Annotated in this window: 74 protein-coding genes and 1 pseudogene (1 of these 75 cut by a window edge); 30 read left to right on the top strand and 45 right to left on the bottom strand. The window is 59.5% G+C overall.

Annotated features, from left to right (window positions below; translation table 11 throughout):
- Positions 1 to 321: 321 nt before the first annotated feature.
- Both KGA82_RS17965 and KGA82_RS17960 read right to left on the bottom strand, forming a co-directional pair.
- Entirely contained in the window at positions 322 to 2,313 is a 1,992-nt protein-coding gene (locus KGA82_RS17965) for a methyl-accepting chemotaxis protein (protein WP_223451660.1), read from the bottom strand.
- Positions 2,314 to 2,492: 179 nt separating this feature from the next.
- Positions 2,493 to 3,488, bottom strand: a complete 996-nt coding sequence (locus KGA82_RS17960; RefSeq protein WP_008024806.1) for an aldo/keto reductase — start codon at positions 3,486 to 3,488, stop codon at positions 2,493 to 2,495.
- Between the two features lie 118 nt (positions 3,489 to 3,606).
- On the opposite strand from KGA82_RS17960, the gene KGA82_RS17955 reads away from it, so the two are divergent.
- Positions 3,607 to 4,533 (top strand): LysR family transcriptional regulator, encoded by a 927-nt coding sequence (locus KGA82_RS17955; RefSeq protein ID WP_008043687.1) that lies wholly within the window; start codon positions 3,607 to 3,609, stop codon positions 4,531 to 4,533.
- Positions 4,534 to 4,539: 6 nt separating this feature from the next.
- On the opposite strand, the gene KGA82_RS17950 is transcribed toward KGA82_RS17955, so the two are convergent.
- Entirely contained in the window at positions 4,540 to 4,680 is a 141-nt protein-coding gene (locus KGA82_RS17950) for a hypothetical protein (protein WP_008024803.1), read from the bottom strand.
- Positions 4,681 to 4,862: 182 nt separating this feature from the next.
- Between KGA82_RS17950 and KGA82_RS17945 the strand changes: the two genes are divergently transcribed.
- The gene (locus KGA82_RS17945) at positions 4,863 to 5,051 is read left to right on the top strand and encodes a hypothetical protein (RefSeq protein ID WP_008024801.1); all 189 of its coding nucleotides are present in this window, start codon (positions 4,863 to 4,865) and stop codon (positions 5,049 to 5,051) included.
- A gap of 19 nt (positions 5,052 to 5,070) precedes the next feature.
- On the opposite strand, the gene KGA82_RS17940 is transcribed toward KGA82_RS17945, so the two are convergent.
- Entirely contained in the window at positions 5,071 to 5,442 is a 372-nt protein-coding gene (locus KGA82_RS17940; protein WP_192227081.1) for a fe2+ zn2+ uptake regulation protein, read from the bottom strand.
- A 199-nt stretch (positions 5,443 to 5,641) separates the two neighbouring features.
- Between KGA82_RS17940 and KGA82_RS17935 the strand changes: the two genes are divergently transcribed.
- Complete coding sequence (locus KGA82_RS17935; RefSeq protein WP_223451659.1) at positions 5,642 to 7,990, top strand: acylase; 2,349 nt, start codon at positions 5,642 to 5,644, stop codon at positions 7,988 to 7,990.
- Positions 7,991 to 8,045: 55 nt separating this feature from the next.
- On the opposite strand, the gene KGA82_RS17930 is transcribed toward KGA82_RS17935, so the two are convergent.
- Together KGA82_RS17930 and KGA82_RS17925 are read right to left on the bottom strand one after the other, a co-directional pair.
- The gene (locus tag KGA82_RS17930; protein ID WP_223451658.1) at positions 8,046 to 9,047 is read right to left on the bottom strand and encodes a FecR family protein; all 1,002 of its coding nucleotides are present in this window, start codon (positions 9,045 to 9,047) and stop codon (positions 8,046 to 8,048) included.
- A gap of 97 nt (positions 9,048 to 9,144) precedes the next feature.
- A complete protein-coding gene (locus KGA82_RS17925; RefSeq protein ID WP_223451657.1) occupies positions 9,145 to 14,001 on the bottom strand; it encodes a dermonecrotic toxin domain-containing protein in 4,857 nt (1,618 codons plus the stop codon).
- A gap of 183 nt (positions 14,002 to 14,184) precedes the next feature.
- Here KGA82_RS17925 and KGA82_RS17920 point away from each other — a divergent pair, with 183 nt between their 5' ends.
- Positions 14,185 to 15,225 carry an Ldh family oxidoreductase gene (locus tag KGA82_RS17920; RefSeq protein ID WP_223451655.1) on the top strand — a complete coding sequence of 347 codons (1,041 nt, stop codon included), beginning with the start codon at positions 14,185 to 14,187 and terminating at the stop codon, positions 15,223 to 15,225.
- Positions 15,226 to 15,364: 139 nt separating this feature from the next.
- Here the strand turns inward: KGA82_RS17920 and KGA82_RS17915 are convergent, their stop codons facing one another.
- Positions 15,365 to 15,682: a YqjD family protein gene (locus KGA82_RS17915; RefSeq protein WP_192227086.1), complete on the bottom strand. Its 318-nt coding sequence runs from the start codon at positions 15,680 to 15,682 to the stop codon at positions 15,365 to 15,367.
- Between the two features lie 165 nt (positions 15,683 to 15,847).
- Between KGA82_RS17915 and KGA82_RS17910 the strand changes: the two genes are divergently transcribed.
- On the top strand, positions 15,848 to 16,099 hold the full coding sequence (locus KGA82_RS17910; protein ID WP_007937833.1) for a hypothetical protein: 252 nt from the start codon (positions 15,848 to 15,850) through the stop codon (positions 16,097 to 16,099).
- Between the two features lie 8 nt (positions 16,100 to 16,107).
- Here KGA82_RS17910 and KGA82_RS17905 read toward each other — a convergent pair whose 3' ends face one another.
- A complete protein-coding gene (locus KGA82_RS17905; protein ID WP_223451653.1) occupies positions 16,108 to 17,016 on the bottom strand; it encodes a LysR family transcriptional regulator in 909 nt (302 codons plus the stop codon).
- An 84-nt stretch (positions 17,017 to 17,100) separates the two neighbouring features.
- On the opposite strand from KGA82_RS17905, the gene KGA82_RS17900 reads away from it, so the two are divergent.
- Entirely contained in the window at positions 17,101 to 18,021 is a 921-nt protein-coding gene (locus KGA82_RS17900) for a carbon-nitrogen hydrolase family protein (RefSeq protein ID WP_223451651.1), read from the top strand.
- 106 nt (positions 18,022 to 18,127) lie between these two features.
- Here the strand turns inward: KGA82_RS17900 and KGA82_RS17895 are convergent, their stop codons facing one another.
- Together KGA82_RS17895 and KGA82_RS17890 are read right to left on the bottom strand one after the other, a co-directional pair.
- The gene (locus tag KGA82_RS17895; RefSeq protein WP_223437003.1) at positions 18,128 to 19,561 is read right to left on the bottom strand and encodes a nucleobase:cation symporter-2 family protein; all 1,434 of its coding nucleotides are present in this window, start codon (positions 19,559 to 19,561) and stop codon (positions 18,128 to 18,130) included.
- A gap of 190 nt (positions 19,562 to 19,751) precedes the next feature.
- Positions 19,752 to 20,645, bottom strand: a complete 894-nt coding sequence (locus KGA82_RS17890; protein ID WP_223451650.1) for a LysR family transcriptional regulator — start codon at positions 20,643 to 20,645, stop codon at positions 19,752 to 19,754.
- 101 nt (positions 20,646 to 20,746) lie between these two features.
- Here KGA82_RS17890 and KGA82_RS17885 point away from each other — a divergent pair, with 101 nt between their 5' ends.
- Positions 20,747 to 21,838 carry a polyamine ABC transporter substrate-binding protein gene (locus tag KGA82_RS17885; protein ID WP_008036664.1) on the top strand — a complete coding sequence of 364 codons (1,092 nt, stop codon included), beginning with the start codon at positions 20,747 to 20,749 and terminating at the stop codon, positions 21,836 to 21,838.
- A gap of 21 nt (positions 21,839 to 21,859) precedes the next feature.
- The gene (gene speB, locus KGA82_RS17880) at positions 21,860 to 22,819 is read left to right on the top strand and encodes an agmatinase (RefSeq protein ID WP_223451649.1); all 960 of its coding nucleotides are present in this window, start codon (positions 21,860 to 21,862) and stop codon (positions 22,817 to 22,819) included.
- A gap of 127 nt (positions 22,820 to 22,946) precedes the next feature.
- On the opposite strand, the gene KGA82_RS17875 is transcribed toward speB, so the two are convergent.
- Positions 22,947 to 23,999 (bottom strand): aldo/keto reductase, encoded by a 1,053-nt coding sequence (locus KGA82_RS17875; RefSeq protein ID WP_223451647.1) that lies wholly within the window; start codon positions 23,997 to 23,999, stop codon positions 22,947 to 22,949.
- Positions 24,000 to 24,190: 191 nt separating this feature from the next.
- On the opposite strand from KGA82_RS17875, the gene KGA82_RS17870 reads away from it, so the two are divergent.
- The 5 genes from KGA82_RS17870 to KGA82_RS17850 all read left to right on the top strand — a co-directional run bounded on the left by KGA82_RS17870 (position 24,191) and on the right by KGA82_RS17850 (position 27,640).
- On the top strand, positions 24,191 to 24,907 hold the full coding sequence (locus KGA82_RS17870; RefSeq protein ID WP_192227094.1) for a helix-turn-helix transcriptional regulator: 717 nt from the start codon (positions 24,191 to 24,193) through the stop codon (positions 24,905 to 24,907).
- 52 nt (positions 24,908 to 24,959) lie between these two features.
- Complete coding sequence (locus KGA82_RS17865) at positions 24,960 to 25,301, top strand: nuclear transport factor 2 family protein (RefSeq protein ID WP_008040238.1); 342 nt, start codon at positions 24,960 to 24,962, stop codon at positions 25,299 to 25,301.
- A 30-nt stretch (positions 25,302 to 25,331) separates the two neighbouring features.
- Entirely contained in the window at positions 25,332 to 26,450 is a 1,119-nt protein-coding gene (gene zapE / locus KGA82_RS17860; protein WP_008040240.1) for a cell division protein ZapE, read from the top strand.
- An 18-nt stretch (positions 26,451 to 26,468) separates the two neighbouring features.
- Complete coding sequence (locus tag KGA82_RS17855; RefSeq protein ID WP_192227096.1) at positions 26,469 to 27,056, top strand: DinB family protein; 588 nt, start codon at positions 26,469 to 26,471, stop codon at positions 27,054 to 27,056.
- 92 nt (positions 27,057 to 27,148) lie between these two features.
- The gene (locus KGA82_RS17850) at positions 27,149 to 27,640 is read left to right on the top strand and encodes a GNAT family N-acetyltransferase (RefSeq protein ID WP_223451646.1); all 492 of its coding nucleotides are present in this window, start codon (positions 27,149 to 27,151) and stop codon (positions 27,638 to 27,640) included.
- A gap of 81 nt (positions 27,641 to 27,721) precedes the next feature.
- Here KGA82_RS17850 and KGA82_RS17845 read toward each other — a convergent pair whose 3' ends face one another.
- The 4 genes from KGA82_RS17845 to KGA82_RS17830 all read right to left on the bottom strand — a co-directional run bounded on the left by KGA82_RS17845 (position 27,722) and on the right by KGA82_RS17830 (position 32,583).
- Complete coding sequence (locus KGA82_RS17845) at positions 27,722 to 27,922, bottom strand: hypothetical protein (protein ID WP_192227098.1); 201 nt, start codon at positions 27,920 to 27,922, stop codon at positions 27,722 to 27,724.
- Between the two features lie 98 nt (positions 27,923 to 28,020).
- Complete coding sequence (locus KGA82_RS17840) at positions 28,021 to 30,255, bottom strand: TonB-dependent siderophore receptor (protein ID WP_223451644.1); 2,235 nt, start codon at positions 30,253 to 30,255, stop codon at positions 28,021 to 28,023.
- A gap of 202 nt (positions 30,256 to 30,457) precedes the next feature.
- The gene (locus KGA82_RS17835; protein ID WP_207284383.1) at positions 30,458 to 32,200 is read right to left on the bottom strand and encodes a phosphoethanolamine transferase CptA; all 1,743 of its coding nucleotides are present in this window, start codon (positions 32,198 to 32,200) and stop codon (positions 30,458 to 30,460) included.
- Positions 32,201 to 32,400: 200 nt separating this feature from the next.
- Entirely contained in the window at positions 32,401 to 32,583 is a 183-nt protein-coding gene (locus tag KGA82_RS17830) for a DUF6026 family protein (protein WP_008029917.1), read from the bottom strand.
- A 272-nt stretch (positions 32,584 to 32,855) separates the two neighbouring features.
- Here KGA82_RS17830 and gnd point away from each other — a divergent pair, with 272 nt between their 5' ends.
- The 3 genes from gnd to KGA82_RS17815 are packed head-to-tail and all read left to right on the top strand — an operon-like array spanning position 32,856 to position 36,177.
- Positions 32,856 to 33,836, top strand: a complete 981-nt coding sequence (gene gnd, locus KGA82_RS17825; protein WP_223414242.1) for a phosphogluconate dehydrogenase (NAD(+)-dependent, decarboxylating) — start codon at positions 32,856 to 32,858, stop codon at positions 33,834 to 33,836.
- Positions 33,833 to 35,356: a glucose-6-phosphate dehydrogenase gene (zwf, locus tag KGA82_RS17820; protein ID WP_008029913.1), complete on the top strand. Its 1,524-nt coding sequence runs from the start codon at positions 33,833 to 33,835 to the stop codon at positions 35,354 to 35,356. The genes gnd and zwf overlap by 4 nt, the downstream gene beginning before the upstream one ends.
- Positions 35,353 to 36,177, top strand: a complete 825-nt coding sequence (locus KGA82_RS17815; RefSeq protein WP_223451642.1) for an HAD family hydrolase — start codon at positions 35,353 to 35,355, stop codon at positions 36,175 to 36,177. The genes zwf and KGA82_RS17815 overlap by 4 nt, the downstream gene beginning before the upstream one ends.
- Before the next feature lie 97 nt (positions 36,178 to 36,274).
- Here KGA82_RS17815 and nhaB read toward each other — a convergent pair whose 3' ends face one another.
- From nhaB to KGA82_RS17800, 3 genes are all read right to left on the bottom strand, one after another.
- The gene (nhaB, locus tag KGA82_RS17810; RefSeq protein ID WP_008029909.1) at positions 36,275 to 37,777 is read right to left on the bottom strand and encodes a sodium/proton antiporter NhaB; all 1,503 of its coding nucleotides are present in this window, start codon (positions 37,775 to 37,777) and stop codon (positions 36,275 to 36,277) included.
- 78 nt (positions 37,778 to 37,855) lie between these two features.
- Complete coding sequence (locus KGA82_RS17805) at positions 37,856 to 39,145, bottom strand: hypothetical protein (RefSeq protein WP_223451641.1); 1,290 nt, start codon at positions 39,143 to 39,145, stop codon at positions 37,856 to 37,858.
- 283 nt (positions 39,146 to 39,428) lie between these two features.
- Positions 39,429 to 39,692: a hypothetical protein gene (locus KGA82_RS17800; RefSeq protein WP_223451640.1), complete on the bottom strand. Its 264-nt coding sequence runs from the start codon at positions 39,690 to 39,692 to the stop codon at positions 39,429 to 39,431.
- A 343-nt stretch (positions 39,693 to 40,035) separates the two neighbouring features.
- Here KGA82_RS17800 and KGA82_RS17795 point away from each other — a divergent pair, with 343 nt between their 5' ends.
- Positions 40,036 to 41,361 (top strand): sigma-54 dependent transcriptional regulator, encoded by a 1,326-nt coding sequence (locus KGA82_RS17795; protein ID WP_223451638.1) that lies wholly within the window; start codon positions 40,036 to 40,038, stop codon positions 41,359 to 41,361.
- A 69-nt stretch (positions 41,362 to 41,430) separates the two neighbouring features.
- Here the strand turns inward: KGA82_RS17795 and KGA82_RS17790 are convergent, their stop codons facing one another.
- From KGA82_RS17790 to KGA82_RS17750, 9 genes are all read right to left on the bottom strand, one after another.
- A complete protein-coding gene (locus KGA82_RS17790; RefSeq protein ID WP_223451636.1) occupies positions 41,431 to 42,711 on the bottom strand; it encodes a hypothetical protein in 1,281 nt (426 codons plus the stop codon).
- A gap of 46 nt (positions 42,712 to 42,757) precedes the next feature.
- Positions 42,758 to 43,498, bottom strand: a complete 741-nt coding sequence (locus tag KGA82_RS17785) for a hypothetical protein (RefSeq protein WP_223451634.1) — start codon at positions 43,496 to 43,498, stop codon at positions 42,758 to 42,760.
- 33 nt (positions 43,499 to 43,531) lie between these two features.
- Positions 43,532 to 44,212, bottom strand: coding sequence for a C39 family peptidase (locus KGA82_RS17780; protein ID WP_223451632.1), 681 nt, complete (start codon positions 44,210 to 44,212; stop codon positions 43,532 to 43,534).
- 62 nt (positions 44,213 to 44,274) lie between these two features.
- A complete protein-coding gene (locus tag KGA82_RS17775; protein WP_223451630.1) occupies positions 44,275 to 45,585 on the bottom strand; it encodes a heme utilization protein in 1,311 nt (436 codons plus the stop codon).
- A 51-nt stretch (positions 45,586 to 45,636) separates the two neighbouring features.
- On the bottom strand, positions 45,637 to 46,209 hold the full coding sequence (locus KGA82_RS17770; protein WP_192227105.1) for an adhesin: 573 nt from the start codon (positions 46,207 to 46,209) through the stop codon (positions 45,637 to 45,639).
- A gap of 1 nt (position 46,210) precedes the next feature.
- Positions 46,211 to 46,645, bottom strand: a complete 435-nt coding sequence (locus tag KGA82_RS17765; RefSeq protein ID WP_192416286.1) for a hypothetical protein — start codon at positions 46,643 to 46,645, stop codon at positions 46,211 to 46,213.
- Positions 46,646 to 47,002: 357 nt separating this feature from the next.
- Positions 47,003 to 47,527 carry an AAA family ATPase gene (locus KGA82_RS17760; protein WP_008029890.1) on the bottom strand — a complete coding sequence of 175 codons (525 nt, stop codon included), beginning with the start codon at positions 47,525 to 47,527 and terminating at the stop codon, positions 47,003 to 47,005.
- Entirely contained in the window at positions 47,524 to 48,087 is a 564-nt protein-coding gene (gene pnuC, locus KGA82_RS17755; protein WP_223414246.1) for a nicotinamide riboside transporter PnuC, read from the bottom strand. The genes KGA82_RS17760 and pnuC overlap by 4 nt, the downstream gene beginning before the upstream one ends.
- 476 nt (positions 48,088 to 48,563) lie before the next feature.
- Positions 48,564 to 50,198: a methyl-accepting chemotaxis protein gene (locus KGA82_RS17750; protein WP_008043778.1), complete on the bottom strand. Its 1,635-nt coding sequence runs from the start codon at positions 50,196 to 50,198 to the stop codon at positions 48,564 to 48,566.
- Positions 50,199 to 50,491: 293 nt separating this feature from the next.
- On the opposite strand from KGA82_RS17750, the gene KGA82_RS17745 reads away from it, so the two are divergent.
- Both KGA82_RS17745 and KGA82_RS17740 read left to right on the top strand, forming a co-directional pair.
- Positions 50,492 to 51,322, top strand: coding sequence for an undecaprenyl-diphosphate phosphatase (locus tag KGA82_RS17745; protein WP_223451628.1), 831 nt, complete (start codon positions 50,492 to 50,494; stop codon positions 51,320 to 51,322).
- Positions 51,319 to 51,744 (top strand): DUF1294 domain-containing protein, encoded by a 426-nt coding sequence (locus KGA82_RS17740; RefSeq protein WP_223451626.1) that lies wholly within the window; start codon positions 51,319 to 51,321, stop codon positions 51,742 to 51,744. The genes KGA82_RS17745 and KGA82_RS17740 overlap by 4 nt, the downstream gene beginning before the upstream one ends.
- Here KGA82_RS17740 and KGA82_RS17735 read toward each other — a convergent pair.
- Together KGA82_RS17735 and KGA82_RS17730 are read right to left on the bottom strand one after the other, a co-directional pair.
- Entirely contained in the window at positions 51,741 to 52,100 is a 360-nt protein-coding gene (locus tag KGA82_RS17735; protein ID WP_008043775.1) for an MmcQ/YjbR family DNA-binding protein, read from the bottom strand. The two genes, KGA82_RS17740 and KGA82_RS17735, sit on opposite strands and share 4 nt — an antisense overlap.
- Positions 52,097 to 53,005 carry a LysR substrate-binding domain-containing protein gene (locus tag KGA82_RS17730; RefSeq protein WP_008029879.1) on the bottom strand — a complete coding sequence of 303 codons (909 nt, stop codon included), beginning with the start codon at positions 53,003 to 53,005 and terminating at the stop codon, positions 52,097 to 52,099. Before KGA82_RS17730 ends, KGA82_RS17735 begins: the two co-directional genes overlap by 4 nt.
- Positions 53,006 to 53,134: 129 nt before the next feature.
- Here KGA82_RS17730 and KGA82_RS17725 point away from each other — a divergent pair, with 129 nt between their 5' ends.
- Together KGA82_RS17725 and KGA82_RS17720 are read left to right on the top strand one after the other, a co-directional pair.
- Entirely contained in the window at positions 53,135 to 53,746 is a 612-nt protein-coding gene (locus tag KGA82_RS17725) for an FMN-dependent NADH-azoreductase (protein WP_008043774.1), read from the top strand.
- A gap of 257 nt (positions 53,747 to 54,003) precedes the next feature.
- Positions 54,004 to 55,041, top strand: a complete 1,038-nt coding sequence (locus KGA82_RS17720) for an alpha/beta hydrolase family protein (protein ID WP_223451619.1) — start codon at positions 54,004 to 54,006, stop codon at positions 55,039 to 55,041.
- A gap of 281 nt (positions 55,042 to 55,322) precedes the next feature.
- Here KGA82_RS17720 and KGA82_RS17715 read toward each other — a convergent pair whose 3' ends face one another.
- The gene (locus KGA82_RS17715; protein ID WP_223451618.1) at positions 55,323 to 56,510 is read right to left on the bottom strand and encodes an MFS transporter; all 1,188 of its coding nucleotides are present in this window, start codon (positions 56,508 to 56,510) and stop codon (positions 55,323 to 55,325) included.
- 275 nt (positions 56,511 to 56,785) lie between these two features.
- Complete coding sequence (locus KGA82_RS17710) at positions 56,786 to 58,375, bottom strand: ABC-F family ATPase (protein ID WP_008026595.1); 1,590 nt, start codon at positions 58,373 to 58,375, stop codon at positions 56,786 to 56,788.
- 494 nt (positions 58,376 to 58,869) lie between these two features.
- Between KGA82_RS17710 and lpxO the strand changes: the two genes are divergently transcribed.
- From lpxO to KGA82_RS17695, 3 genes are all read left to right on the top strand, one after another.
- Positions 58,870 to 59,769, top strand: a complete 900-nt coding sequence (gene lpxO / locus KGA82_RS17705) for a lipid A hydroxylase LpxO (protein WP_223451613.1) — start codon at positions 58,870 to 58,872, stop codon at positions 59,767 to 59,769.
- Between the two features lie 160 nt (positions 59,770 to 59,929).
- Positions 59,930 to 60,286 carry a hypothetical protein gene (locus tag KGA82_RS17700; RefSeq protein WP_223451599.1) on the top strand — a complete coding sequence of 119 codons (357 nt, stop codon included), beginning with the start codon at positions 59,930 to 59,932 and terminating at the stop codon, positions 60,284 to 60,286.
- A gap of 51 nt (positions 60,287 to 60,337) precedes the next feature.
- The gene (locus KGA82_RS17695; protein ID WP_223451598.1) at positions 60,338 to 61,489 is read left to right on the top strand and encodes a PQQ-dependent sugar dehydrogenase; all 1,152 of its coding nucleotides are present in this window, start codon (positions 60,338 to 60,340) and stop codon (positions 61,487 to 61,489) included.
- A gap of 134 nt (positions 61,490 to 61,623) precedes the next feature.
- On the opposite strand, the gene rimI is transcribed toward KGA82_RS17695, so the two are convergent.
- Positions 61,624 to 62,724 carry a ribosomal protein S18-alanine N-acetyltransferase gene (gene rimI, locus KGA82_RS17690; RefSeq protein ID WP_223451597.1) on the bottom strand — a complete coding sequence of 367 codons (1,101 nt, stop codon included), beginning with the start codon at positions 62,722 to 62,724 and terminating at the stop codon, positions 61,624 to 61,626.
- Between the two features lie 92 nt (positions 62,725 to 62,816).
- On the opposite strand from rimI, the gene KGA82_RS17685 reads away from it, so the two are divergent.
- Both KGA82_RS17685 and KGA82_RS17680 read left to right on the top strand, forming a co-directional pair.
- On the top strand, positions 62,817 to 64,391 hold the full coding sequence (locus KGA82_RS17685) for a RimK family protein (RefSeq protein ID WP_223451596.1): 1,575 nt from the start codon (positions 62,817 to 62,819) through the stop codon (positions 64,389 to 64,391).
- Between the two features lie 7 nt (positions 64,392 to 64,398).
- Positions 64,399 to 65,322: a magnesium transporter CorA family protein gene (locus KGA82_RS17680; protein WP_008044231.1), complete on the top strand. Its 924-nt coding sequence runs from the start codon at positions 64,399 to 64,401 to the stop codon at positions 65,320 to 65,322.
- Positions 65,323 to 65,465: 143 nt separating this feature from the next.
- On the opposite strand, the gene KGA82_RS17675 is transcribed toward KGA82_RS17680, so the two are convergent.
- A complete protein-coding gene (locus KGA82_RS17675; RefSeq protein ID WP_223451595.1) occupies positions 65,466 to 65,801 on the bottom strand; it encodes a DUF2834 domain-containing protein in 336 nt (111 codons plus the stop codon).
- 247 nt (positions 65,802 to 66,048) lie between these two features.
- Here KGA82_RS17675 and ilvA point away from each other — a divergent pair.
- Positions 66,049 to 67,050 (top strand): annotated as a pseudogene (gene ilvA, locus KGA82_RS17670) (threonine ammonia-lyase, biosynthetic); the annotation flags it as partial.
- A 165-nt stretch (positions 67,051 to 67,215) separates the two neighbouring features.
- Here the strand turns inward: ilvA and eco are convergent.
- The gene (gene eco / locus KGA82_RS17665) at positions 67,216 to 67,698 is read right to left on the bottom strand and encodes a serine protease inhibitor ecotin (RefSeq protein WP_223451592.1); all 483 of its coding nucleotides are present in this window, start codon (positions 67,696 to 67,698) and stop codon (positions 67,216 to 67,218) included.
- Positions 67,699 to 68,002: 304 nt separating this feature from the next.
- Between eco and KGA82_RS17660 the strand changes: the two genes are divergently transcribed.
- Positions 68,003 to 68,272, top strand: coding sequence for a DUF1652 domain-containing protein (locus KGA82_RS17660; RefSeq protein WP_008026579.1), 270 nt, complete (start codon positions 68,003 to 68,005; stop codon positions 68,270 to 68,272).
- A 131-nt stretch (positions 68,273 to 68,403) separates the two neighbouring features.
- Here KGA82_RS17660 and KGA82_RS17655 read toward each other — a convergent pair whose 3' ends face one another.
- Positions 68,404 to 68,670 (bottom strand): DUF2790 domain-containing protein, encoded by a 267-nt coding sequence (locus KGA82_RS17655; protein WP_008044241.1) that lies wholly within the window; start codon positions 68,668 to 68,670, stop codon positions 68,404 to 68,406.
- Between the two features lie 515 nt (positions 68,671 to 69,185).
- Here KGA82_RS17655 and KGA82_RS17650 point away from each other — a divergent pair.
- Positions 69,186 to 69,482, top strand: coding sequence for a hypothetical protein (locus KGA82_RS17650; protein ID WP_008044244.1), 297 nt, complete (start codon positions 69,186 to 69,188; stop codon positions 69,480 to 69,482).
- Positions 69,483 to 69,548: 66 nt separating this feature from the next.
- On the opposite strand, the gene KGA82_RS17645 is transcribed toward KGA82_RS17650, so the two are convergent.
- Both KGA82_RS17645 and KGA82_RS17640 read right to left on the bottom strand, forming a co-directional pair.
- Positions 69,549 to 70,100, bottom strand: coding sequence for a hypothetical protein (locus tag KGA82_RS17645; RefSeq protein WP_223451588.1), 552 nt, complete (start codon positions 70,098 to 70,100; stop codon positions 69,549 to 69,551).
- Between the two features lie 69 nt (positions 70,101 to 70,169).
- A complete protein-coding gene (locus tag KGA82_RS17640; RefSeq protein WP_223451586.1) occupies positions 70,170 to 72,146 on the bottom strand; it encodes a type VI secretion system tip protein VgrG in 1,977 nt (658 codons plus the stop codon).
- Positions 72,147 to 72,518: 372 nt separating this feature from the next.
- Here KGA82_RS17640 and KGA82_RS17635 point away from each other — a divergent pair, with 372 nt between their 5' ends.
- Complete coding sequence (locus KGA82_RS17635) at positions 72,519 to 73,820, top strand: OprD family porin (RefSeq protein ID WP_008044248.1); 1,302 nt, start codon at positions 72,519 to 72,521, stop codon at positions 73,818 to 73,820.
- Between the two features lie 115 nt (positions 73,821 to 73,935).
- On the opposite strand, the gene KGA82_RS17630 is transcribed toward KGA82_RS17635, so the two are convergent.
- The 8 genes from KGA82_RS17630 to KGA82_RS17595 all read right to left on the bottom strand — a co-directional run.
- Entirely contained in the window at positions 73,936 to 74,880 is a 945-nt protein-coding gene (locus KGA82_RS17630; protein ID WP_223451584.1) for a carbohydrate kinase family protein, read from the bottom strand.
- A gap of 13 nt (positions 74,881 to 74,893) precedes the next feature.
- The gene (gene xylB / locus KGA82_RS17625) at positions 74,894 to 76,390 is read right to left on the bottom strand and encodes a xylulokinase (RefSeq protein ID WP_223451576.1); all 1,497 of its coding nucleotides are present in this window, start codon (positions 76,388 to 76,390) and stop codon (positions 74,894 to 74,896) included.
- A 158-nt stretch (positions 76,391 to 76,548) separates the two neighbouring features.
- Complete coding sequence (locus KGA82_RS17620) at positions 76,549 to 78,021, bottom strand: mannitol dehydrogenase family protein (protein ID WP_223451574.1); 1,473 nt, start codon at positions 78,019 to 78,021, stop codon at positions 76,549 to 76,551.
- 16 nt (positions 78,022 to 78,037) lie between these two features.
- Entirely contained in the window at positions 78,038 to 79,141 is a 1,104-nt protein-coding gene (locus KGA82_RS17615) for an ABC transporter ATP-binding protein (RefSeq protein WP_223451573.1), read from the bottom strand.
- 134 nt (positions 79,142 to 79,275) lie between these two features.
- On the bottom strand, positions 79,276 to 80,106 hold the full coding sequence (locus KGA82_RS17610; protein ID WP_008026557.1) for a carbohydrate ABC transporter permease: 831 nt from the start codon (positions 80,104 to 80,106) through the stop codon (positions 79,276 to 79,278).
- A 10-nt stretch (positions 80,107 to 80,116) separates the two neighbouring features.
- The gene (locus tag KGA82_RS17605) at positions 80,117 to 81,043 is read right to left on the bottom strand and encodes a carbohydrate ABC transporter permease (protein WP_032828623.1); all 927 of its coding nucleotides are present in this window, start codon (positions 81,041 to 81,043) and stop codon (positions 80,117 to 80,119) included.
- A gap of 162 nt (positions 81,044 to 81,205) precedes the next feature.
- Positions 81,206 to 82,516 carry an ABC transporter substrate-binding protein gene (locus KGA82_RS17600; protein WP_223451571.1) on the bottom strand — a complete coding sequence of 437 codons (1,311 nt, stop codon included), beginning with the start codon at positions 82,514 to 82,516 and terminating at the stop codon, positions 81,206 to 81,208.
- Positions 82,517 to 82,844: 328 nt separating this feature from the next.
- Positions 82,845 to 82,885, bottom strand: the 3' end of a protein-coding gene (locus tag KGA82_RS17595; protein WP_008026553.1) for an AraC family transcriptional regulator. The gene runs 865 nt beyond the window's last position; 41 of the gene's 906 nt are visible here — the last part of the coding sequence; the start codon falls outside the window, past its right edge; the stop codon is at positions 82,845 to 82,847.

Genomic DNA, 82,885 nt, shown 5'->3' with positions numbered 1-82,885 from the left:
TTCACCACTCATCAGGCCGAGCGTTAGCTCGCCTTCAGCTTTTGATCTGAGCGCCCCCTCGAGAGGCCGAGTGGAGGTTCTGCGCAGTGGGCAACCCGGCATGGATGCCGGGTTAGCCGCCCCCGGCCATGGATGGCCGATGGCGGCGGGCCCACGGAGCAGGGCCGGAGCGAGGGCATGGCGAGCATTAGCGAGCCACCGAACGAAAGGGGCAAGAGCCCTTGGTTACTTGGGGCTTTTCCAAGTGACTCGCCGTAAGGGCGAAACCCATATCAGCCATCACCAAAACAATGGATATGTACACAAAAGCCTTACAGCCAATCAGCGGACTTTGAACCGCCCCATAATCGCACTCACGCGGCTATTGGCTTCCAGCAACTGCCGGGTATTGAGCTCACTGGCCTGACCGCTTTTCACCAGTTCATCCACCATGTGGCGGATCTGCACCATGCTGCGGTTGATCTCCTCCGTCACCGCACTTTGCTGTTCGGCGGCGGTGGCGATCTGGGTGCTGAGGCTGTTGATGTGGCTGACGGAACCGGCCATTTCGTCCAGCCCGGTATTGACCCGCGCCGTGGCATCGGCCGCTGACTGGCAGCTGGCCTGGGTGTTTTCCATGGCGCTGACCGACGAACTGACGCCTTGGGTCAGGCGCGTGAGCATCTCGTTGATTTCCGAGGTGCTGGCCTGGGTGCGGGCGGCGAGGGCGCGGACTTCGTCGGCCACCACCGCAAAACCGCGACCTTGCTCACCGGCACGTGCCGCTTCAATGGCCGCGTTAAGGGCCAGCAGGTTGGTCTGGCCGGCGATGGCGCCGATTACCCCGAGGATTTCGGTGATGCGCTGGGCGTCTTGCTGCATGCTTTCGACTTTATGGGTGGCGCTGGCCACTTCGTCGATCAACGCAATCACACTGCTGGACGCTTCGCCCACCACGACCCGCGAACGGTCGGCGTTTTCGTTGGCGCGTTGAGTGAACGCAGCGGTTTCAGCCGCGTTCTGCGCCACGCTTTCGGCGGTCGAGCTCATTTCGGTTATGGCGGTGACGGTCTGATCGGTTTCCGAAGCGTGGCGCACCAGAATCTGGCTGGTATGCGCAGAGGTGCGTTGCAGGTTGTCGAGGCTGGACGCCATGGCGCCCGTGGCCTGGGTGACTTCGCCGATCATGTTTTGCAGGTAAGCGATGAACGCGTTGACCGAGTGGCCAATGGCGCCCAGCTCGTCTTCGGCACGAATGGTGATGCGTTTGGTCAGGTCGGCGTCACCGGCAGACAGTGCGTCGATATTGGCCTTCAGGGCTTTCATGCGCTGGATCAGTTGGCGGATCGCATAGATTTGCAGCAGCACCAGCAGGATCACCATCGGGATTTGCAGCAGGCTCAGTGTGCTGAGCACATCGTCGCGCTGCGCGGTGATCAGCTTGGTCGGCAGGGCGGTGGCGAGGAACCACGGCGTGCCTTCGATAGGGCGCATGAAGAAGGTGCTGGCTTCGCCTTTGTTGTCGAACTCGACGCGCTGCGCCTGATCACGGTTTTGCAGGCCGGCCTTCACCTGGCTGGCGAAAGGTGAGTTGCCGGCCAGTTCGCTGATGTTCTTCAGTACGATCGGTCCGCTGATGCGCGAGCTGTTGCTGATGATCTTGCCGTCGGCCTCGACGATGAGCATTTCGGCACCGAGGTCTTTTTCCTTGCGCGCCACCAGCTCGTTGAAGAAACCCAGGGTCACGTCGATGGTCGACACGCCGTAGGCGGCGCCGTTTTTCTGGATCGCCATGGCGCAGTTGGTGCGCGGCTCGGCGCTGGCGTCATCTTTATAGGCCGCTGCCCAGGCGCATTGCCCGCGCGGGGTTTGCATGCCGCCCTTGTACCAGCTCTGGTCGTAATAGTTAGGCGCGGCGTCGCTGTTCCAGAAGGTATTGACCGCCAGTTTGCCCGAGGCATCGCGATGCCAGAACGTGCTGAACTTGTTGCGTCCTGCTTCACGCTGGCCGGGCAGGGGCCAGATGCCGCCACCGAAGACTTTCAGTTCGCCGTACTGATCGACCAGCCCCGGCAGGACCGTGTCGATGGAGGCGCTGTCGAGCAAGGGGATGGTCTGGGTGATACTGCGCTGTTGCGCCTGAACCTTGTTCAGTTCGCCCTGGATTTGTTCGGCGACTTCGGCGATGCGATTGAGCGCGACTTGTTCTTCGGTGTGGCGCAGCTTTGGCGCGACCAGTTGGCTGATGCCAACCACGGTGAGAATGGACAGCAGCAGAATGAACAGGACCAGAAACAGCGTGTAGCGAGCCTGAATAGTGCGGAATGCGGGCATGGGGCCGGGTCCTTTTGAGCAGCGATCTTATTGTGGGTATCGGTATGAAACTGGACGCTTCAAAGGGCTATCGGCTGGCTCAAGTCGAGCTTTAGGTACGATCGTGCTAGAACGGAGGGAGGTGACGGACGGCGGGATTGCGCCGGCCCGTTCAGGCAATTGAACGGGCCGGACGCAGGTTAACGGTCGAGCAACTTCAGAATTTCTTCGGGGTAACGCAAGCCGGCGGTGGCATTCGCCGGGAAGATTGCTTCCAGCGCGTGCAACTCTTCACGGCCAAGTTTGATTTCCAGCGCTGCCACGTTTTCTTCCAGGTATTTACGCTGTTTGGTCCCGGGGATCGGGATCACGTAATCACCTTGGGCCAGCACCCACGCCAACGCGAGTTGACCCGCCGTCACGCCTTTTTCCGCCGCCAGGTCCTGCACTTGCCGCACCAGCAGCAGGTTTTTCGCGAAGTTGTCACCCTGAAAGCGCGGGCTGAACCGACGGTAGTCGTCCGCCGCAAAATCGTCCGGGCTTTTCAGTGCGCCCGTCAGAAAGCCCCGACCCAGCGGGCTGTAAGGGACAAAGGCAATGCCCAGTCGCTGGCACGCGGCCAGGCAGCCGTTGTCTTCCTGATCCCGGCTCCATAACGAATATTCGCTTTGCAGCGCGCTGATCGGATGAACCTGGTGCGCCCGCTCCAGCGTTGCGGCCGAGGCCTCGCTCAAGCCCAGGTAACGCACTTTGCCGGCCTTGACCAGTTCGGCCATGGCGCCGACGGTTTCCTCGATGGCCACTTGCGGGTCGATGCGGTGCTGGTAGTACAAGTCGAGGGTTTCGACGCCGAGCCGCTTGAGGGTGCCATCGATAGAGGCGCGTATGTATTCCGGGCGTCCGTCGACCCCTCGGGCGGACGGGTTCGCCGGATCGCGGACGATGCCGAACTTGCTCGCCAGGAACACTTGATCACGCTTGCCGGCGATGGCTTTGCCGATCAGCTCTTCGTTGGTGTGCGGGCCGTACATGTCGGCGGTGTCGAGCAGGTTGATGCCCAGCTCCAGTGCGCGATGCAGGGTGGCCGTGGCTTCCCGGGTGTCCGTGCCGGTGGTGTAGAAATCGGTCATGCCCATGCAGCCCAGACCGATCGCGCTGACCTGCGGACCGTTTTTACCCAATTGACGTGTTTGCATGAAATCAGCTCCCTGTGAATGTGGATCCCATTGTTAACCTCGACAGAATCCAGATAAACCAGCTAAAACTGCTATCACTATTAGTAATTTCTAAATAATCAGCCGGTACGACAGCACAATGGATCGATTCAACGCCATGCGCGTATTCACCCGGATCGTCGAGCTGGGAGGCTTTGCCAAAGCGGCTGACAGCCTGCAATTGCCCCGCGCCTCGGTGACCATTCTGATCAAACAGCTGGAGGCGCATCTGGGCGTGCAGTTGCTGCAACGCACCACGCGGCAGATCAGCCTGACGCTCGACGGCGCGGCCTACTACCCGCGTTGCGTGCGTTTGCTGGCGGATCTGGAGGAAACCGAAGCGGTGTTCTCCGCCGCGCGTCACAACCCCAAGGGTTTGTTGCGCGTGGACATGCCCGCAGGGGTGGGGCGCCTGATCGTGATCCCGGCCTTGCCGCAGTTCACGGCCCGTTATCCCTTGATCGAGCTGGAAATCGGTTTGAATGACCGGCCCGTGGACCTGATTCGCGAGGGCGTCGATTGCGTGCTCCGGGGCGGTTCGTCACTGGACGACTCTCTGGTGGCGCGGCCGCTGGTCATGCTGGATCAGGTCACCTGCGCCAGCCCCGGTTATCTGCAACGCCACGGAACGCCGCAGTGCCTGGCCGATCTGGAGGGGCATGAAATGGTGGAGTACGTTTCCAGTCACAGCGGCAAACGTTTTGGACTGGAGTTTGTGGTCGATGGCCAGATACAACCGATCAATCTGTCCAAACATGTGGCGGTCAACAGCGCCGACGGTTATCTGGCGGCGTGTGAGGCGGGGTATGGATTGGTCCAGACCCCGTACTATCACGTAGCCAGGCAATTGAAGGAGGGCAATCTGGTCGAGGTGCTGAGGGAGGTGCCGCCACCGGGGATGCCGTTGGCGGCGCTCTATCCTCCTCACCGTCAGCTGTCGCGGCGGGTACGGGTGTTTGTCGACTGGATGGTTGAGCTTTGCGCGCAGCCGGGAAATGGCTTTGTCAAAGAACATTCAGGCCGCTGAAAAATCCTAACGGTGTTGGTAGTAACCCGGTCCGCCACGGCCGTCGTAATGGTGGCCGCCGTGCCATCCGCCGTGGGGGAAAATAATGCAGCCGCTCAGGGAAAGTATGGCCAGCAGGGGAATCAGCAGTGTGATTCGACGGAACATTTCAAAATCCTCATGGTTATCGCCGTTATGAAGCCAAAAGGCTTCATCGGCTGTAACATGAGACCCCGTTTGCAGCGCCCCATCCCCGGAAAACGGTAGTGGCTTGGCATGCATTCGGATACAAACCCGATACATTTTCAGGTTCGCCTGACGTTTTAGCTTTTTGTTTAAGGAAAAGGGCAATGACCCAGTCGCAACGTTTGAAATACTCGATTCTGATCTCCCTGGTGGTGCTGGGGATCATGTTTGGCCTTTCGTATTTGCAGAATGCCGGGGTCATCAGCGAAAAACTGTTCCAGTACATCGCTATTGGCGTGGCGGTGATCGTGGTGGTGATCAATGGCGTGATGCGTCGCAAGGTCAAGCCCTGAGCGACGCACCACGGGCAGGTTATTCGCCGTGCAATGCGGCGAACGCCTGCGGGTGCAAGCTGTAGCTTTTGTCCGGGTTCAGGGTGATCACGCCTTCGCTGCACAAGCGTTTCAACACTTCGCGCACACTGAGAAAGGACAGCGGAATATCCAGGTCCAGCAGGTGACTGTGGACGCCGCGCACACCCAGGCTGCGATCGCTTTCGGCGGCGGTCAGCAAGGCGTCGATGACTTTCAGGCGGATCAGGCTGGTGCGCAGGCCGAAGCTCTTGAGCAGTACCCGGATCCGTTCGTTGCTGTGTCGTTCAGTACGCGGATTGAACAGGCCCGAGCCCATGGAAGTGCCCATTGGCGCAGTGCTACCGTCCGTTGGCAGTTGCGAGTTGTACATGCAAAATCTCCTTTTCAGAGCCTGAACCGGAAAGATGTGTTGGGTGCTCTTACTCAATAAGACGTACGAGCCACCCAAATCATGAAGGATCAGATGTAGAAATTTTGTTGCCATCACGTCAGAAGCTTGTAAACCCCCGCAGAAACGCCCTCCAGCGGCCTAAATTTTTGTCATGAATTTCGTTCCTGTAGGAGCGAGTGTGATTATTACCAGGCAGTTAACCCGATTGAGCCTTGCCGCCGTGTTGGTGGGCTTGAGTCTTGCGGCACACGCGCGCAGCCAGCCGGATGCTTCGGCGACGGCCGATATCCGCCGGACCAGCTTCGGCGTGCCGCATATTCGTGCCGACAACGAACGTGGCCTCGGCTACGGCATCGGCTACGCGTACGCGCAGGACAATCTGTGCCTGCTGGCCAATGAGATCACCACGGTGAACGGCGAGCGTTCACGTTATTTCGGCCCGGAGCAGTTCACGGTCGAAGAGCGCGAAAATCAGGTCAGCGACGTGTTTTTCAACTGGTTGAATACGCCGCAAGCGGTCGCTGCGTTCTGGCAGGCGCAGACCCCGGAAGTCCGCGACCTCATTGAAGGGTATGTGGCGGGTTACAACCGCTCGCTGGCGGAACGTCGCGCACAAGGCTTGCCGCAGCAATGCCAGGGCGAATGGGTGCGGGACATCACCGCGCAGGACCTGGTCAAGTTGACGCGGCGCCTGTTGGTGGAAGGCGGCGTCGGGCAGTTTGCCGAAGCGCTGGCCGGTGCCACGCCGCCCAAAACGGTCGCGCAGAATACGCAGGCCTCGGCGCAGTTCCAGCTAGCCGCTGCGCGCATTCAACGCTTCGCGCTGGATCGCGGCAGCAACGCAGTCGCGGTGGGCAGTGAGCGCTCCTTCAATGGCCGTGGCATGTTGTTGGCCAACCCGCATTTTCCGTGGGTTGGCGGGATGCGCTTCTATCAGATGCACCTGACCATCCCCGGTAAACTCGATGTGATGGGCGCCGCGCTGCCCGGTCTGCCGATGATCAACATCGGCTTCAATCAACACCTGGCCTGGACCCACACCGTGGACTCGTCCAAGCATTTCACCCTGTATCGCCTGCAACTCGATCCGAAGGACCCGACCCGCTATTTGCTCGACGGCAAATCGCTGCCGATGAAGCAGCAGACCGTGACCGTTAAGGTGAAACAGCCTGACGGACAGACCCGGTCGGTCTCTCGCGTGGTCTACAGCTCGCAATTCGGCCCGATCGTGCAATGGCCGGGAAAACTGGACTGGGATAACCAGTTCGCCTACAGCCTGCGCGATGCCAACCTCGATAACGACCGGGTGTTGCAGCAGTGGTACGCGATGAATCGTGCGGTCAGCCTCAAGGAATTGCAGGCATCGGTTCACAAGATCCAGGGCATCCCGTGGGTCAACACCCTGGCGGCGGACGATCAGGGGCAGACGCTGTACATGAACCTGTCGGTGGTGCCGAACGTCAGTGTCGACAAACTGGCCGCGTGCAGCGATCCACGGGCCGGGTTGCAGATGATCGTGCTCGACGGTTCCAACAGCGCCTGTGCCTGGGACATCGACCCGGCGGCGGCGCAAAAAGGCATTTATGCCTCGGACACATTACCGCAGCTGTTGCGCAAGGACTTTGTGCAGCACTCCAACGATTCGGCGTGGATGGCCAACCCGGCACAACCGCTCACCGGTTTCTCGCCACTGATCAGCCAGGACAGCCAGCCGTTGGGCCTGCGCTCACGTTTTGCGCTGGATCGCCTGGGCACACTGAACAAGGCTGGCCCGATTGCTGCCGCTGATCTGCAACAGATGGTGATGGACGATCAGGTGTACCAGGCGACTCAAGTGATGCCGGATTTGTTGAAATTCTGCGCTGAAGACCTGGGCGCCGACGCGCCGACGCTCACGCCGCTGTGTGCCAGTCTTAAAACCTGGGACCGCAGCGCGAATCTGGACAGCGGCGTGGGATTCGTACATTTCCAGAATGTCATGGAAGCGCTACAGGAAACGCCCGATGTCTGGCGTGTGGTGTTTGATCCGAAAGACCCGCAACACACGCCTCGCGGCCTGGCGGTCGAGCGGGCGGAAGTTGCCAAGGCTGTGCGCGAGGCGATGCTGGCGTCGGTGGAATCGGTCAACACCTCTGGGCTCAAGACGGACAGCCGCTGGGGCGATATCCAGGTGGTCAGCAGTGGCGGCCAGCAGACGCCGATTCACGGCGGACCGGGCACCCTGGGCGTGTATAACGCGATTCAGAGCGTGCCGAGAACCGACGGCAAACGCGAAGTGGTCAGTGGCACCAGCTATTTGCAAGTGGTGACATTCGACGACAAAGGGCCGCAGGCCAAAGGGCTGTTGGCGTTCTCGTTGTCCAGCGACCCGGCCTCGAAGCACGCCAACGACCAGACGCTGGCCTTCTCGAAGAAACAGTTGAGTGTGTTGCCGTTCACCGAACAGCAGATCACGTCGGACCCGCAGTACCAGGCACTGACAATTCGCGAGCAGGATGAAAAAGCCGCGAAGGTGGCCAAACAGTAAATCGAACAGAGTTTGCGTTCAGAAAGAAGGCCGCACCCCGCAAGGGTTGCGGCCTTCAGCTTTTAGGTGGTTGCTGCGGCATGGAGTTGAGGACCGGATTACCGTCCTTGTTGCGGGTCAGGTAGACCGGCAACACCTTGGGCAGCGTCGCCACAAGGCTGTTGAGTTCCTTGATGTTGTAGATGCCACCGAGGCGGATAGAACCGGTGCTGCTGTCGGCGACCATCACCGGGGTGTTCAGGTAACGATTGATCAATGGCAGGGCTTCGGACAACGCCAGGTTATCGAGCACCAGTTTGCCGTGACGCCAGGCCAGCGAGCTGTCGTTGGCGTAGGTCTGGCTGATTTGCGGCGTGAAGTCGCCGTGTTTGTAGCGCGCCTGCATCGACGGCTCAAGCCGCAGGCCATCACCCGGCAGGTCATTGTTGCTACTGACCAGAACCGAACCTTCGATCAGGTTGACGCGCACCTGATCCTCGTACATCCAGACATTGAACTGGGTGCCGGTGACCCGAATTCTGCCTTCCGCCGCCCGAACGATAAACGGGTGGTTCGCGTCGTGGCTGACTTTGAAGAAGGCTTCGCCTTTTTCCAGACTGACGCGGCGCTGATCCTTGTAATTGCTGTAGGTCAGCTCGGTGCCAAGGTTCAGTTCGACCTGGGTGCCATCGCTCAGTGTGACCTGACGGACCGTATTGCTGGCTTCGAAATGCTGGTACGAGTTGGGAATCCAGCCCAGGTTCCACCCGCTAAAAGCCGCCAGCGGCAACGCCAGGGCGCACACGGCGGCAGCGATGCCGAACGTGCGCCAGGGCGTTGTGGGTTGGAGGCGAGCGACGGGCATGACGGCTTCGGGACGAGGCAAATCTCCCGCGACATCCCAAATCTCCAGCATGGCCTCGTACTCGAACGCATGCAGTGGATCAGCGTCAAGCCACTGTTTGAATGCCTGCCGTTCCTCGGCCGTGCAGTCGGTAGCGTGCAGACGCATGCACCAGTGCGCAGCGGCATCGGTGATGGCGTCATATTGGGCTTGCGAGAGAGGGGTGTCGGTCATTGACTCATCCTGATTTCCTGCATTCTAACCTTGAGGGCAGTCTGCGAGAACAGCCGTCATGGCATTTACCCATCAAACGGCTGTTTATTTTCTGGACTCAAGGTGTATTGACGTGTAACTCGCGGCCGAGATGACTGATTAACCAGGCCACGCTGTCGGCATTTCCAAGTTGTACCGCCAGCCGGGTCAGTGAGTTCCTTTTGAAGGTCTCGCGAGCACCGCTCAGGTTGTCTGCACCGGTCAACGAAAGGATATGCGTTTTTACCCGATCGGTATTTTCAAAAGTTGAACTTCCCGGGTCTTCCCACTCGCCGGTGTCGGGATCCTGGGTCATGAACAATTGTGTGTAAGGAGTCTTGAGCGACAGTGCGGTGTCCTGAAGGGTGGTCAGTGCATTCTTGAGATCAGTGGCGGTCCCGCTGGCTGTGCCGATCAGCTCGGCGAAGGGTCTGACAGGGTCCAGATAAGCAATGTCCTCGGTTTTACACGCAATATGCGAAAGCTCATGCAGAAGGGTCACCGCCCGGGCATGCGTGTCGATCGGGAAGGCCGTGTCGGAAAGATGTTTACGGTAGTTGTCGAAACCGGGATAGAAGAATTTTTCTGCCAGATAGATTTTTTTCTGTGCATCGATGGGAACGATAAAACCGAATGTACTGTCTGCGCCTTCGACTACCTTGCCGACAACAAACCGATTGGAGTTGGTCTTTCTGAGTGTTGGGTCCAACAAGGCGGTAAACATGTCTCCCACGGCCTTTTCCAGTTTCTCGACATGCGCGGGCAACACCTCTGGCACATCAATGAAACGCTTGATGAGTTGATGCACGGGAGTGGCTTTGTCGTCGGATGTCTTCAGCAATTGCAGGTTACGAAAGCTGTTCCAGGCATAGGTCGTTGCCTGGTCCAGCGCTTCGTCGATCTGACGAGCCTTTTGCGGGAAAACCCGTCGTATCTTCGGCATTCCCTGGGCGTCGATGTTCATGCCCTCCCAAGCGGCTACCAGAGCATCGAGCCGCCGGATAAGGCCGAATTGCGGCGTCGGTGTATCCCGGTCGAGCACCCATTGTTTCGATTCGTTTTGCCGCAGATAAGGGCCGAGCGTCTGTGTGTCGGCGATGCGCCAGCGGGTGCCGCGTTTTGTCACCGGAAACACCTTGCCTTCCACCGGTCCGTAAAGTTGTTTGGTCGTCGGGTGCGCGTAGAGCCCGGGCGTTGAGTCGGGCTTGAGCGAACCCAGGTCGACGTCGAGGCTTTCATGACGCTTCAAGCCTGTGCGCTCGGGGGCGGTCACCTTGATGTCCTGCCATTTGCTGCGGGCATCGGTTTTTTCCGGTGCCGGTTCGGCTGGCGTGGAAGTCGGCGGCGCGTGAGTGTCCAGCGATTGGCGCAACGAAGCGAGTTGAGCAATGCCGCTGATGAATTCCCTGATGGCCGCGCCCCATTTGTGCGTTTGCAGGTCTTCGGCGGATTGTTTGATGTCTAGGTAGCTGTGGTACACCGTGACGGGGTAGGCGAGCTTGCCCATGAAAAATGAATACGCCTCGTGCAGGTCCTCGCCCAGAACATGTTTGATGGTTGCCCATGCACTCTGCTTTTGGTTATCGGACTGACAACCGAGCAACCGGCCCAACAACGCGGCATTGTCATTGAACAAGTGCCCGAACAGGTGGCCCTTGATCGGGTTGGACGCCAGCGTGACGTCGGCATCGGTATTGTCCGTTGCCACAGGTGCTGCTCTTGTAGCCCGGTTACTGCGCGTTGCCATTCGGGTTTCGAGCAAGATCCGCTCGGGTTGCGGCAGGTTCATGAGCACCCAATCGAGCAGTGCGCCGCGCTCCTTCAGTTCTGCCAGCAGCTGGGTTTCGCTTTGGTATTCCTTGATCCCGTGCCGCGGACTGTGAGGGGCGACAAGCACCTGCGGCGCCGTGCTGTCGGCCGATGAACCGATCAGATAGACGCCTGGCACTTTGACGGTTTGTCCGCTCCTGACACCGAGGAACTCCAGGGGGCGGATGATCGCGTGGGCACCGTCGACTGCCGCACGGGCGATGGCGTCTGGCATGTCCATGACCTGGCGGATCAGATCGAACCCGGTTTCGCTCAGGCGTTCCTGCAGTTTTTCCGTGTGAGCGAGGTGCATCAGTTGCCAGGGCAGTTGCGTGTAAAAACGGTGCCTGCGAATCGCGTTTGTCTCGGTGTCGGCAAGGGCCGCGCTGAGTATTTTCTGCTGATGCTCACCTGGTTTCAGGTTGCGTATCAGGTCTTTGATGTAGCGTTCGTCCATGCCCTCCGGAATGACCGTGGTGTCCAGCGACGTCAGTTTGAGCGAGACAGTGTCCAGGTCCTTGAGGTGAGCCAGCGCAAAATCGGTCAGGGTCTGTTTGCTGGACGCAGACCAGGGGCTGGCGCTGATCTCGACCTGGACCTTGTCCGGATTGATGTTGAACGTGTCGGCCTTGAGTTGTTTTTCCAGTTCATGGTGGGTAGTTTTCTTCAATGATCGGATGCCGGTGAGGTAGTCCTCGTCGTCTTTGACGTTGTGCAGATATTGCTGAAGCAATTCGCCATGCAGGATCAAGTCTTTGATCGGCGCCTTGGCCAGCCAGGCCGGCAGTTTTTGCTGGGTGATCAGGGACTGGGCAATGTCGCTCGCGCGACTTAGCCCGGTCATCGGCTCACGCAGGGCCACCAGGTTCAGCAGACTGGCCAGCGGCGCGGGGGAGAGCGGGGTGGTCAGCGCGCGGGTGACGAAGGTCTGGTCCAGATCAACAAAGGGCCTTTGCACACTGTCGAGAAAATGCCCATGGACCTGTTGCAGTGGCGCCAGTGTGTAGGCCTTGCCTGGCGATCGCTCGCTACGACCGAGGTTTTCCAGAAGCATGGAACGATGATTCTCGTCTTTAAGGCGTCGTTCGAGCTCTTCCTTCAGCGGCGTCAGTGCCTTGAAGGCTTCAAATCCCAGTGCCGGCGTCCACAGAATGGCCTTGCCCGAGTGCAGCGGATCCAGGCCGCCCCGTTCTGTCAGGACAAAACAGCTGGCCAGTTTCAGTGGGGTTGCCGCGGTGCCGGCCTTCAACGCCAGGGAAAAGACCTCCGGTAAAAAGCCGTTCAATGCCGCTCGGTCCGCGCTTGTAGGCGTATCGAGAACGGTTTTGATGATCGCCTGTTCCGCCGCACCCAGGGTGCGCGAGACGGCGCGAAGCTTCAATTCACTGCGCAGTGCCGTTGACAGTGTGTGGGTAAAACTCGATTTCAAACCTGCCAATGATGAACTGACGAGGCTTTGCGCCGCGGCGAACGTGCGGGTTGTTGTGGGAATGACCGGGTGATTTTCAAGGACTTGATCAAGCGCCTGTTCGACCGAGCTCAGCAGCGACAGCTCCTGTTTGGCCGACTCGGCGCGCACGGTGGCCGGCCGCGCATTCACGCCATGGTCCGGTCGAGTGCTCCAGCGTCCCACGGCTTCAGGCAGCAGCAAGCGGGGATCGATCAATGCCCGGACGTCCAGGGCATTGTCGAGCAAGGCGTGAGGGTCCAGCGTGCCTTCGCTTTCACGGTAACGGCTCAAGGCATGGCTGAGGTTTTGCCGTTGTTTATCAATGATGTCAGTCATCACGCTTGCAAACACCGGGCCGACGATGGGTTCACCGACGATCACCCGATCGTTCAGTACCAGTCCAAGAAACGTGCAGCGTTCGTTCAATGACATGAACTTGAGCAGCGTGTCTTCATGCTCTGCGCTGTTGAGCATTTGCAGGGCGATTTTTTTCACTGCTGGCAGGTTGCTTGTGGCCTCGATGCCGAGGGACGGGCTGTACAGGAAACCCAGCGTGTTCGCGCCGCCGATCATCAAGGTCGAGGCAAGCTCTGCGAATTGTTTGAAGGGGGCGGTGAACCGCACTTTTTCGATGCGAAGGGGATCGACCGTGGCCGGGGGGAGGCTCACATTCATCAGCCGCAGGTATTGCTCTGTCGTCAAAGTGCCCTGTTGGTGCTGGTTTAACAGCCTTGCGTGAAAAGTGTCTTGCAGGCCCTCGGTGAAAAAAGCGCGGCGCGACAAGCCATTGCTCATGAGCGAGTCCCAGAAGGTCTCGAGCAGGCTATGCAGGTGAGGTGTAAAACCTTGCGCGATTTTTTTTACCGCGCTTTCCCAGGTCTGGTTATCGGCATTGCTGCTGGTGGCGTGCTCGGGATGGGTAAACAACCTGGAGGCGCCCGTCGGCCACTGATTCGTCAGGTAAAAATGCAGGAGGGCCTCGCTCAGTGACATCGTTGCAATCCCATTGGGCGTTCCACGTTGATCAAACGCAGAACCCGTACTGACAAAGCTGTTCAGCCGCGTCAGACGCTGGTCCAGCTTGGGAAATGGCTTGGACAATGCGTGCTTGAGGAGGTCGTCCAGCATTGATTGCAAGGTGGGCATCTTGACCAACTCGTCCGCCATCGCCTTGAGGTTTTGTTCCTGCTGTTGCTTGAGCGTGAGTTCCTGATCTTCAAATACCGCGCCTTCGATTTCGCGAGTGGAGATATCGAGTGCAGCGGCGGCGGCCAAGGGCAGGCGTTGTTCGATGGAGTGGAAGCGCAGCAGTTCACTTTTTTCAGTGGCCTGTGCCAGCCATTCTTTGAGTTTGTTTTTGAGGTCGGCCATGCCCGCGAATTTGATCAAGCCTTTGCACAGTGTGAAGAGCGTGACCGCGCCATTATCGGGTCGGCTCATGGCAAAGGCGCCGGCCAAAGGAATGCCGGCCTTGCCGGGCAAAGACAGCAGCAACTGGAAGGCCTGCATCGGTTTTTCATGGGTTTTGCGGGCTGCCTGGGTCGGCTTGTAAACCGTGTTCAACCAGTTCAGATCGTCCAGGGTAAAGCCCAGCGCGGTTTCCCGTTCGCCGAGTAACCCGGCAGTGGATGCAGCCAAGGCTTCGTCAAAAAAATACGGCAGTGCAGGTGTCGTCATGATGTTTCCTCGATGGACTGCGGCGGTGTTCAGCGCAGTTCGTTGGGTCGAGGGGCAACAATAGGGGGCGGGAAAAGGCGGGGTGCGGTACATATTGCTTGCGCGAGAGACTTGACAGGAAGCCGGTAAAAAAGCGCTTAATCGACCTGTCGCCCGCCTCTAAAAATAACACTGGAGCTTCAGATGACCGCTTCGCCTGAAATGGCAGTCAGTTCGGCCAACTCAACCCTGGATTTTGATTCTCTCGTCCTTTTGCTCGAACGCATTTTCGTTCGTCACGGCACCTCCGCCGAAGTCGCCAGGGCACTGGCCCTCAACTGCGCCGGTGCCGAACGCGATGGCGCCCACAGTCATGGCGTGTTCCGCATTCCCGGTTACGTGTCGACGCTGAAAAGCGGCTGGGTCAATGGCCAGGCCGTGCCGGTGGTTGAAGACGTGGCGTCGGGTTTTGTCCGGGTCGACGCCGGCAATGGCTTCGCCCAACCGGCGCTCGCCGCCGCACGTTCCTTGCTGGTAGAGAAGGCCCGCAGCGCCGGGATCGCGGTGTTGGCGATTCGCAATTCCCATCACTTCGCGGCGTTGTGGCCGGACGTCGAGCCGTTCGCTTATGAAGGGCTGGTGGCGTTGAGCGTGGTCAACAGCATGACTTGCGTGGTGCCGCACGGTGCCGATCGACCGCTGTTCGGTACCAACCCGATTGCCTTCGCCGCTCCGCGCGCGGACGGTGATCCGATTGTCTTCGACCTGGCCACCAGCGCCATCGCCCATGGCGATGTGCAGATCGCCGCACGCAAGGGTGAGCGCTTGCCCGCGGGCATGGGCGTGGACGGCCTCGGTCAGCCGACCCAGGACCCGAAAGCGATTCTGGAGGGTGGGGCGTTGCTGCCGTTTGGCGGGCACAAAGGTTCGGCGTTGTCGATGATGGTGGAGCTGTTGGCGGCGGCGTTGACCGGCGGCAATTTCTCTTTCGAATTCGACTGGAAAAACCACCCTGGTGCCAAGACGCCATGGACCGGACAACTGTTGATCGTGATCGATCCGAGCAAGGCCGCCGGGCAGAGTTTTGCCGAGCGCAGCCAGGAACTGGTGCGGCAGATGCACGGTGTGGGGCTCAAACGGTTGCCGGGTGATCGCCGCCATCATCAGCGCGCCAAGTCCAACGCTGATGGTATTCAGCTGGATGCGGATACGCTGGCGAATCTGCGCGAACTAGCCGGAATCTAGCGTCAAAACACGGACTTTGTAGGAGCCGGCTTGCCGGCGATGGCGGCGGATCAGCCGATATAGATGTTGGCTGATCGACCGCTATCGCCGGCAAGCCGGCTCCTACAGTGACCGTATTTCAATGCGTGTTATTGCGGGCTTAGCGTCGGCCCAGCAACAACCCGACAACCAAACCGAAACCGGCGGAAATCGCCACGGTTTGCCACGGATGACCACCGATATAGATTTCTGTCGCTTCGACCGCAGGCAGGGTCCGGTCACGAACGCGGGTTACCGAGTCCCGCGCCTGCTGGAGTTTCTGGGCGATTTGCCCACGGAGCGTGTCCGCTTCCTCACCGACCAGCGAGGCACTGCTTTTCAGCAATTTTTCCGACTCTTCGATCAGCGCCTGAAGCTCGCTGAACGCTTGATCCTTGATTTGGTCTTCGGCGGCTTGTGCGGCGGTTTTCCGAGCCATTGGGATACTCCTTGCAGGTGAGTGGGCAGTGAACAATGGAGTCTGCGGCGATTGAAAAAGTTGCAGCGATTTTACCTGCGCAGGCCCTCCAGTAGAAAAATCCTGCGCAGGACATTTCTTCCTACAGTGTAAGATGTCGCCTATTTACGCAGCAGGTAACTCCCCATGAGCTTCAATCTGGCCGACAAACCCCTTGCCGAGCGCGCAGCGCTTGAAGACGAGAAATCCCGTCTGTTCGAACTCTGGCAGAACAACCTGGGCAAAGCCAAAGGCGAGGCCGCACGCTTGTTCGGCGAACGCGCCAAGCGCAAAGGCAAATGGGCCGAGTGGGTCCGTTCCGAACTCGACGGCATGTCGCCTCCGGAATTCGCCAACATGGTGCGCAGTGAAGTCAATCGGTTGATGGCGGCCAAATAAGGCCGGCCTCACGCAAAAATCGCGACAATCGCCTCACGCACTTTCAACACCACCGGATCGAGCTGCGTGCTGGTACGCCAGCCCAGTTCGATCGGGTAACGCGGCAATGCCAACGGGCAGGGCAGCAGCGTCAACCCGCTGAGTGCGGCGATGCTGCGGGCGGCATGTGCCGGGATGGTCGCCACTGCCTGGCTGCCCTTGAGCAGATGCGGCAACGCCGCGAAATGCGTGGTCGAAGCGCATACCCGCCGGCTCAGGCCCAACGCGGCCAACCCTTCGTCGGTGATCCCGATAAAACCACCCGATGACACCAGAATATGTTCACGGGTGACGAACTCCTCAAGGTCGATGGTTTGCTGTCCTGCGGCCAGACTCGTCGGGTCAACCAGACACAGATAATCGCCTTCCCCCAATACCTGACGACTCAGCAACCGTTCGGCAAACCCGCCGGCCGTGATCGCCAGGTCGATGCTGCGCTCCATCAACGCGTGGGCGACGATCTGGCTGTGGGTCTGGCGGAAGATCAGCCGTAACTTCGGCGCGCAACGGGCGATCTCTTCGATCAAGCGGCGGCCGTAGGCAATTTCGAAATCATCCGACATGCCCACCGTGACCGAGCGCCCTTCGTAGTGATGGGCGGCCGGATCGACCATCGCCAGGCTTTGTCGGCATTTGTCCAGCGCGTCGCTGACCACCGGTTTCAACTGATTGGCCTTGAGCGTCGGCGCAAGACCTCGGCCGGTGCGCACAAACAACTGATCGCCATACACCTCGCGCAGTCGGCGCAACGCCGCGCTGACCGCCGACTGCGTGACGCCCAGACGCAACGCTGCACGGCTGGCGCTGGACTCTTCATGCAAGGCTTCGAAGACTTTGAGCAGGTTGAGATCGACGGTGGCGATATTCATGGTGTTCATATCATTCAGCAGCGAACGGGGCTTTATTCATGATCCGGTAGCGCCTGAGAATGAGCAACACCTGATATGAACGGAGTGACCGCGATGCCCAAGTCAATCGTTGCTGCACTGCAAATCGGCGCACTGCCTGGCGGCAAAGCCGAGACCCTGGAGCAAATTCTCTCGTACGAAAACGCCATCCTTGAAGCCGGCGCGGCGCTGGTGGTCATGCCCGAAGCGTTGCTTGGTGGTTACCCGAAAGGCGAGGGGTTCGGCACGCAACTGGGTTATCGACTGCCGGAAGGTCGAGAAGCATTTGCCCGGTATTTCGCCAACGCCATCGACGTCCCGGGCGTAGAAACCGAAGCGCTGGCCGGGTTGTCGGCGCGCACCGGGGCCAATCTGGTGATTGGCGTCATCGAACGCGCCGGCAGCACCTTGTATTGCACCGCGTTGTATTTCGATCCGCAGGCCGGACTGGTCGCCAAACACCGAAAACTGATGCCCACGGGCACCGAACGGCTGATCTGGGGCAAGGGCGATGGCTCGACGTTACCGGTGATCGACAGCCAGGTCGGGCGGATCGGCGCGGTGGTGTGCTGGGAAAACATGATGCCGCTGCTGCGCACCGCCATGTATGCCAAGGGTGTGGAGGTGTGGTGCGCACCCACGGTGGACGAGCGGGATATGTGGCAGGTGAGCATGCGCCACATCGCCCATGAAGGGCGCTGCTTTGTGGTCAGTGCCTGTCAGGTTCAGGACTCGCCGCAAGCCCTGGGCGTAGAGATCGCCAACTGGCCGGCGGACCGGCCGTTGATTGCGGGTGGCAGCGTAATCGTGGGGCCGATGGGCGATATTCTGGCCGGGCCGCTACGTGGCGAGCGCGGACTGCTCACCGCCGAAATCGACACCGACGACCTGATCCGCGCGCGTTACGACTACGACGTCGTCGGCCATTACGCGCGACCGGACGTGTTCGAGTTGACCGTGGATGAACGGGCCAAACCCGGTGTCCGCTTCCTCTGACACACCATCCCCTGTAGGAGCCAGCTTGCTGGCGATGGCGGCCGAATAATCAACGCAAGTCTCACGGCCGCCATCGCCGGCAAGCCGGCTCCTACAGAACGGCGGGCTAACCTTTGGCCGGAACATCCGGGTTTTCCATGACCTGGAGGATCGAGGCTTCCGGATCGAAATCGTCTTCTTCCAGCTCGATGAATTCCTCAGGCAGGAAGATGTTCAGCACGATAGCGCACAACGCGCCGACGGTAATCGGCGATTCAAAGATGTTATGCAGCGCCTTGGGCAGTTCGCGCAATACCTCCGGCACGGCTGCCACCCCCAGGCCCATGCCGAGGGAAATCGCCACGATCAGCATGTTGCGCCGATGCAGGCCGGCTTCGGCGAGGATCTTGATCCCGGCCACTGCAACGGTGCCGAACATCACCAGTTCAGCGCCGCCGAGCACCGGTTTCGGCATCAGTTGCAGCACCGCGCCGATCATCGGGAACAGCCCCAGCACCACCAGCAGGCCGGCAATGAAAAACGCCACGTAGCGGCTGGCCACGCCGGTCAGTTGAATCACGCCGTTGTTCTGCGCGAAGGTCACCATCGGCATGCTGTTGAACACTGCCGCCATGGCCGAATTGAGGCCGTCGGCGAGCAGGCCGGATTTGATCCGGCGAATGTAGATCGGGCCTTTGACCGGCTGCCGGGAAATCATCGAGTTGGCCGTCAGGTCACCGGCCGCCTCCAGCGGCGACACGAGGAAAATCACCGCCACCGGCACGAACGCCACCCAGTCGAAGTTGAAACCGTACTTGAACGGCACCGGCACGCTCATCAGCGGTACGTCGGGCATGCTGGCGAAATCCACGTGGCCCATGAGCCATGCCACGAGATAACCGAGGGTCAGGCCGATCACGATGGCGCCGAGGCGCAGGAACGGCACATCAACACGGTTCAACACCACGATGGTGCCCAGCACCAACGCAGCCAACGCCAGATGACTGGCGGCGCCGAGATCCGTCGCGCCGAAGCCGCCGGCGATGTCGGTCATGGCGACTTTGATCAGCGACAACCCCATCAGCGTGATGATCGTCCCGGTTACCACCGGCGTGATCAGCATCCGCAATTTGCCGATGAACTGGCTCAATACCACTTCGATGAACGCGGCGAAAAAGCACACGCCAAAGATTGTCGAAAGGATTTCATCGGTGCCGCCGCCGCGGGCCTTGACCATAAAACCGGCGCTGAGGATCACGCTGATGAACGAGAAACTGGTGCCTTGCAGACACAGCAAACCGGAACCGATCGGGCCGAACTTGCGCGCCTGGACGAAGGTGCCCAGCCCCGAGACAAACAGCGCCATGCTGATCAGATAGGGGATTTCGCTTTGCAGGCCGAGGGCGCTGCCCATGATCAGGGTCGGGGTGATGATGCCGACGAAACTGGCGAGTACGTGTTGCAGGGCGGCGAAGACGGTGGCGGTCAGATGCGGGCGGTCGTCGAGGCCGTAGATCAGGTCGTTGTGGCGCGGGGCAGGGGCTTTTTCAGAGGCGGTCATGGTGGTTTGCGTGCCGAAAGGCGGGCCGGGTCAGAAAATGGAGGCGCAGGATGCCAGAAAATTCATCGACTTACACAAAACCCTTGTGGGAGCGAGCCTGCTCGCGAAGCGGTGAGTCAGACGATACAAATGTCGACTGAAACACCGCTTCGCGAGCAGGCTCGCTCCTACAGGGGATTTGCGGTGTTCTTCAAGCGAACGCGGCCAGCAAATCCTCTTCAAAGGCTTTCTGCGCATCCCCCGGCACCTGCGCACGGTGGCGGGCGAGGTGGAATGCCACGTCGAAACTCATGTCGCTGCGGCGCACAGCCCTGAGCAATCCTTTGTCTTCCCAACTGCGGGCAAAGTGGCTGGGCAGGTAACCGACATGCTTGCCGGACAAAATAAAGGCGAGGGTGCCTTCGACCTGTTCCGAGCGCGCCGAGCACCGCTTGCCCTGAAAGGGCTCGTCGCTGCGCAAAAAACGGTAAGGGTGATCCACCCGGTCGCACGCCTGCAACGCTTGATCGTCCGGCGCCTCGTCGGTGAACAGCGGATGGCCGGCGGCGCAATACAAGTGCTGGGTTTCTGTGAACAGTTCGCGGTAGTCAAACGCGCTCTGCACCTGTGAGAAATAGCCGATCGCCAGGTCCAGCCGTTGTTGCAGCAGCAAGCGCTCCATCTCGCCAGGCATGGCGCTGATCAATTCGATACGCACCGACTCATCGCGTTCGCGAAAGCGCCGGATCGCCTCGGCCACCCGTTGCAGCACGGATTGATCCACGGCTTCGGACAGCCCCAGGCGCACCTCGCCGATCAGCCGGCCGGCCACGCCATTGGATTGATGACGGAATGCTTCAATGGATTCGAACAGTCCGCGTGTCGCGGTCAACAGTTGTTCGCCTTTGGGGGTGATCCTGAATCCACCCTTGCCGCGACTGCACAGCCGATAGCCGAGCCGGGTTTCAAGCCTGGCCATTTGCTGGCTGATGCTCGACTGGCTCAGGCCCAGTTCACCCTGGGCTGCGCTGAAACCACCGCACTCCACCACGCTGACGAACAGGCGCAGCAATTGCAGATCCACATCGTGAAGCTGGCCGAGCATCAAACATTACTCCGCAATAAAGTCAGGGTAACTGACTTGGTATTTTTCCAATGTATCCGACGACGCATGCTGGGGCCACTTCCTCTGGTCAGGTGTTCGTCATGGCTCCTCTATTCAAGCTGTGTTTACCCGCGCTGTTCCTTGCCGCCTCCGTGTCGGCCCATGCCGAGGAGAAGGTCGTCAATCTTTACAGTTGGGCCGATTACGTGGCCCCGGAAACCTTGCAGCGCTTCGAGCAGGAAACCGGCATTCACGTGCGCTACGACACGTTCGATTCCTCGGAAGTCCTGGAAACCAAGTTGCTCACCGGCGGCAGCGGCTATGACGTGGTCGTGCCGTCGTCCAGCGTGCTGGCGCGGGGGTTGGCAGCCGGTGCGTTGAAGGCGATTCCCCACGAAGGCCTCAAGGGCTACGCCAACCTGGATCCGGATTTGCTGGAAAAACTCGCCGCGGTCGATCCCGGCAACCGCTACGGCGTGCCGTACACCTGGGGCACGCTCGGACTCGGGATGAATGTGGAGGCGGTGAAAAAGCGCTTGCCGGATGTGCCGCTCAACAGCCTCGACTTGCTGTTCAAACCCGAATACGCCAGCAAGCTGAAAGATTGCGGCGTGGCGATCATCGATTCGCCGCAGGAAGTGATCGGCCTGGCGCTGCACTACCTCGGTAAAGATCCCTACAGCACCGACAAGTCTGATCTGTCAGCCGCCGAAGCGTTGTTGCATCAGTTGCAGCCGAATGTGCTGTACGTCGCCAGTGGCCGGCAAATCAACGACCTGGCCAACGGCAGCGTCTGTCTGGCCTTGACCTACAACGGTGACGCGAGCATGGCCGCCGATCAGGCGCGCAAGGCCAACAAACCGTATGAAGTGGCGTACCGGATTCCCAAGGAAGGCACGCTGGTCTGGCAGGACAACCTGGCCATCCCCAAGGACGCGCCGCACCCCGAAGCCGCCCGCGCCTTTATCGAGTTCATGTTGCGTCCCGAATCCGTGGCGGCGCTGACCAACACGCTGTTCTTTGCCACCGCCAACCAGGCCGCCACACCGCTGGTGGATGAGGCGGTACGCAGCGATCCCGACATTTACCCCCTCGCTGATGTGCGCGAGCGGTTGTACGCCGACCGCAGCATGAGCCTCAAGGACATGCGTCAGCGCACCCGTTTGTGGACCACTTTCCGTAGCCGCCAGTAAATAAACAAGAAGGAGCACCTGATGGACGTCCCAGTGCAAAACGATCAGGCCATGACCCGCGACAGTCTCTACGGGACTGCCGCCGAAAGTACCTACGCCGGTATCACCAGTTTCATGCGTCGCCGGTACAGCCGCGACTTGCGCGGTGTCGATGTGGCCGTCAGTGGCGTGCCGTTCGATACCGCCACCAGCAACCGTCCCGGCGCGCGTTTCGGACCGCGCGGCATTCGTGCGGCGTCCACCGGGATCGCCTGGGAACGGCATTGGCCATGGACGTTCGACCCGTTCGATCATCTGGCGGTGATCGACTACGGAGATTGCGACTTCGATTACGGCTCGCCGCATTCGGTGCCGGAGAGCATTGAGGCCCACGCCGAGCACATTCTGAATGCCGGTTGCGCCATGTTGACGTTCGGCGGCGATCACTTCATCAGTTACCCGCTGCTCAAGGCGCATGCCCGTAAACATGGGGCGCTGTCGTTGATTCACTTCGACGCGCACAGTGACACCTGGCCGGATGAAGAGGGCAAGCGCGTCGATCACGGCACGATGTTCTGGCACGCGGCCAAGGAAGGTCTGGTGGACCCGTCGCGCTCGGTGCAGATCGGTTTGCGCACCACCAATGACGATCCTCAGGGCTTTCAGGTGCTGGATGCGCGGCAAGTGCATCGGCGTGGGGTGGATGCGATTGTCGAAGCGATTCGCGCACGGGTCGGCGACAACCCGGTGTACCTGACGTTCGACATCGATTGCCTCGACCCGGCGTTTGCACCCGGCACCGGCACACCGGTGTGTGGCGGTTTGAGCACGGTACAGGCGCTGGAAATCCTCGGCGGCTTGCGCGGGATCAATCTGGTGGGGATGGACGTGGTGGAAGTGGCGCCGGCCTACGACAGCGCGGACATTACCTCACTGGCGGCGGCGACGTTGGCGATGGAGATGCTGTGTTTGTATGCGGCGAAGCATAAGGTCGATCGGTAGTACGGATTTGCGGTGTTCGTGATGACGCTTTCGCGGGCAAGTCGGATCGCCGCACCGCTCGCTCCTACATAGCGCATGACCTGTAGGAGCGAGCGGTGCGGCGATCCGACTTGCCCGCGAAGCTTTTTCAGGCGACCGGGATTATTGGCAGGTCCAGGGTTTCGCCCCCGCTGAACCGCGCAAAAGAACCGGCAATGGACTCATGCGGCACGCCCTTCGCCACTTCGCTGATGCCATCCAGCCGCGACAACTGATCGGCACTCAACTGCACATCCAACGCGCCCAACGTCGCATCCAGCTGCTCACGCGTACGCGAACCCAGAATCGGAATCAGCGCCGTGGTCGAGCGTTTGGCTTTTTCCCGCAGCCAGGCAATGGCCACGTGCGTCGGGCTGGCGTCCAGCTCTGCCGCGACTGCAAGCAAGGTGTCGAGCAGGGCGGTTTCGCGGGCACTTTTCTCGGCGTGTACCAGCATGCCCAGTTTGGCGGCACGGTTGTTCTCGTCACTGGAGCGGTATTTGCCGGTCAGGAACCCGCCGCCCAGCGGCGACCATAAGGTCGCGGCCAGCCCCAACGCTTCGGCCATCGGCAGTTGTTCACGTTCAGCTGTGCGCTCGGCGAGGCTGTACTCGACCTGAATGGCGGCAACCGGCGAAAAACCGCGAACTTCAGCCAGCAGATCGGCGCGGGCGATACGCCAGGCCGGGAAGTTCGACAGCCCGGCATAATGAATCTTGCCGGCGCGCACCAGATCATCAAAACCACGGAGGATTTCTTCCATGGGCGTGACACCGTCGCTCATGTGCGCCCAGAACAGGTCGATGTGGTCGGTCTTGAGCCGTGTCAGGCTTTCTTCCACGGCGCGGACCATGTTCTTGCGGTTGTTGCCGGTGTAGGAAATGCCTGCGGCCGGCGTAGTCCCCAACGTGTATTTGGTGGCGATGACCAGGCGATCGCGCTCAGCGGCGATGAATTCACTGAGCATGGCTTCCGACTGGCCACCCTGATAGCCATTGGCGGTGTCGATGAAATTACCGCCGGCCTCCAGGTAGCCATCAAAGATGCGCTTGGCTTCATCGCGCTCGGCGCCATGACCCCAACCGGTACCAAAGTTACCGGCACCCAGCGCCAGTTCCGCAACGCGCAAGCCGGTTTTTCGGCCGAACACTTTGTAATGCATGGGATGACTCCTGAAGGAAGACGCTGCGGATTAATATAAATGTCGTAAGACATGTATTTAAGATGATGCCAGTCATGTATTCAGTCAAGGTGCTTTTTCATGAGTGGCAAAACGGGCCCGTGGTTACTGCCACTTTCTGACAGGGGGCTCTGCTAATCTGCGAGATCATTTCTGCACAGAGCCTGCCGATTGTGTCTCGTACCACGCGTTTACTGACCCTGTTGCAAGTGCTGCGCGGCAAAAGTCGTCCGGTCACGGCGGCGACACTCGCCAGCGAGCTTGAGATTTCCGAGCGTACGCTCTATCGCGACATCGCGGAACTCACCGCACTGGGCGCGCCGATCTACGGTGAGGCGGGGATCGGTTACGTGTTGCGCAGCGGTTTGTTCCTGCCGCCGTTGATGCTCAATGCCGATGAAACCGAAGCCATCGTGCTGGGGCTGCGTTACGTGGATCAGCGCGGCGATGAAGTGTTGAGCAAAGCGGCGGCCGATGCGCTGGCCAAGATTGCTGCGGTGCTGGCGCCCGAAGCGCTGGACGCACTACGCAACCCGACGGTAATGCCGGGCCCGCCCGGTTATGGCTTCGCGCCAAATGCCGTGCCGCTGAATGCGTTTCGCCAGGCGATTCGCGATCAGGCCAAGCTGCACATCGACTATGCGGACGCACAGCAAGTGCCGAGTCAGCGGCTGATCTGGCCGCTGGCGCTGGGGTTTCTCAATGAAGTGCGGATCATCGTCGCCTGGTGTGAGTTGCGCGGCGCCTATCGGACTTTTCGTACCGACCGGATTTCGGCGGCGAGCGAGCAGGGCGAGCGTTATCCGGGGCGGCGCAGCGATCTGCTGCGCACCTGGCGCAAGCAGATGCAACTGGATGAAGCCGGGCGTTTCACTCCTGACAAGAACTGACACAGGCGTGTTCTAGCATGGCCTCAGAATCAACCAACAAGGAGCTGTCACCATGTCCCATCCTGCCTCTGCACTGGCGCCCGCCATCGCCGCTTACATTGCTGCCGCCAATGCCCGCGACACCTCGACGGTCGCCAGTTTTTTCGCTGAGGACGCCAATGTGTTCGATGAAGGTCAACACCGGATTGGCACCCAGGCTATCGCCCAATGGATGCAAGACACCGCCCGGCGTTACCAGCCAAAGGTCGAAGTGCTCGACGTACAACAGCGCACCGGCAAGGTGCTGGTGCACAACCTGATCTCCGGGACGTTTCCCGGCAGCCCGCTGGAATTGCGCTACATGTTTCGCCTGAACGAGCAAGGCAAGATCGCCCGGCTGGACATTTCACTGTAGACGTCGCGTCACGATGGCATACTGCCGCGCATGAATGCCGACTCCCCGTTAAGCGCCTGGCAACACGCCATCGAACAGAAGGGCTTCGTCCAGGACGAAGCCCAGGAACATGCCGTCTGGGCGCTGCAAAAATGCCATGAAGCGTTGCATGAAGGTCAGACGCCGGTCACGGGCGTGTACCTGTGGGGCCCCGTCGGGCGTGGCAAGACCTGGCTGATGGATCAGTTTTACCAAAGCCTGCAGGTCCCGGCCCGGCGCCAGCACTTTCACCATTTTATGGGGTGGGTGCATCAACGCTCGTTTCAGCTGACCGGCACCGCCGATCCACTCAAAGCCCTGGCTCGCGAGCTGAGCGAAGAAGTTCGCGTGTTGTGTTTCGATGAGCTGTTCGTCAACGACATTGGCGACGCAATCATTCTCGGGCGCTTGTTTCAGGTGATGTTCGAGGAGGGCGTGGTGGTGGTCTGCACGTCCAATCAGCCGCCGGACATGCTGTACGCCGATGGCTTCAACCGCGACCGCTTCGTGCCCGCGATCGAGGCGATCAAGCAGCACATGCAGGTGATCGCGGTGGATGGCGGCGAAGATCATCGCCTGCATCCCGGCGCTGGTTTGCAACGCTATTGGGTCGCCGCGCCCGGGCAACCCGGCGCGTTGGAGGATGTGTTCAAGGCGCTGACCGCCGGGCAGTCAGTCTCCAGTGAACCGATCAAGGTCGGTTACCGCTCGCTGAATGTGGTGCAGGCCAGTGAAACCGTACTCTGGAGCCGATACGCCGACCTCTGTGAACAACCCTTTGCCGCCATGGATTTCATGGCCCTGTGCGACACCTTCAGGGCTATTCTGTTGAGTGACGTGCCCAACCTCAGCGCGCAAAAACGCGCCGGCCGCATCGCCCGTGGCACCGAAGACGGAGTCGAGCGGGTGGTGGCGGGTGATCGCGAGTTGCCGCAATTGTCGGTGCACGACGACGGTGTGCGGCGCTTCATCGCGTTGGTGGACGAATGCTATGACCGCAAAGTGCCGTTGTACCTCGAAGCCCAGGTGCCGATGGAATCGCTCTACACCGAAGGCTATCTGGAATTCCCGTTCCGCCGCACACTCAGTCGCCTACAGGAAATGCAGCTGCAACGTTTCGCCGACGCTTGAACCCAAGGAGCCGCGAACATGAACCAGCCCTTGTCCCACCATTTGCTGACCATGGCTTATCAGAACGCCTGGGCCAATCATCGACTGGCCAAGGCCTGGAGCCAGTTGAGCGCAGAGGAGCTGGCGGCGCCGCGCGTCAGTTTCTTCCCCAGCCTGCGTGCGACCCTCAACCACATCCTGACCTGCGACTGGTTTTACATGGATGCGCTGGAACGGGAGTTGCGTGGCGATGTTCCGCATCCTGAATGCACGGTGTTCTTCAACAAAGACGAGCCGTTCACCGCTGCCGCAGACCTGCAGCGCGAACAGGCCCAGGTTGACCGCCGCTTGATCGCCTACTGCGAGCAGATGCGCGACGCCGACCTGGGCAAGATCGTGACAATCGCCCGAGACACGCCGCAATACGACAGCCGTTTGCGCCTGCTGTCTCATCTGCTCGAGCATCAGATCCATCATCGCGGGCAGGTACACGCCATGCTCAGCGGCACGTCGGTTGCGCCACCACAACTGGACGAGTTTTTCTGCGCCGGGGAGTCGGGCCTGAGGGCGGCGGATTTCGCCGAACTGGGGTGGACCGAAGCATTGATCTGGGGCACCTCTGTTTAAAGATTGCGCGATGAACGGGACTCGCGATAGGGTCGCTGTGCCCTGCGGCGCGATCTGCGCGCCGGGGCAATTCATGTGTAATCGAGGTGGAAATGGAATCCGCAGAAATTCTAGTGCTTCAGGCCAGTTACACCAATCCGGTGCACGCCGAGGCGATAGGTCAGGTGTTGAATCATTACGCCGAGGACCCGATGGGTATCGGTCATTCTTTGCCGGCCGAGGTGCTGGAGCACCTTCCGAGGGAACTCGCCAAACGTCCCCATGCGTACAGCGTGCTGGCGTTCGTCGGGGGCGAACCGGCAGGGCTGGTCAATTGCTTTGAAGGTTTTTCGACGTTTGCCTGTCGGCCATTGGTCAACGTGCATGACGTGGTGGTGGTGAAACAGTTTCGCGGATTGGGCCTGAGCCAGAAGATGCTGCAAAAGGTCGAGGAAATCGCCCGTCAGCGCGGTTGCTGCAAAATCACGCTGGAGGTGCTGGAAGGCAATGCCGTGGCGCAGTCGTCCTACGCTAAATTCGGCTTCAGCGCCGGCATGTTCGATCCGGAGCACGGCCGGATGCTGTTCTGGACCAAGGCGTTGTAGCATCGCGCTCTTCGTAGGAGCCAGGCTTGCCGGCGAAGGCGTATTTGAAATCGCCTTCGCCGGCAAGCCTGGCTCCTACATCTAGCGTTTGTAATGCTCAGTCACTTGCGCCGTTTGATCGTCCGGAACCCGGACCTCAGCGGTTTGCTGGCTTTGATTCTCCTGTTGGCTGAGCCGAAGGCTTTCGTAGTAATAGCGCATGCGTTCTGCGCCACCTTCGGCAAATGCGCTGACCGAAACGAACGTCATCAGGCCGGCAACGATCAAGGGTGTACATTTCATGGTTCGCCTCCCAAAACGGATATCGGGTGCTTTTCATCCATGAAGCAATGTCGCGAGAACATTATCTGCCGATTTCGTCGATTGGGAATTAACTGCGCCTAGAGTTTCCAGTCCAGGCTCAGTGTCACCGTACGCGGATCACCCCAATACACACCGTTATAGAAACCGACGTTGTCGTAATACTTCTTGTCGAACAGGTTCTCGACGTTGAGCGAGGCGGACAGGTGCGGGTCGAACTCGTAACGTGACATCAGGTTGACCACGGTGTAGGCGCCTTGCCGGATGTTTGTGCGTTCAGTTATCACATTGCCAGCGGCGTTGCGTCCGACCGGGCGATTGGCGGCGCGGTAAACGTCACTTTGCCAGTTCACTGCACCGCCCACGGTCAGGGCCTGCCAGTCGCCAGGCAAGCGATACGAAGTCGACACCCGAAGCAGGTTCAGCGGCTGACTGGTATTGGTGCGTTTTTCCTCGCCATTGACCGAGTGGGTGTAGGTGTAACCGGCGGTCATGTTCCAGTGCGGCATGACCTCGCCGGAGAGCTCGGCTTCGAACCCCTGTACCTTGTTGCCCTTACCGCTGGAGGTGTAGAACTCCTCGCCGGTAACCGGGTCCGGCGGCACCGAATCGTCGCGTTCGGCGACATTGTCCTGTTTGCTCCAGAACACGGCGGTGGCGAGGTTCAGTCGCTCTTCCAGCAGGCTGCCCTTGAGGCCAAGTTCATAGTTGCTGCCCACCACCGGTTCGAGGTACTTGCGGCTACTGTCGCGGTTGGTTTGTGGCTTGAATATATCGGTGTAGCTGATGTAAGCCGTGTATTCGGGTGTCAGGTCGTACAGCAGTCCGGCGTATGGCGTCCATAGGTCGTTGTGTTGCTGGCGGGTAACTTCAGACTCGCTCAACTGCAGATTGTCGGTGTAACTGTTAGCCGTTTTCGACGCTTTCCAGCTGCCATAGCGGCTGCCGAGGACGGCGTGCAGATCGTCGGTCAACGTCAGGCGAGTGGCCAGGTAACCGGCCTTTTGGCGGGTGTTGTCGCTGGAGCCACGCAAGCTGGTGACGGTGTCGGGGAATTTGGGGATGCCGCCCATGTACTTCCAGTCGGGTACGTTTTCGTAGTCCTTCGCGCGGGCGCCATCGACGGTGTGTGGGCTTTCGTCGCTGCGTTCGGCTTCGCCATACCCGAGCATCATTTCGTGCTCACGCCCGAACAATGAATAGGGTCCGGACAAGTTGAAGTCGTAAGCCTTCATTTTTTGCGTGCCGATCATGTGGCTGACGTTGGCGATCATGCCGCTGCGATCCGCCGCGGGGAAGCCGCCACCGCCGTAGTAAATCTTGCCGTCGGTGTCGCTTTCGCGATGGGTGTAAGCCGCCTTGAGGTGCCAGCCCATCCCCAGTTGCTGATCCAGCGTGGCGAACGCGGTCTTGTCTTTCAGCGGCCAGGAACTCCAGGGGGTGGCCATGTTGGTGGAGCGGCCGAGGCTGGCTTTGCTGCCGTCTGCGTTCCAGTAGGGCACGGTCCCCCAGGAGGTGCCCTGCACCTGTTTGTCCTGATAGTCATAACCCACGGCGAGCAGCGTATCGTCGGTCAGGTCGGCTTCGAGAATCCCGTAGCCGACTTCCCTTTGCAGCTGATACTTGTCGCGTACCGAATGACTGTCGCGGTAGGCCAGCACGCTGCGCCCGCGCAAGCGTCCGTCGAACGCCAGCGGCCCGCCGACATCGACGTAACTGTAGTAATCGTCATAACTGCCGCCGCTGACACCGGTTTTGGCTTCCCACTGCGACGTCGGACGCTTGCGCACCATGTTGATGGTGGCCGAAGGGTCGCCTGCGCCCGTGGTCAGGCCGGTTGCACCGCGCACGACTTCGATACGGTCATAGATGATGGTGTCGGAATCGGACTTCATGTAGTTGAAGGTGTTGAGCATCCCGTCGATCTGGAAATTGTTGATCGTGTAGCCGCGGGAGGAATAGACGACCCGGTCCGAGTCGTTGTGCTGAACCACCACGCCCGTGGTCTGGCGCATGGCGTCGGAGAGCGTGTCGAGTTTGAAGTCGTCCATTTGCTGGCGCGTGATCACGGACACCGATTGTGGCGTCTCCTTGATCGACAGGTTCAGGCGGGTGGCGGTGCTCATGGCGCCGGTGGTGTACGACCCGGTGTTTTCGGTGGTGCTGCCCAAGCCTTGGGCCGTGATGCTGGTGGCACCGAGTACCAGGGCGGAGGGTTGTTTGTCCGGGTCGGTTTCAGCCAGCAGGTCCGGGCTTAGTACGGCACTGCAAAACCCAAGGGTAAAGGTTATGGAACGGGTGATAGGCGCGAACATCGCGGCCGACTCCTTGTCGTCAATGAAAAAATTCCGTTTGTTCAAAGACGAAGGAGGGCGGGGGTATTTAGTTATAAACGAGAATTATTATTATCTTGCAGTGCAGTTGTAGGAGCGAAGCTTGCTCGCGAAGACGTCGGCAGATTCAACATCTATGCTGACTGGGCCAGCCTCTTCGCGAGCAAGCATCGCTCCTACAGGGTTACTGCTGAGCGACTGCCGGGGTCGGCTTCACCTTGGGTTTGATCAGGCTGAAGTCGATCAGCGCTTTCTGCTCGCGCTCATAAGGATTGCCGATCAGCAGTGGGCGCGGCTTGAAACTGTCGCTGACCACGCTCTTGCTGCGATCCAGTTCATCGAAGCTCAGCCCCGCCAGATCGGCCCAGGTATGGATCAGGTGCGAGCTGCTGTACGGCCGCCCCAGATCACCGGCAAAGCTCCAGTCATGGCTTTCACGCCATTTCGGCGAAGCCCAGGCCATGAATGGAATGGTGTACATCGGTGCCGTCGGCTTGGCCTCATTGCGACCCAGCGTGTTGTGACCGGCAGAGTCGAAAACGTCTTCGCCGTGGTCGGAGAGGTACAGCAGGAAGCCGTTAGGATCGGTCTTGGCGTAATCCTTGATCAGGCTCGAAACCACGAAATCGTTGTACAGCACCGCGTTGTCATAGCTGTTGTAGGTCGGCAACTGATCGTCACGCACGCCAGCCGGAACGCCGTTGCGGTCCTTGAACTTGTCGAAGGTCGATGGGTAGCGGTACTGATAGCTCATGTGTGTGCCGAGCAAATGCACAACGATCAACTTGCGTGGCGCCGCGTCGGCCAGGGCCTTGTTGAACGGCTCGATCACGTCGCCATCGTACTGGGCGGCGTTCTGGTTGCGGTTGTTGTTCAGGTACACCTGCTCGTCGGCCTGCTCGGAGAAGGTCGTGAGCATGGTGTTGCGCTTGGTCATGGTTTGCTGGTTGGTGATCCAGAAGGTCTTGTAGCCCGCCTGTTTCATCATGCTGACCAGCGACGGCGTCGACAGGTACAGCTCCGGGTTTTCTTCGTCGGCGAACGTCAGGACCTGCTGCAATGCCTCGATGGTGTAAGGGCGCGGGGTGATGACGTTATTGAAGACCGCCAGTTGGTCCTTGAGCTTGTCCAGTTCCGGCGTGGTTTCACGCGGGTAGCCGTAGAGACTCATGCGCTGACGGTTGGTGGATTCGCCGATCACCAGCACCAGGGTGGCAGGCTGATTGGCCATCGAATCCTTGAAATTGTGCAGCGGTGGAATCTTGCTCGCGCTGTCGAGCATGCCCTGCATGTCGGCCAGGGTGTCGAGGTAGCGGTGATAGGCCACGGCCATCTGCCACGGCACTGCCGGTTCGATACGGGTTTCGAACTTCTCGAAACCACTGGCGAAACTGCCGGTGTGAACGGTCTGCTTTGCCAGCGGATAACCCACCACGGCCACCAGAATGGCGGTCGCGGCGACCAATGCGCGACCACGGGGCATGTACACCGGGCGCAAGCGGGTCCACAGGAAATAGGCGAACAGCGTGTGGGCGACAAATGCCGCCACCATCCACCAGGCAAAATACTGGGTCATGTACTCGCCGGCTTCAGAGATGTTCGACTCGAACATGATGAAGATGACGCTCTGGGAAAATTCCTGCTGATAGATGAAGAAGTAACCGAGACTGGCCATGGAGCAGGCCCACAGCACCACGCCGATCAGCGCCGCCAATACACGCGTCTTGCGGGGAAACAGCAGCATCGGCGCCAGCCAGATGGCGCTCATGGTGAAGGCCTGGCGGAAACCGCTGAACCCGGAGGTGCCCGTCAATTGGATCAGCAGTTGGGTAATGCCGGAGAAATACCAGAAGAACAGAAACAGCCAGAGAAACCCTGCCCAATCAAACTTGTCCGCAGTCGAATTGCTGCGTTCATACAAAGCCATTGCGTGCTCCAGCCAGAAATCACTTCCACCGCCGGGACGGAAAGGTCGCCGACGAACAGGCGCCGCGCAGATACCGGGCGGCCATAAAGGACCGGAGTATCAACAAGGGCGTGTGAAAGTTTTGTGAGCTGCTGGGCGCGGGTAAATCGTGATGGCGTATCGGAAACAGCGATTGGCTGCTTCCGATTCAGGCGAGGGGATCAGGCGTGGGGAGCGCGCAAAGTGACAGGCATCGGCTGAGCCTGGATACCTTGCGTCAGCAGGCGCAATTGCTCGACTTCCTGTTTGAGCTGGTCGCGTTCGTCTTTCAACTGGCGCAATTCATCACGACGGATCGTGACGTAAAGGGTTTGTGCTGGCCGTGCTGCTTGTACTGTGCCCATTGCTCACCTCGCAAATGGCTTGCCTCAACTGTAAATCCGCCCCGACATCGGTGCTGATTTACTATCGGCGCTGATTTTGATTTCTTTTGTCCCGGAAGGGAACTTTTTTATTTTTCGTGGTCGTTGTGTCTTCGGCACGATTCCCGACGTTATCAATCAGGATCGGGCACAATGCCCGGAAACTTCATGCCAACGCTCTGGACTAACCCTCATTAGTCGCGTTGGGCTATAACCTTTGACACACATTTATTTGTAGTAGGGAGCATCAGCACATGCAACTCGGGATTATTGGACTGGGCCGCATGGGCGGCAATATTGCGCGGCGCCTGATGCTCAACGGGCACACCACCGTTGTTTACGACCGCAATACCGCCTTCGTCGACACCCTGGCCGCCGAAGGCGCCAAGGGCGTCATCGACCTGCCGGCCCTGGTCGCCGGCCTGGCCAAACCACGAGCGGTCTGGATCATGCTGCCGGCAGGCGCACCGACCGAAGACACCATCGACACCCTGAGCACCTTGCTTGAAGCCGGCGACACCATCATCGACGGCGGCAACACCTTCTATAAGGACGACATTCGCCGGGCAAAAACCCTCTCGGAAAAAGGCCTGCACTACATCGATGTCGGTACCTCCGGCGGCGTCTGGGGCCTGGAGCGCGGTTACTGCATGATGATCGGTGGCGAAGCCGAAGTGGTTAAACGCCTCGATCCACTGTTCGACAGCCTGGCGCCTGGCATGGGTGACATCCCGCGCACCAAGGACCGCAAGTCGGACGACGATCGCGCCGAACGCGGTTACATCCATGCCGGTCCCGCAGGTTCCGGCCATTTCGTGAAGATGATCCACAACGGCATCGAGTACGGAATGATGCAGGCCTTCGCCGAAGGCTTCGACATCCTCAAGACCAAGGCCAGCACCAACCTGCCGGAAGACCAGCGCTTCAATCTGAACGTCGGCGACATCGCCGAAGTCTGGCGTCGTGGCAGCGTGGTCTCGTCGTGGCTGCTCGACCTGACCGCCGATGCCCTGGCTGCCGATCCGCAGCTCGATAATTTCTCCGGTTCCGTAGCGGACAGCGGGGAAGGTCAATGGACCATTGAAGCGGCCATGGAACAAGCGGTACCGGTGCCGGTGCTGTCGAACTCGCTGTTCGCCCGCTATCGCTCGCGTGGCCAAGGCACCTTTGGCGACAAGATTCTCTCGGCCCAGCGCTTCGGCTTCGGCGGCCACGTGGAGACTGCGAAGAAATGACCCGTTTGATCCGCAATAAATCCAAGGCAGAACCCGCACCACCGACCACGCTGTTCCTGTTCGGTGCCCACGGTGACCTGGTCAAGCGCTTGCTGATGCCGGCGCTGTACAACCTGAGTCGCGACGGTCTGCTTGGCGATGGACTGCGGATCATCGGCGTCGACCACAACGCCATCACCGACGAAGCGTTTGCCCAGAAGCTCGAAGACTTCATTCGGGCCGAAGTGGCAAGCAAGGTCGGCAAGGGCGATCAAGCCCTTGACCCGGCGTTGTGGGCCAAACTGGCCAAAGGCATCAGCTACGTCCAGGGCGACTTCCTGGACGACAGCACGTATCAGGCGCTGGCGGCGAAAATCGCCGCCAGCGGCACCGGCAACGCGGTGTTCTACCTGGCCACCGCGCCTCGTTTCTTCAGTGAAGTGGTGCGTCGTCTCGGCGCTGCCGGACTGCTGCAAGAGACGCCGGAAGCGTTCAGAAGGGTAGTCATCGAAAAGCCGTTCGGCTCTGACCTGCACACCGCCGAAGCCTTGAACGCGTGCTTGCTCAAGGTCATGACGGAAAACCAGATCTACCGGATCGATCACTATCTGGGCAAGGAAACCGTGCAGAACATTCTGATCAGCCGGTTCTCCAACAGCCTGTTCGAAGCGTTCTGGAACAACCATTACATCGACCACGTACAGATCACCGCCGCGGAAACCGTCGGCGTGGAAACCCGTGGCAGTTTTTATGAACACACCGGCGCCCTGCGGGACATGGTGCCCAATCACCTGTTCCAGCTATTGGCGATGGTGGCCATGGAACCGCCGGCTGCCTTTGGCGCCGATGCGGTTCGCGGCGAGAAGGCCAAAGTAGTGGGGGCGATCCGTCCCTGGTCCACCGAAGAGGCACGGGCCAATTCGGTGCGCGGCCAATACGCCGCCGGCGAAATCGACGGCAAGCCGTTGGCGGGTTATCGCCAGGAAAACAACGTAGCGCCTGACAGCACGACGGAAACCTATGTCGCGCTCAAAGTCATGATCGACAACTGGCGCTGGGTCGGCGTGCCGTTCTACCTGCGCACTGGCAAGCGCATGAGCGTGCGCGACACCGAGATTGTCATCTGCTTCAAACCGGCGCCTTACGCGCAGTTCCGCGATACCGAGGTCGATGAGCTGCAACCGACTTATCTGCGGATTCAGATTCAACCCAACGAAGGCATGTGGTTCGACCTGTTGGCCAAGCGCCCCGGCCCCGCGTTGAAAATGGCCAATATCGAACTGGGTTTTGCCTACAAGGATTTCTTCGAAATGCAGCCGTCCACCGGCTACGAAACCCTGATCTACGATTGCCTGACCGGCGATCAGACGCTGTTCCAGCGCGCCGACAACATCGAGAACGGCTGGCGTGCCGTGCAACCGTTCCTCGATGCCTGGCAGCAGGATGCGAGCGTGCAGACTTACGCGGCGGGCGAAGACGGGCCGGCGGCGGCAGAAGACCTGCTGACTCGCGATGGTCGCGTCTGGCATAGCCTCGGATGAGTGACGAAACGCAACAACCCATCCGCTTTTTGCTCAGTGACATGGACGGCACATTGTTACTGCCCGATCACAGCCTCAGTCAGCGCACCATCGACGCGGTCCGTTCGTTGCGTGAGTCGGGCGTGCTGTTCAGCCTGGCCACCGGCCGGCCGCCGAAAGCCATGCTGCAGCAGATCGAAGCCTTGGGCGTCGATCTGCCGACGGCGGCGTTCAATGGCGGCACCATCGTAAACCCCGACGGCAGTTTGCTGGTCGCGCATTATTTGCCGGCAACGGCCGCGCTGACCACGTTGACGCAGTTTGCCGATCTGCCGGACATCGAGGTGTGGGTGTTCAGCGGCGGCGACTGGCTGGTGAAAGACTCGAATGGCCCCATGGTGCCACGGGAACAGCACGGCCTGGGGTATCCGCCCGTGGTGGTGGAGAGTTTCGAGCCCTATCTGGAATACATCGACAAGATCGTCGCGGCGAGCAACAACACGCAGTTGTTGATTGAGCTTGAGGCGCAGTTGCTGCCCAGGGTCGAGGGCCAGGCGCAGGTGTCACGCTCGCAGCCGGTGTACCTCGACGTGACCGCGATGCAGGCAAACAAGGGGGACGCACTGGCGACACTGGCGGAGTTTCTCGGCGTGTCGCTCGGGCAGACCGCCGCCATGGGCGATGGCGGCAATGACCCGGCGATGTTTCATCGCGCCGGATTGTCGATTGCCATGGGTCAGGCGGAGGAGGCGGTGAAGCGTCAGGCCGACGTAGTGACCGGGGCCAATACCGAAGACGGCGCGGCGCAGGCGATCGAGCGGTACATCATCAACGCAGGTTAACCGCGTTATCGTTCTTCGCGGGCAAGCCTCGCTCCTACAAGTTAGCGGTGAATCTGTAGGAGCGTGGCTTGCCCGCGAAGGCGTCAAACCTGCCGACTCAAAGCCAGAAACTCACCGCATACCACCCCAGCACACCCATCACCACCGTATACGGTAACGCCATCCACACCATCCGCCCATACGACAGGCGAATCAGCGGGGCAATCGCCGACGTCAGCAGAAACAGAAACGCTGCCTGGCCATTCGGCGTCGCCACGCTCGGCAGGTTGGTGCCGGTGTTGATCGCAATCGCCAGTGTCTCGAAATGCTCACGGCTCATGTGTCCGGAGATGAACGCCTGTTTCACTTCGGTGATGTAAATGGTCGCGACGAACACATTGTCGCTGATCGCCGAGAGCAAACCGTTGGCAATAAACAGCATGCCCGGTTGCTGATTCGCCGGCAGCGCCAGCACCCACTGGATCAGCGGCGTGAACAACTGCTGGTCGTGAATCACCGCCACTACCGCGAAAAACACCACCAACAGCGCCGTGAACGGCATGGCGTCCTTGAAGGCGTTGCCGATGCGGTGCTCGTCAGTGATGCCCGTGAATGCGGTAATCAGCACGATCACCATCAAGCCGATCAAGCCGACTTCGGCAATATGGAACGCCAGGGCGGCAATCAGTATCAGCGCCGCCAGCCCCTGAACGATCAGCGCAGCGCGTTGGTGTGAGGTGCGTTGGGCGTTGTCTTCGGCGGCGTAATTGGCCAGCACCGCGCGCACGTTGTCTGGCAGGAGCGTGCCGTAACCGAACCAGCGCAGTTTCTCCAGCAGCACGCAGGTCACCAGGCCCGCCACCAGCACCGGCATGGAAACCGGGGCGACTTTCAGGAAGAACTCAGAGAAGTGCCAACCCATTTCGTGGCCGATCAGCAGGTTCTGCGGCTCGCCGACCAGCGTGCAAACGCCACCCAGTGCAGTGCCCACGGCGCCGTGCATCAGCAAGCTGCGCAGGAAGGCGCGGAACTGTTCGAGGTCCCCGTGATGCAGCGTTGGCAGATGCTGGTCATCGTTGAATTCGCTGTCCTGGCGCGGATCGTTACCCGAAGCGACACGGTGATACACCGAGTAAAACCCCACGGCGGCACTGATGATCACAGCGGTCACGGTCAAGGCATCGAGAAAAGCCGAGAGGAACGCCGAAAGAAAGCAGAACATCAACGCCAGCATGGCTTTGGAGCGAACGCCGAGCAGCAGGCGCGAAAACAGAAACAGCAGCAGGTCTTTCATGAAGTAGATGCCGGCCACCATGAACATCAGCAGCAGAATCACCGGGAAGTTGTGCAGCAGTTCGTCATACAGCGCCTGAGGCGTGGTCATCTTCAGCAACAGCGCTTCGACCAGCAGCAAGCCGCCCGGCATCAGCGGATAGCACTTGAGCGCCATGGCCAGGGTGAAGATGAATTCCAGCACCAGCAGCCAACCGGCCGCTACCGGACCTACGGTCCATAGCACCAGGGCATTGAGAATCAGGAAACCGACAATACTGGCCTTGTACCAGCGAGGTGAGTGCCCGAGAAAATTATGCGCGAACGCCTGGGCCATTGAGCCGGACATCGGCTGCTCCTTGTATTAAGAAGCGCGCAACTTGCCGCAAGCGGTACGGAAGATCAAGCGCAGGAAAGCTCGGCAGGCCTATCCCAGATAGCGAGCGACGATTGCCCGGTAGTTGCCATCCAGTGAATAGCCGCCTACGACAATGTTGCCATCGTCCTGCACGGCCAGCGACGTTGCGGTATCCAGGCTGCGACCCAGGCGGGTACGGACCCAGCCGATGCCTTTGCCGAACAGCTCGTCGAGTTGTCCGTCAGGACGATGCCGGGCCAGGATGAAGTCGGCTTCGACACCGCCGATGGTCGCGCCAACGGTCAGCACACGCCCGTCTGCAAGGGCGTGGGCGGCGGTCCACTGGCAGCCACTGTGGCCGATCCCCAGCAAATGCGGCTGGCCACCGTTGCAATGGATGTCCGGGCGACCGTTGCTGTGTACTTTCAAGGCCATGCAATGCATCGGGTCGCGGCTGCTGCCAAAACAGTGCAGGTCGCCGTTGGCCTGCTGGACGACCTGGCTGACTTGGGCGTGACGCCCTTGTGCCAGGAAACTCATGAAGCCATCCACGGCGAAACGGTCGTCGAGGCTGCCGTCGCTTAGATAACGCGCAAGCAGGCCTTCTTCAGGGAAGTTGATCGAACCGCCCACCAGAATCCGGCCGTCGCGTTGCACCAGCAGGCTGCTGAGCCAGGTGTTCATCAGCAGGTGTCTGACCAGGACGAAGCCACGACCGTTGAAGGTGTCGTCCAGCGAACCGTCGGGGTTTAGTCGCACCAGCAGGCCGACGTGATCGGCCAGTTCAAAATGATGATTGGCCAGCAGGACCATCCGGCCGTCTTCCTGCACGCACACATCACAGGCTTCGGCGCCCGGTACGCCGGGGGGAAGCCAGGCATCCCGCACGCCCCGGGAAAGATTGCCCGGCAGGCGCACGACACGGCGTCCGTTGTCGCCAAAGTCGGGGACCGGTTTGCCTTGCTGATCGAACAAGGCGAGGGCAGGCAGTGTCTGGTGCTCATTTTCATAGTGCAGGCCGGCCAACAGAATGCACCCGTCGGGCCGGATCAGCACTTTGCCACCCATGGACTCGAAGCCGGGTTCGAACTGGCTGATGACACTGCCTTGTTTGCCGAACGCCAGATCTGCCGAGCCATCCGCAAGCAGGCGGGCCAGACCGAAGCGGCTGCCGCTCGGGGTTCCGACCTTGGCCGCGACGAGCAGCCGGCCTTGTGAATCAATCGCGACGCCGGTGGCCATGCTCGACGTGCTGCCGGCGAAATACACCTGGGTTTTGCCGGCGCTGGCAAAGGTTTTGTCGAGCTCCCCGGCGGCGCTCAGCGTCGCAGGCAGGACCACAGCGGTCTGGGTTGACATGCACGCATCTCCTTGCGAGTCGTCTTGATCCAGGAGTTGGGGGGGGGCGACTTATAGTAGAAACATTCAATCCCTGAATGATTGGTTGCACAACTGTAATAACTAACAGACGGAGGGTCGTTTTGTGCCAGAACAGTGTCTTTTCGACCCACTGACAAGCCTGCCAAGTATTTGGCCGCGTTCAGGTACAAATAAATGTTGCGCGTATTGTCTGCTGGCAAGGCCGGCAAACTAACGATCATGGGGGAGGGTGCGGATTACCGATAAGTAATCCGCAAAAAGATTAGTGCGGCATCGACCACGATTGCAGCGCGTAACCTTCCTGGCTCAGCTCTTTACGGGCTTCTTCCAGAACATGTTCCAGTTGTGCCGGGTCGGTATAGGCACTGCTTGGGATCTGCTTGCGAATGCAGGTATTGGTGCGGTCGATGACGGTCAGGCTGAGTTCGCCGTTGCCGTCTTGTGGGGCCCAGGCCACGCATTGAAATGGCTTGAACGCGCGGTCGGCAATCAAAAGAGCTTCGTTGATACGGAGCGGGGCGGTCATGGGGTCTTCTCTCTGTATGCCCAATCAAGTGATGTGCCGTCGGTTGGGCTTACCGTTCGGCTGGTTACTTGTACTGATGCCCGCAACCGGTGGGTGGGTCACATACAATTAAAAGAATTTTCAACTTTCTTTCATCGGTTCGAGGTTTCGACGGCTTTTGAAAGCTGGGTGAAAGGTTCGAGTCGTTAGGTAACTAATAAAGTTGCTTCTTATAACTGCTTGCGCGCACTTCCTATAGTCAATCGATACAAGACAGTGTCAAATTCTTGCTAGTGTTACAGCCAGATCCGCCAAATGATTGTTTTTAATAAAATTTCATAAAATTTGGCGTCAAGGAACAGTCATGATCGAAGCGCCTGCGTTACGACGTCTGTTAGTAGTGGACCCTTGCGACGACTGTCATCGCCTGCTGCCAGGTCTGCGTTCTGTAGGTTGGGATGTTGATAGCTGTACGCTGGAAAATGCCGCTGACCGAACCTGCGACGTCGGCCTGTTGCGGCTCCAGCCTTTTCATCTGGAGCACCCCGAGGCGGTCAAGGAACTGATCAGCCGCAGCGGCACCGAATGGATCGCCGTGCTCAATCAGGAAGTCCTGCGGCTGCAAAACGTCGGGGACTTCGTCTGCGAATGGTTTTTCGATTTCCACACCTTGCCGTTCGATGTCTCCCGGGTTCAGGTGACACTGGGTCGGGCGTTCGGTATGGCGCGTTTGCGTGGTCAAGGCACGGTTCACATCGATCAGCCCGAACACGAGCTGCTTGGTGACAGCAAGCCGATTCGCGAACTGCGCAAACTGCTGAGCAAGCTGGCGCCAACCGAATCTCCGGTGTTGATTCGCGGCGAGAGCGGGACCGGTAAAGAACTGGTCGCCCGCACCCTCCATCGGCAATCCCAGCGCCACAGCAAACCCTTTGTCGCGATCAATTGCGGCGCAATTCCCGAACACCTGATCCAGTCCGAGTTGTTTGGCCACGAGAAAGGAGCCTTTACCGGCGCCCATCAGCGCAAGGTCGGGCGGATCGAAGCGGCCAATGGCGGCACTCTGTTTCTCGACGAGATCGGTGACCTGCCGCTGGAGCTACAAGCCAACCTGTTGCGTTTTCTCCAGGAAAAACACATCGAACGCGTGGGCGGCAGCCAGCCGATTCCGGTCGATGTGCGGGTGTTGGCGGCGACCCACGTCGACCTTGAAGCGGCCATCGAGAAGAAACGCTTCCGTGAGGATTTGTATTACCGCCTCAACGTGCTGCAAGTGGTCACCGCCCCGCTGCGTGAGCGGCATGGCGACCTGTCGATGCTGGCCAACCATTTCTCCCATTTCTACAGCCATGAAACCGGCCGCCGTCCGCGCAGTTTCAGCGAGGACGCACTGATCGCCATGGGCAAGCACGACTGGCCGGGCAACGTGCGCGAGCTGGCCAACCGTGTACGTCGCGGGCTGGTTCTGGCGGAGGGCCGGCAGATCGAGGCGCGTGACCTCGGGCTGATCAGTCAACACACAATCGCTGCGCCGATGGGCACCCTCGAAGACTACAAGACCCGCGCCGAACGCCAGGCGTTGTGCGATGTATTGAACCGCCACAGCGACAACCTGAGTGTCGCCGCCCGAGTGCTGGGCGTGTCGCGGCCAACCTTCTACCGACTGCTGCACAAGCACCAGATCCGTTAGGGCGGGGCGAAACGAAAAGGCCCGCTGCGATGAACCTCGCAGCGGGCCTTTTTCATTCAGGTGTAGCGGTTAGAAGTAGTACGGGAATTTCAGGCTGAAGGAAAAGTCTGGCGCGTCGTCGGTCAGGCCAATGGCCAGGTTGGGGACGATCGTCAGGTTGTCGGTGGCTGCCATGGTCATGCCGATGTTGAAGTTGGCCGCGTTGTAATCGCTGTTGGAAATTGATTGCCAATCGCCACCGTCGGGCTTGATTTTGCTTTTGCGGGCGAACTGGTCGGTGAACGAGAACGACATACTCATCTTCTCGTTCAAGGCGAATGCAATGCCGGCGCCGACTTGCCAGGAATCGCCCAGTTTCACGTCTCCTTTCACCTTGGAGCCGACCTGAGGGCTGATGTCGCTGAAAGAGTCCTCCATGTTGTAGGTGTAGGCCAGGGTGCCGAACAGCACGGCCGGGTCGAAGGTCTTGACCAGCGAGATACCCGGGGTGATCGACCAGACGCCGTTACCGGTAGGCAAGTCCTCGGGGACCGCGAGGTTGTCGTTGTTCGGGTCTTCGACCAGTTTGATGCCGTAAGGGTCCTTGCCGGTCGGTGCCTTGACACGCAGTGTAAAGACCGCGTCTGGCAGACTGACCGACTCATCCAGAAACTTGTAAGCAACGCCAACGTTCACATCGCCGATGGTCGGGTCGCGGGTGACGGTTGCGTCCGACGTCACGGGGCCGGCGCCACCGGCGCCACCGGAGGAATACGTCGACTCGCGATAAACCACGGGGACGTTAATGTCGAACTGCCAGCGCTGCGCCACGTTGTAGCGGGCAGTCAGGTCCAGTGTCCAGTTGTCGGCCTTGATGCGGTCGAGGTTGATGTTGCCGAGGAAAATCGAGTCCAGTGCCAGAAAACCATTGAGCGTCAGCGCGCGTGTATCGAAGTGCGTGTAGGTGAGGCCGGTTTCGACACTGAACTTGCCGCCGCCGAAGAACCCGCTGGCTTCGTCATACAGGTTGGAAACGCTTTGCGCCGGCTCGGCATCTTCTTTGAGCGATTGGCCGTATGAACTGCCTGTGGTGCCCGGCGCACCGGCAGCCACCGTCTGGCCGCCCCTGGCCGGCTCGGCAGGGGATTTGGTCAGGCGTTTGGGGGCCGGTGTCGCAGGTGCTTCTTCTACTTGGCGAACGCGCTGTTCGAGTACCATCAGCGCGTTCTGTTGTGCTTCGTAACGCTGTTTCAACTCCATGAGTTCTTGTTTTAATGCTTCGACCTGGGGGTCCGGTGCTGCGTACAGCAATGTGGCCGGGGCCAGGCTACTCAAACAAACGATAGCTCTGAGCGTTATGGATCGGTGCATGGGTTAGCCGTCCCTTCTGACTGCATCTGATGAGACTGAGCGTAGATCAGAATCCTAGAGTGCGAATTCCTTTGAGTTGGTCCAGGTTGCCGTTCAGTGAACCGGTTGATGACAGGTTGTCGCGCAGCACAACGTTGATCGACATCATGTTTCTGACCTGGTTACCACCGCCAAGCAGCGTCGCGTTTTGCATCAGCCCGCCTTGGGCAAGGCGCTGCACGGTGCTGCCCTGGTTGTTGTTGGCGATGATGTTGAGCTGCACGCCCGTACCGGTAGCGGAAATACTCATCACGCCGGCACCGTTGGTGTGGTTCAGGGTTGAGCCCGAGGCCAACGCTTGCCCCTGGTTGTCCATCTGTGGTGCCTGGCTACCTCTGCTGACGTTGAGATCAACGTTGTTGTAAGCGCTGTTGTTGTCGCCGGCAGCGCGCACAACCTGAGTGACGCCCTGGGTAGTGTTCAAACCGTTACCGCCGCTGACGGTCCCTGTGCCCTGAGAAACCGCCGAGCCATCGCCATTCACGTCGATCATCGACACATAGAACTGTGGCTTGATAGTCGTTTGTTGAATTTGCATCGAGGAGGTTGCCCCGATCACCTGACCGTTGGCATTTTGCCAGGTGCTGGTCATGACAATCCCGAAACTGATGACGCGTCCCGGCATGACATAGCGGCCTCGCAGGTTCGCCAGTTCCTGATCGCTCAGTTCAATGGGTTTGAACGTCTGTGCCTGGGTTGGCAGGCTGGCGGCCAGGCAAGCCACGGCCAGCCAGATTGGAGTCTTCATTAGATGCTCCCGGAGCGTCATGCTCCCTTGTTATTAGAAGAAGTCGCTTCGGATGAATCCGAAGTCCAACAACTCTGCGTCTTGCACCGGGCTGAAGGTGTCGAGGCGGTTCCTGGCGGTCAGTGGCACGGGAGGGTCGAGCAGCGCGTTGGTTTTGTCGTAGCCCTGGCCAATGACAGCAAAGATGATGCCGTTCCAGCCTTTGACAAAGTCGTCGACTTGGTAGCGTTTATGACCGAGTACCGGATCTCCGATGTATACCCAGCCCTTTTGGACTTTTTGCAGGACCACAAAATGTTTGTAGCCACGGATATCCATGAGGACCACGACCGGAATCCTGATGTCGTTCAGCGTTTCCGGCGCCACCCGGTAGCCACGGGCCCGCATTCCGATACTTTCCACGTAACGCTTCATGTCGAGCATGGAGAAGCCCTGAACGCGGACAAGGTCTTGATCGGCGTGTGCCAGCATGCCTTCGATGATCTGTTCTTCGTTCACGTCCAGCCAATAGGCCTGGCGCAATATCGTCGCCAGCGCAGCTGCGCCGCAACTGAAGTCGGTTTTCTGTTGCACCAGGTCGGCAAATTTACGCTCGCGTATGCTCTGGATCGGCTTGTACACCACCGCGCCGCCCGGCAGGACGGAAAGCGGCATTTGTGCAGCCTCGATCACACTGGACACACAAAGCAAAAGTACCAAGGCGATAATGCGCATGGTGGGACGCCCTCTGGTTGTGTTGAAAAAGGCCCCCGTGAGGGGGCCTCCAGAGACAGCCATCAGAACGATTGGTTGGAAATGGCCAACGAGTTGCTTTGTTGGTTACCCACACCGGCAGCCACGTTGACGCCGAGGTTGCCACTGCCGCCATTCACCGAACCGCTCAGGGTTGCAGTGTTGGTGACAGGGTTAGCCCAGCCATTTGGGGTCAGGATTTGATAGGAAACTGTGTTGCTCAATTCCCATGCATTGCTTTCGCTGTAGCCCTTCTCTTCGTGTTTGGTAGAAGCGGACGATTTCTCGCCTGATTTCTCGAACGAAGAGTCAAACGATTTTGAGAACGAAGAATCGAACTTCTTCTCGAACGAAGAGTCGGTCGATTTTGAGTGCTCTGTATCGATAGATGCTTTAAGCGATGCGTCAACCGATAGGTCGACAGACTTGCTGCGAGTGCGATCGCCATAGCCGTTATTATGAGTAACGGTTTTGGTAACATTCGCATCTGCGGTCAAAACAGCGTCAACAGCAGCATGGCTGGTGGAGCTCTTGTCGGTGCTTTTTGATCCGTTTGCATCAAAGTGCTTGGTGCCGCTGACGTCAAAACTGCTAGCACCTTTCTTGCTCCAGTTGCTGGACGCGCTCTTATCAATGTTCAACTCGGAGTTATGGCTGAAAGAGGAATTACCGCTTTTGGTTGTGGTTAGCGTCACCGTCGTCAGGGCGAAGTTCCGATCGGCGTTGTTATTCACTACCAGACCAGGACCATTCTGATCGGCGGAGGCGGTGGCTGTTGCGTTACCCAGCGGCGAATTGGAGTTGGCAATCGCCATGGTGTTTTTCTGTTGGTTCAGGTCGCCACCGGCAATGTTGATCCCCATATTGCCGTTGCCACCATTGCCCGATCCGCTCATCACGGCAGAGGCTGTGGTGTTGTAGTTGTCGACCTTGTTGTGGTTGCTGTACTGCTTGACGCTGGCAGTGGCAGTGGCAACCCCGAACACGAAGGAGTTATCCAGAGCGGAAGTGGCGCCAGCGTTCGCGATGGCGGCAGCGTTGTCTTGTTGGTTGCCGTCGCCTGCCGCCACGTTGATACCGACGTTGCCGTCGGCGCCTGTGGCAGAGTCGGTCATCTCTGCCTTGTTAATAGTCCCTTCGTTACGGATGCGATTGTTGGTGCTGCTTTGTTTGTCGTAGGCATTGGCAGTCGCGTAAACAGGGATCTTCATTGGAGGAGGAGTGTGGTGACCGTTGTTATGGTGGCCATTGTGGTGGTCATCGTGACGCCGATCGTTTTGCCCAGCTTGTACAGCAACAGCCATGACCGCAGCAATTGCGAAAACCAGAGGCTTGAGTGCCGTCGAAGGTTTCATGGTGATTCTCCGTACTTATTTTAGGTTAAGTGTTGTTCCTAACTGTTTGGGTCAATCCGCGACCCGTACGTTCAGGGTGTTGGCCATTCGGTTTCCCACCCCGGCGCTCTGATTCAACTGAATCACCCCGCGGCTACCGGTGAATGCCTGGTCACTGGTAGAGACCTGGCGATAGCCTGGTGCAGAGTCAGTCGGATCGGAGTTTTTGATCAGCGCCACGTTCTGTTGCATGAGGACGCTGTCGTCGATACTTTGCGGTTGATTGCTGATGCTTATCCGCAGGGCATTGGCTTGCTGAGTGCTGGCACCGGCGCTCTGGTTGACACCCAGTACGCCATAGCCGCGGCTGAAGGAGTCGCCCTGAATGCTGGCTCGAGCATCCATCCTGGGGTCGACTTCGGTATGCAATCGTTGGCGAATCTGCGTGGTCGCGCTGGCGCCATGGCCCATGGCGATGGCCCGGGCATTAGCCTGTTGCTGCTGATCGCCGGCAGCCTGGTTGACCGCGAAGTTACCTTGGTACTGCGCGCCCGAATTACTGATGTCGGCATTATTGATGACGGGGGGTTGAGCAAAGCTCGATGCGCTGCAAAACATAGCGATAATCAGCAGCTTACGATTCATCTCAACGGCCTCCCGTAATGACGTTCAGACCGCTCAGGCCTCGCTGGACGCTTGAATTGACCAGGTTGGAAATACCGTTGCCCGAACCTCCCGAACGTCCGGCGGGAAGGTTGGAAAGCTGATTCTGGGTGGTGATGTTGCCGCCCAGATTTGTGTTGCCTAACGTGACGAGGCGGGTGATCCCGGCACCACTGGCAACGTTGGCAAAGTCGCCGTCGTTCAACTCGTTCGTTTGCCTGAGGATTTGTTGGCTCGGGTTGGCATTGGCGGTCGTGGGGTTAGGGTCGGGAGCCACCGGCGCTTGCACGGCGTTTCGTGTCTGGACATCACGCTTGATAATGATGATGCCGTCGTCAGCCTGGACACTTGAGCCCAATGCGCATCCGATCAGGAGGAGGCAGGTAAAGCCTTTATTGAAAGTATTGAAAGTCCCCACAGTGGCAATTCCTTCTTTTTGTGGGCTGGCCCTAGTCAGCGATGTGAAGGAGAGAGCGAATGCTGTGCCGTTTTTTGAATTTTGTTTTAATTCAACGGGTTAAAAATTTTGTCCGGGAGGCCGATGTCGGTGCTGTTTCACGTCTGAGACGGGCGCGGGCGCTTTTGTCCAACAAAAGCGGTTGCAGTGCTCTAGATCAATGCTTTGCGCCGAGGTGTATTGGGGGCTTAACAGCTGACGGGCGAAGAGGGTGCAGACCGCTGAAACGGCCTGTTTGGGGTGGGGTGGGTGTAACAGGTATGGACACTTTTGCCCCCAAAACAGGGGAATTACTGGGTGAAAACCCCTAAAAACGGGTCAGGGGTTCAGCAGCAGGGTGACGGCTTGCAGTGCCTGAAATCGCCGTTCCGCCCAGTTTCCCTGCAGAATTTGAAAAGGCTGTTGATGGGTTTCAAGCCATGTCAGGGTTGCGTCGAAAAATGCCCGGCGCTCGCTCAAATCGGGTTGGCAGCGTTGGCCATCATCCTTCCAGTCGACCTGATCGGGAGACAGCAACAGGTGCAAGTCGTACTGGCGAGCCAGCAGCGCCTGCTCGATCCACGCGGGGCAATCGCCAAACAGGGTCTGGCTCCAGAGGATGTTACTCAGCAGGTGGGTATCGAGAATCAGCAACGATGGCTGCCGGGCCCGGGCTTCGTCTTCCCATTGCAATTGCCCGCGGGCGATCTCCGGAATGTCGGCCAGGCAAGTATCACGCGGGTTTTGTTCGATGAACCAGCGGACATATTCGTCGACCAGCACCCCGCCGAAATGCGCTTGCAACTCGGCCGCGAGCCAGCTCTTGCCGCTGGATTCAGGGCCGGTGAGTACCAGGACTTTCATGTGCGCAATGCCGGGTCGGTGCGCCATTCCCGCCAGCCTTGAACGGCGATCACGGCAAACAACGCATAGAGCCCGGCGGTCAAGTACATGCCCTTGTAGACGAAGAGCCCGACGAAAACCACATCCAGGGTGATCCACAGAGGCCAGCATTGAACGCGCTTTTGCGCCATCCAGACCTGCGCCACCAGGCTGAACCCCGTCAGTGCCGCATCGAGCCAGGGCTGCGCGGCATCGGTCCAGTGCGCCATGGCCGCGCCGAGCAACAGACTGCCGAGGGCACCGATGGCCAGGCCTGTCGCGATCGATTTGCCCTTGAGTTGGCTAACCTGCCGTCCTTGCCGCGCAACCCCCGCGCGGGTCCACTGCCACCAGCCATAGAGCTGCAACGCGGCGTAGATCACCTGCAACAGCATGTCCGAATACAGCTTCACTTCAAAAAAGACCCAACTGTACAGCGACACCATGACCAGACCGATCGGCCAGCACCAGGGGTTCTGTTTGACCGTCAACCAGACGGCAATGACACCGAGGGCGGCGGCAAACAGTTCAAGCCCGGACATGGAGGTTCCTTGGAGCAGACGAAGAGGGGAGCGAATTGTACCCGGATTGCAGCGGATGAGGCTGTGCTGGCGAGGGAGAAAGCACTCGTTGACCTGTAGGAGGCCGGCTTGCTGGCGATGGCGATTTCACTGGCGCTATCGCCAGCAAGCTGGCTCCTACGGATCGCAAGGGTGTCGGGAATAGGAGGTTCACCCGAAACCTGTAGGAGCCCGGCTTGCTGGCGATGGCGATTTCATGGGCGCTATCGCCAGCAAGCCGGCTCCTACGGATCGCGAGGGTGTTGGGATTTGTGGGTTCACCCGAAACCTGTAGGAGCCGGCTTGCCGGCGATGGCGATTTCACGGGCGCCATCGCCAGCAAGCCGGCTCCTACGGATCGCGAGGGTGTTGGGATAGTGGGTTCGCCCCAAACCTGTAGGAGCGCGGCTTGCCGGCGATGGCGATTTCACTGGCGCTATCGCCGACAAGCCAGGCGCCTACACGCGGAATTGTTTGAGCAACCCGTTCAACTGCTCACTCAGTTCCTTGAGGTGGACGCTGGCCACGCTCGACTGTTCCGCCGCCAGCGCCGTGCTGTGGGACAAACCGGCTGCCTGGGTCACGTTCTGGTTGATGTCTTCGACCACATGGGCCTGTTGCAGGGTGGCGCTGGCAATGGAAGCGTTCAACCCGTTGAGATTGCGCAGTGCCTGGCCAATGGCATTCAGGCTTGCACCGGCGAGGCCGGCCTGCTCGATGGTCAGTTGCGAGGCGCGGCTGCTGTCGCCGATGACCTTTACCGCCGCTTCGGAATGGCTTTGCAGGCGTTCAATCATTGCCTGGATCTCGGCGGTGGACTTCTGCGTGCGCTGGGCCAGCAGGCGCACCTCATCGGCCACGACGGCAAACCCGCGCCCCTGCTCACCGGCACGGGCGGCTTCGATGGCCGCGTTGAGGGCCAGCAGGTTGGTTTGCTCGGCGATGGAACGGATCACTTCCAGCACGCTGCCGATCTGAGTGCTTTCGGCGGCGAGGGTGCGGATGACTTCCACGGCCTGATCAATCGTTGAAGACAGCTTGTCGATTTGTTGCAGGCTGCTGTCGATGTTGACCTGGCCCTGCTGCGCCTGAGACTCGGCATCGCGCATCTCGCTGGCGGCGTGCTCGGCGTTCTTCGCCACGTCCTGCACGCCATAGGTCACTTCATTGATGGCCGTGGCCACCAGTTCCATCTGTTGCGATTGCTGCTGGCTGCGTTGCTGGGCCTGGACGGCGTCGTTGCCCAGTTCGCTGGACGACTGGCCCAGGGCGCTGGCGGACACCTGCAATTCGCTGATCACCAGTCGTAGCTTGGCGGTGAACGCATTGAAGTGGTGTGCCAACTGCGTGACTTCGTCCTGACCGTGGGTGTCGAGGCTGCGAGTCAGATCGCTCTCGCCGCTGGCAATGTTGGCCATGGCGTTCACGGTGTCCTGCAGCGGACGGACGATGCTGCGGGCAATCAGGATCACCAGCAGCGCCATGAAGGCGGCGATCACCAGCCCGACCACTGTCGCTTTCCAGACCTGGCCCATGAACTCGGCTTGCATGTCATCTATATACACGCCCGAGCCGATCACCCAGCCCCACGGTTCGAAGAGTTTGACGTAGGAGGTTTTTGCGACCGGCTCGCTGGCGCCCGGTTTCGGCCAGCGATAGTCGATCGGGCCGGCGCCCTTGGCCTTGGCGAGGGCGACCATTTCATTGAACACCGCAAACCCGTCCGGGTCGCGGATCGCCGAGAGGTTCTGGCCATCGAGTTTGGGGTTGGCCGGGTGCATGATCATCACCGGCGTCAGGTCGTTGATCCAGAAGTAGTCGTTCTGGTCATAGCGCAGGCCGCGAACGGCGGTCAGCGCCTGTTTCTGCGCAGCTTCGCGGGTCAGCGTGCCGGCGGTTTCGAGCCCGTGGTAATAGGTCAGAATGCCGCTGGCCGTCTGCACGACGTGCTGGGTTTTCTGCGCCTTGGCGTGATACAGGTCCTCGTGAATCTGCTTGAGCATCAACACGCCCAACGTCAAAAGCATCATGACGGCCACGATCAAAATCAACCACAAACGCCGGCTGATCGACATATTGCGCAAGCTGTTCATAACGCTGTCACTCCTGTTTCTTTTTCTTGTAATAAACGACCGCCAGCATCCAACCACATTTTGCCGATCGGGCATATCCGACCCAAGTCCAATAACGTGGCAGCGTTATTCAGCCTTGTCTGATAGGATTTCGGCCCCGCACGGAAAAACCTGAATCCAAGTTGATTTTTCACGGAATTTTTACGGTTTCGTCTGGATTCTGTGCGCGTCTGGCTGCAGCTGCGCTGATCGCAGTCAATGTTTTGAAAAATATTAACGGGGCATGCGGTGGCGCATCGCTTCTTGGGGGATTGATGGATCTTTGGACCGCCTTTCAGGCATTGATACTTGGCGTTGTAGAAGGGCTGACGGAGTTTTTGCCCATTTCCAGTACCGGACACCAGATCATCGTGGCCGACTTGCTCAATTTCGGTGGCGAGCGGGCGATGGCGTTCAACATCATTATTCAGCTTGGTGCGATCCTCGCGGTGGTGTGGGAATTTCGCCGCAAGATTTTCGATGTCGTCATCGGTTTGCCGACGCAACCCGGCGCCCGACGCTTTACTGCCAACCTGCTGATTGCCTTCATGCCGGCCGTGGTCCTGGGGGTGATTTTCGCCGACCTGATCCACCATTACCTGTTCAACCCGATCACCGTCGCCACCGCATTGGTCGTGGGCGGCATTGTGATGTTGTGGGCGGAGCAGCGTCAGCATGAAGTGCATGCTGAAACCGTCGACGAGATCACCTGGAAGGATGCCTTGAAAGTCGGCTTCGCCCAGTGCCTGGCGATGATCCCCGGCACTTCGCGTTCAGGTGCGACAATCATTGGTGGTTTGCTGTTCGGGCTGTCGCGCAAGACGGCCACCGAGTTTTCGTTTTTCCTGGCGATGCCGACCATGGTCGGTGCGGCGGTGTACTCGGGCTACAAATACCGCGACCTGTTCGTCCCGGCCGATTTTCCGGTGTTCGCCATCGGTTTTGTCACCGCGTTCATTTTCGCAATGATTGCCGTCCGGGGCTTGCTCATATTCATCGCCAGCCACAGCTACGCGGTGTTCGCCTGGTACCGCATTGCATTTGGCCTGCTCATTCTCGCTACCTGGCAGTTTGGCTGGGTTGACTGGACCTCGGTCAAGCCATGAATGACACCCGCGCACGCAACAATCCCGGGCGCCAGTCCGGGGGCGGAATCCAGAACCCACGGCTGAAACTGCTGGTGTTCGCGATGGTGTGTGCGCTGCCGTTGTTCGGCTCGATGTCGTTCTGGCTGCGAGGGGTTTCGCTGATTCCCCTGGCGGCCTATGGCATCGTCAGCGTGCTGGCGTTCTTCCTTTATTGGAGCGACAAGCGCAAGGCCCGCACTGATAGCTGGCGCACGCCGGAAAACGTGTTGCATGCGGTGGAACTCGCCGGCGGCTGGCCGGGCGCGTTGCTGGCCCAGCAGGTGTTTCGGCACAAGACCCGCAAAGTGTCGTTTCAGTTGCTGTTCTGGGTGATCGTGCTGCTGCATCAGGTGTTCTGGATCGATCAACTGTTCCTGGACGCCAATCTGGCGCTGCTTTAAAGCAGCAGCCCGACCTGCGTGCGTTTGGGCAGTTTGCTCACCACCAGTTGATGGGAACGTTGCAGCAGCCCTTGCAGTTCTTCGCTGCCCAGCGGGTAGGGCGTTTGCATGATGATCCACTGGGCCCGGGCCAGATACGGCGCCGGATGAATGCCCGGGCGGTCGCAATGCCCCAGAAACAAGTCCTTGTCGACCTTGAACGCCAAAGAGTCGCCCCGCAGGTTCTGCAGGGCGAACATCTTGTTTCCGGCAATCGAAAACACCCGCACGCCACCCCACTTGTAATCTTCCCGCGCCCCCGGCAGCGCGAGACAGAATTGCGCGACATCCTCTTCGCTCATACGCCCAGCCTTCATATCAGTCGGTCCCCACAGGCATTGAATGATTCGATCAAATGGTCGAGCCAGGCGCGAACGGCCGGCATCACCCCGCGCCGATGAGGGTAGACCGCTTGCAGCCAGCCGCCAGGCAAAGACCAGTCGGGCAGTAACTGCACCAGCGCGCCGCTTTCCAGTTCCTGCTCGCAATACATCATCGGCAGCATGGTAAAACCCTGGCCGGCGAGGGTGCAGGCCCTGCGCACGATAAAGTCATCGATGCCCAGTCGCGCTTCGAGGGCGAGTTCATGACTTTTACCCTGTTGGTCGAGCATGCGGATGTGCACCATGCGGTCCGCTTCCAGAGCGCCGAGCACCGGCAAGCCCTTGAGGTCTTCGGGATGATTGATTGCTCGTCCATGAAGAAAACCCGGACTGGCCACCATCAGCATCTGCGCCTGACGCAGGCGCCGGGTCACCAGCAGCGGGTCTTCATCACCCGGTTCGCGAACCCGCAACGCGACGTCGACGCCCTCGGTCACCAGATCGACCCGGCGATTTACCAGCATGACCTCCAGCTGGACATGAGGGTATTTCTCGAGGAATTTACTGATCACCGTTGGCAACATTTCGTGAGCCAGCCCGACAGGGGCGGACACCCGCAAGCGTCCGCGAGGTTCGCTGGACATGCTGGCCACGGCCTCATCGGCCATCTCGGCTTCCAGCAGCATGGCCTGACAGTGGCGTAAATAGCGCTCGCCCACAGCGGTTAGCTTAAGTTGCCGGGTGGTGCGTTGCAGCAGGCGCGCACCCAGGCGTTCTTCCAGTTCGGCGATGCGGCGCGACAACCGTGATTTGGGAATCCCCAGCAAACGCCCGGCTGCCGCGAACCCGCCGGCTTCGACCACTTTGGCGAAGTAATAGAGGTCATTGAGGTCTTGCATGGTGTTAACTCGATTGTTCTATCAGTGAGACGAACTATCGCATTGTTGCGGTCTAATCAGCTATTGGTTTCGTCTGTAGGATTGTCTCCATCAGATCGCCTCGTGGCGGTCCTCACCTGGAGATCCCATATGAAACTGCTGCATATCGATTCGAGCATTCTTGGTGACAACTCGGCTTCCCGTCAGCTGAGCCGCGAAGTCGTCAGCGCCTGGCAAGCTGCCGAGCCGACCGCCGTCGTGACCTACCGCGACCTGGCCAGCGATGCCATCAGCCATTTTTCCGCCACGACCCTGGTCGCCGCCGGCACCTCCGCTGAACTGCGCAACGCCGCCCAGCAGCACGAAGCCGAACTGAGCGCCTCGACACTGGCCGAATTCCTCGCCGCCGATGCCGTCGTCATCGCAGCACCGATGTACAACTTCACCATCCCGACCCAACTCAAGGCCTGGATCGACCGCATCGCCGTTGCCGGCCAGACTTTCCGCTACACCGAAGCCGGCCCTGAAGGCCTGTGCGGTGGCAAGAAAGTCGTGATCGTGTCGACTGCCGGCGGTTTGCACGCAGGTCAGGCGAGTGGCGTTGCGCACGAAGAGTATTTGAAGTTGCTGTTCGGCTTCCTCGGCATCACCGACATTGAATTCGTCCGTGCCGAAGGCCTGGCGTACGGTGATGAAGTGCGCACCAAAGCCATGAGCGCTGCTCGCACTCAGATCAGCGAGCAACTGTTCGCTGCTGCGTAAGGCTTGCGTAAAGTTGTAAATCAGCTCGGGCAACACCCCAAAAAACTCTGTATTCTGATCCCGCAAGGTCAGATACGGAGTTTTTTGTTTCTGATCATTGCGTAATCTTTCATGTTGTGGCCCAGGTTATGCAGTCGAGGGTTTAACGTCCCCGTTCTGTAACGACCTTGGTGGCCGCAATTGCTGGTACAAGGCCGCTTCCTCGGTAATCGATGGAGAACGGGCTTCCCGGTCAAGTAACAAAGGTGGGGCATCCCATGGTGCGTCTTTGGGCAACGTTACTGATTTGCCTGCTCAGCAGCCTGAATTCAGTGCACGCCGCGCCTGCGCCACATCCTCACTGGAGCGTCGGTTTCCATGAGATGAGTTTTCTCGACCCACTGGACCTGCAACCGATGCGCGCCATCGCGTTCTACCCCTCCAGCGACCGCGAACACTCCAGTAAACTCGAGGGCTACACGGTCGAAGCGGGCGAAGACACCCGCGTCGCCATTGGCCGCTTCCCGATGCTGATGCTGTCCCACGGCAACACCGGAACCCCGCTGGCCCTGCACGACCTCGCCACATCGCTGGCGCGTAAGGGTTTTGTGGTGGTGGCGGTGATCCATCCCGGCGACAACTCCAAAGACCACAGCCGCCTCGGTACCTTGAGCAACTTGTATGGGCGGCCGATCCAGATTTCCGAGGCCATTACCGCGACCCTGGGCGACCGTATGCTCGCGCCGTTCGTCAATGCCGATCAGGTGGGGGTTATCGGATATTCGGCCGGCGGGGAGACGGCGCTGATTCTGTCGGGGGCGACGCCGGATCTGGATCGTCTGCGTCGCTATTGCCAGGAACGTCCGGACGACCACGATGCCTGCAACACCCAGGGCGAACTGATTGTCGACCGTGATGACCTGCAACCGGTGGCGGATCCACGGGTGCACGCGCTGCTGCTGATGGCGCCGTTGAGCCTGAAATTCGGTCGCCATACCCTGGCCGACGTGCATGTGCCGGTGCTGTTATATAGCGGTGACGGCGACAAACTGGTGGCCTTCGACAAAAACGCCGCCGCGCTGGCGCGCAAACTGCCAACCGCACCGGACTTCAAGCTACTGGCCGGGGCAGGTCACTTCGTGTTCATGGCACCGTGCAACGAAGAACAGATCAGGGCGATGCCGGCGCTGTGCACCGATGCCGATGGTGTCGACCGCGAGGACATCCACCGCAACATGATCTCCGAAGCGGGGCGCTTCTTCTCCCACGCACTGGGCAAACCGACCCGCGCCGGCATGCAAACCGCCGATCAATAGGTCTCACGCCACGGCTTGCTGGCGATGGCACCCATGAAATCGCCATCGCCAGCAAGCCGGGCTCCTACAGGTCCTGCGGCGCACCCACCAACCCCAACATCCCCGAGTCCGTAGGAGCCGGCTTGCTGGCGATGGCGCCCATGAAATCGCCATCGCCAGCAAGCCGGGCTCCTACAGGTCTTGCGGCGCACCCACAAACCCAGTCATCCCCGAATCTGTAGGAGCCGGCTTGCTGGCGATGGCGCCCATTAAATCGCCATCGCCAGCAAGGTTTGTGTTGATCAGGCTGTAGCGCGGCGTTTCAGTAGCAGGGTCAGGGCCAGGCCGGTGATCGACAACATTGCCGCACTGAAGAAAATCCACGAGTACCCCATATTCAACGCCACCGCGCCCATCAGCGGTCCGGCAATCGCCAGCGCCAGATCGAAAAACACCGCGTAAGCACTCAAGCCTGCGCCGCGACTGGAATTGGGCACCTGTTTAATGGCTTCTACCCCCAGCGCCGGGTACACCAGCGACAGGCCAAACCCGGCCAGACCCGCGCCAATCAGGGCGAAATCGGTCGACGGCGCGAGCCACAGCAGCACCAGGCCCACTGTTTCAATGCTCATGCAGACAATCGCCGAGGTGAATCCACCAAAACGACTGATGCTGGAAATGAACAGCAGTCGCGCGAGAATGAAGCAGACACCGAACACCGTCAGGCAGTACGCGGCGCCGGTCCAGCCGCGGTTGACGTAATACAGGGTAATAAAGGTGGTCAACGTGCCGTAGCCGATCGACGCCAGGCTCAAACTCGCGCCGAACGGCGCAATGCGCCCGAACACCGCCCAGAACGGCAGGCGCTCACCGCGAACCACTGGCACCGAAGGTTTATTGCGGATCAGCAGCAGCGCCAACGCAGCCAACAATGACAGCGCGATGCCCAGGCTGGCAAAACCATACGCGGCCACCATCACGACGCCCAATGGCGCACCGATCGCGATGGCGCCGTAGGACGCGATGCCATTCCACGAGATCGAGCGCGCGGTGTGTTCCGCGCCGACCTGGCCCATGCACCAACTGATGGTGCCGACGCCGATCAAGCCCTGCGCGATGCCCAGCAACAAACGGCCGGCGATCAGGATCAACAGGCTCGTCAACGGAAAGCTTTGCAGCAGCGTCGACAGCAACGTCAGCGCGCCGCTCAAGACAATCCCCGCCAACCCGTAAACAATCGATCGTTTCGTGCCGATGCTGTCCGACATGCGCCCGGCCATCGGGCGGCTGAGCAGGGTGGCGAGGTATTGCGAACCGATGGTCAGCCCTGCGACGACGGCGCTGAACCCGAGCTGTTCGTGGACATAACCCGGCAACACAGCAATCGGCAGGCCGATGCAAAGGAAGGCAATAAAGGTATAGAAAACGATGGAGACGATCTGCAGGGTGATCGCCATGGAGCTTTGCGGTGGCAGTTGCTGCGCAGACATGAGGGCTCGTTCGCGGGCGGCGGTGGGAGAGGTCCATCATGGCGCGGGTGTGGAATAAAAGAAAGCAGGCTAACTATATTCGTTGAGGCCGAGGGCCTCTTCGCGGGCAAGCCTCGCTCCTACAGTATCGAGTCGTACGCGAATTTCGGGATCGACAAAAAACACTGTAGGAGCGAGGCTTGCCCGCGAAGAGGTCCTGAGCACCAGCGAATCACTGCCCCTGAAATGCAAAAAGCCCCGTCACATGGACAGGGCTTTTCATTTATAGCGAACGCTTAGAACACAACGCCCTGACTACGCAGGTAGTCATCGTAGGTACCGCTGAAGTCGATCACGCCGCTAGGGCTCAACTCGATGATGCGGGTGGCCAGCGACGATACGAACTCACGGTCGTGGCTGACGAAGATCAGCGTGCCCGGATAGTTCTCCAGCGCCAGGTTCAGCGCCTCGATGGATTCCATGTCCAAGTGGTTGGTCGGTTCGTCCATGATCAGCACGTTCGGTTTTTGCAGGATCAGCTTGCCGAACAGCATGCGACCTTGCTCACCACCGGAGATGACCTTGACCGACTTCAGAATCTCGTCGTTGGAGAACAGCATGCGGCCGAGGGTGCCGCGAACCAGTTGCTCGCCGCCCTGGGTCCACTGGCCCATCCAGTCGAACAGGTTGCAGTCGTCTTCGAAGTCGTGCGCGTGGTCCTGGGCGTAGTAGCCCAGTTCCGCGGCGTCGGTCCACTTCACGGTGCCGGCATCCGGGGTCAGTTCGTTGACCAGGGTGCGCAGCAGGGTGGTTTTACCGATACCGTTCGGGCCGATGATCGCAACGCGCTCGCCAGCTTCAACCTGGAAGCTGAAGTCCTTGAAGAGTGTCTTGCCGTCGAAGCCTTTGGCCATGCCCTCGACGATGACCGCTTGACGGTGCAGCTTCTTGGTTTGTTCGAAGCGGATGAACGGGCTCACACGGCTCGAAGGCTTGACCTCGGCCAGCTGGATCTTGTCGATCGCCTTGGCGCGGGAAGTGGCCTGCTTGGCTTTCGAGGCGTTGGCCGAGAAGCGGCTGACGAACGATTGCAGCTCGGAAATCTGAGCCTTCTTCTTGGCGTTGTCCGACAGCAGTTGCTCGCGGGACTGGGTCGCCACGGTCATGTACTCGTCGTAGTTGCCCGGGAACAGGCGCAGCTCGCCGTAATCCAGGTCAGCCATGTGGGTGCACACGCTGTTCAGGAAGTGACGGTCGTGAGAGATGATGATCATCAGGCTGGAGCGCTGGGTCAGCACGTTTTCCAGCCAGCGGATGGTGTTGATGTCCAGGTGGTTGGTCGGTTCGTCGAGCAACAGCACTTCAGGATCGGAGAACAGCGCCTGCGCCAGCAATACACGGAGTTTCCAGCCTGGGGAAACCTCGCTCATCGGGCCAAAGTGCTGCTCGATGCCGATACCCAGGCCCAGCAACAGTTCGCCGGCGCGGGATTCGGCGGTGTAGCCGTCCATTTCGGCGAACTCGGTTTCCAGCTCGGCCACGGCCATGCCGTCTTCTTCGGTCATTTCCGGCAGCGAGTAGATGCGGTCGCGCTCGGCTTTAACCTTCCACAGTTCTTCGTGACCCATGATCACGGTGTCGATCACGGTGAATTCTTCGTAGGCGAACTGGTCCTGGCGCAATTTACCCAGACGCACGTTCGGCTCGAGCATGACCTGACCGCCGGAAGGCTCGAGGTCGCCACCGAGGATTTTCATGAAAGTCGACTTGCCGCAGCCGTTGGCGCCGATCAAGCCGTAGCGGTTGCCCGCGCCGAATTTGACCGAAACGTTTTCGAATAGCGGCTTGGCGCCGAACTGCATCGTGATGTTAGCTGTAGAGATCAAAGGTTTTTCCTGCGAAGCATTCAGAGTAGCTAGGGTTGCGGCAGTACCGATTCAGTACCCGTTTCCGGTATTCAAACCACGGGAAATACATCCCGATCAGAAGCGGAAGGTCCATCTGGCAATAAGTGGACAGCAGCAGTTGGAGCGCTTGGCCCGAGTCGAAGTGCGCTGAGACGGGGTTCAGTCCCGTCATCAACCAAGGGGGGCGCGTAATGTTTGGCGGCGATTGTACTGGTCTGGCTCTTTAAACGATAGGGCGTTGAGGCCGCACGGGTGCTTTGGCGGTACAAGTGGACAGATTTTCACAGTTGAACGCTAACTATTTGTTACAACTCGTGGCTAAAATGCCATCTTTCAACCGGATGCCGACCGCCGGCATGCTCAAGGACGCGCCTCAGGGACGCTGTTTCGTATTCAGACGCTGCACAAGACCCTTGGGCCGTCGGGCCTGTCAGGGGACGCAGTTTGTTCACTTCTGACGTGTGACGATTTCCGTGAAACTCATCATTGCCGCTATTTATGTTGTATCGATTGCGTACGTCCACCTGCGCGGTCGGGTGCGCCACAAGCTGGGCCGCCAACTGAGCGATCACTCGACGTTTCTCGCGCCGATCAATTGCTTCCTGTACCTGTTCTCGAAAATTCCCAACAAACCGTATCTCGATCCGGCCGACTTCCCGGACCTGAGCCCGTTGCAGACCCATTGGGAAGAAATCCGCGCCGAAGGTCAGAACCTGCTCAAGGCGGGTGAGATCAAGCGCTCGAACCAGTACGACGACGTCGGCTTCAACTCGTTCTTCAAAACCGGCTGGAAGCGCTTCTACTTGAAGTGGTACGGCGACAGTCATCCTTCGGCAATGAAGCTTTGCCCGCGCACCACCGAACTGGTGCAGAGCATCGGTTCGATCAAGGCGGCGATGTTCGCCGAACTGCCGCCCGGTTCGAAACTGGTACGTCACCGCGACCCGTATGCCGGTTCCTACCGTTATCACCTGGGCCTGGAGACGCCGAACGACGCCGGTTGCTACATCAACGTCGATGGCGAGAACTATCACTGGCGTGACGGTGAAGCGGTGATGTTCGACGAAACCTTCATTCATTACGCCGAAAACACTACGCAGCAGAACCGCATCATTTTGTTCTGCGACATCGAGCGCCCCATGAAGTATCGCTGGGCGGCGGCGTTCAATGGCTGGTTCAGTCGTAACGTGATGTCGGCGGCCGGTGCACCGAACGAAGCGGGCGACAAGACGGGTGGCATCAATCGACTGTTCACCAGAATCTACAAGATTCGCCTGCGCGGCAAAGCGTTGAAGAAGCGCAACCGCACACTCTATTACCTGGAGAAGTGGGCGATTTTTGCCGGGTTGCTGGCGATTTTTGTCTGGATCTGATTGACGCGTCGCGGCTGCCCATGGCCCGGCGCAAAGTTTTCAGCGGCGTACCAGCCAGTCCTGGCAGGGGATCAACTTCGTGTTACATGGTTTTGGTTAACAAATCCGAACCCTCGGCGTAGCGTGCTATCGAAGGCAGTATCACCTCGAGAGGCTGGCCATGAACCGATTAGCGTTTGGCATCATCACGATGGCATTGACGGGCGTGCTGAGCCAACTGGCCCAGGCCGAGACCCGGTTATCCGCATTCCCGATGCTGTTGGCCCAGAGCCCGACGGGCGCCACCAGCAATCCTTACAACAGCCCGATTCGCCGGGCCAACCCCAATAGCATGCAAGGCACACAACCCAGTGCGCCGGCCATCCGCGGGCCGAACACGGTTCCCGTTCCGCGGCCACCGACGCTGGACAACGGCGGCATTGGCAACCGCTATCCCCAGGATCGGTCTGCGCCTGTCAGTCCACCGAAATTCATCCCTAATCCACCCCCTCGGGACGCAGGCACCAGCAACCGTTGAGCAGCAGGACGCACGTCTTGCCAGCCATTCAGACGACAAAAGGAATCGTGCATGTTGCGTAAAACCCTCCTGGCTACCGTTTGCGCCAGCGCCCTGATCAGCGCCGCCGCACCGGTTTTCGCGGCGTCCGTGCAAACGCTGAAAAGTGAACAGGGCACCCTTGAGGTCACGCCCATCGCCAAGGGGCTGGATCACCCGTGGGCCTTGGCTTTTCTGCCGGATCGCCAAGGGATGCTGGTGACCGAACGGCCCGGCAACCTGCGCGTGGTCAGCGTCGACGGCAAACTTTCGGCACCGCTCAGTGGCGTACCGAAGGTCTGGGCCAAAGGGCAGGGTGGTCTGCTCGATGTGGTGCTGTCGCCCGATTTCAAACAGGACCGTACGGTCTATCTGTCCTACGCCGAAGGTGGCGGCGAGGGGAACAAGGCCGGTACGGCGGTCGGTCGCGGGCAACTGTCGCAAGACCTGACGGCGATCAGGAATTTCAAAGTGATCTTCCGTCAGGAGCCCAAACTCTCGGTCGGCAATCACTTTGGTTCGCGACTGGTGTTCGACCGTGACGGCTACCTGTTCATCACCCTCGGCGAGAACAATGACCGGCCAACCGCGCAAGATCTGGACAAGCTGCAAGGCAAGGTCGTGCGGATCTACCCGGACGGCACGGTGCCCGACGACAACCCCTTTGTCGGCCAGACGGGCGTGCGTCCGGAAATCTGGTCGTATGGCCAGCGCAATCCACAAGGCGCGGCGCTCAATCCCTGGACCGGCGTGCTCTGGGAAAACGAACACGGCCCGCGCGGCGGTGACGAGATCAACATCATCGAACGTGGCAAGAATTACGGCTGGCCGCTGGCGACCCATGGCATCAACTACTCCGGTCAACCGATCCCGGAAGCTACGGGCAAGGCTGCCGAAGGCACTGTTGCACCGCGCCACATCTGGGAAAAATCTCCCGGCCTGAGCGGTATGGCGTTTTACGACGCTGACCGCTTCAAGGCGTGGCAGCACAACGTGTTCATCGGTGCGCTGGTCAGTCAGGAGTTGATACGCCTGCAGTTGGACGGCGACCGGGTGGTTCACGAAGAGCGTTTGATGGGCGAGCTGAACAAACGCATCCGCGACGTGCGGCAGGGGCCGGACGGGTATTTGTATGTGCTCACCGATGAGGATGATGGCGTGTTGTACAAGGTCGGGCTGAAATAAACACAATTCCTGTAGCCGCTGGCGAAAACTTGTGGGAGCGAGCCTGCTCGCGATAGCGGACTTATGGCCAACATCTATGTTGATTGGTAAGGCCCCATCGCGAGCAGGCTCGCTCCCACAGGTTCCGTCAACTGCTACATCGAGCCCTGATAAAGAATCACCGCCGCCCGCAACTTGCCGCGCCCGAAACTGCACATCTTCTCGAACTCCCCATGGCTGACCGGCAAATGTTGGCAGTCCATGGGCTGACGATGCTGGCTATGGTCGACATCCGGGTCGTGCAGGTACACAAATTCCTCATCGCAATCGGTGACGATCACCCAGTGCGGCGACTTGGAACGGGTCAGCCGGTAACTGCTGATCAGCACCAGCGGCTGGCCGCCGTCGTTCAGTAACCGTGGCAGGTCCAGCGGACCACCGAGCACCTGTTCGACGTCGGTCGTTCCCAATTGAGCCATGAACTCCTCGTGCACCAGGCGCATGACGTCTTTTTTATGCTCATCGCGCACGCCATCGAGAAACAACGGCCCGGCCATGCTCACTTGCAGGCGCACACGAAAACCGCGTCGCGCCGCCGCCAAAGCCAGGCCTTGAGGGCTGCAACCGCCGTGGCCAGAGGTCATGAACACGGTGGTTGCTTCGCGCCAGATCTGCAGTTCTTCGCGGCGCTCCAGCATGCGACCGGCTTGCAGTGCGCCCATGGCCATCAACAGGCACGCGGGGCCGCAGGTGAAATCGGTGGTCTGGGCGTACCAGGGCACGTTGATATTGCGCGAGTCATGGTGCTGAAGGATGCGTTTTTCCAGGCGCAGCGCATCGGCATGGTCCTGGTAATAATCATGGATCAGCGCGAAGCGCCGGTAACCGTTGCGCTCATACAGGGCGATGGCGGCGAGGTTGTCGATGCGCACTTCCAGCCGCAGGTACGCGCAGTCGTGTTCCAGGGCGCAGGCCTCGATGCGTTCCAGCAATTGCTTGCCGAGCCCACTGCCGCGAGCCTGTTCGGCGATGGCAATCGAGTAGAGCCGCGCCAGCGATGTGCCCCGGTGAAACAACACCACCGCGTAACCCAGCAATTGCTCGCCACGCTGGGCCACCAGCAGTCGTCCGTGAGCGCGGGTGATCATCCATTGAAAGCTGCGGCTGGTGAGCCGGTCCGTGGTGAAACATTGCTGTTCGAGTGCCAGCAACGCGGGTAAGTCTTCAACTACCGCCAAGCGAAAGACAGGATTCATATGACCGCCGTAAAAGTTGCGTAACGAAACGGGACTTTCGAAAAGGTTCGTGCTTAATAGGAAAGGTCTTGTTCTCCAACGGATCAATCACTATGTCAGCGGTACAAGGTCATTGGCGCGAAGTATCCGAGCAAAGTTTGCCGGCAGCAACTTATTTAAATGACACGGTTAGAACTTCAAGTCAGTTGATTATCATCGTCGAACGCAAGGAAGACTGGGCGTCCTACTTTCCCAGCGAAGACATCGTCACGGCTCAGGAATACCTCGAGCAGACCCGCGACAACGAGCAGGGCAAACGGGTCCAGGTGATCAACCTGTGTCGCAGCTACAAGTACCTGGGGCACGGTTACTACTGCTCGCTGCTGGCCGAGGCGCGGGGGCACAAGGTTATTCCATCGGTGCGCACCATCAGCGAACTGACGCGCAAAGCCCTGTACGGTCTGGCGCTGGATGACCTGGATAAAACCCTGGAAAAAGCCCTCAGTCATCACCTTTACAGTGATACCGAAGGTTTTACCCTGACCCTGTATTTTGGCAAGACACATATAGAGCCGTTGCAGGATTTGGCGCGGCAGTTGTTTGAAGTGTTTCCGTGTCCGATATTGTTAGTTGAATTTCGTCGAACTAACGGCTGGCACATCGAAGGGATAAAGTCTGGCGCCTTGCACAAGTTGCGCGAAGATCAGGAAGATCAGTTCGCCCACTCACTCGACACGTTCAGCCGCAAGATCTGGCGCGTGCCACGGTCGCGGCGCCTGGCCCGTTATGACCTGGCGATCCTGCACGATCCGCAGGAAGCGTTGCCGCCGTCCAACCCCAAGGCGCTGGAAAATTTCGTACGCGTGGGCAAGACCTTGGGCATTGATGTGGAGCTGATCGAGCGCAAGGACTACGCACGCATCGCCGAATACGACGGGCTGTTGATCCGCGAGACCACAAGCGTCGACAACCATACCTACCGTTTCGCGAAAAAAGCCGAGAGCGAAGGGCTGGTGGTGATGGATGATCCGGCATCGATCCTGCGCTGCACCAACAAGGTCTACCTGACCGACCTGCTCAATAGCCATCAATTGGGCATGCCCGCCACCGAAATCCTCTACAAGGAACGACCGGAAGACTTCGAACGGGTCGGCGAGCGCCTGGGCTTTCCGCTGGTGTTGAAGATTCCCGACGGCTGTTTCTCCCGTGGCGTGATAAAGGTCGAAAGCCAGCAAGCCTTGCTCGAAGCGACCGCCGAACTGTTCGAACACTCGGTGCTGTTGCTGGCTCAGGAGTTCTTCTACACCGAGTACGACTGGCGCATCGGCGTGCTCAACCGCAAACCGATCTTTGCCTGCCAGTACTTCATGTCCAAGGGCCATTGGCAGATCTACAACCACAAGGCCAAGGGGCAGGACATCAACGGCGAATGCCGTACGCTGGCAATTCACGAAGCACCGCGTGCGGTGGTGGAACTGGCGGTGAAAACCGCGAACCTCATCGGCGACGGCCTCTACGGCGTCGACCTCAAGCAGTCCGGCGACAAGGTGGTGGTCATCGAGGTCAACGACAACCCGAACATGGATGCCGGCATCGAAGACGCGTATCTGCAGGACGATTTGTACTCGTTGGTGCTGGAAGAATTCGTCCGCCGACTGGAACTCAAACGCCGCGGCCAGGCCTGGTGATCGGCCGATGATCAAGAGCTTCCAACTGACCCACGGCGTGCTGCATGCGGTCGAACGGCTGGACGCCGAAGTGATGCTGTTCAGCAACCCCGATGCGGCCGAGCGCGACTTGCTGCACAGCCATTTCAAACTTGATGAACACGCCCTGGCGTCGGCGCTGGACCCGGACGAGGTATCGCGCATCGAGTTTCACCCCGACAACCTGTTCCTGATCTGGAAGCGCCCGGAGAACTACTCCGGCGCCGGCAGCCTGGCTTTTGAAGTGTCGTCCTGCGGCTTGCTGTTTTCTACCCAGCGTTTGCTGGTGATCGCCACCGACGATTCGCCGCTGCATGGGCTCGGCACCCGGCAGAAACTGAACACGCCGCTGGATGTGCTGCTGGATCTGCTGTTCAACAACATCCATCACTACCTGGGCCACCTCAAGGTGATCAAGCTGGTTGCGCGGGAGTTGCAGCAGAAATTCAACGCGTCGATGCAGAACCAGCACCTGATCCAGATGTTCAACCTCAGTGAAAGCCTGATCTATTACATCAATGCGATTCACAGCAACGGCGCGGTCCTGACCCGGCTGCGCAACCACGCGGAAAAGGAGCACTTCGGTGCCGAGGCCATCGGCCTGATCGACGACCTGATCATTGAAAACAACCAGTGCTACAAACAGGCGGAAATCTATTCCACGGTGTTCTCCGGGCTGATCGACGCCCGGGGCAACCTGATGAACAACAGCATGAACAACCTGCTGCGCAAACTGACGCTGATCAACGTGGTGTTTCTGCCGCTGAACCTGATTGCGAGCATCGGCGGTATGTCAGAGTTCAGCATGATGACGGCGGGGACGCCGTGGTGGGTGTCGTATCCATTATTTTTGACGGCGATGATGCTAGGGGCGGGAGTGATGGTGTTGGGGCTCAGGCGTTTGGCCAAATGATGTGGTGAATGTCAGGCCGTGATCGCGAGCAGGCTCGCTCCCACAATGGTCCGGGTTGAACTCAGGTTTCCTGTTCAACACAAATCTCTTGTAGGAGCCGGCTTGCTGGCGATGGCGGCCTCAACACCACCACACACTCAGGATCAGACTTCTTGCGTGGCACCCACAGACCTCTTCCGATCCTGCAACCCGCGAACCACCAGATACAACAACGGCCCAATCGATACAAAAATCGCGGTGAGCAATAGATAGGGAATGACGGACAATGCCGACTGCCCACGCTTGCGCGCATCGCTGTACATCCACACCCCGGCCAGCGTCGCCAGCAGGTAAAGATCAATCACCACCTGCGCCGTATCAGGTCGCGACATCAGGCTGATGCCAAATTCGATCAACGATTGTTCCGCCTGGAGCATCACCGCAACGGTGTAGCCAGCGAAGGCGAGCAGGGCAATCAGGGGCAGGGCGATGGACTTCATGGTTTCCTTCCTTGGACGATGAGCAGAACAGCGAGCCTACACAGGCCGGGAAAATTTGGCCATTGACTTGCCTGTCGTGCCCGGCTAATTTCCAGCCATGACTTCCACCGTATTGCGCTGCCAGCCAAGCATTATTACCGTCATTCCTTATTTGGCGGGCTAGCTCACGACTGCAGCACCCAACCCGCCCTAGAGGCGGGTTTTTACTTTCTGTCTCTTGGGTTCTGATCAACGTCAGGAGACGACCATGAACAGCACACCCGCCCAGCAGAGCTTGCTTGAGCATTACGTCAAAAAGATCCTCGCCGCGCCGGTGTACGAACTGGCGGTACGCACGCCGTTGCAAGCCGCGCCGGCGCTGTCCGAAGCCCTCGGCAATCAGATCCTGTTGAAACGCGAAGACTTGCAGCCGACCTTTTCCTTCAAGATCCGTGGCGCCTACAACAAACTGGTGCAATTGAGCGATGAGCAGAAGGCGCGCGGTGTGATCACCGCCTCGGCAGGCAACCATGCCCAGGGCGTGGCATTGGCGGCGCGTGAATTGGGGATCGCCGCGACCATCGTCATGCCCGCCACCACACCGGAATTGAAGGTGCTTGGAGTGCGCAGCCGCGGTGCCGATGCCGTGCTGCACGGGGAGAGTTTTCCGTTTGCCCTGGCGTACGCCTTGAACCTGGCAGAACAAACCGGCCGCCCCTTCGTTTCGCCCTTCGACGACCCGGACGTGATCGCGGGGCAGGGCACCGTCGCCATGGAAATCCTCCGTCAGCACCAAGGAGCGCTCGACGCGATCTTCGTGCCGGTGGGCGGTGGCGGCCTGATCGCGGGCATCGCCGCGTACGTCAAATACCTGCGACCTGAAATCCGCATCATTGGCGTCGAGTCGGAACATTCCGCGTGTCTGCGCGCCGCCTTACAGGCAGATGAGCGTGTTGTCCTGCCCAACGTCGGCACATTCGCCGATGGCGTCGCTGTCGCGCAGATCGGCGCTTATGGTTTCGAGGTCTGCCGGTTTTGCGTGGATGAGGTGCTGACCGTCAGCAATGACGAACTCTGCGCGGCGATCAAGAACATCTACGACGATACCCGCTCGATCACCGAACCTTCCGGCGCGTTGGCCGTGGCGGGCATCAAGAAGTACGTGGCGCAGACTGGCGTGCGTGGTCAGACGCTGGTGGCCATCGACTCCGGCGCCAACATCAACTTCGACAGCTTGCGCCACGTCGCCGAGCGCGCTGCATTGAGCGACGCCCCAGCGTAAGCGTGAGCGGGCGCTGGGCGCTAATCGATCACCCGTTCCCCCTGTGGGAGCGAGCCTGCTCGCGATGACGGTTGTACATTCAACACATCTGGTGGCTGAAAGTCCGCTATCGCGAGCAAGCTTGCTCCTACAGGTTTTGCATTTGGGCGGGGATTATTCCTGAACAGCTTTTTCGACCGTGCTCGACGCCGACCAAATCCGATAGCGCACTTCAACGTCCTTGGGCACATACAGCACGATCGGCAGCTTGCTGTTGTAACGCAACCTGAAGCCGTCACCGACCACCGGGACGAAGTCCTGTTTGCTTTTGCCATCCGGGCAGGCCATCAGCGTGCTCATCGGGCCGATCACTTTTTCCAGTCGGTAGAACGGGTAGCCCCAGCCTTCGAGGTTTTTCTCCTCGAGCATACCGCCCAGGCGTTGGCGATTGCAGTCAACGGTCAAGGTCTTGCCCGCGAGAATTTCGACCTGGTAGTTGTCTTCACTTGCTTGTGGGGCGAGGTGAATGACCTGGCGGGTGAAGCCGTTTTCGGCTTTGGGAAACGGTGCAACGTCTTCGAGTTTCGCCGCGTGAACAACGGTCGATAGCCCGGCAACAATCAGGCCGACGGTAGTGATTCGGGTCAATGAACCCATGATGCCTCCTTGCGTGTGAGTAGGGTCAGCGGATGTTAAAGGGAGTGGCCGCATTTTTACTGCCATGGGCGGCCAATGCAAACCCGGACTCATCAGGTTGCAATTTGCAGGGGCGAGAACCTGCGTTCATGCAGACTGCATGAGTCCATTTACTTGAAGACACATTAAACCTTTGAATTACCGATGAGCTGCACGGCGAAATCCGGGGCATGTTTTATGCTTCATCTGGTCCTGAAGCTGGCCGCGAATGAGTTGAGTCGGCATTGATAGCTGATTGGCAATCTCACATAAGGAGAGGGTCGCCATGTTTCTTTCTGCCTTGGAACTTCGCAACATCATCGAAAGCAGTTTTCTGCCGAAACGTTGTCAATGCACGCTGACGCCCGACCTGTCGATGAGCATCAAGGTGTATGCCGACGGCCAGACCGATCAAGTGGATCTATTGGTCACTGGCATAGACGCCAGCACACTCAATGGCTGCCGGGAAATCAATGACCTGATTGCCGAGCTGCGCACCGAAATTCAGCATAGGGCAGCGCTGCAGACGCTGCATCCCGACCGGCAAGCGCTTTAAGCCCACTCCTGTAGGAGCAAGCTTGCTCGCGATGGACGTAAACGATAACGCGTGTTTTCTGAATAAACGCGTTATCCGAACGTTTTTCGCGAGCAAGCTCGCTCCTACAGAAAAGCATGAGTGTCGCGTTATCAATTCTGATAACTGCACGCATCCGACCATTTGCGATACGAGATCTCTGCGGGTTTGCCCGACGTATCGATGTACTTCATCTCAGCCGTAATGACTTTGCAGTCCAGCGTCGTAGGTTCGGTCAGCGCAACCACCTTGGCCACGTGCAGCGGCATCCCGTATTCGTAGGGCACGGCTTGTGAGGAAGTGGTGTCGTCGGCCTGGGCAAGCCCGGTAAACCCGGTGCAGGCGAGGGCAGCGGTAACCAGCAAAATGCGCGTATTCATGAGCAATCTCCGGTGCGGACGGAACGAGAGTTCGACGTAGTGAACGTCGAACCTGCCGCACTGGGCGTCAGAGGAACCTGAGGGCGTGCGGTCCAGTAAAGTCTTGGACCGCAGGGTTAAGCAATGGTTAACCCGGCTGAATGCCGCCTGTCGTAAGGGACGATTCTGTCAGGCGTTTCGTTGGGGCAAGAATCTTCGGTAGCTTCGGCTTCGTCCTACAAGGATGGATGCTTTGTCGACTTTCGGCTGATGGGGCGTAGCGATTACTGTTTGGGCTCGCTGCAAAATCAGCGAACAGGTTTGGTCACCTGAAAATTAAACAGTGCATACAAGTGTGACATCATTCGCTTTGCGGACATCTCTGTTCGCATGGCGCAATGCTGTGGCGGCTGTGTGCAGGACGCCTTCGGGCGAGCTGAGTTACTGTTCTCAGTTGACCAAACCTGTACACGGTCCGCCTCCCATCGTTTGGTCACGGTGCTGGCGGTTACTTCAAAACAGGCGAGTAACTAACTATGACAACGATAAATCCGTTCCCCGAACGTCACCGTTCAATCAAAAGCAGCGTCACCGAAACATCTCCTCTGGTCATCGACACAGAAGCCAACCCCCAAGACATCCTCGAAGCCGCCCTCCAGCGCATCCGCGCCTCCAGCGAGCTACTTGAAACACTCCACCTCCAATGTTTCAAAGACGGCGACGTCCAGGACATCCCCCACATCACGCATGCCCTTTACCTGCTGACGCAGGACGGTTGCGACTTGCTCAAGGTTGCGCAGCAACGGATGCTGGGCTGGAAGGCATCAGCCTGACGTTTGACCTGTACTGACAAATCCAGCGCCCATAGGCGCTGGATTTTTTATGGAAGGGGCGTCGCGTCAAGGCTCGGAGGCGTTCAGTTGTATTAATGACTCGCCCTTCGAGGCCACTGGAAACTCATCTAACTCTAGAAAAAGCCCGTTTTTCCCGTAGCTCAAATATTTGTGCGAGCTTTCATTGCCTCTATTCTCAAAGATAACCTGCGCTCCTTGTACAGATATTTTTACCCAGCGAGGACGGTTCCTTTCTGCGAAATCAATACGTTGGATTTTCCCGTCCGTTGAATCGAAATAGAACAAAGCTCCTTGCAGATAGTTAGAAGTGAACTCGCCCGACACCACCAGTATGTTTGTATTTTTTCGATCTGAAGTGCATTGCCATTGCACTTCGCTTCCTCGAGAGGCCTCTGCATCTTCGTATATAAACCGGGTGATTTGGCCATAGCGGGTTTTGTAAATATAGGAATCGATGATCGGCGAGCCACGCAGCAGCGAAATCGTGTGTTGTGATCCTGCCAATTCGCAATCGATCATTGTTTGTAACGGCGGTTGAGCAGCCAATGCCTGAACGCAAAAAATGACAAGCCCAATGCCAGACACAACATTCTTCATTTGATCCCGCCACAATGGACGAAGTGGCCGAGCGATCGAGTCAAGACCCGTTCGCTCGCCGTAACTGTTTTAGTGAACCGTCTTCGCCTGCACCACATTCCCCGCACGATCCTGATCGGCAGGCGTCGGCACCACCGGCGGCAACTGAGCAATCCCCGTGCCCGCACCCGGCGCACCGCCCGAGTTGGCCTTCACCTCAGCCCCACTAATCGTCACACCCCCCGCATCGACCTTGACGAAACTCCCGCCAGCCTTCGCCGTCAGTTCCATCCCGCCTTCAACCACCACTTTATTGCCCGCGTGGTAGTGAATCTCTTCACCCGCCTCAACAAACTGGGCTGTGCCGACTTTGACGTGCTGGGTTACACCGACAGTAAGGTGATCATCCGCCCGCGCTTCAGTCTTGCGATCCAGATGCGTAATCCGATGCTCTTCAACCTTGAACTCGCTGAACACCTTCGCCTCGACCGTGTCATGCCGCTCGTTGCCGATGCGGATTTTCTGGTCGTGTTCGATGTTTTCATCCCAGTCGCGCTGGGCATGCAGGTAGATCTGTTCCGCGCCTTTTTTGTCTTCGATGCGAAATTCGTTGTAGCCCTTGCCGCCCGGTGAGCTGAGGGTCTTGAAGGTGCTGCGGGTTTTGTTCGCCGGCAGGTCGTAGGGGACGACGTTTTCCTTGTGGTACAGGCAGCCGGTGACCAGCGGTTGGTCGGGGTCGCCTTCGAGGAAGGTGACGAGCACTTCCATGCCGACACGCGGGATGGCGATGCCGCCGTAGGCGCTGCCGGCCCAGCCGGTGGCGACGCGCAGCCAGCAACTGGTGTTGTCGTTGGCCTGGCCGTCGCGGTCCCAGTGGAATTGCACTTTGACGCGGCCGTATTCGTCGCAGTGGATTTCCGAGCCGGGTGGGCCGGTGACGATGGCGGTCTGGCTGCCGAGGACTTGCGGTTTCGGGTGTTCGAGGGCAGGGCGGTAGTGCGCGTCCCACGGCGTGGCGAGGAAGCGGTTGCGGTAGCCCTGGTGGAAATCGTCTTTGTTGTGGGTGACGTCGCTGGTGACGTTTGCGCCGAGCACTTGCGGTTGCTTGCCTTCGTGGACCACTTCCAGCAGCAGCCAGAGGTCGTTCCATTCGGCGCGCGGGTGTTCGCTCAGGGCCATGAAGTGACCGCTGACCAGCGTCGGCTGGTCGCCTTTGCCTTCCGCGAGTTTGTAGTCGCTGCGGTGGCGTTCGAGGGCGCGGGTGGCCAGTTGCTTGCCACGGGCACGGTCGGTGAAACGGCCGGGGTAGTCGTAGTCTTCCAGGTCCGGAGCGAACGCACTGGAAGCGGCGCCTTCAGGCAGGATGCGCGGTTTTTCGAAGTCGTAATCGCGGCGGCTGACGCGGCTGGTGCGGGTTTCCAGGCGCAGGTTGAAGCGCTTGATCACCGGTTTCTCGGCGGCCATGCCGGAGTCTTGCTGATAGGCCACGGGCGCCAGTTTGCGGAACACCGTCTGATCGTCGCCGAACACCAGTTTGTGGCCGCTGCTGCTGTGCTGGAAGTGGAAGTGAATGCCTTCTTCTTCGCACAGGCGCTGGATGAAATGCAGGTCGGATTCGTCGTACTGCACGCAGTAGACGCGCTCCGGATAGATCGCGCCGAGCTGGAAGTCATAGGCGTCGGCCAGAATGCCGCGGGCCTCAAGGACCTGGGCGATGATCTTCGGCACCGTCAAATGCTGGAAAATCTGCTGGTCATGGTTGTGGCGCAGGTAGGCCAGTTGCGGCACCAGGCTGATGCTGTAGCGGGTCAGGCTTTTGCCGGAGTCGCCTTGCTCGATGCGATAGACCAGGCCGTGAATGATGCCTTCGCCGGTGGCGCCGAAGGTCAGGCAGCCGGGCTTGTGCAGCAATTCTTCGAGTTTCAGGTCGGGGCGCGCGCTGACCAGTTCGATGTCAAAACAGAAGGGCTGATTGAGGGCTTCGCGACCGACGAAACTGAGTACCTGAAGGTCAGCGGAAACGCCTTCCAGCGTGAGGGAAATATGGATTGCGTTTGCGTCCAGCATGCCTTGAATTCCGTCCTTTGGATAAGCAGGAGCGGATGGTGCAGGATTAAACCGCCTCGTTCAAGGCGCAAATGCCGTAGATGATGGCGTGCCCCGGCATCGGGAAAACCCCTAATGGCACGGTTTCGACCAATAAACACGGGAGCTCTTTGCCTGCGGGCTCATCGATCAATTGCCCCCCGCTGGTCAACGCCGTGCCAGAACAGGGAGTCATTTTCCGACTAAAGTCGTCTGTAGCCGGTAAAAGCCTTCTGCCATCATTGCCGCTCACCCCCGTGTGTCGCCTTCATCCTGGCCAGTTCCTGGTCCGGGGCGAAGCTATTTTCTGGCTTATTGCGCCTTGCGCAAACGCTGCACTGTTGGAGCTTTTTCATGCGTCCCCCTTTTCAACTCATCACCGCGCGCCAGTCACTCGGCTTCGGCGCTTTAGCCCTGTGCGCCGGTTTTACCGTCCAGGCTCAGGCGAGCGGTTTTCTCGATGACACCACGGCGAAGATCGAATCGCGCACGGTGTATTTCAACCGTGATTTTCGTGATGGTCATACGTCCACCGAACAGGGCGCGTCCAAGCGCGAAGAGTCGGCGCAGGGCTTCATTCTTAACCTGCAATCGGGGTACACCGAAGGCACCGTCGGCTTCGGTATCGATGCGCTGGGCATGCTCGGGTTCAAGCTCGATTCCAGCGCCGACAGCAGCAACAGCGGCTTGCTGCCATCGTCGGGTGAAAACCCGCGTGGCTCGAAAGACCAGTACGCTAAACTTGGCCTGACCGCCAAGGTGCGCGTCTCCGACAGCGTATTGAAGTACGGCGCGCTGCTGCCGGACGTGCCGCTGCTCAAGTACAACGACGGGCGTTTGCTGCCGACGATGTTCAACGGCGCGCAGCTCACCTCTAAAGAGATCAAGGACCTGACGTTCATGGCCGCGCGCCTGGACCAGTACACCGCCCGGGACTCGACCGACGCCCAGGACATCCGCGTGCACTGCAAGAACAAGCGCTACGCCTGCAACGTCACCGCCGATCACTTCGACATGTATGGTTTCGACTACAAGATCAATGAGCGCCTGACCGCGCAGTATCACTACGCCGAGCTGGAAGACATCTATCGCCAGCACTTCGTGGGTTTGCTGGCCAGTCAGCCGCTGGGTGAGGGCGTGCTCAAGGCTGATCTGCGCGTGCTCAAGAGTGCCGACAGCGGTGCCGAGCGTGCCGGCTCCATCGACAACCGCGCACTGAGCGGCATGCTCGCGTACGCCATCAGCGGCCACACCTTCAGCGCCGGTTGGCAGCGCATGAACGGCGACAACTCGATGCCGTACCTGGATGGCACCAATCCGTACCTGGTGAACTACGTGCAGGTCAATGACTTCGCCGCCGCGCAGGAGCGTTCGTGGCAACTGCGTTATGACTATGACTTCAAGTCGATCGGCATCAACGGCCTGAGTTTCCTGACCCGTTATGTGAACGGCGACCACATCAAGGTGCTTGGCAGCGATCAGGAAGGGAAGGAGTGGGAGCGCGACAGCGAGCTCAAGTACGTGGTGCAAAGCGGGACGTTCAAGGATGTCAGCCTGCGGCTGCGTAACGCGACATATCGGACCAACTACGAGAAGTTTGCGCGGGATGTGGATGAGACGCGGTTGATTGTGAGTTACAACTTTTCGGTGTTGTGACAGGGAGGCCGCCTTCGCGGGCAAGTCGGGTCGCCGCATCGCTCGCTCCTACAGGTTCTATGGCGCGACGCCTACCTTGTAGGAGCGAGGCTTGCCCGCGAAGAGGCCCTCACATTCAGCCAAGATCCAACTGCTGCCGATACGGCAAATCCGGCCCGGTCTTGCTGCACGTCAGCGCCGCTGCCCGCACCGCAAACTTCAACATCCCGTCGATATGCTCGCGCGCCAGCGATTGCACGCCCTCGACCGAATCCAGTTGCTGCTCGGTCAGCCAGGTAATCAACGCCGCCTGGAACGTATCGCCAGCCCCAACGGTGTCGGCAATCTTCACCGGACAGGCCGGCACCGACCACGAACCGTGATTGCGGCTAAACACCGTCGCACCTTCGCCGCCACGGGTCAGGAACACCACCTGACAGCGATGCTGCAACCAGCCTTCAATCACCTGCTGCGGATCCTGCCCGGGATACAACAGGCTCAGGTCCTCATCGCTGACTTTGATCAGGTCGGCCAGCTCAACCAGCGACGCAACCCGCGAACGCCATAGCTCGATGTTCGGTTCAGGATTGAGCCGCACGTTCGGATCAAGGCTGATCAGGCGCTTGCCACTTTCCCGCTGTACCAGGGCCAGCAACGTGTCGGCAATCGGCTGCACCACCAACGAGAACGAGCCAATGTGCAAGCCGCGCACCTCTGGCCCCAATTCCGGCAAATGCTCCGGTTTCAACTGCCGATCTGCGCAACCTTCACCACGGAAACTGTACTGCGGTGAACCATTGGCACCGACCGCGACCATCGCCAGGGTGGTCGGTGCGGCGAAATCCACCAGGTAATCCGGGCGTACGCCTTCATCTTGCAACACTTGCTGCAAACGCCGGCCCAGATAGTCCGTCGACAACCCGGCAAACAGCGCCGCGTCCACGCCCAAGCGGCGCAAACCGACCGCCACGTTGAAGGGCGAGCCGCCGGCAATCGCCTTGAAATTCACTTTTGAAGCCAGGCCGCTGGCGTCGTCTTCACTGAAGAAATCGAACAGCGCTTCGCCACACACCAGATACATAGTTGTTCACTCTTTAAAGGGTTGCGACATGCTGTTGATAGCGTTCATAGGCCTGCTGACAGGCCGTTACATTTTCTGCAATCGGCAGGGTTTCGCTGGCCGGATCGAGCTTCACGCAGCGCTCGCACAAGTCCGCGAGGCTGTCTTCGTGGCCGTTTGCCCAGGATTTGCACCACGCCGCCTGAATCGCCGCGCCCAGGGCGGCGGCTTCGCTTTGTTCGGTGCAGATCACCTTGGTGTTCATGATGTCGGCGACAATCTGGCGCCACACCTGGCTTTTCGAGCCGCCGCCGATCAGGCAGATGGTGCGGCTTTGTAAGTCATTCTGGCGCAGCAGGTCCAGCCCATAACGCAAACCGAAGGTCGTGCCTTCGACCACGGCGCGGCACAAATTGGCTTGCGTCAGGTTGGTCATGGTCAAGCCCAGCAAGCTGCCGGTGGCGTGGGGCAGGGCGGGGACGCGCTCGCCGTTGAGAAACGGCAGCATGCTCACACCTTCGGCGCCGATTGGTGCTTGCGCGACGAGGGCGTTGAACTGCTCGATATCCAATTCGAACAGGTCGCGAATCACCCCGGTGGCATTGGTCAGGTTCATGGTGCAGATCAGCGGCAACCAGCCACCGCTGGAGGAACAGAACGTCGCGACCGACGCGTCAGTGCTGACGGTCGGTTGATCGGCATAGGCGTACACCGTGCCCGAGGAACCGAGGCTCATGGTGATCGCGCCGGGCCGGATGTTGCCGGTGCCGATAGCGCCCATCATGTTGTCGCCACCGCCGCTGGACACCAGCGCCTTGGGGTTGACGCCCAGGTGCTCGGCGATGCCCGGCAGGATCGTGCCCACCGCTTGATGGGCGTCGATCAGCTCCGGCAGCGCTGCTTGCAAGCGACCGCTGGGGTCAATGTCGCGCAGCAGCTGCAAGTCCCACTGGCGGGTGCGCACGTTGAAATAACCGGTGCCCGAGGCATCGCCGTATTCGCTGCAGCTGCGGCCGGTCAGCCAGTAGTTGAGGTAGTCGTGGGGCAGCAGGATGCGCGCGATCCGGGAAAAAACCTCCGGGTGCTGTTCTTTGGTCCAGAGCAGTTTTGAAACGGTGTAGCCCGGTGCGATGACCACGCCGAGGCGTTCGAGCGAGCCTTTTTTACCGCCAATGTGCGCCAGTAGACGGTCGTTCTCCGGAGTGGATTCGGTGTCACACCAGAGCTTGGCGGGGCGCAGTACCTGGCCTTGATCGTCGAGCAGGACCAGGCCGTGTTGCTGACCGGAAACGCCGATGCCGAGGATGTCCTGGCCGTCGACGTTTGCCGCGATCAGCGCACGACGCGTGGCTGAAGTGAATGCTTCCAGCCATTGTGATGTGTCCTGCTCGCGACGGCCATTGGTGCCGCTGATCAATGTGTGCGCGGCGGCGCCTTGGCCTAGGACCTGACCGCTGTGGGCATCGAGGATGATGGCCTTGGTGCCTTGGGTGCCGCAGTCGATGCCGAGGAATAGTTGTTGGTTTGCCATGGGAGGTCCTTGGTGTGTCAGGTCGATCGGGGTGAAGCCATTCGCGGGCAAGCCTCGCTCCTACAGGGGATCTTTAGTGGACGCGGATTTTGTGTACGACACCGATCCAATGTGGGAGCGAGCCTGCTCGCGATGACGGCGGTGATTTCACCGCCGCATTACGCCAACACCCGCTCCAACGTCCGCGTCACACCCACCTCACGCAAACTGTTGCAGCACCACTCAAACGCCGCGACAAACTCCGGAGAATGCGCAATCGCCGTACCAAAAATCTCCTCCACCCCCAGCAGCCGCTGGGTCATCAACGCATCATCGGCCACCAGCGCCTGACAAAACGCCGCCCGAGGATCGGGAATGGCGTAGGTATCACCATTCTCGTCCACGCCCTTCAAATACAATACCCAAGCCGCCACCACCAGCGCCGCACGCTTGGTCTCCCGGCCATCGGCAATCAAGCGGTTGATGGTCGGAATGGTGAACTTGGGAAACTTCGACGAACCGTCCGAGCACACACGCTCCAGCTGATCGGCAATCGCCTGATTGGAAAAGCGCTCCACCAGGGTGTTCTTGTAATCAGTCAGATCAATCCCCGGCACGGACGACAGTTGCGGTGTCACGTCCAGGTCCATGTAGGCGCGCATGTAACGCACGAACAGCGGGTCGTTCATGGTTTCGTGAACGAAGCGGTAACCCTTCAAAAAACCCAGGTACGTCAGCGCCAGGTGACTGCCGTTGAGCAGTTTGATTTTCATCTCTTCGTACGGCGTGACGTCGTCGGTGAATTGCACGCCGACCTTTTCCCAGGCCGGGCGACCGTTGACGAACTTGTCCTCCAGTACCCACTGCACAAACGGTTCGCAGACCACCGGCCAGGCATCGTCGACGGCGTGTTTGTCGGCCAGTTGCAGGCGATGTTCGGTGCTGGTCATTGGTGTGATGCGGTCGACCATCGCATTCGGAAAGCTGACGTTTGCGGCGATCCAGTCGTGCAGGTCTGCATCGCGCAGCGCGGCGAAGGCCAGCAGCGCTTTGCGGGTGACCGCGCCGTTGTGCGGCAGGTTATCGCAGGACATCAAGGTGAACGCCGGCGTGCCCACAGCCCGGCGTTTGGCCAGCGCGGCGCAGAGAAAACCGAACACGGTTTTCGGCGAATCCGGGTGCGCGAGGTCGTGCTGGATCTGCGGCAGGTGGGCCATGAATTCGCCGTTGCTGTCGTCGATGCAGTAACCGCCCTCGGTGATGGTCAGCGAGACGATGCGGATTTCGGGACTCGACAGTTTGTCGATCAACGCTTGCGCGCCGTCCTCGGCCAGCAGCATGTCGCGGATCGCGCCGATGACCCGGACTTCAGTGTCATCGGTGTCGCCGAGTTCAAACAGGGTGAACAGGTAATCCTGCTCCTTCAGGTCGTCCCGGGCGCGGCGGTCTTCGGCGCGCAGGCCGACGCCGCAAATCGCCCAGTCCAGGCCTTCGCCAGTGTTCATCAAGGCGTCGGTGTAATACGCCTGATGGGCGCGGTGGAAGCCGCCGACGCCAATGTGCGCGATGCCTTGGCGAGTGTCGCTCAGGGCGTAGGCGGGCAGGACCACTTCGGGAGCGAGGTGGTGCAGGTTCTGTTTATTCAGTTTCATCACAGGCTCTCTGAAATCAGGCCGCTGCGCGCAACGGGCGGGTCAGCGCCACGCCGTCGGCATCGAATAAATGGCAGTGTTCGGCGTCCAGGTGCAGGCTCAGCGCCTCGCCATAACGGCTAGCCAGATCGCCGCGAACCCGCATGGTCAGCGCTTCACCAGAGGCGGTCCGGACGTGGCAGAAGGTGTCGCTGCCCAGTCGTTCGCTGACGTCGGCGGTGACCTGCAAGGTGCAGTCGCCGGTTCGTGCCAGTTCCAGATGTTCCGGGCGAATGCCCAGCGTCACCGCGCCACCGATGCTCAGGCTGGCACCGCTCAGCGGCAACGTGATGCGGGTGCCGGCATCGAGCGCCACTTCGCAGCTTTGGCTGTCGACACGGGTGACTTTGCCCTTGAGGAAGCCCATTTTCGGCGTGCCGAGAAAGCCTGCGACAAACAGGTTGGCTGGCTGGTGATACAGGTCCAGCGGCGAGCCGACCTGCTCGATCTTGCCGCCATTGAGCACGACCACTTTGTCGGCCATGGTCATGGCTTCCACCTGGTCGTGGGTCACGTAGATCATCGTCGCTTGCAGTTCTTTGTGCAGGCGCAACAGTTCCAGGCGCATCTGTACGCGCAGCGCCGCGTCGAGGTTGGACAGCGGTTCGTCGAACAGGAAAATTTTCGGGTTGCGCACGATGGCGCGGCCGATGGCCACGCGTTGACGCTGACCGCCCGACAGTTGCTTCGGCTTGCGCTCCAGCATCGGCCCGAGCTCAAGGATGCGCGCCGCTTCGCCGACTTTCTTCTCGACTTCGGCTTTCGGTACGCCGGCCAGATCGAGGGCAAACGACATGTTTTTGCGCACGCTCATGTGCGGGTACAGGGCGTAGGTCTGGAACACCATCGCCAGGTCACGCTTGGCCGGGCTGACTTCGGTGATGTCGCGGCCGTCGAGTTCGATGCTGCCGCCGCTGACTTCTTCCAGGCCTGCGATCAGGCGCAGCAGGGTGGACTTGCCGCAGCCGGACGGGCCGACGAAGACCACGAATTCCTTGTCGTTCACTTCCAGGTCGATGCCTTTGATGATGGAAAAGCCTTCGAAGCCTTTTTGCAGATTCTTGATTTTCAGGTTGGCCATGGTGATGGGCCTCCGCTTGTTTTTATTCGGGTTAAACCGGACAGGCTTTTCGTAGGAGCCAGGCTTTCCGGCGAAAGCGATCTCACGGACGCCTTCGCCGGCAAGCCGTGCTCCTACAGGGATCGGTTACCGGATTATTTCACCGCGCCAAACGACAGGCCGCGGACCAGTTGTTTCTGGCTGATCCAGCCGAAGATCAGGATCGGCGCGCAGGCCAGGGTCGACACCGCCGACAACTTGGCCCAGAACAACCCTTCGGGGCTTGAGTACGAAGCGATCAGCGCGGTCAGTGGCGCGGCTTTCGACGAGGTCAGGTTCAGCGACCAGAAGGCTTCGTTCCAGCACAGGATCAGCGACAGCAACACTGTGGAAGCCAAACCGCCCTTGGCAATCGGCAACAACACGCGAACCATTTCCTGCCACAGCGTGGCGCCGTCCAGACGCGCGGCTTCGAGGATGTCCTTGGGGATGTCCTTGAAGTAGGTGTAAATCATCCAGACCACGATGGGCAGGTTGATCAGCGTGTAGATCACGATCAGTGCGATGCGTGTGTCGAGCAGGCCAAAGCTCTTGGCCAGCAGGTAGATCGGCATCAGCACGCCCACCGGCGGCAGCATCTTGGTCGAGAGCATCCACAGCAGCGTGCCTTTGGTGCGCTGGGTTTCGTAGAACGCCATCGAGTAGGCCGCCGGCACCGCGATCAGCAGGCACAACGCCGTGGCGCTGAAGGAAATCACCACCGAGTTCCAGGCAAAACTGAAGTAATCGCTGCGCTCGTTGATGTGCAGGTAGTTCTCCAGCGTCGGTGTGAAGATGAATTGCGGCGGCGTGGCGAACGCGTCGATTTCGGTTTTGAAACTGGTCAGCACCATCCAGAAAATCGGGAAGAAGATCAGGATCGCGATGGCCCAGGCCAGTGTGCCGAGCAGCACACTTTGCAGACGACGGGATTGTTGAAGGGTCATGGCGCGGGCCTCAGGCTTTGTCTGTCAGGTTTTTGCCGATCATGCGCACCAGCACAATGGCCGCGATGTTGGCGATCACCACCGCAATCAAACCGCCGGCGGACGCCATGCCGACGTCGAACTGCACCAGCGCCTGGTTGTAGATCAGGTAGGCGAGGTTGGTCGAGGCGTAGCCGGGGCCGCCGTTGGTGGTGGTGAAGATTTCGGCGAACACCGAGAGCAGGAAGATCGTTTCGATCATCACCACGACGGCAATCGGTCGTGCCAGGTGCGGCAGGGTCAGGTGCCAGAAGATCGCAATCGGCCCGGCACCGTCGAGGCGCGCGGCTTCTTTCTGTTCCTGGTCGAGGGACTGCATGGCGGTCATCAGGATCAGGATCGCGAAGGGCAGCCATTGCCAGGACACAATGATGATGATCGACAGCAGCGGGTAGTGCGCCAGCCAGTCCACCGGTTGCGCGCCGAACAGTTTCCAGACGTAGGCGAGAATCCCCGACACCGGGTGGAAAATCAGGTTCTTCCAGATCAGCGCACCGACGGTGGGCATGATGAAAAACGGCGAGATCAACATCACCCGCACGACGCCGCGACCGAGAAAATCACTGGCCTCCAGCAGCGCACTGATCAACACCCCGAGCACCACACTGATCAGCAATACGCTGCCGACCAGCAACAACGTGTTGGTGGCGCCGGGCATGAACCCGGAGTCCGTCAGGAAGTAGGTGAAGTTCTCAAGCCCCACGAACTCGTTCTCGCCCGGGTTGAGCAGGTTGTAGCGGATCATCGAGAAGTAAACAGTCATGCCCAGCGGCACGATCATCCACAGCAGCAGCAAGGCCACCGAGGGGCTGACCAGAAACCAGCCAGGGTTGGCCAACCGGCTTTTACGCACCGGCTGGGGAATGTCCATGTGAGCTTTGGCAGTTGAAATATTCATGGCGTTAAACCGTTAAGAACAGACAAATGAAGATCAACTGTAGGAGCGAGCGGTGCGGCGATCCGACTTGCCCGCGAAAGCGATGGTTCTGGCGAAAGATATTTGTCGGATGTACCGACGCTTTCGCGGGCAAGCCTCGCTCCTACAGGGGGCTTTGCGAGGTTACTTGGGGTAACCCGCGCGCTTCATCTCGCGCTCTGTAGTTTGCTGGGCGGCGGTCAGGGCCTGGTCGACCGTGGTCTGACCGATCAGCGCCGCCGAGAACGACTTGCCTACCTGAGTGCCAATGCCCTGGAACTCGGGGATGGTCACCAGCTGAATGCCGATGTAGGGCACCGGCTTGAGCGTCGGCTTGCTTGGGTCCGCCGTTTTCAGCGACTCAAGCGTGACCTTGGCAAATGGCGCGGCGCTCATGTACGCCTGGCTGTAAGTCGAGGCCCGCGTGCCTGGCGGTACGTTGGCAATGCCGTCCTTTTCCGCGACCAGTGCGCCGTACTCCTTGGAGGTTGCCCAGGCACTGAAGGTCTTCGCCGCGTCCTTGGCTTTGGAGCTGGTTGGAATCGCCAGCGCCCATGAATAGAGCCAGGCCGAGCCTTTTTCAGTGGTCTGGTGCGGCGCGTAGGTGAAGCCCACGTGCTCGCTGACCTTGCTCTGGGTTTTGTCGGTGACGAACGAGCCGGCGACGCTGGCATCGACCCAGATCGCGCATTTACCGCTGTTGAACAGCGCCAGGTTTTCGTTGAAACCGTTGCTCGACGCGCCCGGCGGGCCTGACTTCTTCATGGTGTCGACGTAGAAATTCAGGGCGTTTTTCCACTCGGGGCCGGTGAATTCCGGTTGCCACTTCTCATCGAACCAGCGCGCGCCATAAGCATTGGCGACGGTGGTGATCAGCGCCATGTTCTCGCCCCAGCCGGCCTTGCCGCGCAGGCAGATGCCGTACTGCTCTTTATCCTTGTTGGTGAGTTTGCCGGCGAATTCGCCGATCTGTTCCCAGGTCGGATGTTCCGGCATGGTCAGCCCGGCGTCCTTGAACAGGTCGGTGCGGTAATAGGTGATGGAGCTTTCGGCGTAGAACGGCAAGGCATACAGCGAACCCTTGACTGACAGGCCTTCACGCACCGAAGGGAACACGTCGTCGAGGTCATAAGTGGCCGGCAAATCCTTCATCGGTTCCAGCCAGCCCTTGGCGCCCCAGAGTGCAGCTTCGTACATGCCGATGGTCAGCACGTCGAACTGCCCGCCCTGAGTGGCGATGTCGGTGGTCAGGCGCTGACGCAGGACGTTTTCTTCGAGCACCACCCAATTGAGCTTGATGTCCGGGTGCTCGGCCTCGAAGGTTTTCGAGAGCTTTTGCATGCGGATCATGTCGCTGTTGTTGACGGTGGCGATGGTCAGGGTCTGAGCGCCGAGGCTGACGCTGCTGAGGGTCATGCAGGTGAGGGCTAGCAGAGCTTTTACAGAAGGTTGCATCGTGCACTCCTTTTCTGCACCCGGTGGGGACAGAAGGACGGTTATTGTTTTTGTGTCTTCCGGGGCAGGAAGAATGTGCGCTGATTACAGCCTTCAATTGAGGATGAGACAAATCATCCATCGCACTTGAATTGATACTATTTTGCACTGCTGTCAGGGGTGGGGGATGCAGGGATAGGCGTTGCAGCGGTGTGCGGGGATAGAATTTGTACAGGTTTTAGGGCGCCTTCGCGGGCAAGCCTCGCTCCTACAGGGGGGTGCGCAATTCCTGTAGGAGCGAGGCTTGCCCGCGAAGGCGATCTGGAAATCAACGCATGACGCGAATGGATTAACCCAGGTTTTGTTCAGTCAACCGCTGCACCGCCAACC

The organism is Pseudomonas sp. BF-RE-22 (assembly GCF_019956155.1).
Taxonomy (GTDB): domain Bacteria; phylum Pseudomonadota; class Gammaproteobacteria; order Pseudomonadales; family Pseudomonadaceae; genus Aquipseudomonas; species Aquipseudomonas migulae.
The sequence above is the reverse complement of the archived record's forward strand: the minus strand, read 5'-3'. Positions and strand labels throughout refer to the sequence as shown.

Bases quoted from the DNA above. Each gene is read 5' to 3' on its own strand.
- KGA82_RS17745 (WP_223451628.1), top strand. From the start codon at position 50,492: ATGGATCTTTGGACCGCCTTTCAGGCATTGATACTTGGCGTTGTAGAA.
- KGA82_RS17620 (WP_223451574.1), bottom strand. From the start codon at position 78,021: ATGAAACTGAATAAACAGAACCTGCACCACCTCGCTCCCGAAGTGGTC.
- KGA82_RS17780 (WP_223451632.1), bottom strand. From the start codon at position 44,212: ATGCGCATTATCGCCTTGGTACTTTTGCTTTGTGTGTCCAGTGTGATC.
- KGA82_RS17815 (WP_223451642.1), top strand. From the start codon at position 35,353: ATGAGTGACGAAACGCAACAACCCATCCGCTTTTTGCTCAGTGACATG.
- KGA82_RS17840 (WP_223451644.1), bottom strand. From the start codon at position 30,255: ATGTTCGCGCCTATCACCCGTTCCATAACCTTTACCCTTGGGTTTTGC.
- KGA82_RS17915 (WP_192227086.1), bottom strand. From the start codon at position 15,682: ATGGCTCGGAAAACCGCCGCACAAGCCGCCGAAGACCAAATCAAGGAT.
- KGA82_RS17700 (WP_223451599.1), top strand. From the start codon at position 59,930: ATGAACCGATTAGCGTTTGGCATCATCACGATGGCATTGACGGGCGTG.
- KGA82_RS17605 (WP_032828623.1), bottom strand. From the start codon at position 81,043: ATGAATATTTCAACTGCCAAAGCTCACATGGACATTCCCCAGCCGGTG.
- KGA82_RS17865 (WP_008040238.1), top strand. From the start codon at position 24,960: ATGTCCCATCCTGCCTCTGCACTGGCGCCCGCCATCGCCGCTTACATT.
- KGA82_RS17655 (WP_008044241.1), bottom strand. From the start codon at position 68,670: ATGAATACGCGCATTTTGCTGGTTACCGCTGCCCTCGCCTGCACCGGG.
- KGA82_RS17725 (WP_008043774.1), top strand. From the start codon at position 53,135: ATGAAACTGCTGCATATCGATTCGAGCATTCTTGGTGACAACTCGGCT.
- rimI (WP_223451597.1), bottom strand. From the start codon at position 62,724: ATGAATCCTGTCTTTCGCTTGGCGGTAGTTGAAGACTTACCCGCGTTG.
- KGA82_RS17740 (WP_223451626.1), top strand. From the start codon at position 51,319: ATGAATGACACCCGCGCACGCAACAATCCCGGGCGCCAGTCCGGGGGC.
- KGA82_RS17950 (WP_008024803.1), bottom strand. From the start codon at position 4,680: ATGTTCCGTCGAATCACACTGCTGATTCCCCTGCTGGCCATACTTTCC.
- speB (WP_223451649.1), top strand. From the start codon at position 21,860: ATGGACGTCCCAGTGCAAAACGATCAGGCCATGACCCGCGACAGTCTC.
- KGA82_RS17650 (WP_008044244.1), top strand. From the start codon at position 69,186: ATGACAACGATAAATCCGTTCCCCGAACGTCACCGTTCAATCAAAAGC.
- KGA82_RS17875 (WP_223451647.1), bottom strand. From the start codon at position 23,999: ATGCATTACAAAGTGTTCGGCCGAAAAACCGGCTTGCGCGTTGCGGAA.
- nhaB (WP_008029909.1), bottom strand. From the start codon at position 37,777: ATGTCCGGCTCAATGGCCCAGGCGTTCGCGCATAATTTTCTCGGGCAC.
- KGA82_RS17730 (WP_008029879.1), bottom strand. From the start codon at position 53,005: ATGCAAGACCTCAATGACCTCTATTACTTCGCCAAAGTGGTCGAAGCC.
- KGA82_RS17910 (WP_007937833.1), top strand. From the start codon at position 15,848: ATGAGCTTCAATCTGGCCGACAAACCCCTTGCCGAGCGCGCAGCGCTT.
- KGA82_RS17895 (WP_223437003.1), bottom strand. From the start codon at position 19,561: ATGACCGCCTCTGAAAAAGCCCCTGCCCCGCGCCACAACGACCTGATC.
- KGA82_RS17830 (WP_008029917.1), bottom strand. From the start codon at position 32,583: ATGGGCACAGTACAAGCAGCACGGCCAGCACAAACCCTTTACGTCACG.
- KGA82_RS17775 (WP_223451630.1), bottom strand. From the start codon at position 45,585: ATGAAACCTTCGACGGCACTCAAGCCTCTGGTTTTCGCAATTGCTGCG.
- KGA82_RS17635 (WP_008044248.1), top strand. From the start codon at position 72,519: ATGCGTCCCCCTTTTCAACTCATCACCGCGCGCCAGTCACTCGGCTTC.
- KGA82_RS17695 (WP_223451598.1), top strand. From the start codon at position 60,338: ATGTTGCGTAAAACCCTCCTGGCTACCGTTTGCGCCAGCGCCCTGATC.
- zwf (WP_008029913.1), top strand. From the start codon at position 33,833: ATGACCCGTTTGATCCGCAATAAATCCAAGGCAGAACCCGCACCACCG.
- KGA82_RS17660 (WP_008026579.1), top strand. From the start codon at position 68,003: ATGTTTCTTTCTGCCTTGGAACTTCGCAACATCATCGAAAGCAGTTTT.
- KGA82_RS17615 (WP_223451573.1), bottom strand. From the start codon at position 79,141: ATGGCCAACCTGAAAATCAAGAATCTGCAAAAAGGCTTCGAAGGCTTT.
- KGA82_RS17795 (WP_223451638.1), top strand. From the start codon at position 40,036: ATGATCGAAGCGCCTGCGTTACGACGTCTGTTAGTAGTGGACCCTTGC.
- KGA82_RS17600 (WP_223451571.1), bottom strand. From the start codon at position 82,516: ATGCAACCTTCTGTAAAAGCTCTGCTAGCCCTCACCTGCATGACCCTC.
- KGA82_RS17770 (WP_192227105.1), bottom strand. From the start codon at position 46,209: ATGAATCGTAAGCTGCTGATTATCGCTATGTTTTGCAGCGCATCGAGC.
- KGA82_RS17850 (WP_223451646.1), top strand. From the start codon at position 27,149: ATGGAATCCGCAGAAATTCTAGTGCTTCAGGCCAGTTACACCAATCCG.
- zapE (WP_008040240.1), top strand. From the start codon at position 25,332: ATGAATGCCGACTCCCCGTTAAGCGCCTGGCAACACGCCATCGAACAG.
- KGA82_RS17680 (WP_008044231.1), top strand. From the start codon at position 64,399: ATGATCAAGAGCTTCCAACTGACCCACGGCGTGCTGCATGCGGTCGAA.
- KGA82_RS17925 (WP_223451657.1), bottom strand. From the start codon at position 14,001: ATGACGACACCTGCACTGCCGTATTTTTTTGACGAAGCCTTGGCTGCA.
- KGA82_RS17790 (WP_223451636.1), bottom strand. From the start codon at position 42,711: ATGCACCGATCCATAACGCTCAGAGCTATCGTTTGTTTGAGTAGCCTG.
- KGA82_RS17675 (WP_223451595.1), bottom strand. From the start codon at position 65,801: ATGAAGTCCATCGCCCTGCCCCTGATTGCCCTGCTCGCCTTCGCTGGC.
- KGA82_RS17885 (WP_008036664.1), top strand. From the start codon at position 20,747: ATGGCTCCTCTATTCAAGCTGTGTTTACCCGCGCTGTTCCTTGCCGCC.
- KGA82_RS17715 (WP_223451618.1), bottom strand. From the start codon at position 56,510: ATGTCTGCGCAGCAACTGCCACCGCAAAGCTCCATGGCGATCACCCTG.
- xylB (WP_223451576.1), bottom strand. From the start codon at position 76,390: ATGGCAAACCAACAACTATTCCTCGGCATCGACTGCGGCACCCAAGGC.
- pnuC (WP_223414246.1), bottom strand. From the start codon at position 48,087: ATGTCCGGGCTTGAACTGTTTGCCGCCGCCCTCGGTGTCATTGCCGTC.
- KGA82_RS17890 (WP_223451650.1), bottom strand. From the start codon at position 20,645: ATGCTCGGCCAGCTTCACGATGTGGATCTGCAATTGCTGCGCCTGTTC.
- KGA82_RS17640 (WP_223451586.1), bottom strand. From the start codon at position 72,146: ATGCTGGACGCAAACGCAATCCATATTTCCCTCACGCTGGAAGGCGTT.
- KGA82_RS17930 (WP_223451658.1), bottom strand. From the start codon at position 9,047: ATGACCGACACCCCTCTCTCGCAAGCCCAATATGACGCCATCACCGAT.
- KGA82_RS17905 (WP_223451653.1), bottom strand. From the start codon at position 17,016: ATGAACACCATGAATATCGCCACCGTCGATCTCAACCTGCTCAAAGTC.
- gnd (WP_223414242.1), top strand. From the start codon at position 32,856: ATGCAACTCGGGATTATTGGACTGGGCCGCATGGGCGGCAATATTGCG.
- KGA82_RS17965 (WP_223451660.1), bottom strand. From the start codon at position 2,313: ATGCCCGCATTCCGCACTATTCAGGCTCGCTACACGCTGTTTCTGGTC.
- KGA82_RS17945 (WP_008024801.1), top strand. From the start codon at position 4,863: ATGACCCAGTCGCAACGTTTGAAATACTCGATTCTGATCTCCCTGGTG.
- KGA82_RS17940 (WP_192227081.1), bottom strand. From the start codon at position 5,442: ATGTACAACTCGCAACTGCCAACGGACGGTAGCACTGCGCCAATGGGC.
- KGA82_RS17855 (WP_192227096.1), top strand. From the start codon at position 26,469: ATGAACCAGCCCTTGTCCCACCATTTGCTGACCATGGCTTATCAGAAC.
- KGA82_RS17750 (WP_008043778.1), bottom strand. From the start codon at position 50,198: ATGAACAGCTTGCGCAATATGTCGATCAGCCGGCGTTTGTGGTTGATT.
- KGA82_RS17645 (WP_223451588.1), bottom strand. From the start codon at position 70,100: ATGAAGAATGTTGTGTCTGGCATTGGGCTTGTCATTTTTTGCGTTCAG.
- KGA82_RS17845 (WP_192227098.1), bottom strand. From the start codon at position 27,922: ATGAAATGTACACCCTTGATCGTTGCCGGCCTGATGACGTTCGTTTCG.
- KGA82_RS17610 (WP_008026557.1), bottom strand. From the start codon at position 80,106: ATGACCCTTCAACAATCCCGTCGTCTGCAAAGTGTGCTGCTCGGCACA.
- KGA82_RS17900 (WP_223451651.1), top strand. From the start codon at position 17,101: ATGCCCAAGTCAATCGTTGCTGCACTGCAAATCGGCGCACTGCCTGGC.
- KGA82_RS17735 (WP_008043775.1), bottom strand. From the start codon at position 52,100: ATGAAGGCTGGGCGTATGAGCGAAGAGGATGTCGCGCAATTCTGTCTC.
- KGA82_RS17785 (WP_223451634.1), bottom strand. From the start codon at position 43,498: ATGAAGACTCCAATCTGGCTGGCCGTGGCTTGCCTGGCCGCCAGCCTG.
- KGA82_RS17685 (WP_223451596.1), top strand. From the start codon at position 62,817: ATGTCAGCGGTACAAGGTCATTGGCGCGAAGTATCCGAGCAAAGTTTG.
- KGA82_RS17835 (WP_207284383.1), bottom strand. From the start codon at position 32,200: ATGGCTTTGTATGAACGCAGCAATTCGACTGCGGACAAGTTTGATTGG.
- KGA82_RS17760 (WP_008029890.1), bottom strand. From the start codon at position 47,527: ATGAAAGTCCTGGTACTCACCGGCCCTGAATCCAGCGGCAAGAGCTGG.
- eco (WP_223451592.1), bottom strand. From the start codon at position 67,698: ATGGGTTCATTGACCCGAATCACTACCGTCGGCCTGATTGTTGCCGGG.
- KGA82_RS17920 (WP_223451655.1), top strand. From the start codon at position 14,185: ATGACCGCTTCGCCTGAAATGGCAGTCAGTTCGGCCAACTCAACCCTG.
- KGA82_RS17720 (WP_223451619.1), top strand. From the start codon at position 54,004: ATGGTGCGTCTTTGGGCAACGTTACTGATTTGCCTGCTCAGCAGCCTG.
- KGA82_RS17960 (WP_008024806.1), bottom strand. From the start codon at position 3,488: ATGCAAACACGTCAATTGGGTAAAAACGGTCCGCAGGTCAGCGCGATC.
- KGA82_RS17630 (WP_223451584.1), bottom strand. From the start codon at position 74,880: ATGTATCTGGTGTGTGGCGAAGCGCTGTTCGATTTCTTCAGTGAAGAC.
- KGA82_RS17800 (WP_223451640.1), bottom strand. From the start codon at position 39,692: ATGACCGCCCCGCTCCGTATCAACGAAGCTCTTTTGATTGCCGACCGC.
- KGA82_RS17955 (WP_008043687.1), top strand. From the start codon at position 3,607: ATGGATCGATTCAACGCCATGCGCGTATTCACCCGGATCGTCGAGCTG.
- KGA82_RS17805 (WP_223451641.1), bottom strand. From the start codon at position 39,145: ATGTCAACCCAGACCGCTGTGGTCCTGCCTGCGACGCTGAGCGCCGCC.